The sequence below is a fragment of the Sphingorhabdus sp. EL138 genome (assembly GCF_945862485.1).
Lineage (GTDB): Bacteria > Pseudomonadota > Alphaproteobacteria > Sphingomonadales > Sphingomonadaceae > Sphingorhabdus_B.
The window spans coordinates 1-105,687 of record NZ_CAMAYF010000006.1 but is presented as its reverse complement, the minus strand read 5'-3'; the positions used below and the strand labels follow the sequence as shown (position 1 = coordinate 105,687).

104 protein-coding genes, 3 tRNA genes and 2 pseudogenes are annotated in these 105,687 nt (G+C 55.0%); 41 read left to right on the top strand and 68 right to left on the bottom strand.

Features of this window, described 5'->3' with window-relative positions; translation table 11 throughout:
* The 5 genes from Q0O33_RS04600 to Q0O33_RS04580 all read right to left on the bottom strand — a co-directional run.
* Window positions 1-713, bottom strand: a 713-nt coding sequence (locus Q0O33_RS04600; RefSeq protein ID WP_295496678.1) for a phenylalanine--tRNA ligase subunit alpha, incomplete at its 3' end; no start/stop codon positions are given.
* A 135-nt stretch (window positions 714-848) separates the two neighbouring features.
* The gene (rplT, locus tag Q0O33_RS04595) at window positions 849-1,214 is read right to left on the bottom strand and encodes a 50S ribosomal protein L20 (RefSeq protein ID WP_125231189.1); all 366 of its coding nucleotides are present in this window, start codon (window positions 1,212-1,214) and stop codon (window positions 849-851) included.
* A 35-nt stretch (window positions 1,215-1,249) separates the two neighbouring features.
* Window positions 1,250-1,450 (bottom strand): 50S ribosomal protein L35, encoded by a 201-nt coding sequence (gene rpmI, locus Q0O33_RS04590; protein WP_125231188.1) that lies wholly within the window; start codon window positions 1,448-1,450, stop codon window positions 1,250-1,252.
* Between the two features lie 143 nt (window positions 1,451-1,593).
* Window positions 1,594-2,373 carry a histidinol-phosphatase gene (hisN, locus tag Q0O33_RS04585; protein WP_295496655.1) on the bottom strand — a complete coding sequence of 260 codons (780 nt, stop codon included), beginning with the start codon at window positions 2,371-2,373 and terminating at the stop codon, window positions 1,594-1,596.
* On the bottom strand, window positions 2,373-3,308 hold the full coding sequence (locus Q0O33_RS04580; protein WP_295496653.1) for a ribose-phosphate pyrophosphokinase: 936 nt from the start codon (window positions 3,306-3,308) through the stop codon (window positions 2,373-2,375). Before Q0O33_RS04580 ends, hisN begins: the two co-directional genes overlap by 1 nt.
* A 97-nt stretch (window positions 3,309-3,405) precedes the next feature.
* On the opposite strand from Q0O33_RS04580, the gene Q0O33_RS04575 reads away from it, so the two are divergent.
* Genes Q0O33_RS04575 through Q0O33_RS04560 form a run of 4 tightly spaced genes read left to right on the top strand, consistent with a single transcriptional unit; the run spans window position 3,406 to window position 7,125 of the window.
* Entirely contained in the window at window positions 3,406-5,064 is a 1,659-nt protein-coding gene (locus Q0O33_RS04575) for an NAD+ synthase (protein ID WP_295496651.1), read from the top strand.
* 59 nt (window positions 5,065-5,123) lie between these two features.
* Window positions 5,124-5,531: a hypothetical protein gene (locus tag Q0O33_RS04570; protein ID WP_295496649.1), complete on the top strand. Its 408-nt coding sequence runs from the start codon at window positions 5,124-5,126 to the stop codon at window positions 5,529-5,531.
* 23 nt (window positions 5,532-5,554) lie between these two features.
* Window positions 5,555-6,499: a bifunctional diaminohydroxyphosphoribosylaminopyrimidine deaminase/5-amino-6-(5-phosphoribosylamino)uracil reductase RibD gene (ribD, locus tag Q0O33_RS04565; protein ID WP_295496648.1), complete on the top strand. Its 945-nt coding sequence runs from the start codon at window positions 5,555-5,557 to the stop codon at window positions 6,497-6,499.
* A gap of 17 nt (window positions 6,500-6,516) precedes the next feature.
* Window positions 6,517-7,125: a riboflavin synthase gene (locus Q0O33_RS04560; protein WP_295496647.1), complete on the top strand. Its 609-nt coding sequence runs from the start codon at window positions 6,517-6,519 to the stop codon at window positions 7,123-7,125.
* Here Q0O33_RS04560 and Q0O33_RS04555 read toward each other — a convergent pair.
* Complete coding sequence (locus Q0O33_RS04555) at window positions 7,122-7,853, bottom strand: DUF1134 domain-containing protein (protein WP_295496676.1); 732 nt, start codon at window positions 7,851-7,853, stop codon at window positions 7,122-7,124. The genes Q0O33_RS04560 and Q0O33_RS04555 overlap by 4 nt on opposite strands.
* Before the next feature lie 244 nt (window positions 7,854-8,097).
* On the opposite strand from Q0O33_RS04555, the gene Q0O33_RS04550 reads away from it, so the two are divergent.
* A tRNA-Ser gene (locus tag Q0O33_RS04550) sits at window positions 8,098-8,190 on the top strand.
* A 136-nt stretch (window positions 8,191-8,326) separates the two neighbouring features.
* Here Q0O33_RS04550 and Q0O33_RS04545 read toward each other — a convergent pair.
* The 3 genes from Q0O33_RS04545 to Q0O33_RS04535 form a co-directional block, all read right to left on the bottom strand.
* The gene (locus Q0O33_RS04545) at window positions 8,327-8,707 is read right to left on the bottom strand and encodes a VOC family protein (protein ID WP_295496646.1); all 381 of its coding nucleotides are present in this window, start codon (window positions 8,705-8,707) and stop codon (window positions 8,327-8,329) included.
* A gap of 51 nt (window positions 8,708-8,758) precedes the next feature.
* Window positions 8,759-9,640 (bottom strand): glutathione-dependent disulfide-bond oxidoreductase, encoded by an 882-nt coding sequence (yghU, locus tag Q0O33_RS04540; protein WP_295496645.1) that lies wholly within the window; start codon window positions 9,638-9,640, stop codon window positions 8,759-8,761.
* 110 nt (window positions 9,641-9,750) lie between these two features.
* Window positions 9,751-11,553, bottom strand: a complete 1,803-nt coding sequence (locus Q0O33_RS04535; protein ID WP_295496644.1) for an aminopeptidase P family protein — start codon at window positions 11,551-11,553, stop codon at window positions 9,751-9,753.
* A gap of 126 nt (window positions 11,554-11,679) precedes the next feature.
* Between Q0O33_RS04535 and Q0O33_RS04530 the strand changes: the two genes are divergently transcribed.
* Complete coding sequence (locus Q0O33_RS04530) at window positions 11,680-13,764, top strand: S9 family peptidase (RefSeq protein ID WP_295496642.1); 2,085 nt, start codon at window positions 11,680-11,682, stop codon at window positions 13,762-13,764.
* A complete protein-coding gene (locus Q0O33_RS04525; RefSeq protein ID WP_295496640.1) occupies window positions 13,761-14,153 on the top strand; it encodes an acyl-CoA thioesterase in 393 nt (130 codons plus the stop codon). The genes Q0O33_RS04530 and Q0O33_RS04525 overlap by 4 nt, the downstream gene beginning before the upstream one ends.
* Before the next feature lie 17 nt (window positions 14,154-14,170).
* Here the strand turns inward: Q0O33_RS04525 and Q0O33_RS04520 are convergent, their stop codons facing one another.
* Window positions 14,171-14,335 carry a DUF1674 domain-containing protein gene (locus tag Q0O33_RS04520; protein WP_125231178.1) on the bottom strand — a complete coding sequence of 55 codons (165 nt, stop codon included), beginning with the start codon at window positions 14,333-14,335 and terminating at the stop codon, window positions 14,171-14,173.
* 138 nt (window positions 14,336-14,473) lie between these two features.
* Between Q0O33_RS04520 and Q0O33_RS04515 the strand changes: the two genes are divergently transcribed.
* From Q0O33_RS04515 to purH, 5 genes are all read left to right on the top strand, one after another.
* A complete protein-coding gene (locus Q0O33_RS04515) occupies window positions 14,474-15,742 on the top strand; it encodes a transcription antitermination factor NusB (protein WP_295496638.1) in 1,269 nt (422 codons plus the stop codon).
* A gap of 7 nt (window positions 15,743-15,749) precedes the next feature.
* On the top strand, window positions 15,750-16,259 hold the full coding sequence (locus tag Q0O33_RS04510) for a GNAT family N-acetyltransferase (protein ID WP_295496635.1): 510 nt from the start codon (window positions 15,750-15,752) through the stop codon (window positions 16,257-16,259).
* A gap of 78 nt (window positions 16,260-16,337) precedes the next feature.
* Window positions 16,338-17,000: a ribulose-phosphate 3-epimerase gene (gene rpe / locus Q0O33_RS04505; protein ID WP_295496632.1), complete on the top strand. Its 663-nt coding sequence runs from the start codon at window positions 16,338-16,340 to the stop codon at window positions 16,998-17,000.
* Window positions 16,997-18,715, top strand: coding sequence for a heparinase II/III family protein (locus Q0O33_RS04500; protein ID WP_295496629.1), 1,719 nt, complete (start codon window positions 16,997-16,999; stop codon window positions 18,713-18,715). Before rpe ends, Q0O33_RS04500 begins: the two co-directional genes overlap by 4 nt.
* A gap of 4 nt (window positions 18,716-18,719) precedes the next feature.
* Complete coding sequence (gene purH / locus Q0O33_RS04495) at window positions 18,720-20,309, top strand: bifunctional phosphoribosylaminoimidazolecarboxamide formyltransferase/IMP cyclohydrolase (RefSeq protein ID WP_295496626.1); 1,590 nt, start codon at window positions 18,720-18,722, stop codon at window positions 20,307-20,309.
* A gap of 38 nt (window positions 20,310-20,347) precedes the next feature.
* On the opposite strand, the gene Q0O33_RS04490 is transcribed toward purH, so the two are convergent.
* From Q0O33_RS04490 to pyrE, 17 genes are all read right to left on the bottom strand, one after another.
* Window positions 20,348-21,883, bottom strand: a complete 1,536-nt coding sequence (locus tag Q0O33_RS04490; RefSeq protein ID WP_295496623.1) for a DEAD/DEAH box helicase — start codon at window positions 21,881-21,883, stop codon at window positions 20,348-20,350.
* 305 nt (window positions 21,884-22,188) lie between these two features.
* Complete coding sequence (locus tag Q0O33_RS04485; RefSeq protein ID WP_295496620.1) at window positions 22,189-22,944, bottom strand: SDR family oxidoreductase; 756 nt, start codon at window positions 22,942-22,944, stop codon at window positions 22,189-22,191.
* Window positions 22,941-23,309 carry a dihydroneopterin aldolase gene (locus tag Q0O33_RS04480; protein ID WP_295496617.1) on the bottom strand — a complete coding sequence of 123 codons (369 nt, stop codon included), beginning with the start codon at window positions 23,307-23,309 and terminating at the stop codon, window positions 22,941-22,943. The genes Q0O33_RS04485 and Q0O33_RS04480 overlap by 4 nt, the downstream gene beginning before the upstream one ends.
* 8 nt (window positions 23,310-23,317) lie before the next feature.
* Complete coding sequence (locus tag Q0O33_RS04475) at window positions 23,318-24,196, bottom strand: class I SAM-dependent methyltransferase (RefSeq protein ID WP_295496614.1); 879 nt, start codon at window positions 24,194-24,196, stop codon at window positions 23,318-23,320.
* A 2-nt stretch (window positions 24,197-24,198) separates the two neighbouring features.
* Window positions 24,199-25,605 carry a threonine synthase gene (gene thrC, locus Q0O33_RS04470; protein WP_295496674.1) on the bottom strand — a complete coding sequence of 469 codons (1,407 nt, stop codon included), beginning with the start codon at window positions 25,603-25,605 and terminating at the stop codon, window positions 24,199-24,201.
* Window positions 25,606-25,646: 41 nt separating this feature from the next.
* Window positions 25,647-27,230: a GMC family oxidoreductase N-terminal domain-containing protein gene (locus tag Q0O33_RS04465; protein WP_295496611.1), complete on the bottom strand. Its 1,584-nt coding sequence runs from the start codon at window positions 27,228-27,230 to the stop codon at window positions 25,647-25,649.
* A gap of 67 nt (window positions 27,231-27,297) precedes the next feature.
* Window positions 27,298-28,209 (bottom strand): sterol desaturase family protein, encoded by a 912-nt coding sequence (locus tag Q0O33_RS04460; RefSeq protein WP_295496608.1) that lies wholly within the window; start codon window positions 28,207-28,209, stop codon window positions 27,298-27,300.
* A complete protein-coding gene (locus Q0O33_RS04455; protein ID WP_295496605.1) occupies window positions 28,202-28,618 on the bottom strand; it encodes a hypothetical protein in 417 nt (138 codons plus the stop codon). The genes Q0O33_RS04460 and Q0O33_RS04455 overlap by 8 nt, the downstream gene beginning before the upstream one ends.
* Window positions 28,615-29,046 (bottom strand): TIGR01244 family sulfur transferase, encoded by a 432-nt coding sequence (locus Q0O33_RS04450; protein ID WP_295496602.1) that lies wholly within the window; start codon window positions 29,044-29,046, stop codon window positions 28,615-28,617. Before Q0O33_RS04450 ends, Q0O33_RS04455 begins: the two co-directional genes overlap by 4 nt.
* Window positions 29,047-29,152: 106 nt before the next feature.
* Window positions 29,153-30,919, bottom strand: coding sequence for a DNA helicase RecQ (gene recQ / locus Q0O33_RS04445; RefSeq protein WP_295496600.1), 1,767 nt, complete (start codon window positions 30,917-30,919; stop codon window positions 29,153-29,155).
* A gap of 82 nt (window positions 30,920-31,001) precedes the next feature.
* Window positions 31,002-32,765 (bottom strand): ABC transporter ATP-binding protein/permease, encoded by a 1,764-nt coding sequence (locus Q0O33_RS04440; RefSeq protein WP_295496672.1) that lies wholly within the window; start codon window positions 32,763-32,765, stop codon window positions 31,002-31,004.
* A gap of 89 nt (window positions 32,766-32,854) precedes the next feature.
* Window positions 32,855-33,166, bottom strand: coding sequence for a hypothetical protein (locus Q0O33_RS04435; protein WP_295496597.1), 312 nt, complete (start codon window positions 33,164-33,166; stop codon window positions 32,855-32,857).
* Window positions 33,135-34,196 (bottom strand): AI-2E family transporter, encoded by a 1,062-nt coding sequence (locus Q0O33_RS04430; RefSeq protein ID WP_295496670.1) that lies wholly within the window; start codon window positions 34,194-34,196, stop codon window positions 33,135-33,137. The genes Q0O33_RS04435 and Q0O33_RS04430 overlap by 32 nt, the downstream gene beginning before the upstream one ends.
* A gap of 58 nt (window positions 34,197-34,254) precedes the next feature.
* Window positions 34,255-35,202 (bottom strand): signal peptidase I, encoded by a 948-nt coding sequence (gene lepB, locus Q0O33_RS04425; protein ID WP_295496594.1) that lies wholly within the window; start codon window positions 35,200-35,202, stop codon window positions 34,255-34,257.
* Window positions 35,199-35,609 carry a holo-ACP synthase gene (gene acpS / locus Q0O33_RS04420; protein WP_295496591.1) on the bottom strand — a complete coding sequence of 137 codons (411 nt, stop codon included), beginning with the start codon at window positions 35,607-35,609 and terminating at the stop codon, window positions 35,199-35,201. The genes lepB and acpS overlap by 4 nt, the downstream gene beginning before the upstream one ends.
* Window positions 35,606-36,352 carry a pyridoxine 5'-phosphate synthase gene (locus Q0O33_RS04415; protein ID WP_295496588.1) on the bottom strand — a complete coding sequence of 249 codons (747 nt, stop codon included), beginning with the start codon at window positions 36,350-36,352 and terminating at the stop codon, window positions 35,606-35,608. Before Q0O33_RS04415 ends, acpS begins: the two co-directional genes overlap by 4 nt.
* Window positions 36,349-36,927: an orotate phosphoribosyltransferase gene (pyrE, locus tag Q0O33_RS04410; RefSeq protein ID WP_295496585.1), complete on the bottom strand. Its 579-nt coding sequence runs from the start codon at window positions 36,925-36,927 to the stop codon at window positions 36,349-36,351. Before pyrE ends, Q0O33_RS04415 begins: the two co-directional genes overlap by 4 nt.
* A gap of 228 nt (window positions 36,928-37,155) precedes the next feature.
* On the opposite strand from pyrE, the gene coxB reads away from it, so the two are divergent.
* Genes coxB through Q0O33_RS04365 form a run of 9 tightly spaced genes read left to right on the top strand, consistent with a single transcriptional unit; the run spans window position 37,156 to window position 44,241 of the window.
* On the top strand, window positions 37,156-38,244 hold the full coding sequence (gene coxB, locus Q0O33_RS04405) for a cytochrome c oxidase subunit II (RefSeq protein WP_295496582.1): 1,089 nt from the start codon (window positions 37,156-37,158) through the stop codon (window positions 38,242-38,244).
* A gap of 14 nt (window positions 38,245-38,258) precedes the next feature.
* Window positions 38,259-39,926 carry a cytochrome c oxidase subunit I gene (gene ctaD / locus Q0O33_RS04400; RefSeq protein ID WP_295496579.1) on the top strand — a complete coding sequence of 556 codons (1,668 nt, stop codon included), beginning with the start codon at window positions 38,259-38,261 and terminating at the stop codon, window positions 39,924-39,926.
* A 49-nt stretch (window positions 39,927-39,975) separates the two neighbouring features.
* Window positions 39,976-40,881, top strand: a complete 906-nt coding sequence (locus Q0O33_RS04395) for a heme o synthase (RefSeq protein ID WP_295496575.1) — start codon at window positions 39,976-39,978, stop codon at window positions 40,879-40,881.
* Complete coding sequence (locus Q0O33_RS04390; protein WP_185739837.1) at window positions 40,878-41,033, top strand: hypothetical protein; 156 nt, start codon at window positions 40,878-40,880, stop codon at window positions 41,031-41,033. The genes Q0O33_RS04395 and Q0O33_RS04390 overlap by 4 nt, the downstream gene beginning before the upstream one ends.
* A complete protein-coding gene (locus Q0O33_RS04385; protein ID WP_295496570.1) occupies window positions 41,033-41,599 on the top strand; it encodes a cytochrome c oxidase assembly protein in 567 nt (188 codons plus the stop codon). Before Q0O33_RS04390 ends, Q0O33_RS04385 begins: the two co-directional genes overlap by 1 nt.
* A gap of 37 nt (window positions 41,600-41,636) precedes the next feature.
* A complete protein-coding gene (locus Q0O33_RS04380) occupies window positions 41,637-42,524 on the top strand; it encodes a cytochrome c oxidase subunit 3 (protein WP_295496566.1) in 888 nt (295 codons plus the stop codon).
* A complete protein-coding gene (locus tag Q0O33_RS04375; RefSeq protein ID WP_295496564.1) occupies window positions 42,525-42,911 on the top strand; it encodes a DUF983 domain-containing protein in 387 nt (128 codons plus the stop codon). It abuts the gene before it with no gap.
* A complete protein-coding gene (locus tag Q0O33_RS04370; protein ID WP_295496561.1) occupies window positions 42,908-43,489 on the top strand; it encodes an SURF1 family protein in 582 nt (193 codons plus the stop codon). Before Q0O33_RS04375 ends, Q0O33_RS04370 begins: the two co-directional genes overlap by 4 nt.
* Window positions 43,486-44,241 (top strand): sulfite exporter TauE/SafE family protein, encoded by a 756-nt coding sequence (locus tag Q0O33_RS04365; protein ID WP_366048244.1) that lies wholly within the window; start codon window positions 43,486-43,488, stop codon window positions 44,239-44,241. The genes Q0O33_RS04370 and Q0O33_RS04365 overlap by 4 nt, the downstream gene beginning before the upstream one ends.
* 7 nt (window positions 44,242-44,248) lie before the next feature.
* On the opposite strand, the gene infC is transcribed toward Q0O33_RS04365, so the two are convergent.
* The 9 genes from infC to Q0O33_RS04320 form a co-directional block, all read right to left on the bottom strand.
* On the bottom strand, window positions 44,249-44,767 hold the full coding sequence (gene infC, locus Q0O33_RS04360) for a translation initiation factor IF-3 (RefSeq protein ID WP_295496558.1): 519 nt from the start codon (window positions 44,765-44,767) through the stop codon (window positions 44,249-44,251).
* A gap of 167 nt (window positions 44,768-44,934) precedes the next feature.
* Window positions 44,935-46,995 carry a thioredoxin family protein gene (locus Q0O33_RS04355; RefSeq protein ID WP_295496555.1) on the bottom strand — a complete coding sequence of 687 codons (2,061 nt, stop codon included), beginning with the start codon at window positions 46,993-46,995 and terminating at the stop codon, window positions 44,935-44,937.
* An 84-nt stretch (window positions 46,996-47,079) separates the two neighbouring features.
* Window positions 47,080-48,447, bottom strand: coding sequence for an MATE family efflux transporter (locus Q0O33_RS04350; RefSeq protein WP_295496553.1), 1,368 nt, complete (start codon window positions 48,445-48,447; stop codon window positions 47,080-47,082).
* 79 nt (window positions 48,448-48,526) lie between these two features.
* Window positions 48,527-51,232 (bottom strand): valine--tRNA ligase, encoded by a 2,706-nt coding sequence (locus tag Q0O33_RS04345; RefSeq protein WP_295496551.1) that lies wholly within the window; start codon window positions 51,230-51,232, stop codon window positions 48,527-48,529.
* Between the two features lie 84 nt (window positions 51,233-51,316).
* Window positions 51,317-52,699 (bottom strand): amino acid permease, encoded by a 1,383-nt coding sequence (locus tag Q0O33_RS04340; RefSeq protein WP_295496549.1) that lies wholly within the window; start codon window positions 52,697-52,699, stop codon window positions 51,317-51,319.
* A gap of 143 nt (window positions 52,700-52,842) precedes the next feature.
* Window positions 52,843-54,084: an amidohydrolase family protein gene (locus tag Q0O33_RS04335; protein WP_295496665.1), complete on the bottom strand. Its 1,242-nt coding sequence runs from the start codon at window positions 54,082-54,084 to the stop codon at window positions 52,843-52,845.
* A gap of 71 nt (window positions 54,085-54,155) precedes the next feature.
* On the bottom strand, window positions 54,156-54,572 hold the full coding sequence (locus Q0O33_RS04330; RefSeq protein ID WP_295496546.1) for a DUF2497 domain-containing protein: 417 nt from the start codon (window positions 54,570-54,572) through the stop codon (window positions 54,156-54,158).
* A gap of 20 nt (window positions 54,573-54,592) precedes the next feature.
* Window positions 54,593-56,059: a TolC family outer membrane protein gene (locus Q0O33_RS04325; RefSeq protein WP_366048241.1), complete on the bottom strand. Its 1,467-nt coding sequence runs from the start codon at window positions 56,057-56,059 to the stop codon at window positions 54,593-54,595.
* Window positions 56,056-56,640: a protein-L-isoaspartate O-methyltransferase gene (locus Q0O33_RS04320; RefSeq protein ID WP_295496543.1), complete on the bottom strand. Its 585-nt coding sequence runs from the start codon at window positions 56,638-56,640 to the stop codon at window positions 56,056-56,058. Before Q0O33_RS04320 ends, Q0O33_RS04325 begins: the two co-directional genes overlap by 4 nt.
* 272 nt (window positions 56,641-56,912) lie before the next feature.
* Here Q0O33_RS04320 and Q0O33_RS04315 point away from each other — a divergent pair.
* A tRNA-Cys gene (locus Q0O33_RS04315) sits at window positions 56,913-56,986 on the top strand.
* 206 nt (window positions 56,987-57,192) lie between these two features.
* Here Q0O33_RS04315 and Q0O33_RS04310 read toward each other — a convergent pair.
* Window positions 57,193-58,314: a DUF1501 domain-containing protein gene (locus Q0O33_RS04310; protein ID WP_295496539.1), complete on the bottom strand. Its 1,122-nt coding sequence runs from the start codon at window positions 58,312-58,314 to the stop codon at window positions 57,193-57,195.
* 4 nt (window positions 58,315-58,318) lie between these two features.
* Window positions 58,319-59,758: a DUF1800 domain-containing protein gene (locus Q0O33_RS04305; protein ID WP_366048239.1), complete on the bottom strand. Its 1,440-nt coding sequence runs from the start codon at window positions 59,756-59,758 to the stop codon at window positions 58,319-58,321.
* 281 nt (window positions 59,759-60,039) lie between these two features.
* Between Q0O33_RS04305 and Q0O33_RS04300 the strand changes: the two genes are divergently transcribed.
* The 4 genes from Q0O33_RS04300 (at window position 60,040) to Q0O33_RS04285 (ending at window position 64,342) form a co-directional block, all read left to right on the top strand.
* Window positions 60,040-61,416: a pyridoxal-dependent decarboxylase gene (locus Q0O33_RS04300; RefSeq protein WP_295496537.1), complete on the top strand. Its 1,377-nt coding sequence runs from the start codon at window positions 60,040-60,042 to the stop codon at window positions 61,414-61,416.
* A 102-nt stretch (window positions 61,417-61,518) separates the two neighbouring features.
* Window positions 61,519-62,802: a DUF3422 domain-containing protein gene (locus Q0O33_RS04295; protein ID WP_295496534.1), complete on the top strand. Its 1,284-nt coding sequence runs from the start codon at window positions 61,519-61,521 to the stop codon at window positions 62,800-62,802.
* 108 nt (window positions 62,803-62,910) lie between these two features.
* Window positions 62,911-63,402, top strand: coding sequence for a cytochrome c family protein (locus Q0O33_RS04290; protein ID WP_295496531.1), 492 nt, complete (start codon window positions 62,911-62,913; stop codon window positions 63,400-63,402).
* A 187-nt stretch (window positions 63,403-63,589) separates the two neighbouring features.
* Entirely contained in the window at window positions 63,590-64,342 is a 753-nt protein-coding gene (locus tag Q0O33_RS04285) for a response regulator (protein WP_295496528.1), read from the top strand.
* Window positions 64,343-64,524: 182 nt separating this feature from the next.
* On the opposite strand, the gene Q0O33_RS04280 is transcribed toward Q0O33_RS04285, so the two are convergent.
* From Q0O33_RS04280 to xseA, 3 genes are read right to left on the bottom strand one after another with little or no spacing between them, the layout of a single operon-like run.
* Window positions 64,525-65,391 carry a M23 family metallopeptidase gene (locus Q0O33_RS04280; protein ID WP_295496525.1) on the bottom strand — a complete coding sequence of 289 codons (867 nt, stop codon included), beginning with the start codon at window positions 65,389-65,391 and terminating at the stop codon, window positions 64,525-64,527.
* A gap of 4 nt (window positions 65,392-65,395) precedes the next feature.
* Complete coding sequence (locus Q0O33_RS04275) at window positions 65,396-65,599, bottom strand: DUF2093 domain-containing protein (RefSeq protein WP_295496658.1); 204 nt, start codon at window positions 65,597-65,599, stop codon at window positions 65,396-65,398.
* A 44-nt stretch (window positions 65,600-65,643) separates the two neighbouring features.
* Window positions 65,644-67,053 (bottom strand): exodeoxyribonuclease VII large subunit, encoded by a 1,410-nt coding sequence (gene xseA, locus Q0O33_RS04270; RefSeq protein WP_295496523.1) that lies wholly within the window; start codon window positions 67,051-67,053, stop codon window positions 65,644-65,646.
* Here xseA and purD point away from each other — a divergent pair.
* Complete coding sequence (gene purD / locus Q0O33_RS04265; RefSeq protein ID WP_295496520.1) at window positions 67,052-68,332, top strand: phosphoribosylamine--glycine ligase; 1,281 nt, start codon at window positions 67,052-67,054, stop codon at window positions 68,330-68,332. The genes xseA and purD overlap by 2 nt on opposite strands.
* A gap of 95 nt (window positions 68,333-68,427) precedes the next feature.
* Window positions 68,428-69,123 carry a hypothetical protein gene (locus Q0O33_RS04260; protein ID WP_295496517.1) on the top strand — a complete coding sequence of 232 codons (696 nt, stop codon included), beginning with the start codon at window positions 68,428-68,430 and terminating at the stop codon, window positions 69,121-69,123.
* A 57-nt stretch (window positions 69,124-69,180) separates the two neighbouring features.
* Here Q0O33_RS04260 and Q0O33_RS04255 read toward each other — a convergent pair whose 3' ends face one another.
* The 3 genes from Q0O33_RS04255 to Q0O33_RS04245 are packed head-to-tail and all read right to left on the bottom strand — an operon-like array spanning window position 69,181 to window position 70,928.
* Window positions 69,181-69,915: a SprT family zinc-dependent metalloprotease gene (locus tag Q0O33_RS04255; protein ID WP_295496514.1), complete on the bottom strand. Its 735-nt coding sequence runs from the start codon at window positions 69,913-69,915 to the stop codon at window positions 69,181-69,183.
* Entirely contained in the window at window positions 69,872-70,306 is a 435-nt protein-coding gene (locus Q0O33_RS04250; RefSeq protein WP_295496511.1) for a YcgN family cysteine cluster protein, read from the bottom strand. The genes Q0O33_RS04255 and Q0O33_RS04250 overlap by 44 nt, the downstream gene beginning before the upstream one ends.
* Before the next feature lies 1 nt (window position 70,307).
* Window positions 70,308-70,928: an SCO family protein gene (locus Q0O33_RS04245; protein WP_295496509.1), complete on the bottom strand. Its 621-nt coding sequence runs from the start codon at window positions 70,926-70,928 to the stop codon at window positions 70,308-70,310.
* Window positions 70,929-70,999: 71 nt separating this feature from the next.
* On the opposite strand from Q0O33_RS04245, the gene Q0O33_RS04240 reads away from it, so the two are divergent.
* Window positions 71,000-71,638, top strand: a complete 639-nt coding sequence (locus tag Q0O33_RS04240) for an ankyrin repeat domain-containing protein (protein ID WP_295496507.1) — start codon at window positions 71,000-71,002, stop codon at window positions 71,636-71,638.
* Window positions 71,639-71,665: 27 nt separating this feature from the next.
* Here Q0O33_RS04240 and msrB read toward each other — a convergent pair whose 3' ends face one another.
* Window positions 71,666-72,148: a peptide-methionine (R)-S-oxide reductase MsrB gene (gene msrB / locus Q0O33_RS04235; RefSeq protein ID WP_295496505.1), complete on the bottom strand. Its 483-nt coding sequence runs from the start codon at window positions 72,146-72,148 to the stop codon at window positions 71,666-71,668.
* A gap of 60 nt (window positions 72,149-72,208) precedes the next feature.
* Window positions 72,209-73,489 (bottom strand): cytochrome P450, encoded by a 1,281-nt coding sequence (locus tag Q0O33_RS04230; protein ID WP_295496503.1) that lies wholly within the window; start codon window positions 73,487-73,489, stop codon window positions 72,209-72,211.
* A 318-nt stretch (window positions 73,490-73,807) separates the two neighbouring features.
* On the opposite strand from Q0O33_RS04230, the gene queG reads away from it, so the two are divergent.
* A complete protein-coding gene (queG, locus tag Q0O33_RS04225; protein WP_295496500.1) occupies window positions 73,808-74,902 on the top strand; it encodes a tRNA epoxyqueuosine(34) reductase QueG in 1,095 nt (364 codons plus the stop codon).
* A gap of 38 nt (window positions 74,903-74,940) precedes the next feature.
* Here queG and Q0O33_RS04220 read toward each other — a convergent pair whose 3' ends face one another.
* Together Q0O33_RS04220 and Q0O33_RS04215 are read right to left on the bottom strand one after the other, a co-directional pair.
* On the bottom strand, window positions 74,941-75,339 hold the full coding sequence (locus tag Q0O33_RS04220; protein ID WP_295496497.1) for a hypothetical protein: 399 nt from the start codon (window positions 75,337-75,339) through the stop codon (window positions 74,941-74,943).
* Window positions 75,340-75,342: 3 nt separating this feature from the next.
* Entirely contained in the window at window positions 75,343-75,996 is a 654-nt protein-coding gene (locus Q0O33_RS04215) for an EI24 domain-containing protein (protein ID WP_295496495.1), read from the bottom strand.
* A gap of 73 nt (window positions 75,997-76,069) precedes the next feature.
* On the opposite strand from Q0O33_RS04215, the gene Q0O33_RS04210 reads away from it, so the two are divergent.
* Entirely contained in the window at window positions 76,070-77,065 is a 996-nt protein-coding gene (locus tag Q0O33_RS04210; RefSeq protein ID WP_295496493.1) for an adenosine kinase, read from the top strand.
* Here Q0O33_RS04210 and Q0O33_RS04205 read toward each other — a convergent pair.
* Genes Q0O33_RS04205 through tsaD form a run of 3 tightly spaced genes read right to left on the bottom strand, consistent with a single transcriptional unit; the run spans window position 77,062 to window position 80,626 of the window.
* Window positions 77,062-78,576: an oligosaccharide flippase family protein gene (locus Q0O33_RS04205; RefSeq protein WP_295496490.1), complete on the bottom strand. Its 1,515-nt coding sequence runs from the start codon at window positions 78,574-78,576 to the stop codon at window positions 77,062-77,064. The two genes, Q0O33_RS04210 and Q0O33_RS04205, sit on opposite strands and share 4 nt — an antisense overlap.
* Window positions 78,577-78,599: 23 nt before the next feature.
* Window positions 78,600-79,595: an NAD(P)H-dependent glycerol-3-phosphate dehydrogenase gene (locus Q0O33_RS04200; RefSeq protein WP_295496488.1), complete on the bottom strand. Its 996-nt coding sequence runs from the start codon at window positions 79,593-79,595 to the stop codon at window positions 78,600-78,602.
* A complete protein-coding gene (tsaD, locus tag Q0O33_RS04195; protein WP_295496485.1) occupies window positions 79,592-80,626 on the bottom strand; it encodes a tRNA (adenosine(37)-N6)-threonylcarbamoyltransferase complex transferase subunit TsaD in 1,035 nt (344 codons plus the stop codon). The genes Q0O33_RS04200 and tsaD overlap by 4 nt, the downstream gene beginning before the upstream one ends.
* 42 nt (window positions 80,627-80,668) lie before the next feature.
* Between tsaD and hemC the strand changes: the two genes are divergently transcribed.
* The 3 genes from hemC to Q0O33_RS04180 are packed head-to-tail and all read left to right on the top strand — an operon-like array spanning window position 80,669 to window position 83,141.
* Window positions 80,669-81,604 carry a hydroxymethylbilane synthase gene (hemC, locus tag Q0O33_RS04190; RefSeq protein ID WP_295496482.1) on the top strand — a complete coding sequence of 312 codons (936 nt, stop codon included), beginning with the start codon at window positions 80,669-80,671 and terminating at the stop codon, window positions 81,602-81,604.
* Complete coding sequence (locus Q0O33_RS04185) at window positions 81,601-82,326, top strand: uroporphyrinogen-III synthase (RefSeq protein ID WP_295496480.1); 726 nt, start codon at window positions 81,601-81,603, stop codon at window positions 82,324-82,326. The genes hemC and Q0O33_RS04185 overlap by 4 nt, the downstream gene beginning before the upstream one ends.
* Window positions 82,323-83,141 (top strand): hypothetical protein, encoded by an 819-nt coding sequence (locus Q0O33_RS04180; protein WP_295496477.1) that lies wholly within the window; start codon window positions 82,323-82,325, stop codon window positions 83,139-83,141. Before Q0O33_RS04185 ends, Q0O33_RS04180 begins: the two co-directional genes overlap by 4 nt.
* Before the next feature lie 66 nt (window positions 83,142-83,207).
* Here Q0O33_RS04180 and Q0O33_RS04175 read toward each other — a convergent pair whose 3' ends face one another.
* Complete coding sequence (locus Q0O33_RS04175) at window positions 83,208-84,128, bottom strand: peptidylprolyl isomerase (protein ID WP_295496474.1); 921 nt, start codon at window positions 84,126-84,128, stop codon at window positions 83,208-83,210.
* Between the two features lie 79 nt (window positions 84,129-84,207).
* On the opposite strand from Q0O33_RS04175, the gene Q0O33_RS04170 reads away from it, so the two are divergent.
* Window positions 84,208-84,297 (top strand) — tRNA-Ser (locus Q0O33_RS04170).
* 173 nt (window positions 84,298-84,470) lie between these two features.
* On the opposite strand, the pseudogene Q0O33_RS04165 reads toward Q0O33_RS04170, so the two are convergent.
* The 15 genes and pseudogenes from Q0O33_RS04165 to Q0O33_RS04095 all read right to left on the bottom strand — a co-directional run.
* Window positions 84,471-84,719: pseudogene (locus Q0O33_RS04165) on the bottom strand (transposase); the annotation flags it as partial.
* A gap of 228 nt (window positions 84,720-84,947) precedes the next feature.
* Window positions 84,948-85,592, bottom strand: a complete 645-nt coding sequence (maiA, locus tag Q0O33_RS04160) for a maleylacetoacetate isomerase (protein WP_295496471.1) — start codon at window positions 85,590-85,592, stop codon at window positions 84,948-84,950.
* Between the two features lie 17 nt (window positions 85,593-85,609).
* Window positions 85,610-86,080 (bottom strand): aromatic-ring-hydroxylating dioxygenase subunit beta, encoded by a 471-nt coding sequence (locus Q0O33_RS04155; protein ID WP_295496469.1) that lies wholly within the window; start codon window positions 86,078-86,080, stop codon window positions 85,610-85,612.
* 3 nt (window positions 86,081-86,083) lie between these two features.
* Window positions 86,084-87,346, bottom strand: coding sequence for an aromatic ring-hydroxylating dioxygenase subunit alpha (locus Q0O33_RS04150; protein WP_295496467.1), 1,263 nt, complete (start codon window positions 87,344-87,346; stop codon window positions 86,084-86,086).
* Window positions 87,347-87,361: 15 nt separating this feature from the next.
* A complete protein-coding gene (locus Q0O33_RS04145; RefSeq protein WP_173208199.1) occupies window positions 87,362-88,042 on the bottom strand; it encodes a fumarylacetoacetate hydrolase family protein in 681 nt (226 codons plus the stop codon).
* Between the two features lie 32 nt (window positions 88,043-88,074).
* On the bottom strand, window positions 88,075-89,118 hold the full coding sequence (gtdA, locus tag Q0O33_RS04140) for a gentisate 1,2-dioxygenase (RefSeq protein ID WP_295496464.1): 1,044 nt from the start codon (window positions 89,116-89,118) through the stop codon (window positions 88,075-88,077).
* Window positions 89,119-89,139: 21 nt separating this feature from the next.
* Window positions 89,140-90,120, bottom strand: a complete 981-nt coding sequence (locus tag Q0O33_RS04135) for an FAD-binding oxidoreductase (protein ID WP_295496462.1) — start codon at window positions 90,118-90,120, stop codon at window positions 89,140-89,142.
* A gap of 48 nt (window positions 90,121-90,168) precedes the next feature.
* Window positions 90,169-90,999, bottom strand: coding sequence for a fumarylacetoacetate hydrolase family protein (locus Q0O33_RS04130; RefSeq protein ID WP_295496461.1), 831 nt, complete (start codon window positions 90,997-90,999; stop codon window positions 90,169-90,171).
* A gap of 66 nt (window positions 91,000-91,065) precedes the next feature.
* Window positions 91,066-91,887 carry a 3-(cis-5,6-dihydroxycyclohexa-1,3-dien-1-yl)propanoate dehydrogenase gene (hcaB, locus tag Q0O33_RS04125; protein WP_295496459.1) on the bottom strand — a complete coding sequence of 274 codons (822 nt, stop codon included), beginning with the start codon at window positions 91,885-91,887 and terminating at the stop codon, window positions 91,066-91,068.
* Window positions 91,888-91,917: 30 nt separating this feature from the next.
* The gene (locus tag Q0O33_RS04120) at window positions 91,918-92,493 is read right to left on the bottom strand and encodes an aromatic-ring-hydroxylating dioxygenase subunit beta (protein ID WP_295496457.1); all 576 of its coding nucleotides are present in this window, start codon (window positions 92,491-92,493) and stop codon (window positions 91,918-91,920) included.
* A gap of 44 nt (window positions 92,494-92,537) precedes the next feature.
* Entirely contained in the window at window positions 92,538-93,869 is a 1,332-nt protein-coding gene (locus tag Q0O33_RS04115; protein WP_295496453.1) for an aromatic ring-hydroxylating dioxygenase subunit alpha, read from the bottom strand.
* Window positions 93,866-94,483: a 2-hydroxychromene-2-carboxylate isomerase gene (locus tag Q0O33_RS04110; protein ID WP_295496450.1), complete on the bottom strand. Its 618-nt coding sequence runs from the start codon at window positions 94,481-94,483 to the stop codon at window positions 93,866-93,868. Before Q0O33_RS04110 ends, Q0O33_RS04115 begins: the two co-directional genes overlap by 4 nt.
* 2 nt (window positions 94,484-94,485) lie before the next feature.
* Window positions 94,486-95,472, bottom strand: a complete 987-nt coding sequence (locus tag Q0O33_RS04105) for a dihydrodipicolinate synthase family protein (RefSeq protein ID WP_295496448.1) — start codon at window positions 95,470-95,472, stop codon at window positions 94,486-94,488.
* Window positions 95,473-95,560: 88 nt separating this feature from the next.
* On the bottom strand, window positions 95,561-97,981 hold the full coding sequence (locus Q0O33_RS04100) for a TonB-dependent receptor (RefSeq protein WP_295496444.1): 2,421 nt from the start codon (window positions 97,979-97,981) through the stop codon (window positions 95,561-95,563).
* Window positions 97,982-98,489: 508 nt separating this feature from the next.
* Window positions 98,490-99,389: a LysR family transcriptional regulator gene (locus Q0O33_RS04095; RefSeq protein WP_295496441.1), complete on the bottom strand. Its 900-nt coding sequence runs from the start codon at window positions 99,387-99,389 to the stop codon at window positions 98,490-98,492.
* Window positions 99,390-99,581: 192 nt separating this feature from the next.
* Between Q0O33_RS04095 and Q0O33_RS04090 the strand changes: the two genes are divergently transcribed.
* Genes Q0O33_RS04090 through bphC form a run of 6 tightly spaced genes read left to right on the top strand, consistent with a single transcriptional unit; the run spans window position 99,582 to window position 105,143 of the window.
* Window positions 99,582-99,887 carry a non-heme iron oxygenase ferredoxin subunit gene (locus tag Q0O33_RS04090; RefSeq protein ID WP_295496438.1) on the top strand — a complete coding sequence of 102 codons (306 nt, stop codon included), beginning with the start codon at window positions 99,582-99,584 and terminating at the stop codon, window positions 99,885-99,887.
* A gap of 36 nt (window positions 99,888-99,923) precedes the next feature.
* The gene (locus tag Q0O33_RS04085; RefSeq protein ID WP_295496435.1) at window positions 99,924-101,444 is read left to right on the top strand and encodes an aldehyde dehydrogenase family protein; all 1,521 of its coding nucleotides are present in this window, start codon (window positions 99,924-99,926) and stop codon (window positions 101,442-101,444) included.
* 10 nt (window positions 101,445-101,454) lie between these two features.
* Window positions 101,455-102,483 (top strand): 2Fe-2S iron-sulfur cluster binding domain-containing protein, encoded by a 1,029-nt coding sequence (locus Q0O33_RS04080; RefSeq protein ID WP_295496432.1) that lies wholly within the window; start codon window positions 101,455-101,457, stop codon window positions 102,481-102,483.
* Between the two features lie 15 nt (window positions 102,484-102,498).
* On the top strand, window positions 102,499-103,743 hold the full coding sequence (locus Q0O33_RS04075; RefSeq protein ID WP_295496430.1) for a Rieske 2Fe-2S domain-containing protein: 1,245 nt from the start codon (window positions 102,499-102,501) through the stop codon (window positions 103,741-103,743).
* Entirely contained in the window at window positions 103,740-104,210 is a 471-nt protein-coding gene (locus Q0O33_RS04070; protein WP_295496426.1) for an aromatic-ring-hydroxylating dioxygenase subunit beta, read from the top strand. Before Q0O33_RS04075 ends, Q0O33_RS04070 begins: the two co-directional genes overlap by 4 nt.
* Window positions 104,211-104,237: 27 nt before the next feature.
* Complete coding sequence (gene bphC, locus Q0O33_RS04065; RefSeq protein WP_295496423.1) at window positions 104,238-105,143, top strand: biphenyl-2,3-diol 1,2-dioxygenase; 906 nt, start codon at window positions 104,238-104,240, stop codon at window positions 105,141-105,143.
* A 377-nt stretch (window positions 105,144-105,520) separates the two neighbouring features.
* Here bphC and Q0O33_RS04060 read toward each other — a convergent pair.
* Window positions 105,521-105,687: pseudogene (locus Q0O33_RS04060) on the bottom strand (IS3 family transposase); the annotation flags it as partial.

The following is a 105,687-nucleotide window of genomic DNA, read 5'->3' as shown; positions in this document are numbered from 1 at the left end:
AAAAATGTCTCAAGCGTCCATTTCAGATGCCCCAGATGAATGCCCTTGTCGATGACAAGCCCCTCAATCTGATGGAACATCGGCGTGTGGGTTGCGTCGCTATCGCTGCGATATACACGGCCCGGTGCGATGATGCGGATCGGCGGTTCCTGTGACGTCATTGTACGGATCTGCACGGGCGATGTGTGCGTCCGCAACACCATTTTTTGGCCATCGCGGGCCATTTCGTCGGGGAAGTAAAATGTGTCATGCATCGCGCGGGCGGGATGCGTTTCGGGGATATTGAGTGCGGTGAAATTGTGCCAGTCATCCTCAATTTCTGGCCCCTCGGCCACGGCAAAGCCCATATCGGCAAAAATCTCCGCCAACTCGTCCATGACCTGGCTGACGGGGTGAATGGTCCCGCGTGGGGCGTCTGGCGCAGGCAGCGTCATGTCGATACGCTCGGTGGCGAGACGGCGGTTTAGTTCAGCTGTTTCCAGTTCAGTTTTCTTTGTGGCCAGCGCCGAAGTGATACTTTCACGCAAGCCATTGATGATCGGCCCTTGGGTTTGTCTCTCCTCGGGTGACATGCCACCCATCGTTTTTAGCAAAGCCGAAACGCTTCCCTGTTTGCCAAGCGCAGAAACGCGAACAGCTTCCAGCGTCTCCAGCGTGCCCGCTGAATCAATAGCCGCCATCAACTCGGTTTGGAGGGTTTCAATATCCATAATCTTCGTCATTCCCACGAAGGCGAGAATTTAACTCCCGCACTTTCCTAAAATTCACTGCCTGAACTGAATAAGCAAAAGGGCGCGAACGGCAAGTGCCGCCCACGCCCTTTTGCGCAATATCGAAGTTTTAGAAGCTTATGCTGCTTTCGCGAGCGCCGCCTTCGACTGCGCAATGATCGTGCTAAACATCGCGCTTTCGTTCATAGCGAGGTCCGCAAGAACCTTACGGTCCAATTCGACGTTGGCAAGCTTCAGGCCGTGCATGAACACGCCATAGGTCATGCCTTCGGCGCGGACTGCGGCGTTGATGCGCTGGATCCACAATGCGCGGAAGTTCCGCTTGTTTACCTTACGGTCGCGATATGCATATTGGCCGGCCTTTTCGACGGCCTGGCGTGCAACGCGGATCGTATTTTTGCGACGGCCATAATAGCCCTTCGCCTGCTCTAAAATTCTTTTATGTTTGGCTTTGGTGGTCACACCACGTTTGACGCGTGCCATAATCTATATCCTTTTCTTAAAAACGTACGCGGGTCTTAGAGACCGTAGGGCGCCCATTTCTTGATTGTCTTGGCATCGGGATCTGAGATCACGCTGGTGCCACGGTTTTGGCGGATATACTTCGCATTATGGCTGCTCAAACGGTGCCGTTTTCCAACGACGCCATGTTTGATCTTGCCTGTTGCGGTGATTTTGAAGCGTTTCTTCACACCGCTCTTGGTCTTGAGCTTGGGCATTTTGGTCTCCTTTGTTGAGTCCGTATCAAGCCGACATGGCAGCCCTATTGGCCAGCCTGCTTATTCGGAAGGCGCGCGACTAGCGGGATTCGCAGACGAATGCAAGTCTATTGCCCGTTTGAAGGTTCTGGAAAATGTGTCCGTTAGTGATGGCAGGCGAGCGCCTCAAGCACATCGTCAAGGCGCGCCGGATCACCTACCGCAATTACATGGCCATCCGAAGCCCCGTGAAGTGGTTCGCCTGACCAGTCGCTCATCATGCCGCCTGCGCCGGTTATCACCGGAATCAAAGCCGCAAAATCATGCAGTTTTAAGCCAGCTTCCACAACGATGTCGATATGGCCGCTAGCGAGCAATGCGTAGTTATAACAATCGCCGCCAAACAGCATTTTCTTATGCGCTGTTTGCGCGGCCAGTGCCATGAAATGGTCGCCATCATGCTGGCTGAAATATTGCGGTCCAGATGTTGCCAAGGTTGCGTCTGCAAGCGCTCTGCACGCGCGGGTTTGCACTGGCGTGCCATTCAGCGTTGTCGGATAGCCCGCTGCGCCAACCCAGCGTTCGCCGTTGATGCACTGGTCAATCACGCCAAGCACTGGCCAATTGTCCTCCAACAACGCGATGAGCGTCCCGAATATGGGTCGCCCGGCCATGAAGCTGACTGTGCCGTCAATAGGGTCGATAATCCAGCTGCGACCTGATGTGCCCGTCTTCTCGCCAAATTCTTCACCCACGATGCCGTCACGCGGGCATTCTGCGTCCAATATCCGGCGTATGGCGCTTTCGGCTGCGCGGTCCGCTTCCGTCACGGGCGAGGCATCTGCCTTTGTTTCCTGCGTGTAGGACGCCCGGAAAAATGGCCGGATTGCTTGCCTGGCCGCGTCCGCTAAGCGATTGGCCAAGAGGATGTCTGCAGGCGTCATCAATCGAACAGAGAGCTAACCGAGCTTTCGTCCGCAATCCGCTTGATAGCCTCACCTAATAAAGGCGCGATCGGAAGCTGGCGGATTTTGGCGCTGGCATTTGCCGCATCTGATGCAAAAATCGAATCGGTGATAACTAGCTTGCGCAGCGAAGATGCGTTCACGCGGTTGACGGCTTCGCCAGACAATACGCCATGCGTAATATAGGCAACGACGTCGGACGCGCCGGCCGCTTTCAAGGCGTCGGCGGCATTGCACAATGTGCCGGCGCTATCGGCAATGTCGTCGATTAGGATGCAGAAGCGGTCTTTTACGTCGCCGATGATGTTCATCACTTCGGACACACCTGCTTTTTCGCGTCGCTTGTCGACAATGGCGAGTGGCGCGTCATCAAGGCGTTTGGCGAGCGCGCGGGCGCGGACAACACCGCCAACATCGGGGGATACGACAGTGATATTCTTGTCGCCATGCCGTTCCAATATGTCCGCGCTCATGACGGGCGCGCCGTAGAGATTGTCTGTGGGAATATCAAAAAAGCCCTGAATTTGCCCAGCGTGCAAATCAACGGTCAACACCCGGTCGGCCCCAGCTTCGGTAATGAGATTGGCCACGAGCTTGGCCGAAATGGGCGTGCGTGGGCCGGGTTTCCGGTCCTGACGCGCATAGCCGAAATAGGGCAATACGGCGGTGATGCGTTTGGCCGACGCCCGGCGCAACGCGTCGATCATGATCAGCAGTTCCATCAAATTGTCATTTGCGGGATGGCTGGTGGATTGAATCACAAACATATCTTCACCGCGGACATTTTCGTGGATTTCTACGAAAATTTCATTGTCGGCGAAGCGGCGGACGCTGGCGTTGGTCAGCGGCAATTTCATATAATCGGCAATTCCCTGCGCCAGCGGCAGGTTGCTGTTGCCTGTCATCAATTTCATATGTGCGTCCCCGAGAATATTTGTGCTGCTCTAGCGAGGCGAGGCTGGCCTGACAATCGGCTTGCTCCGCTAGTTTGTGGACAATAAGGGTGGAGATATGACAAACCAGTTAAAAATTGCGATAGGGCAGCTTAATCAGCGCGTCGGTGACCTTGCCAGAAACGCGGCCGCAATGATGGAATGGCGCGCGAGGGCCGGGGACGCCGACCTAATCGTTTTTCCGGAGCAGCAACTGATTGGCTATCCAGCAGAGGATCTGGTGCTGAAGCCTGCATTTGCGGCGCGTGCTGCCGAAGAATTGGCGCAGCTCGCGACTGCGACCGCTGACGGCGGACCAGCGATGCTTGTTGGCTCGATTTTTGTGGATGATGGGGCGTTGTATAATGGCATTGCCTTGCTGGATGGCGGGCAGATTGCCGCCGTTCGCTACAAGCATGAACTGCCTAATTACGGCACTTTTGATGAAAAGCGTATTTTTTCTGCGGGTCCGTTGCCAGAGCCAATCGAATTTCGCGGGGTGCGCCTGGGTGTGCCCATTTGCGAAGATGGCTGGCTGGCCCCCGTCAGTCTGCATTTAAAACAACGCGGTGCGGAGCTGCTGATTTCGACCAATGGCAGTCCTTATGAAATCGACAAGGATGACCGGCGGCTGGAAGAAGTTTTTGCGGCGCGGGTTCGCGAAACCGGATTGCCATTAATGTTCCTGAACCGCGTCGGCGGACAGGATGAGCTGGTCTTTGACGGCTGCTCCTTTGTGCTGAACGCCGATGGCGCAATTGCCCACCGCCTGCCTGACTGGGAGGAACATCTGCGCGTGACGCATTGGCACCGCGGCGAAAGTGGCTGGGAATGTGCAGATGGCCCCAAGGCGCTGTGGGAGGAGCATCCCGCCGATATATATAGCGCGATGGTTGTCGGTCTGCGTGATTATGTCGACACCAATCGCTTTCCGGGCGTGGTTTTAGGCATGTCGGGTGGCATCGACAGCGCATTATGTGCCGCTATCGCAGCAGACGCGCTGGGACCTGATCGCGTCTGGTGCGTCATGTTACCTAGTCGCTACACCAGCCAATCCAGCCTCGATGACGCGGCCGAATGCGCCGCGATGATTGGATGTAAAATTGACACTATCCCCATTTCGCCAGCAGTTGAGGCGTTTGATGGCATGCTATCAGACAGTTTCGCTGATCGTGATGCGGACATCACTGAGGAAAATATTCAGTCGCGTATCCGTGGGCTTACGCTGATGGCGTTGTCCAACAAATTTGGGCACATGTTGATGACGACCGGTAACAAGAGCGAGATGAGCGTTGGTTATGCGACGATCTATGGAGATATGGCGGGCGGCTATAATCCATTGAAGGACGCGTATAAAATGACTGTCTTTGCCATCTCAGAATGGCGAAACCGTCATAAACCAAGATTTGCCCTTGGCCGTGACGGGCCAGTGATTCCGGACAACATCATCACCAAGCCGCCAAGCGCGGAATTGCGCCCAGACCAGAAAGACAGCGATTCTCTGCCCGATTATCCCATTCTCGACAAGATGCTGTATGCACTGGTGGAGGAGGAGCGGTCCGTGGATGAGGTTGTCGCGCTTGGCTTCGACAGGGACGCGGTCACGCGGATCGAACGTTTGCTATATCTCGCCGAGTATAAACGACGGCAGGCACCGCCGGGCGTAAAGCTTGGGACACGTAATTTTGGCCGCGACCGGCGTTACCCGATCACCAATGCCTTCCGCAGTGGCGGATAATCTGCGCGTCTTGTAAGTGGGCACTGGAAATCGTGCGGCGCGCGCCTTATTGGAGAGCCATGGCGTTTTTCAAAGATGTATCGTTCCGCAACGCAGGCAATGACCTGATAGGGTTTTTGCGTACGTCAGGCAGTCACAGCCCTTGGTTGTTTTTGGCGGCCTGCGTGCCGACCGCGATCATTATGTACACATTTTATCTCGATTCCATCACAAAGGCTACCCCACCGCCGCGCGAGATCATTTATATTGAAAGCTGGCCAGCCACGCGCTCACTTGAAGAAAGCAAGGCCGCAATTGCCGAGCGCCAGAAGCTGAAAGACGAAATGCGCGCCCGTGAAAAGGAAGCGTATAAGGCCTTTGGGCGGGCCGTCGGGATGGACGTCGACAAGATAGAACGCGAAGCACAAAGTGCGCAGGAGGCAACGAAAGCCCTTGCGGATCCGGCTTCTGCAGGAGCAGGGCAATAGCTATCGCCAGCGACTTTCGGTTCATGGCAGCGGCTTTGTCGCTTGCGGAACGCGGTGTTGGGCGAACTGGCCAAAATCCATCCGTTGGGTGCATCATTGTGAAAGACGACCGGGTGATAGGCCGCGGTTGGACACAGCCCGGTGGCCGCCCACATGCAGAGGCCATGGCGCTTGCACAAGCTGGAGAGGCTGCGCGGGGCAGTATAATCTACGTGACGCTTGAACCCTGCGCCCATATGTCACAACGCGGCCCTGCCTGTGCCGAATTATTGGTCAAGGCAGGGCCTGCGAGAGTTGTTATTGCATTGCAAGACCCCGATCCGCGTACTGCCGGTGCAGGCATAATGTTACTTAAGGCCGCGGGCATCGCGGTCACGACTGACGTTATGGCATCAGAAGCCCGCCAGAGCTTGGCTGGTTTCATAAGCCGTATGAATCGCGGTCGCCCGTTTGTCTCCTTGAAAATCGCCAGCTCACTAGATAGCCAAGTTGCGATGGCGGATGGCAGCAGCCGTTGGATCACTGGCGATATTGCGCGCGCGCATAGCCATGTCGAACGGGCGCGCAGCGACGCGATTTTGGTGGGAGCAGGGACAGTCCGCATAGATACGCCGCAGCTCAACGTTCGGATCGCAGGGCTGGGTGCATACCAACCCCGCAGGATCATGCTTGGCAGCGCTGACGCGCCGCCGGGTTGGGAGGTTCTTCGTACGCCGCAGGATATTGCAAAATTGGACTGCAACACTTTGTTGGTTGAAGGCGGCGCTGCGACAGCGACAGCTTTCTTGCGTGACGGCCTCGTCGACCGGCTTATGCTGTATCGGGCGCCAATATTGCTTGGCGCTGGCAAAGCATGTTTGAACGACATCGGGCTTACCCAACTGGAGGATGCCCACGGACGCTGGCATCTTTCGGAGGCGCGCAGCCTTGGCAAGGACCGTCTCGAAGTCTACGAAAAAGCGCATTAGGAAAAGGGTCAGCATATATGTTTACAGGTATCATCACGGACGTCGGCAGCATTCGGACATCCGAAAAGCGCGGTGACCTGCGCCTCGTTATATCCTGCGCCTATGATATGGATAATGTTGCCATTGGGGCTTCGATCGCCTGTTCGGGGGTATGCCTGACTGTCGTTGATAAAGGCGATGGATGGTTTGCAATTGACGCATCGGCAGAAACCGTTTCGTGCACCGCCGCCGGCATGTGGGAGCAAGGTGCCCGACTGAACCTCGAACGGGCCTTAAAGGTAGGCGATGAACTGGGCGGGCATATTGTTACTGGCCATGTCGACGGAGTTGGACAAATCGTCGCCAGCGAAACTATTGGCGACAGTTGGAAGGTCACGGTTGCGGCGCCATCCAGTCTTGCGGCATATATCGCGGCAAAGGGCTCAATTACCGTCGATGGCGTATCGCTCACCGTGAATGACATTGCAGATCAAGCCGATGGGACAGCGCATTTCATGCTGAATATCATTCCGCACACGGCGCAGATGACGACATTAGACACGCTCGATGTCGGGCGGCAGGTCAATTTGGAAATCGACGTGCTCGCCCGCTATCTCAAACGGATGGAAGATATCCGCGCGCGTTAGAAGGGCAGCCAGCGCTGCTTTTTGGAAAAGCGCATATAACCGACATTTGCGCCAAGCCGAAGTCCTGCACCGACCCGGATCGGGATTAGAACTACATTGCCGCGACGCAGGTAGCTGGCGTTGAAACCGCCACCCAAATAGGCAACGCCTTCTGCCGCTGGGAAGCGTTCATAGATGTCTTCGGTATCGTACAGGTTATAGACCAAAATAAAGGTGTTCCCTGCACTTGCCCCTGCGTCAGGACCAATGGAGGGGCCAGTCCAATAAACTGGCTTTTCGCCTTCCACACGGTGGTTTAACGTGCCGGACCCATAACGAACACCGACCAAAAAGGCACCGCCGCCTTCACGTCCCACAATATATCCATTGGGGCGGCCCTGTTTTTTGAGGATGTCCTCGATCAGCAAACCAAGAGCTTGCGCGCCTTTTCCAAATACGCCTTCCGCGGCGCCAATAAGGTCGTCTTCTTGATATGTATCGCCCGTCGGCACCGCCACTTGGGCTGGTGCAACGCTGGGTTCGGCAACCGAGCCATCTGCAGCTGTTGCCTCGGTTGGCACACCATCTTGCATGGCTGTTTCGTCTTGTGCCATTGGCGCCGCTTCAAGGCTGGTATCTGGGCCAGCGGGCGGGGTACCAAGGTCAGCATCAATCGCGTCATTTGGATCAACATTACTGATCTGTGCATGTGCGGGCGAAGCGAAAAGCGCGCCTGCGGCCAGCAGCATCAAAAGATAATGCGTTGGTTTCTTTAATCCCATTTTTGCCAAAAACATGCGGACCCACCTCAAAAGTTATTCTTGCTGCGCTATGGACTATCTGGATGAGCGCATGATGAACAGGCGATAATGCCAATCCAATGCGCGTCAAATTGAACCGGCACCCCCAATTTTCTTCTTATCCGTCGTCTGTGTCAATAACCATTGCAGCCAAATGCTTGGGCCGCTATAGGCCGCCGATGCCAAGCGCGCAGGAGACGTGGGTGAGTGGCTGAAACCAACGGTTTGCTAAACCGTCGTACTGGTAAATCCGGTACCGAGGGTTCGAATCCCTCCGTCTCCGCCAATAGATGCCGGTAAACGGCGGTTGCGGAGCCGCCGTCGGGCCAAGGCCAAGATGCAGCGGATTTTCGAGCAGATTAGGCATCAATCATTTGTCATTTCCGGCCAAAATTCACACTAAGGTTCCACCTTACTCGTGCTTAAGCCGCCGCAGGCCCCATGACGAACGCGTTCAGCTTGTTGCCGTCGGGATCGCGGAAATAACCGGCATAGAATCCTTCACCGCGCGGTCCCGGAGGACCCACGCAGACACCGCCATTGGCGAGCGCGATATCGTAAAGCCGCTGCACCTGATCCTTGTCCTTGGCCTCGAACGCAACCATTACGCCATTACCGACGCTCGCCGCATTGCCGTCGAAGGGCTTGATAACCGCGATGCCCGCCGGGCCGTCGGGCTTGCCCCAGGCTACAAACCCGTCAAACTCCATCATCCGCGGCGTGTCCATTTCCGCGGCAATCGCGTCATAGAATTGCGCAGCGCGCGGCAAATCATTGGTGCCGACTGTTACATATCCAATCATCGTATCACTCCTCCAAATGAAATTAGAGCATTACGGAAAAATACTTTAAAATCAATCTCTAGAGAGCGCAATTTTATCCTGCGTTTTGGTGTCAAAGTCGCTTGCGTCATGCCGTTCATGCAACTGGCTGGCGGGGTCGCCCATGACGCGGTTAACCATCCGCCCACGCTTAACGGCAGGCCGCTCGGCAATCTGATCGGTCCAGCGAATGACGTTTTTATATTCATGCACCGATAGAAACGCACCCGCGTCGTAAATTAGTCCTTTCACCAGCGCACCATACCACGGCCAAATTGCCATATCGGCGATGGTATATGCATCGCCTGCCATATATTCCCGCTCTGCCAAATTGCGATCGAGGACGTCCAATTGGCGTTTCACTTCCATAGCAAAACGGTCAATGGCATATTCGAACTTGAACGGTGCATACGCATAGAAATGGCCAAAGCCGCCGCCTAAATAAGGCGCGCTGCCCATTTGCCACATCAGCCAGTTGATCGTCTCAGTCCGCGTATGATGTTCTGTAGGCAAAAACGCGCCGAACTTTTCCGCGAGATACAGCAAGATTGACCCAGACTCGAACACGCGGGTCGGTGTGGGTGTTGAGTGATCGAACAAAGCAGGGATTTTGGAATTGGGATTGGCTTCGACAAAGCTGCTCGAAAACTGATTGCCCTCACGGATGTTGACCAGCCACGCATCATATTCTGCCCCTTGATGGCCAAGCGCCAACAGCTCCTCAAGCATAACGGTGACCTTCACGCCATTTGGCGTAGCCAGCGAATAGAGCTGCATCGGGTGCTTGCCGACCGGGCGCGCCTTGTCATGGGTCGCACCCGCGACAGGCCGATTGATATTGGCGAACTGGCCGCCATTTTCAGTGTTCCATTCCCAAACGTCCGCGGGGATGTATTCGGAAAATGTCTGGGTCATGGCGCGTTCCTATAATTTAAGATGTTACTTTACTATGTCGATAGGCGATAATTTCTGCGTTAATTCGCAAACCAAATTCGCCCGTGCACTTGGATCACGGGGGTGATTGCTTATGCCAAAGGGGCACACGCCTCCGTCGTCCACGTTAGCGCATCACCGTCCAATTGCGGGCCGACCACCTCAAGCACCTTGGCGTGGTAATCATTCCACCAGCGCAGCTCGTCGGTATTGAGCAAACGCACGTCCACCAAATTCTTGTCGATGGGCGCGAAGGTCAAAGTTTCAAACCCGAAATAGCGGCCTTCTGCCCCTGCAATCTCAAGTTCCTCGACCAGCACGAGATTTTCGATGCGGATGCCATAATCGCCTGATTTATAATAGCCTGGCTCGTTCGACAGGATCATGCCCGCCTGCAGCGGCTCGTCGCTGCCTGCTTGTCCGCCAGCGAATTTGGCGATGCGTTGCGGGCCTTCGTGGACCGCAAGGAAGCTGCCGACGCCATGGCCTGTGCCATGGGCGTAATCCAAACCAGCCTGCCACAAGGAAGCGCGGGCCATGCTGTCCAATTGCGCGCCTCTGGTGCCTTCTGGGAAGACGGCGCAGGCGAGCGCGATGTGGCCCTTTAGCACGCGGGTGAAGCGGTCCTTCATTTCTGCCGTGGGTTTGCCCGGGCCGACCCATATGGTGCGGGTGACGTCGGTGGTGCCGTCTAGATACTGCCCGCCGCTATCGACAAGATAGATGCTATTGGGTTCAATCGCACGGTTGGTGCTTTCGTCGACCTTATAATGGCAATGTGCGCCATTGGGACCAGTGGCGGAGATGGTGTCGAACGACAGATCCTTGAGCAGGCCTGTATCTTCGCGGAACGCCTTCAACCGGGCGGCGGCGGATAACTCGTTCAATTCGCCCTTATATGCGGTTTCGCGCATCCAATGCAGGAATCGGCTTAAGGCCGCACCATCACGGGCTTGCGCGGCGCGGTGGCCGGATTGTTCAATGGGGTTTTTGACTGCCTTGGGTAGGATGGTTGGGTCGCGCGCCTCGATGATGTGCGCCCCACCAGCTTGCAGCGCGCCAAAGATGGCGGCGACCGCCAGGTCGGGGTCAACGGCAATGCGCTTGCCGGTCATCGACCGCAGTTCTGGCACAAATTCCGCCGGATCGCGCAAGCGCACCGCATTGCCGAGATGGGCGCGGACGGCGTCATCCACCTTTTCGGGGGCGACAAACAGGTCCGCCGTGCCATCGGCATAAGCAAGCACAAAGCTAAGCGCGACGGGGGTGTTCGACACGTCGGAGCCGCGGATGTTCAGCAACCACGCCACCGAATCGAGCGCGGAAATGACGGTGCCATCGAGCTTGTGCGCCGTCAACCACTCGGCCACAGCAGCGCGTTTTTCGGCGCTGCTCTGTCCTGCATATTGGGTGTCGTGTACGATTAGCTTGGCCACGCTTTTCTGCGGTTGTTCAGCCCACACCCTGTCGATTGGATTGCTTTTGACCGCAACCAGCTCAGCGCCCTTGGCGGCGAGTGCCTTGGTTGCACTTTCGACCCAGCCTTTGGTTTGGACCCATGCATCATAGCCGATGCGTGCGCCACCGGGTGCATGGTCCTGCAACCAGTCAGAGATGCTGGTTTGTGGGACGCTGATATATTGCCAATGCTTGCCGTCCACCTGTTCACGCACTTGCAGCGTGTAACGGCCATCAGTGAAGATCGCAGCTTCTTCGGAAAGCACTACCGCTGAACCCGCCGACCCGCCAAAACCCGTCAGCCAGCCCAGCCGTTGGGCATAATCGCCGACATATTCCGACATATGTTCGTCGCAGATCGGCACGACGAAGCCGTCCAGTTGTTCTATCTTCAATTGTGCGCGCAGGGCAGCGAGGCGGGCTTCATAGGTGGACATTTCGGACTTCCGTTCATATGGTTATGTCATTCATATACGCGAGGAAGTCGTCTCATGAAAGCACTGCTCCCACTCATTTTTGTAACAAGCGCATTATCTTCGCCCGCAATCGCCCAGAAAGAACCCATGACCGAAAAAGCCACAGCGCAAATCAAGCCTCCTGTCGCCGTTAAGCGTCCGCATCAGGCGACCTATCACAATGTGACGATTACTGATGATTATCACTGGCTGCGTGATTCAAGCTATCCGACGATTGATGACACGGAAATATTGAACCATCTGGGCGCCGAAAATGCGTATTTCGAAGCGCAAATGGCACCGCAAGCCAAGCTGACCGAAGCGATTTTTCAAGAAATGAAGGGCCGCGTCAAAGAGGATGACAGCAGCGTCCCGCAAAAGGACGGCGATTATATTTATTGGTCGAAATTCGAAGAGGGCGCGCAATATCGCAAGCATTATCGCAAGCCCGTTGCGGGCGGCGCGAACCAGCTTATCCTCGACGAAAATGAATTGGCCAAGGGCAAGGCCTATTTCCGGCTTGGAGCCGCCGAAATCAGCCCTGACGGCAAGATTTTGGCCTATGCGTATGATGATAATGGGTCGGAACGTTTTGACCTGCATTTCCACAATTTGGAAACCGGCGAAAAATTGGCTGACATCATCCCCGGCACGCTATCCAGCATAGTCTGGTCATCGGATAATAAGGGCGTGGTCTATGGCCTGGCCAACGATAATTGGCGCACCGACAATGCGTGGTTTCATCAACTGGGCGATGAACTGAGCAAGGCGAAGCTGCTTTATAAGGAGGAGGATATCGGCTTTGGCGTTGGTGTTGGCCTGACCGCGCAAGAGGATTGGATTGTCATTGGTACAGGCGACAATGTCACCAGCGAAGTACGCTTGGTGCCCGCCAATAATCCAACCGCGACGCCCATCATGGTGTCCCCGCGCAAAACCGGACGGCAATATAGCGTCGATGTCCGCGACGGGACTTTATTCATTCTGACCAATGATGAGCATGTGAATTTCCGTGTGGCCACCGCCAGCATGAAGGCACCCGGCGACTGGAAGACATTGATTGCCGGTTCCGACCGCCATTATTTGACGGGCCTGTCGTTGTTCAAGAATTTCTATGTGACCGAAGGCCGTATTGATGGCCTCGATCAGGTCGAAATCCGCGATTATGCCGATGCCAAAAAGGTTGAGCGGATCAAATTTCCCGAGGCAAGCTATGATGCCGGCCTTAGCAATAACCCTGAATATGATGTGACGAAGCTGCGGCTTGGCTATGAATCGATGGTCACACCGGGCACTGTGTTTGATTACACCCTCGCCGATGGCCGACTGGAAACATTGAAGGTGCAGGAAATCCCCAGCGGATATGACCCAAGCCAATATGCGACCGAACGTGTGATGATAACCGCGCGGGATGGCACCAAGGTTCCGGTGTCGATCCTCACGAAAAAGGGCTTCAAGAAAGACGGCAGCCAGCCGCTGCATCTTTATGCTTATGGCGCTTATGGCTATGCGATGCCGCCAGGTTTCAGCGCCAACCGCTTGTCGATGGTCGACCGCGGCTTTGCCTATGCGATTGCGCATATTCGGGGCGGGGACGATCTTGGCTATCAATGGTATCTGGATGGCAAGCTGACGAAGCGCACCAATACCTTCAACGACTTTGTCGATGCGGCGAAGGGCCTGATCGATTTGGGCTTCACCAGCAAGGGCAAGGTGACCGCAAGCGGCGGATCGGCTGGCGGCGAATTGATGGGCGCGGTGGTCAATCAGGCACCGGAATTGTTCGGCGCGGTGGTTAGCCATGTTGCGTTCGTCGATGTGCTCAACACGATGCTGGACAAGGACCTGCCCTTGACGCCGGGCGAATGGCCCGAATGGGGCAATCCGATCACCGACAAGGCCGCGTTCGACTATATCCGCAGCTACTCGCCTTATGACAATGTCGAAGCAAAGGCTTATCCGCCGATGCTATGGACCGCCGGATTGAATGACCCGCGTGTGACCTATTGGGAACCTGCCAAGATGGTCGCAAAGCTGCGCGCGATGAAGACAGACGACAATGTGCTCTTGCTCAAAACCAACATGGGCGCTGGCCATGGCGGTAAGTCTGGACGCTTCGAACGGTTGCGCGAAAATGCCGAAGAGGCGGCGTTTATTGTGTGGCAAATGGGGATGGCCAAGTCAGGTAAATGACACCGTTCACCCGCACCTTCACTGCGCAGCCGGACGACATTGACGAGCTTGGCCATGTCAACAATGCCGTCTGGGTGCGGTGGATTCAGGATATGGCGACCTCGCATTGGCAGGCGGTTGCTGCGTCGGAGCATATTGCGGCTTATTATTGGGTCGTGACGCGTCACGAGATTGATTATCGTGGCAATATCGCGGCGGGCGAAAGCGTTACGGCGCGCACATGGATTGAGAGCGAACCCAAGGGCGCACAGTTTGATCGGCGCGTCGATTTTGTAGATGCCAAGGGCAAAGTCATCGTCCGCGCGAACACCAGTTGGGCGATGATTGATAAGGCAACGGGGCGGCTTGTCCGCGTCCGGCCAGAGGTGTCTGCGCCGTTTATGGGGTGAGGGTTGTCGGCTTCACCCTAAAAATCAATCGCAACGCCCTTTAATTCCCAATCCCCATAGCGGACGGGGTCTGGTCGTTCGGCGTCTGGCTCAGGTGCGCGCACGACTTCTTCGGGCTGCGGGACTGGTGGGCTTTTGGAAAGATATTCCGGCGCTTTGACATGTGGCGGACGCGTGCCCATAATTTGAATTTCCTTGAGCGAAATGGCTTGGACGGAATATCGGCGTTCACGGATGCATTTGCAAGATGTGGTATCGCTAGTCGGCCCGCGCAGAACCGCTCTTCACTTGTGTGCCACACACGCCTAGTGCGCTTGTCTATGACTGACGAAATTTCTGGCCTTCCTACCCGCCGTGCCGCCTTGCGGTTGCTTGATACTGTGATGCGTATGGGCACGCCAATGGACCAAGCGACAGCCAATGCGACCAAGGGCCTTTCACCACCGGATCGCGCCTTGGCGATTGCGATTGCGCAGGAAACTTTGCGCTGGTCCGTGGATCTGGATACGCTCATCGACAGCAAGACCAAACAAGTTCTGCCCGATGATTCTAAGGCGCGGATGGTGCTGCGTCTCGCACTGGCGCAGATTTTGCGCTTGGGCACGCCTGCCCATGCGGCCATCGCAACGGCGCTGCCCTTGGTCGATGGTGGTCCAAGGCGGCTGGTGCATGGCGTGCTGGGATCGTTGCTGCGCGCCGAAGTGACCTTGCCGGAATTGCCGTCTTTGCCAGAGGCGGTGATGATGCGCTGGCACCCGGCATGGGGTGATGATATGATTGCGGGCGCGCAAAAGGCGTTGTCCGAACCGCCGCCATTGGACCTGGCCTTGCGCGACCCTTCCGCAACCGATGCATGGGCGGAGCGCCTCAGCGGCATCAGTCTGATGCCCGGCCATGTGCGTTTACCGCGGGGTACGGCGGTCGAAGAACTGGACGGCTATGATGAAGGTGCGTGGTGGGTACAGGATTTGGCCGCTAGCCTGCCTGCACGGCTTTTGGGCGATGGCACGGGTAAGCGTGCACTTGATTTATGCGCTGCGCCCGGTGGTAAGACGATGCAACTGTCGGCGGCTGGTTTTGCGGTCACGGCGCTCGACAACAGCGCGCGGCGCATGGACCGGCTGATGTCCAATTTGGAACGCACGCAGCTGAATGCGGAGCGGGTCAACGCCGATGTCATGGATTGGAAACCATCGCAGCCGTTCGATGCGATTTTGCTCGATGCGCCTTGCAGCGCAACAGGCACAATGCGGCGGCACCCCGATGTGTTGCAGCGCATCGACCTGAAGGCGATCAATAATCTGGCCGCGATTCAAAGTGCGATGCTGGACCGCGCGGCGGAATGGGTGAAACCCGGGGGCACTTTGGTGTTCGCCACTTGCTCGCTGGAGCCGCATGAGGGCGAGGCGCAGGCCGAGGCATTTCTGGCGCGGCATCCCGAATATATAACAAAGCCTGCGACTGCTGAAGAGTTATCCGTTGGGGTGACGGCTAACGCGCAAGGACATGTCCGCACAATGCCGCCTATGCTCGCCGCACAAGGCGGTTTGGACGGGTTTTTTGTGGCGCGGTTCGTGCGCGAGGGATAGGTCGGCAATGATCGCGCCCACACTCACAACCGAACGCTTATCGATTGAGCCCATGTCGGTTGCGCATTGGGAGGATTATGCTGCGGCGTGGGCTGACCCGCGCATGACCGCATTTATTGGCGGCGAGCCGCGCAGCCGCAATGTCAGTTGGGGCAAGATGCTTCAAGGCATCGGCATGTGGCCATTGCTGGGATATGGCTATTGGGCATTTGTGGAGCGGGCCAGCGGGCGCTTCGTTGGCAATGGCGGGCTGGCGCAGTTTGAACGCGGCATAGAAGAGCTGGAAGGCTTTCCTGAGGCGGGGTGGGCCTTTACGCCCGATGCGTGGGGCAAAGGCTATGCCACCGAAGCCATGACCGCGATATTATTATGGGCGGACGGCCAAGGACTGGGCGAAATACGCTGCATCATTGATGTCGGAAATACCGCGTCGCATAATGTTGCGGGCAAGCTTGGTTTCGCCAAATTTGCAGAATCGCATGATGTCATCGGTGACCTGTTGATCTATCGGCGTTAACCGCAGCTATTGCGATAAGCTGTGTATAACGCCTGCCGCCGCCTTGCCCGCCCGCAGTGCAGCGTCTAAGCGCGTAGCATGACCAACGCCGTTCGCATTGCGCCGTCAATCTTGTCAGCCGATTTTGCAAGGCTGGGCGAAGAAGTGCGCGCGATTGACGCGGCGGGATGCGACTGGATCCATGTTGACGTTATGGACGGGCATTTTGTCCCCAACATCACTATTGGCCCCGCTGTCGTAAAGGCGCTTCGCCCGCATAGTGCTAAGCCATTTGACGTGCATTTGATGATCGCGCCCGTCGACCAATATGTGCAAGATTTTGCCGACGCTGGCGCGGACATCATCTCCTTCCATCCCGAGGCTGGGCCGCACCCGCACCGCACCGTGCAGTTGATCAAGTCTCTGGGCAAAATGGCGGGTATTGTACTGAACCCGCATACGCCAGCGAAGATGCTCGATTATCTCATCGATGATGTCGACCTCGTCCTGATCATGAGCGTGAATCCTGGTTTTGGCGGGCAGAGTTTTATCTCAAGCCAGTTACGCAAAATCGAAGCTGTGCGGAAAATGATTGAGAAAACCGGACGTGATATCCGGCTTGAAGTCGATGGCGGTATTACGACCGACACGGCACCGCTCGCGATATCGGCTGGTGCGGACACGTTGGTGGCGGGCACGGCCACATTCAAGGGTGGCGAGAGCCATTATGCCGCCAATATCCGGGCGCTGAGGGGTGAATGACCGGTAATTTTGAGGACGGTACGGATCAACGGCAGACGGCCTTAATCGTCAGGCCCAAGGACGCGGGCCAAAATATTCTCGAGCGCCTCTCTCTCGAATTTTACAAGCTGACATGGCGCACGCCGCTGCACAATGGCCGGTTGAAGGGCAAGGTGCCTTTGCGCCTTCTGGCGGTGCCGAAGGATCCTTTGGAGGGCGATTCCGGGCGTGGCCAGGCGCTGCGCATGGGCAAATTCCATTATCAGGGTTTTGAGCAAGCGTTTGATACGCTGGATTATGACCGGCTTGATCTGTCGCCATCGCTGACGGATTATATCCACCGTTTTGACTGGCTGCGTGATCTGGCGGCGGCGACCAATCGCGGCGAAGGCGCACCCGTCGCGGCGCGTATCGCCGATGCCTGGTTGCTGGCCAATGGCATGAAAACGCGTGAACCGGCTTGGCGTGTCGACAATTGTGCTTGGCGACTGTTGAACATGGCTGCCGGGTCGCCGTTTTTGCTGAGCAGTTCGGAGCCGATTTACCGTTCGCGCGTCATTAATCATTTTGCGCGGGTGGCCCGCCATTTGGACCAGTCCGCACCAAGGGCGCAAAGCCACTTTGCCAAGACCGTTGGTTGGGCAGGCGTTGTTGCTGCGTCGTTATTATTGCCTGAAGGCAAAATTCGCCGCGCTGTGGGCGAAGACGGATTGGCCGAATCCTTGCGCGTCACTATTTTCCCCGATGGCGGCGTTGTGTCGCGCTCGCCCATCCAGTTGATGGAGCTCATCGGGCTGTTGAGCCTGTTGAAGCAATGCTATGTGGCGCAACGCGAGATGGTGCCGGATTTCCTGATAGAGGCATTGGGCCGCGCGGTACCTGCCTTATTGGGCCTGACACATTCCGATGGGGGGCTGGGTGCGTGGCAGGGTTCGGCGCATATCACCACCGACCGGATTGATGCTCTTGTCGCGGCGAGCGAAGTCCGCGCCCGTCCGCATCGCCAAGCGCTGGATTGGGGTTATCAGCGTGTGTCGGCTGGAAAATCTGTGCTTTTGCTGGACGCTGGGCCGCCGCCGCTCGCGCGCCAGTCGGCGTCGGGCTGCGCCTCGACCCTCGCGTTCGAATTGTCGCATAATGGGCAGCGGATCATCGTTAATTGCGGCGGCGCGGCGCTTGTTGGCGCGACCATATCGGCGGCGCTTGCCCGTGGTCTCCGGACCACGGCGGCGCATTCAACCCTTTGCCTGAATGACACCAATTCAACCGCCATTCTGCCGGGCGGTCAATTGGGCAAGGGCGTGGCGGAAGTCGGCCTTGAACGTCGCGATATTGATCAGGCGACACGGATTGAGGCAAGCCATGACGGCTATGCGAAAAACTTTGGCTATAATCACACGCGTCTGCTCATCTTGCGGTCCGATGGCATGGAATTGAGCGGCGAAGATACGCTGTTGCCGCAGGAAAAGCCACGGGACGATGTGATGGCGCATGTCCGCTTTCATCTGGGTCCAGATATTGAGATCACACCATCGGACCAACCGCAGGCCGCACTGCTGCGCATGGCCGATGGCAGCAACTGGGCGTTTGTCACGTCAGGCGGTATATTGTCGGTCGATGATAGCTTATGGGTAGACCAAAATGGCCGACCGCACCCGACCCAACAACTTGTGATTGCCGCCGATACGGGTAAAGGCGAGCTCCATATCAACTGGCAACTGCGCCATTTAGGATAAATTCATGCAAGACGTCGTCATAAAACGGGCCCTGTTGTCAGTCTCCGACAAGGCTGGATTGGTTGAGCTCGGCCATGCGCTGGCGGCGCGTCATGTTGAATTGGTGTCGACGGGCGGGACGGCCAAAACGCTCCGCGCCGCTGGCCTGACCGTAAAGGACATCAGCGAGCTGACGGGCTTTCCCGAGATGATGGACGGACGTGTTAAGACATTGCATCCGATGGTGCATGGCGGTCTGCTTGCGGTGCGTGATAATCCCGAACATGTTGCTGCGATGGCCGAGCACCATATTGGCGCCATCGACCTTGTGGTCGTAAATCTTTATCCCTTTGCCGAGACGGCGGCCAAAGGCGCGTCGCGTGATGAAATCATCGAGAATATAGACATTGGCGGACCATCGATGGTGCGTAGCGCCGCCAAAAACCATGCCTTTGTGACGATCCTGACCGATCCCGCCGATTATGACGATCTGATCGCAGAGCTTGAGGAAAGCGACGGTAAAACCAGCTATGACTTCCGCCGCAAATGCGCGGCTAAGGCCTATTCGGCAACCGCGGCTTATGACAGTATGATCAGCCAATGGTTTGCCTTTGCCGACCAGCAACAATTGTTTCCGGATATGCTTGCGGTGAACGGAAATCGCGTGGCCGAATTGCGTTATGGCGAAAACCCGCACCAGCGCGCGGCGCTATATGTCCCCGTCGGGCCGCATATTGCGGGCATTGCACAAGCCGAACAAGTGCAGGGCAAGGAATTGTCCTATAATAATTACAATGACGCTGACGCCGCGCTTGAGCTGGTCGCCGAATTTCGCGACGGCCCACCGACAGTCGTAATCGTTAAGCACGCCAACCCATGCGGCGTGGCAACGGGCGCGACATTGATCGACGCCTATCGCGCGGCGCTGGAATGCGACAGCGTTTCGGCCTTTGGCGGTATCGTTGCCGTCAACCGCCCGCTCGATGCGGCGACAGCCGAAGCGATTACCGAGATATTTACCGAAGTCGTCGCGGCTCCGTCCGCCGATGATGCGGCCAAGGCCGTATTCGCCAAGAAAAAGAATTTGCGGTTGTTGCTCACCGGAGAATTGCCCAATCCGAAACGCGGTGGCCTTTCTATCAAGCCGATTACCGGCGGGCTCCTCGTGCAATCGCGCGACAATGGCCATGTGGCCGATGAAGCATTCACCGTGGTCACTAAGCGCGCGCCAAGCGCACAGGAGCTGGCGGACTGCCGTTTTGCATGGACGATTGCAAAGCATGTGAAGTCCAATGCGATTGTCTATGCCAAGGACGGCGCAACTGCCGGCATTGGTGCGGGCCAAATGAACCGGCGTGACAGTGCGCGGATCGCCGCGATTAAGGCCATAGAGGCCGCCGAAACTTATGGCTGGGCTGCGCCGCGCACAGTGGGTTCCGCCGTCGCTTCTGACGCCTTTTTCCCCTTTGCCGACGGCTTACTTGCTGCTGCAGAAGCGGGCGCCACGGCGGTCATTCAACCGGGCGGATCGATGCGTGATGATGAAGTGATTGCCGCCGCTGATGAAGCTGGCTTGGCCATGGTCTTCACCGGCATGCGGCATTTTAGGCATTGATGTAGATCCCCTCCCGCTGGCGGGAGGGGGCACTAGGTTCAACTAGCGCGCTTCACAGCGTTTTTGTATCCACCCTTTTTGGGGCCGTAATTGCGTGCCGGTGCACCGGGATCGCGGCGGTTTTCGCTGCGTGCGGCAAAGGCACGGTCGGCAGTTGGCCGGCGATCACCCGAACCAGCATTGTCGCTGCGTGGGCGTGCGTCGTTTTTGCCACCTTCTCGGCTGCCGTCGCGTGGACCGATAGCGGGCTGCCATCCGCCTTGCGGAGCGTGCGTGCGGTTGCGGGTTTCCCCGTTCAGGCCAGTGCCGCCATTATTGCCGCCCAATTTCTTGCCAGCATAGTTCGTCCGTCCGCCGCCGGGCTGACCACCGCCGCGACCGCCGCGGGCCTGTTGCGGTTTCTTATCGGCAACAGGGGGTGGTAAGGCTGCAACAGCTGCACGGAAACCTTCAGGCAGGCCAAGCGTCATGGCGCGGACGCCTGTCAGACGCTCGATATCCTTCATATAGCCGCGTTCATCACCCGCAACGAAGCTCATCGCGATGCCTTCACGGCCGGCGCGCGCGGTGCGGCCAATGCGGTGGACATATTGTTCAGGCACGTTGGGCAGTTCAAAGTTGAACACATGGCTGACGCCAGGGACGTCAATGCCGCGCGCCGCAATGTCGGTTGCCACGAGGATTTTGATCTTGCCATCACGGAAGGCTTGCAGCGCAGCGGTACGCTGGCCCTGCGACTTGTTGCCATGAATAGCGGCAGATTGAATGCCGGCACCCGCCAACCCACGCACAACGCGGTCGGCGCCATGCTTGGTACGCGTGAAAACCAACGCACGGTCGATATCTTCGCTTTGCAGCTTGAGTGTCAGCAAAGTCTGCTTTTCGCGCTGCTCGACAAAGGTCACAAATTGCTCAACGCGCTCTGCTGTGGTCGCTGCGGGCGCAACCGAAACACGGACTGGATTGTTGAGGAAACGGTTTCCAAGCTCGGCAATCGCCTTTGGCATGGTTGCCGAAAAGAACAATGTCTGACGCTGCTTTGGTAACAACTGGTCAATACGCTTCAGCGCGTGAATAAAGCCAAGGTCCATCATCTGGTCCGCTTCATCCAACACGAAGATTTCAACGTCCTTCAACGTTACCGCGCGTTGCTCAATCAGGTCGATCAAGCGGCCTGGTGTCGCGACGAGAATATCGACGCCGCCGGCAAGACGCTTTTTCTGGCTGAAAATCGGCATGCCGCCAAAAACGCAATCGACCTTCAGGCCCAAAAATTTGCCATAAGTGCGGAAGCTGTCGGCGATTTGTGCTGCGAGTTCGCGTGTCGGTGACAAGACAAGCATCCGGCAGCTATATTGCTGACGCGCCTTTGGTTTGGTGGCGAAATGGTGCAGGGACGGCAATGCAAATGCCGCGGTCTTGCCGGTTCCGGTCTGCGCAATGCCGCATAGATCGCGGCCTTGAAGCAAGGATGGAATGGCCTGTTGCTGAATGGGGGTTGGCGTATCATAGCCAGCCGCCTCAAGCGCCTTCAGGATAGGTTGGGCAAGGCCCAGGTCTTGGAAAAAAGACATTTTTATACTTTCAAATAGTCGTCGCGGCCCGTCATGCGCGTCCTTTCATCAGGACCGCACAGACGCAACAGCAGGTGTTCGGGAGCAGCTTATGCTGACCCGTTGGAAACAACCCTGCGTGATATGGGAAGCCTCTAAGCTTACGCATCTTGTTCGTTTGGCGGAGCCTGTATCAAGGCCCTCACGCTGCCAAAACTGCGGCGGTATTGTCCGCTCGCCTCATGCGCTTGAGCGGCCTATGGCGAAACCACGGAGAAAACGCAAGTTATTTGTGCGTTCGCGCAATAATCGGTCGCAAGCGCGCGCTAAAGATGCATGAAGTCGCGGTCGAAACTTTTCAAATGCGCGCCACCGTCGACAAAAATGACTTGGCCGGTAACGTCCTGCGCTTGGGCGAGATAGACGACCGCATCTGCGACAGCCGATGGCGAAGGCATCGCGCCCAAGGGCATCATATCGGCCAGCCGTGTTTCTTGCTCTGCGGTATAATCATCGGTTGCAATGACAAGACCGGGGGCGACGCCATTGTAGCGCGCGCGTCCAGCGAAGGATGCGGCCATGGACCGGACGGACGCTGCCAGTGCTTGCTTAGACAAGGTGTAGCTGATCTGGTCACGGTGCGGATTGACCACGCGTTGATCAAGGATGTTAACGATCGCGGGGCGACACTCTGGGCCAGCGGCCTGCACCAAAGCCTGGCTTAGCAATAAGGGCGCAAACAGGTTCAACCGGAAATGCGCCTCCAGCGTTTCTAGCGTCATCGTCTGCCAGCCGTCTTGCCCAAACATGGCGGCACTGTTCACCAGCAGATCCGGTATGCGCCCAAAATGGCTGGCAATCATGTCCAGTAGCTTGGCCGGATCGCCCGCGCTGAGGTCAAAGGTGAAGGCATGCCATTCGCTGCCGTTTGCCTCTAGCGCCGCTGCCAAAACCGGCTCGGGCGGCGTGTCCATATGGCTGACCAACGCCAGCGCATAGCCAGCGCCCGCGAGTTTCGCCGCAATCGCGGCGCCCAGCCTGCGCTTGCCACCGGTGACAATTGCAAGCGGTCTAACGGTCACTTGCGGGCCCGCGACATGGTGATGCCAATCGCCTCATTATCTTCGGCAATCGCCAGCTTGACGATTTTGACGACGATGTTGCTGACACGCGGATCGTCGGCGAACAGAGTGTCCATGATATGATCGGCCACCGCCTCAATCAAAGTGAAGTGCACGCCCTCTGGCAATTTTGTCGCTGCTTCTTTCAGCGTCATATAATTTTTGGAAGCCGATAAGGGCGTATCTGGCGCGTAATGCGGGGCCATATCCAGCGTGGTACTGATGGATATGCGCAGCGGTTGTGGCAGATGCGTTTCCTGGCTGTAAATGCCCGTCAGGACATTGACGACAAGGTCGTGCACTTCAAGAATTAAACTGTCGCTCATGATACTCCTTAACGCGACCAGCGGGCGAAGATGGCGGTGGGCAAAAGCATGCCCCGGCCTTGTTCGCGCACCGCCAGTTCGCCAAATTCCACCTTGCCGCCAAGGTCCGCAAAATGCGATTCCAATAGCCCGCCCAATGCCAATGCGGACATTCGCACGGCGTAGACGGTCAAAAACAGAAATTTCGATTCCGCATCCAACAGCTTGCGGCAATTGGCGATCAGCTCAGGCAAATCCTCTTCCAGCCGCCAAACTTCGCCCTCGGGACCACGGCCATATTTGGGCGGATCCAACAATATGCCATCATAGCGTTTTTCGCGACGCACTTCGCGCGCAACAAATTTGGCGGCGTCATCGACAATCCAACGGATCGGGCGGTCTGCCATGCCCGACATTTCGGCATTGGCCCGCGCTTGCCCAACCGACTTCTTGGACGCATCGACATGCACCATCTGCGCGCCCGCAGCAGACAAAGCGAGCGTGCCAACGCCGGTATAGCCGAACAGGTTCATGGCAACTGGGTCAGTAACGCCCTCCAATTGCCCCCGCATCCAGCGCCACACCGGATCCATATCTGGGAAGAAACCTAAATGGCGAAACGGTGTGCAGGACGCATTAAAATGCACTTCGTCATTCCACGACAGTGGCCATCCATCCATCGGAACTGGCTTGTTGTTATACCAACGGCCGCCGCCATCATCGTCTGATCCCGGCACAAATTCGGCGTCAGCGGGCCATTCGGTTAAGGCCGGTGCCCACATGGCTTGCGGTTCGGGGCGGATGAAATGGCGGTCACCATAAGATTCATATTTGCGGCCATGGCCTGAATCGATCAGCGTATAATCGCTGCGCGGTTCGCTGATTAGGGTGACGAAATCCGGCTTCATATTCAACGCGTGGCGCGCGCCAGCACATAATCACGCACGGCGTCATATGCGCCGGGCAGGACGTCAAAGCGTTCCTCGCGGTCAAATAATTGTGCCACCCGCGCTGGCAAAGCGGGGCGAATGCCCGTTGCGTTTTCAACGGCGTCGGGGAATTTGGCTGGGTGCGCGGTTGCCAATGTCACCACGGGCACGTCGGGGCGGATGCCCGCGTTGCGCGCGGCGTGCAAAGCGATGGCGGTGTGCGGATCGATAATTTGGTCGGTTGCGCCATAGGCCCAACGCATGGCCGCCGACATCTGTTCGGCATCGGTGCGCGCGCTGGTGAGCAATATCGCTTTTTTGCGCATCTCGGGTGACAACACCATCTTGCCCATTTGTTCGAACCATTTCATCCGCGCGCCTGTGGTGATCCCGTCACGGCCCTCCAGATCGAACAATAAGCGTTCAAAATTGCTCGACACCTGAATGTCCATCGATGGCGATGCTGTCGGGGTCACGCCCAGCACCGAATAATCCCCTTTTGACAAAGCGCGGTGCAAAATATCGTTGATATTGGTGGCCACAATCAGCCGCTCAATCGGCAGGCCCATTTGCGCGGCGACATAGCCAGCAAACACATCGCCGAAATTTCCGGTCGGTACCGAAAAGGCGACTTTGCGTTCAGGACCGCCAAGCCGAAGTGCGGCGTAGAAATAATAGACCACTTGCGCCATCAGGCGGGCCCAATTGATTGAATTGACCGCAGAGAGTGTCAGCGGGCCATTCACATCCTTGTCGTTGAACATCCGCTTTACCATAGCTTGGGCGTCATCAAAGCTGCCGCCAATGGCAATGTTATGGACGTTGGGCGCAAGGATGGTTGTCATCTGCCGCCGCTGCACATCGGATACGCGATTATGTGGATGCAGCATGAAAATCTCAATCTGCGCGCGTCCGGCAACGGCATCAATCGCGGCTGAACCCGTGTCGCCAGAGGTGGCGCCGACAATCGTCAGCTTTGTGTCGGTGCCCGACAGAAAACGTTCAAAAAACTGCCCCAGCAATTGCAGCGCCACGTCCTTGAACGCCAAGGTTGGGCCGTGAAACAGCTCAAGCAACCAATGCTGTCCATCCAACTGCACCAAAGGCGTCACCGCTGTATGGGCGAAGGATCCATAAGCTGTGGCGCACAAGCTCTTCAGCTCTGCTTCGTCCAAAACGCCGACCGTAAATGGCGCCATGATGCGCGCGGCCAGGTCCACATAAGACAGTCCGCGCATCGCAGCGATCTCGTCGGTCGAAAATTGCGGCCAATGGCGCGGCACATATAGCCCGCCGTCGCTGGCCAGCCCTGTGAGCGTGACGCCTGCAAAATCAAGCACGTCTGCGTGGCCGCGTGTGCTGATATATTCTGTTCCGTTAATCACCATAGCGGCCACGCGGTTAACCGCAGCGCCACATTTAGGCAAGATTATTGCAAATCAGCGCGGACAAATTCGGCACATCTTTCGCCAATCATGATGCTTGGCGCATTGGTGTTACCCGAAACAAGACGCGGCATGATGCTAGCATCGGCCACATATAGCCCTTCTATGCCCCGATATTTCAAGCGCGCGTCGACAACATCATCGTCATTCGGCCCCATGCGGCAGGTGCCAACAGGGTGGTAGACGGTGTCGGCGCGGCTGCGGATCAGATCGTCAAATGCTGCGTCGTCATTGAGATCCACCGGATGCCGGTTCTGGCCATTATAGGCGGCCAGTGCAGGCGCTTCGAATATGCGGTGCATCGCGCGCACGCCGGCGCGCAGTGTCGCCATGTCGCGGTCATCGCTTAAGAAGGCGGGGTCAATGACTGGAGCGACGCGTGCGTCTGACGACGCCAAACGCACGGTCCCACGGCTTTCCGGGCGCAGAACGCAGGCATGGCAGCTAAAGCCGTGGCCTTTCACTGAGGAACGGCCATGATCTTCCAGCATGGCAGGCACGAAGTGATATTGGATGTCGGGCGCTGGTAAGCTTGGGTCCGAACGCCAGAATCCACCCGCCTCGGCAAAGCAGGTGGTCATGATGCCGGTGCGTTTGCGGCGATGTTCGATGATAGCCATGACCATCTTGGCCGTGCCAGCGAGCGAATCGCCGAAGAAATCATCCTTGGATTGGGTTTTGAAGCTGGAGACATAATCAATATGGTCTTGCAGGTCGGCGCCAACCGCCGCCTTGTCATGGACAATATCGACGCCAACACTGCGTAAATGTTCGGCTGGCCCCATGCCCGATAGCATCAAGATTTGTGGCGAGCCAAAGGCACCTGCGGATAGGATAACCGCCCCGCGCGCTTTGATTGTCCGACGTTTGCGGCCCTGACGAATGACTACGCCCGTGGCGCGGCCATTTTCGACGATGATTTTTTCGGTCAGCGCGCCAGTCAGCACCTCCATACGGTCACGCGCAGGTTCGACATAGGCGCGCGCGGCGGTCCAACGTTCGCCGCCCTTTTGCGTAACCTGATACAGGCCAAAGCCGTCCTGCGTCGCGCCGTTGAAGTCCGAATTGACGGGCAATTGCAATTCGGCAGCGGCTGCAATGAAGGCAAGGCTGCCTGCTTGTGGCCAGCGTTGATCGGAAACTGAAAGCGGCCCGCCCGATCCGTGGAATGGATCTGCGCCGCGCTCATTATCTTCGCAGCGTTTAAAATAGGGCAACACGTCATCATAGGACCAACCATCGCAGCCCAAGGCGGCCCAATTGTCATAGTCATATTTATGGCCGCGAATGTAGACCATCGCGTTGATCGCGCTTGACCCGCCAAGGCCCTTGCCGCGCGGTTGGTAACCCGTGCGACCATTCAGACCCTTTTGCGGGACGGTTTCATATTTATAATTGGACCCATTGCGGATGAACGGCATGAAACCTGGCGTCTTGATCAACATATTATTGTTGTTGCCGCCGGCCTCAATCAAGCAGACCTTATATTTGCCACCTTCGGACAAACGTCCGGCGGCTGCGCTGCCTGCGGAACCACCGCCAATAACAATGATGTCGAATTCGTCCATATCGCCTGCTCCCTCTTCGCGAAGAGGTTTAAGCGGACGACTAATTACTGGCAAGGGTGTAAATAGGCTATGCGTTCACAGTCGGGTCAGCCTTGGCTTTCTGGCTCTCCAGCCATTGCGCCCGAATGCTGTCCGACGTGTCCCGCCTGCCATCATGGCTCCAGCCCGGCGGGCGCCACAGATAGGAAAATTTATGCCGCCATGGTGCCGACCATAGGTCCTGCGCGATACCGATCCATTCATGAAACACACTCCACAACAGGTTGAACGTGCCCAATTGCTTGACGATCCCATAGCGGATTTTTTCGCTCTCGACTTCCTCCGTAAAGGTCCCGAAGATGCGGTCCCAGATGATGAATGTCCCGGCATAATTGCGGTCCAGATAGCGCGGATTGGTCGCGTGATGGACGCGGTGATGGCTGGGCGTGTTCATGACATATTCGATCCAGCGCGGGAATTTGCCAATGGTCTCGGTGTGGATCCAAAATTGATAAATGAGATTGAACGCGCCGACGAACAACAGCATCGCGGGATGGAAGCCCAAAAATGCCAAAGGTATCCGGAAGATAAAACCAAGCGCGATAAAGCCCGTCCATGTTTGGCGCAGCGCGGTTGATAGATTATAATGTTGGCTACTGTGATGGTTCACATGGCTTGCCCAGAACCAGCGCACGCGGTGCCCCGAACGATGCGCCCAATAATATGCAAGATCATCGAGCACAAAGCATAGAGGCCACGCCCACCAGACCCAGCCGATATCGAAAAAGCGATGTTCGTATATCCACATGGCAAGGCTGAACACAAACGCGCCCGTCAATGCGCCCGCAACGGTGCTGCCTGTGCCCAAGGCAAGTGATGTCATCGTATCGCGGGGTTCATATTTTTCTGGGGCGCGCCGCCGCGCCCACAACATCTCTGCGACGATCAGGATGATGAATGCCGGGACCGCATAATCAATGGGGCTGAACAATTCAGGCATGTGGGCGTCCTATATTCAAATGGCGCAGGCCAGCCGCCCAACGCGATGCTTGCGCACCCAGATTCAGTGTCACCGAGCCAAAGGTTTTTTCGCCCGTGCCAACGGTGAGGAAATTTTGGTCAAGCCGTGCTTCATTATGATGATCTAGCAACCGCCCGGCCCATTGCACGCCATGCCGCCGTATCAAAAGGTGCCGACCATCGGCATCGCGCATCAAGGCGGCCATGCCCGCTTTATCAAGGGCGATCTCCACCGGATTGAACCCGCATAGTGTCTCTTGCGCAATTTCGCGTGCTTGCTCTTCGCTGCGGATGCGGACGTCGCCGCCGAGTTTCCAGTATCGCGCAAGCCACGCGATGAACATAATCGCGGCGATCGACCCCGCCAGCTTGAGCAATTCTGCTGTCACGCAGCGCGCCCGCGCAGCATGTCCATCATCGCGGTCACGGGCGTTAAATCATAACCAGCATCCGCGGCTTTTTCCGCCAACACAGCAGGATGTTCGCCCTTGGACGCCTGCGCCAAAGCCCAAAGCAATGTCGAGCGCGTGCCAGAACGGCAATAAGCGAGGATTTTGCCGTCGGCCTTTGCCAGCGCATCCGCCATGGCGGTCACTTGCCATTCGGCAAAGCCAGCATGGGTAACTGGAATGGCGACATAATCCAACCCAGCGGCCCGCGCGGCGGTTTCAATCTCTGTACCGGACGTTTGATCGGCGGATTCATCTTCGGGGCGGTTGTTGATGATAAGTGTTACGCCTGCTTGCGCAGCGTCCATCACGTCGCCAACTGTAATTTGCGGGGCGACAAAGATGCGGTCTGTGAGTTGGCGAAACATCTGAAAAATCCTGTTATAAAATCGCTATAGCAGACGACATTTTACCCGCCATATTTTAATCCGCAATCGATAACAAGGAAGGACAATGCAGCGATAAACTTCGGTCCTAAAATTCCGCAATTACTGACAAAAATTCTTCGCCATAGGCCTCCAGCTTGCGCGCACCGACACCGCTGATCCGGCCCAAGGCACGGATATCGGCTGGCCGGGTCAGCGCCATTTCGCGCAAGGTCGCGTCGTGGAAAATGACATAAGGTGGCACACCAACATTTTCGGCCAATGTCCGGCGTTTGGCCCGCAAGGCTTCAAACAACGGATTGCCAATGGGGTTGTCGGGACGACCAGCGCGGCGTGTGTTGCCGGGTTTCACCACAGCGATTTCAATTTTTTGATCGCCGCGCATAATAATGCGGGCATCGCCGCCAAGTTTCAGGCCGCCATGTTCGTTGGCGACCAACGCGCCGCGCGCTTGCAGTGCACGGGACAAGGGTTTTAGCATCGCGGCCTCGTCGCGGGACACTATGCCAAATACCGAAAGCTCGTCATGCCCGAACTGGGTAATCCGCTCGTCTTTATTGCCTGTCAGGACCTTTTCCAAATGCCCCATGCCAAATCTTTGACCCGTCCGATACGCGGCGGAGAGCAATTTACGGGACAGCTCGGTCGCGTCATGCACATCGGGCGCATGCAGGCAATTGTCACAATTGCCGCAGGATTCAGGCGGGCTTTCGCCAAAATGGCGCAGCAACACCGCGCGGCGGCAGCCGGGGGTTTCGACCAAATGCGCCAAGGCAGCCACGCGCGCCAATTCGGCCTCACGCCGCTCCGGCGCCAACTCGCTCAAGCGACCACGCGCGCGGGTGAAGTCACCTGCCGACCACAGCATGTGCGCGACCGCCGGATCCCCATCGCGCCCCGCCCGGCCGCTTTCCTGATAATAAGATTCAATAGATTTCGGTAGGCCCGCATGCACGACAAAGCGCACATCGGGCTTGTCGATGCCCATGCCGAACGCGACCGTTGCAACCATGACCATATCTTCGGAGGACACAAATTCGGCCTGCGCACGGGCGCGGGTCTGTGGCTCCATACCGGCATGATAATAGAGCACCCTGCGGCCCGTCTCCGCAATCTGCGCGGCGATTTTTTCGGTGCGGTCGCGGGTTTGAGTGTAGACAATGCCTGCACCCTGCAAGCCCTTTACCAATGCCGCGATACCGCTGTTCGCGCTGGCTTCCGCGATGTAGCGGATGTTGGGCCGGTCAAAACCCGCCACCATTACGCCGTCCTTGGGAATACCCAATTGTTCGGCAATATCATCGCGTGTGTGCGTGTCGGCGGTGGCGGTTAGCGCGAGGCGCGGTACATGGGCAAAGTCATCCAGCAAGGGCCGCAGCAAACGATAATCGGGGCGGAAATCATGGCCCCATTCGGACACACAATGCGCCTCATCAATCGCGAACAGGGAAATTTTGGTCTCACGGAGCAGGCTGCGAAATTCTTGCCCCGATGCCCGTTCTGGCGCGACGTATAAGAGATCGAGATTGCCGGAACGGAACCGTGATATGGTTTCGGCGCGGTTGTCGTCGGCGGAGGTCAATGTTGCGGCGCGGATACCCACGGCATCGGCGGCGCGCATCTGGTCATGCATGAGCGCAATCAGTGGGGATATGACGATGCAGGTGCCATCCATGATCACGGCGGGCAATTGATAGCAGAGCGATTTGCCCGCGCCCGTTGGCATGATCGCGAGCGTCCGCCGACCCGCGAGAACGCGCGTCACCACCTGTTCCTGCTGCCCGCGAAAGCCAGCGAAGCCGAACAAGCTGTGCAAAACGTCGGCTGGCGTTTGGGGAGGAGCGACGGAGGCCATTAGAATGCCCTAGCGTGCCCCAAGGGCCAATGACAGAGCGCACATGCCTTTGATTCAAGACGCTTGTGGATAGCGCGTGATTTTACGCGGCGGGAATGGCCTCTGCCTCGGCTTCATTTTGCTGGCGTGCCCACATGTCGGCATAAAGGCCATTTTTGCGCAGAAGTTGCAGATGGGTTCCCTTCTCCGCCACGCGACCTGCCTCCAGCACAATGATCTGATCCGCGTTCACCACGGTCGATAACCGGTGCGCGATGATGATGGTGGTGCGGCGTTCCGAAATGCGCTCCAGCGTGGCCTGAATTTCCGACTCGGTTCGGCTGTCTAAGGCGCTGGTCGCTTCATCCAAGATCAACAAAGGCGGGTTTTTCAGCAAGGTACGGGCAATGGCCACGCGCTGCTTTTCGCCGCCGGATAGCTTTAACCCGCGCTCACCCACTTTAGCGGCATATTGTTCAGGCAACGATTCAATGAAGCCGTGGATCGACGCCCCGCGCGCGGCCTCTTCGATTTCTGCCTGATTGGCGCCTTCGCGGCCATAGCCGATATTGTAGCCGATGGTGTCGTTGAACAAAACGGTATCCTGCGGAACGATGCCGATGGAACTGCGTAGGCTGGACTGCGTCACGGCGCGTACATCCTGCCCATCGATGGTGATACGACCGCCGGTGATATCGTAAAAACGATAGAGCAAACGCGCGATGGTCGACTTGCCCGCACCCGATGGGCCGACCACGGCCAGCGTTTGGCCGGGCTTTATGTCGAAGCTGACGCCGTTTAATATTTGCCGTTCGGCGTCATAGGCAAAATACACATCATCAAACACCACCGCGCCGCCATGGACCGCAAGCGCAGGCGCATTGGGCTTGTCGGTGATTTCGGCGGGCGTATCGATCAGTTCAAACATCGCGGCCATGTCAGTGAGGCCCTGGCGTATTGTGCGATAGACCATGCCCAACATGTCCAATGGCCGAAAAAGCTGTGCCAATAACGTGTTCACCGTCACCACATCGCCTGTGGTAAATTGCCCGCGGGACCAGCCCCAAACGACATAGCCCATGGCGCCAGCCATCATTAGGTTGGTGATCAACGACTGCCCGATATTCAGCGCGGCAAGAGAGTTTTCCGATTTGACGGCGGCATTCGCATAATGGCGCACGACCTCAGCATAGCGGCGGGCCTCGCGCTCTTCCGCGTTGAAATATTTGACCGTTTCATAGTTCAACAGGCTGTCGACAGACTTGGCCACGGTCTGCGTGTCGAGTTCGTTCATTTCCTCGCGCAATTTGTTGCGCCAGTTGGTGATCAGGGTCGTGTAAACAATGTAGCTGACGACCATGATCAGCGTCGCAATGACCATGCCCCAGCCAAATGAAATCTTGAAATATACGGAGACTAAAAACAGCTCCAGCAAGGTAGGTGCGATGTTGAACAACAGGAAATAGAGCATGATGTCGATGCTCTTGGTACCGCGTTCAATCACCTTTGTGACCGCACCGGTGCGGCGGTTCATGTGGAACCGCATCGACAGATTATGCAAATGGCTGAAGACATTTTCGGCCAGACGGCGCGTGGCTTCTTGGCCGACACGTTCAAAGACGACGTTGCGCAAATTGTCGAACAACACCCCGCCAAAACGCGCGCCGGCATAAGCGGCGACCAAGGCGATAGCGATGGCGACACCGTCTTCCATGCCCGGCACCATGCGGTCGATCGCTTGGCCGTAGAGCCATGCCATGCTGAGCTGGATGAGTTTTGAGATAACCACCAGCAGCAGGGCAAAGACAATGCGGACGCGCAAACCCGCTTCGTTCTTCGGCCATAAATAGGGCAAAAATCGCCGCATGACGGCGAAATCTGGCTTGGCATCGTTGGTGGGAGCTAATGGCGGCACTGGGGTCGTATAGTTATTTTATCGCAAAGCACAAAGGCCCATCACGCCTTGTTTGACAGCAACACCCAAGTCGCAACGCCGTTTATGGCCGTGTAGGCGGCGTAGAGGAGCGATACTGCCAAGGATTCAGCATTGGCCAACCACATGGCGCCGATGAGCAAGGCCAGTTCAATGGCGTAGCTTCCATAAGGACCAATATGCCCGCGGAAATAGCGCTTGGTCTCTTCGACATAAGGATGCCCAGATTCCGCCACCGCTTTGTGCATATAAAAATTGGCGATGCCCAATAGAAAGCAGATGGTCAGCAACATGGGCTTTTGATCACGGCCCTTCGCGGATACCACGCGCTTCATTACGTTCCGATTGCCGCTCCAGAGCGACCTTGATCATTGCGATGATGGGGTCGGCCAGTGCAAGCCCCAAAATGCCGAACAACGCACCGAAAAGGATCTGCGCGCCGAGCACTAAAGCAGGGGCCAAATCGACCGCACGTTTTGCGACCATGGGGACGATTAAATAACCGTCCACCGTCTGCACGACGAAATACACGAAAATGGCGTAGAGTCCGACATCAACCCCGGCAGAAAATCCAACGAGGATAATAAGGGCCCCGGATACGATTGCGCCGATATTGGGCAAGAATGCGAGCAGGCCGGTGAGCACACCCAGCAACGCCGCCATCGGCACGCCACCAAGGCTGAGTAACGCCCATGTACCTACGCCTTCAACCGCCATGCCCAGCAGACGACCCGCCATCAGGCGACGCAGGACGCTGCCCATTTTTTCGGCGGTGCCATAAAAATGCGCACGCTCGGCCAATGGGAGCATCCACGCGACACCGCGTTCATATAAGCGGGGCTCGGCTGCGATAAAGATGCCGAGAACCAGCATCATCGCAAGGTTTGTAACCGTGCCTACCACAGACGACACCGCTTCCGTGACGCGGCCCACAGAGTTCAAAATCTGCGAACCCAGGCCCTTCACATCTTCGGCTGAAATGTTGAATCCGGCGGCCTCAAGTTGAATGCCGATTCTTTCTATTTGCGTTTCGACAATGGCCTGCAGGCTTGCGGCTTGCGCGGCCAATTCCGACCCTGTGAAAACAAACGTCCAATACATAAACCCAAAGACAGCCAGAACGACAATCGTCAGGCGAAAGCCACGCGGGATAGGCAATATGCGGCCGAGAAGCCGTGCGCCACCGTCGAACATAGCGGCGAGAACGATGCCGCCAATGATGAGAAGAATGGGCTGCGCAAGCCAGATGACAGCAGCAACCAGGCTGGCCATGCCAATCCATACGGCAGCGCGCTTTATCTCGGAACGAATGAGGGGGTCGTACAGCTCGGTTGGGCCAACCTCTTCGCGAAAGCTGTCGTTCACCTTTGCCGCAGGCTTTTTCCGCGCACGGCGCGGCTTGCTTTGCGCAAGAGGTGCGGCATCACTCACCTTGGCCGACCTTTTCAGGACGCAAGCTGTCGCCCGCGCGATCACCGCGCAGTGCGCTGAACCAGCTTGCCGGATTTAGGCCCGTACTCCCATCAACCGAGAAGGTAATGATCTCGGCACGGCCACCGATGCGATCCCAAGATACGGGGCCGCCAAGGCCGCCAAGCTCTGCTGCCACGCGGCTGTCGGAGCTGTTATCGCGGTTATCCCCCATCAGGAAAACATGGCCGGCAGGGATTTTCACTGGCGCCATGTCATCGGTATCGCGCCTGCGCGCGTCAATGGTGTCATATTGTACCCCGTTGGGTAGGGTTTCGCGCATGATGGGCAAATGGCAGGTCAACACGCCGTCATCACCGCGCCTCAGTGCGCCCGGAAAATCATAGTCATTGCAAGGGCCGTTGGCGTCGACTGGCAAGATCAGGTCGGGCTGGGCTTCCTGTTTCACAGGCTTTCCATTCAGGAAAATCTGGCCCGCGCGCAAGGCGATGGTATCACCCGGCAAGCCAATAACGCGCTTGATCCAGTCTTGATATTTGCCCTTTGGCGTCAATATGACAATGTCCCCGCGCTTCGGCATTTTGCCCCAGATGCGCGTGTTGCTCTCCGGCAACGGCACGGCCAAGGTGTCTACCTCTTCGCGCAACACCAGCCAGCGGAAGATGGCAACAGGATTCGGTATCGTCGGCGACACATGGCTCCATCCATAAGGATATTTGCTCACGAACAGCCGGTCTCCCACCAGCAAGGTTGGCATCATCGAGATCGACGGGATGTAAAATGGCTTTGCAATGAAACTGTGGAAGGCAAGCACGGCAAGTAAAAGCCAGAACATGCCTTTGATCTCCGCCCAAGTTGCGGCGGCCCAGCCTTGCTTTTCAGGTGCAGGTTTTGGCGGTGTTGCCGAAGTGCTGGTTTCGTCGGTGGTCAAACTGGTCATGCCTTTTGCGATCTCAACGCTTCTATAATGACAAATGCCTGTGCCCATGGATGGTCATCGGTCAGTGTCACATGAATATGGGCTTCATAGCCTGAAGGAATCATTGCGTCGAGCCGCGCTTTTGCACCGCCTGTCAGGGATAGGGTCGGCGCACCAGAAGGCCCATTGACGACGCCAATGTCCTTCATAAACACGCCATGTCTGAAACCGGTTCCCACGGCTTTTGAAAAGGCCTCCTTGGCGGCAAAGCGCTTCGCATAGGTTCCCGCTTTGGTAAATGGGCGCTTTGCCGCCTTGGCGCGTTCTACGTCGGTGAAAACACGATTTTCAAATCGCGCACCAAAGCGCTCGATCGACTTTGCGATGCGGTCGATATTACATAGGTCGGAACCCAGCCCAATGATCATCGGGCAAGGTCCATAAGCGCGCGCATTTTACGCACGCTTTCTTCCAAACCAATGAAAATGGCCTCACCGATGAGATAATGCCCGATGTTCAGTTCGGCAAATTGCGGAATGGCGGCAATGGGCTGCACATTATCAAAAGTAAGCCCATGGCCCGCATGGGGCTCGATCCCGTTCTTTGCCGCAAGAGCCGCAGCATCGGCAATCCGGCGTAACTCCAATTCGCGCTCCTCACCTTCCAGATGGGCGTATTTTCCCGTGTGGAATTCAACGATATCTGCTTTCAGGCGCATAGCGGCTTCAATCTGGCGCGCTTCAGGTTCAATGAACAAGCTTACCCTGATGCCCGCGTCGGTGAGCCGCGTGACGATGGGCGCGAGCTGATTATGCTGCCCAGCTGCGTCCAAACCGCCCTCGGTCGTCCGCTCCTCGCGCCGTTCAGGAACGATGCACGCGGCATTGGGTTTATGCCGAAGGGCAATATCAAGCATCTCATCCGTTGCCGCCATTTCCAAATTAATGGGCAAACGGATTTCCCGCATAATTGTGTCTAGATCCGCGTCGCGAATATGCCGGCGGTCTTCACGCAAATGTACGGTGATGCCATCACCGCCAGCCGCCTCAACCATGTGCGCCGCCCGCATCGGATCGGGATGCACGCCGCCGCGCGCATTGCGAATGGTCGCGACATGGTCGATGTTCACGCCCAAGCGTAAGCGGTGTGGCGTGGGCGCTTGCGTAGTCACTTCCGGCTACCGGGCTTTACCGCTTCGGTTGCGGCGAGCTCAGGCGGTAGTTCATCGGACGCGTAGGTCGGAAAGTTCAACTGGATCAGCGGGTAGAACGGCACGCCCAGATCAACAGTGCCCGCCGAACGATCCACTACAGATGCGGCGGCGATAACAATGCCACCAGCCGCTTCGATCGCGGCAATGGCTTCTCGTGAAGACAGGCCAGTAGTGACAACATCTTCAACCATGAGGACTTTGGTGCCGGGCGCGAGCGTAAAGCCACGACGCAAACCAAAAACGCCGTCGGGGCGCTCCACAAACATGGCATCAACACCCAGCGTACGGCCCATTTCATGGCCGATGATGATACCGCCCATAGCGGGCGAAATGACCGCCTGAACCTCCGAACGCACTTCGCGTGGCATTTTTTGGCTGATCGCAAGCGCAATGCGCCCCGCACGTTCGGCGTTCATCAACAGGCGCGCACATTGTAGATAATAAGCGCTATGCCGGCCGGACGATAGTAAGAAATGCCCTTCAAGCAGCGCGTCGACGCTACGGAATTCCGACAGTATTTCATCTTCAGTCATGATGGGGAGAATTTTCCTTGTTGGCCAATGTCGTCTTTTGCATGTCCGGTTTAACGGATTGCAACGCAAATAGGTAGAAGAGTGGTGCATTTAAATGCTAAAAATATTAAATCGACCGCTTGAGGGTTGAGGTTAGCGCGACTATAGGTCGCGCAAGTCCGGCCACCCACGGGTGAACTAGACATGCGCAAAGTTCCTGCGCCGCACCAAGGATACGGGGCCAAGTAGATGAATATGTTGAAGAAATTACTGGTTGTCTTCGCTGCAATGACCATGCCGTCATTGGCGATGGCGCAGCCAGAGAATCCTGCGCCAGCGCCATTGACGAAGGAAGTGGCTGCACCAGTTGTTGCAACGCCTGCTGCGGCAACCACGGCTGCACCCGCCACCGACACGGCCGCGCCAACCGAAGCTGCGCCGAAATCCATGGACGGGTCATTGCCGGGCTATACGCCGATGCGCCCCAATTATGAAGATAGCGTTGGCATGCCAAAGCCGAAGGAAGTGGATTTTCAGGAACAATTCACCGAAAACGGCCAATACGCCAAATGGATCAACAACGCGATCCTGTTGCCGATCATCACCATCATCTCGTTGTTTGTTCTTGGCCTTCTGCTTTGGGTGATCGTGCGTTTCAACCGCCGCGCCAACCCAGTGCCATCAAAGACGACGCACAATACTTTTATCGAAGTCGTATGGACATTAGTCCCTGTGCTCATTCTCTTGGGCATCGCTTACCCGTCGCTCGATCTGTTGGCCAAGCAATTTAAGCCAGCACCGGCAGAGGCCGTCACGATTAAGGCAACTGGCTATCAATGGTATTGGGGCTATACATATCCCGACCATGGCGGGTTCGAAGTTATATCGAACATGTTGAAAGAAGAGAGCGATGTCGCCAAGGGCGAGCGTTTCCGCACTGAAAATGACGGGCCAAAGCTGTTGGCAGTAGACAATCGTATGGTTGTTCCTGCTGGTGTACCCTTGCGTATTCAAACAACTGCAGCCGACGTTATTCACGCATTTGCCGTGCCGTCATTGTGGTTCAAACTTGACGCCGTTCCCGGCCGGTTGAACGAAAAATCGATCACAATTACGAAGCCTGGCGTCTATTTCGGCCAATGTTCCGAACTATGCGGCGCACGTCACGCATTCATGCCGCTTGTGGTGGAAGCACTTCCGCCCGCGCAATTTGCAGCTTGGGTGAAGGCACAAGGCGGATCAATGCCCGGCGAAGAAAAACCTGCACCTGCGGCGCCTGCTGCAGCCGCGACCCCCACTGAAATCGTTGCTGCACCCGCAGCAGCTCCGACCAATTAAGAAGGCCTAGACGGATGACAACCATTGCTGCCACAGGTACCGACCTCCACGCGCATGACCATCATGACGCGGACCACAAGCCGGGCTTTTTCGCCCGTTGGTTCATGTCGACCAATCATAAAGATATCGGAACACTGTATCTGATCTTTGCAATTTTCGCTGGGATCATCGGTGGTGCGATTTCGGGCTTGATGCGTATGGAGCTTGCTGCTCCTGGCATCCAATATCTGCAAGGCTGGGCATCGATCATGGCTGGCAAGGAAGCGTCGCTCGATGAAGCCTATCATATGTGGAACGTGCTGATCACCGCCCATGGCTTGATCATGGTATTCTTCATGGTGATGCCCGCCATTATTGGCGGCTTTGGTAACTGGTTTGTGCCTTTGATGATCGGTGCGCCAGACATGGCGTTCCCACGCATGAACAACATCAGCTTCTGGCTGACCGTTGTGGCCTTCATCATGTTGCTTGGCTCAAGCTTTGTACCCGGCGGTACCGGACTTGGCGCAGGCACTGGCTGGACGGTCTATGCCCCGCTGTCCACTTCAGGCTCGGTTGGGCCCGCTGTCGACATGGCCATTTTCTCGCTTCACTTGGCGGGTGCAGCGTCGATCTTGGGCGCCATCAACTTCATCACCACCATTTTCAACATGCGCGCGCCAGGCATGACCCTGCACAAAATGCCATTGTTCGTGTGGTCGGTGTTGGTCACTGCATTTTTGTTGTTGCTCGCCTTGCCCGTATTGGCGGCGGCGATCACCATGCTTTTGGTTGACCGTAACTTTGGCGGCGCATTCTTCGATGCGGCGGCCGGCGGCGACCCTGTATTGTATCAGCATCTGTTCTGGTTCTTCGGCCATCCCGAAGTGTATATTATGATTTTGCCCGGTTTTGGCATCATCAGCCAAATCGTCGCCACCTTCAGCCGCAAGCCGGTCTTTGGCTATCTCGGCATGGCTTATGCCATGGTCGCGATTGGCGTCGTTGGCTTTGTTGTCTGGGCGCACCACATGTTCACCACGGGCATGAGCGTCGACATGAAAATGTACTTCACCGCGGCAACGATGGTGATTGCGGTGCCCACCGGTATTAAGATCTTCAGCTGGATTGCAACCATGTGGGGCGGTTCGGTTAGCTTCAAGACGCCGATGGTATGGGCCATGGGCTTCATCTTCATGTTCACCGTCGGTGGCGTGACGGGCGTTGTGCTGGCCAATGGCGGTCTCGATGATAACTTGCATGACACTTATTATGTTGTCGCCCACTTCCATTATGTGTTGTCGCTGGGTGCGGTCTTCTCGCTCTTCGCTGGCTTCTATTATTGGTTCGGCAAAATGTCGGGTCGCCACTTGAACGAATTCCTGGGTCATTTGCACTTCTGGATATTCTTCATCGGCGTGAACGTCCTGTTCTTCCCGATGCACTTCCTTGGAAACTCGGGCATGCCGCGTCGTTACCCTGATTATCCTGAGGCCTTTGCGTATTGGAACGGCGTGGCTTCGTTCGGATATGCGATCATGGGCGTTGGGGTGCTGATTTTCTTCGTCAATGTCATCTGGTCGTTGGTCGCTGGCCGCCGTGCAGAAGACAATTATTGGGGTGAAGGTGCGACCACACTTGAGTGGACGCTGACAAGCCCGCCACCATATCACCAGTTCGAAACGCTGCCGGTTATAAAGTAACCGGCGGCGGTTCGCCCGCTTTGAACGTCTCGAACGTTTGGGAACAGGCATGACAACCGCGACGCGTGACATTATATTGCCAGCCGAGTGGCGCGATTTCTGGGCTTTGACTAAGCCCCGGGTCATGTCGCTTGTCGTGTTCACGGCGCTCTGCGGATTATTGGCGGCACCCGGTAGCATTCATCCGGTGATTGGCTTTACCGCGATACTGTGCCTTGCCTTGGGTGCAGGTGCCTGTGGTGCACTGAACCAATATTTCGAAGCGGACATTGACGCCAAAATGGCGCGCACGGCCGCCCGTCCGTTGCCTGCAGGCCGCATGGAACGCGCGTCTGCGCTGAACTTTGGCATTGGCCTTGCCGCTTTCTCGGTGGGCATCATGGGCGTTGCGGTCAATTGGTTATGCGCTGGCCTGCTGGCTTTCTCGATCTTCTTCTACGCGATTGTCTACACGCTGTGGTTGAAGCCCCATACGCCGCAAAATATCGTGATTGGAGGCGCTGCGGGCGCATTTCCTCCCGTCATTGGATGGGCGGCGGTGACGGGCGACGTTACGCTTTTGCCAATCCTCCTTTTCGCGATCATTTTCTTATGGACCCCGCCACATTTCTGGGCGCTCGCCTTGTTTATGAAAACGGATTATGGCGCTGCTGGAATTCCCATGCTCCCTAATGTGAAGGGGCAGCGGGTTACGCGTAACCAGATTTTTGGCTATAGCTTTCCCATGGCAGCGACGGCGATACTGCCGTTCGCTTTGGCCGAAACAGGCTGGGTCTATGGCGCGGCCGCCATTGTCCTGAACCTTCTGTTTTTGGTATTGGCTTTCCGGGTCTGGAAAAACGAGGCCACTGACGCGGCTGCGATGAAGCCGGAGAAGCAGCTTTTTGCTTTCTCGATCCTGTACCTGTTTCTCCTTTTTGCAATTTTCGCCTTTGACCGGATGGTACTATCATGACCCAGAATGAGCCGTCTGCTTATACCGCCGAAGAAACGGCCATTATCCGCAAACGCCAAGCGGGACGCTCGCGTGTGATGGGCATTGCTTTGGTCGGATTGTGTATCTTGTTCTTCTTAATCACTGTGGTGAAAGTGGGAGTCTGGGGCTGATGGCTGTATCTAATGTAAAGACGGGTTTCCTTGCTGCTGGGCTTGCTGTTTCTATGGTGGGCGTCGGTTTCGCGGCGGTGCCTTTATATCGTTTATTCTGTCAGGTGACTGGCTTTGGCGGCACCACGATGCGCGTGGACGCCGCACAGGCCGCTACTGTTCCGGTTTCCAACAAAACGATTGTGGTGCGCTTTGACGCTAATCAGCGCGGCGGCCTGCCTTGGGAGTTCAAACCTGAGCGTCCGACCGAGACTGTCAGCATCGGCGCAAAGGATATGTCGATCTATATTGCGAAGAATCTCTCCAATGAGCCAGTCACTGGCACGGCCACGTTCAACGTGACGCCAGCGCTTGCCGGCCAGTATTTTAACAAGATTCAGTGCTTCTGTTTTACCGAACAGACACTGAAACCCGGTGAACAGGTCCGCATGCCGGTCCTATTCTATGTCGATCCGAAGATTATGACCGACCCGGAAACCAAGGACATTGAAGAAATCACACTTAGTTACACTTTCTATCCTGTCGAGAAGCCAAACATAGTGGACCAGACGGCGAACGGTAGCTAAGACATTTGTTAATCGATAAGACTACAGGGAATTGACCATGGCGGGTGCCAAAAATCACGATTATCATATTTTGCCACCGAGCATTACGCCGCTATTCGGTTCGTTTTCGGCCCTGACGATGTTTTTTGGGTTGGTGATGTGGATGCATCCCGAACAGTTTGCATATGGCAGCCTGGTTTTTGGCGCTGGCTTGATCGCCGTCATCTATACATTCTATGCCTGGTGGGCGGATGTCGTAAATGAGGCGCAATCGGGCGACCATACGCCTGTGGTGCAATTGCACCTGCGCTACGGCATGATCATGTTCATTGCATCTGAAGTCATGTTCTTCGTTGGCTGGTTCTGGGCATGGTTTGATTATTCGTTGTTTCCGGTACCGTTGGAAATCGTCATAGACCCCGAAACCCATGCGTTTACGGTCACCAATTTGATCGGCCAAGAGGGTGCTGCGGCGTTGATGCAATGGCCGCCAAAGGGCCTCGAAGTCCTTGATTCGATGAAGCTTCCTTTACTCAACACATTGATCCTATTGTGTTCGGGCACCACCGTGACTTGGGCGCACCATGCGCTGATCCATGGCGACCGTGAAGGTCTGAAAAAGGGTCTGTGGCTGACTATCTTGCTCGGCCTGCTGTTCAGCGCGATTCAGGCTTATGAATATGCCGTCGCACCTTTTCCCTTTGGCGGATTGAATTATGGGACTGCCTTTTACATGGCGACTGGCTTCCATGGCTTCCACGTCATTGTGGGAACGATCTTTTTGATTGTGTGCCTTGCACGCACCTACAAAGGCCATTTTACACCGAAGCAGCATTTCGGTTTTGAGGCTGCTGCTTGGTATTGGCATTTCGTCGATGTCGTCTGGCTCTTCCTCTTCATCGCGATTTACATCTGGGGTGGCTGGGGCGCACCAGTGCACGCGTAAATGAAACCAGCACAATCCATAGAAGGGCAGCCCAGCATTGCTAAGGCTGCCCTTTTTGGTCTCTGCCCCCAATGTGGGCATAAAACGCTGTTTGCCGGGCTTGGTCAATTTGCCGACACATGCGCGAACTGCGACCTTGATTTCAGCAGCTATAATGTCGGCGATGGTCCGGCTGCTTTGCTCACCTTAGTCATTGGCGCACTGATAATCATACTCGCGTTGTTCGTCGATTCCGCCTTTCGACCGCCCTTTTGGGTGCATGTCATCATTTGGGTGCCGTTTACCGCGGCGCTTACCATTATAACCTTGCGTATGGCAAAAGCCGCGCTTTTGGCTGCGGAGCATCACAACCGCGCGCGAGAAGCTGGAAAGAGTGATCTTCTATGAACCGCCTTCCCGTTATTCCGACCTTATTGGTTGCCCTTGCCGTGGCCACGATGATCGGCCTTGGTATCTGGCAGTTACAACGCAAGGAACAGAAAGACGCCTTGCTGTCGCGTTATGAATCGGCGGTGGGCTTGCCAGCCGTGGTTTGGCCAAAAGTTCCCGATCCTGCGGCACTGCCGCTGTTTCGCCGTTCTAGCCTGTTATGCGGGCGCGTGGTGAAGATTGAAACAGTCTCGGGTTCCAATGCTGCCGGCAAAGCAGGCTTTGCCCATGTTGCGTTTTGCCAGATCGGCGAAGCCGATGGCCCCGATGCCAAAGTGGCTTTTGGCTGGTCCGAACGGCCACAATCACCAAAATGGGGCGGTGGTGCAGTTCAGGGTATCATCGCACCAGACAGCGCGCAGCTCATAAAGCTTGTTTCAACAGATGCGGCCGACGGCGTGGAGATATTGGCGGAGCCGTCGCCAAGTCAGATCCCCAACAACCATCTGCTTTACGCCATCCAGTGGTTCATTTTTGCCGCCGCTGCGACCATCATCTACATTCTCGCGCTTCGAAAGCGCACCAAAGCGTCTTGAACCTGCCGACGGATCTCCTGTTTTACATTGTCGCTGGCGCTGCCGTCATCCTGGTGGGTCTTGCCAAGGGCGGCTTTGCAGGGCTGGGGGCGGCCGCCATCCCTTTGCTGGCGTTGGTTATGGATCCCGTGGCCGCTGCGGGGATGTTGTTGCCGATCCTGATGGTTCAAGATGCCGTCAGTGTCTGGGCATTCCGGGACAGTTATGACGCGCGCACCTTGCTGCTCACCTTACCCGGCGCAGTGGTCGGCATTTTCATGGGCTGGTATCTGGCCTCGGTCATTCCTGCAGACGCCGTGCGCGGGTTTGTAGGCGTCATTGCGCTGGCTTTCGGTACCTACCGCCTTCTGCCTCTATTAGGCCGACCAGTGAAGCTGGCAGGCCCTGCGCCTGAATGGATAGGCACCATCATGGGGGGCGTGGCTGGTTTCACGAGCCAGATTGCCCATGCCGGCGGGCCACCCTTTCAGATTTGGGCCCTGTCGCGCAATTTCCCGCATCTGGTGTTCATCGGCACATCGTCGATATTCTTTGCCATCATCAATTGGCTCAAAGTGCCCGCTTATGCCGCTTTGGGGCAGTTCAACGTGCAGAATATGACGTTGACGGCGATATTCCTACCGCTTGCTATATTGAGCACATTAGCGGGCGTGCGACTGGTCAAACGCGTTTCGCCCGCGCGATTCAACGTCATTATCAATCTCTTGATGGTCATCATCGGTGCCGAACTGATTCGGCAAGCCATCTGGTGACTGCGCCTTATTTGGGCGACAGCACCATCAGCATCTGGCGACCTTCCATGCGGGGATGCGCTTCGATTTTTGCGGTCTCGGTCGTATCCGCCTGAACACGTTGAAGCAGTATCATACCTAATTGTTGGTGCGCCAATTCGCGGCCACGGAAACGCAGTGTGATCTTGACCTTGTCACCTTCTTCGATGAATTCGGCTACCTTCTTCATCTTGACCATATAGTCATGGTCATCGATGTTCGGACGCATCTTGATTTCTTTGATTTCCTGGGTTTTCTGGCTCTTGCGTGCTAAATTGGCCTTTTTCTGGGCCTCATATTTGAACTTGCCGATATCCAGAAATTTGCACACGGGGGGATCAGCGTTCGGGGAAACTTCCACCAGATCGAGCCCAACTTCCGCAGCCTGTGCTATCGCCTCGCGGGTGTACATGACACCCAGATTCTCGCCGTCATCATCAATGACCCGCACTTTTTCAACGGTTATTAGATTATTGTAGCGCGGTCCACTTTTTACAGGTGGGGTCATAGCGCGCCGGGTAGGCGGGGTGGCGATAGTCGATACTCCTTGTGATGTTCGGCAACGCCAATACAGACAATTTGTCGGCAGATAAAGGCTTTAGCAGCACAACCCCTGCTTTTGTTGCACTGTGTGACGCGAAAGCCCATCGGCGCGGGGCAAATTTGGCCGGGTTTTTATTCCGACAACGCTGTCAGGTCGGCCACAGTCAAGATTTGCGGCAACACCCGCGCATCGGCATTGGGCGGATAATAGAGATATAAGGGCACGCCTGAACGGCCATGCTTGGCCAAAAAGCGCGTGATATCGGGGTCTCTGCGCGTGTAATCGCCCACCATCGTCCGTATACCTGCTTTGGCAAAGGCTGTGCTGGTTTCCGTGCGGTCGATCGCAGCCTTCTCATTCACTTTGCACGTCACACACCAGTCGGCGGTGAAGTAGAGAAATACGGGCTTACCCTCCGCGCGCAAACTGGCCAAACGCTCTTCATCAAACGCTACGCTACCTTCTTTCATCGGCTGCGGCGCGGGCGCCTCCATGGCGGCACTGTCCATGATGAGTAAAGCAGCGACGGTGATACCCAATATGGCCCCAACCACAATCTTGCGCGGCGCGCCGCTTTTCTGTTTCCGGCCAAGCTCAAACAGCCGCGACAATATGATTAACGCCGCCGTACCACCAATGAGCACGCCGCTAAAACCCGCCAGCTGATATAGCAGCCACAACAACGCTAAGGATGTGAGCGCCATGGGGACCGCCATCCACTGACGGAAGCGGACCATCCATGGACCGGGGCGGGGCATGCGTTTGCGCAAAAGTGGGATGAACGCAATGGCAAGAAAGGGTAGAGCAAGGCCAAGGCCAAGGCCTGCAAAAATCAGCAGTGCCAGGCTTGCGGGCAACAACAAAGCCGCGCCCATGGCGGCCGCCATGAATGGCCCTGTACAGGGTGTTGCGACCACCGCCGCCAGCACGCCTGTCCAAAATGACCCGGACATGCCGCCCTGGCGCGTCAGTTTTTCGCCTGCACCGATACCGCCGACGTCAAACACGCCAGCCAGATTGGCCGTAACCGCAACCATGAGCAACAACAGCAGCAACACAATTGCGGGATCTTGTAACTGGAAGGCCCAGCCCACCTCTTCGCCCGCGGCGCGCAAGGCCAGCATGATACCACCCAGCACAAGGCAGCTCAGGATGATGCCGACGGTGTAGGCAACGGCATCACGCCGCGCTTCGCCTTCATCACCGCCCATTTTGGCAAGGCTCAACGCTTTCAATCCCAATATCGGGAATACGCAAGGCATCAGGTTCAGGAGCAAGCCGCCAAGCACCGAGAAAGCGAGTACCCAGCCAAAGCCAAGTGCGGGTTCTTGCCCCTCAGCTGCTGCACCTTTATCCAGAATGGATATGGCTGCCCCGCCTGTTGGGATAGTACCGGGCGTAGCGCGCACCTCAAGCCCCTGCGCATCGTTGAAACGCAATAGGCCCTCAATCTCGCCAGCAAAGGGCTCTTTCACTTCGCCACTGACGATCAACCAATCGCCGCTTCGTCGCGCCGTTTGCGGGGCGGCGTAGCGGAACAGATTTTCGCTCTGCGCAAAAAACCAAACGCGACTTGCGTCGGCGCTGCGTGGATAGGGGATAGCGATATCAATGCGGTTGCCTTCAATGGCGTAGAGCGCCTTGCGGTCCAGCGGCACGGGCAATGCGCTGCGCCACACATCAAAACGCGCGCGGTCGGGCTTGGCCATGGTTCCGGAACCAATGGTCATGGGTGCTGACAATGTTGCGCTTTCGGGCACGCAGACCAGATCGGAGCAGGCCGACCAGCGCGCGTTGACCTTGATGTCCAAATTTTGCCCAACAATGGCGCTTTGCGGAATTTTAAGATCCACCAGAAAGGCATGCTTTGCCTTGTAAATATGGTTCATGAAACCGCTGACGATAAGGGTTTCGGGCACGGGCGCACGGATGGGCCCAGCGCTGACACCCGCGGGCAATATCCATGACAACTTAAGCGGGGTTCCGGCATCACCCGGGTTCACCCAATAATCATGCCAACCGGGTTTCGGGTCCATGACAATCGCGACGGTCACAATATCCCCGGGCGCGGGGCTTTGTGTCTCGGTTTCCATCGACGCACGCACATATTGGGGTGGCACTTGCGCATGCGCCATGCCCGCCGCGACAAACAGCGCCAGCAGGAACAGGCACAGACGCAACGCGATATGCATAGGCCTCGTAAATTCTGGCGACAGGGTGGCGTTGCGTTTCATGTAAAGCTTAATGGCACAATGCACTCTATATAGGACAGCGGATTATTCAGACCCCAGTTGCATGGGGCCCGCCCCCATAGATGGCATCGCCTTGGCCTTTTTCCAGCCGCCATGCAGATAATAGGCAATCGACAGGATGCAGGATGCAATCGCGGTCGCGACAAATGACCCCCAAATGGCATCCGCGCCAAAACGGTCGTATAGGCCGAAGCCGAAGCTGAAACGCACCAAAACGGCGCTGAATATCAGAATAAGGAGCGGCGCAAGCACGGCGCCATTTGCACGCACGGCAAAGGTCACAACAACCGACACGCCCATCAGGACGAAGGTCCACCCAATGATATGGTTGATGTGAATAGCGATATCGATGGCGGGGCTGCCGCTTGGCAGGAACAGGCCAAGCAATGGCGTAGCAAACAAGGTCATGAGTAAGATCAACACCCCTGCCAATAGCAGGTTAATCCCAATCCCCGACCACACGACGCGGCCAACGCGGTCCCATTTATTGGCGCCGATATTCTGCGCGACCATCGCGCTGACGGCGCTGCCCACGGCGACCGCTGGCATCTGCACATAGCTCCAAAGCTGGTTCATCACGCCAAATGCCGCAGTTGTATTTACGCCCTCCCGATTGACGAGGCCAATCATCACCACAGCAGAGCCCGACATGATGATCATCGACAGGCCCATCGGCAGGCCCATGCGCGCAATCGGTTTCAAGAACCGCGCATCTGGCTGAAGCCATTTCAACTCATGCCCGCGCAGGCGGATGGTCAGGTCAAGCGCATAGACCTTGCGCAGCAGCAGGCCCAAGCTAATCAGGCCGGCAAGGATGGTCGCCAGTGCCGATCCAGCGATACCCATTGCGGGTATGGGGCCAAAGCCCAAGATGAAAATCGGGTTTAAGATGATGTCGAGCACCACGTTCAGCACCGTGTTCCAAAATGGCGTCACCGAATCCCCCACACCGCGCAGGGATGACGCAACAAGCACCATGACGAATGAGGCTGGCATCGACAGAAAGATGACGCGTAAATATGCAAGTGCGAGCGGATAGACTGTTTCCGGTGTTGCCATCAGGCGCAGCATGTGGGGCGCAAAGATCCAGCCAGCCGCCGCAGTGACAAGGCCAGCTGCAAGGAAAATGCCGAATGCGGTACCCATGATACGGCGGACAGATTCGACGTCGCGGCGGCCCATATTCTGGCCAATCAAAATGGTCGTCGCCATGGTGAAGCCGAACAAAGTGGATAACATCAAAAACATGATGAGCCCTGCATTGGCCGACGCAGCCAGCGCCTCCTCACCCAAAAATTGACCGATCCACACCGAATTAACCGAATGGTTCAGCGACTGGAGAATGTTCACGCCAAGCGACGGCAGCGCGAACAGGAACAAGGTCTTGGCCACTGGACCAATGGTCAGGTCGCGTTGATGGGCGGGCGTAGCTATGCTGAAATACCTTTTTGGTTAGTGGTTTGGATGGCAGTCATCCCAACCGCTTTAACGCCGCAGTCAGCCGCTCGGCCTCGGCAGCTTTCTCGGCATGGTCCGCACGCGCCTTTTCCACGGCTTCGGGCTTGGCCTTTTCCACAAACGCCGCATTGGCCAAACGCCCCGCTAGCGCATCACGCTCTTTGGTGGCTGCCTCAATGGCTTTGCTGATCCGGCTGCGCTCGGCGTCGAGGTCGATGATACCATCAAGCGCGAAAACGATGGTGTCGTCGCCCACAATGATTTGTGCGACATTGTTTGTTGCAACGGGCGCAAAGACAAAATCGTCGATGCGACCGAGCCGTGACAAGGCTGCCCCCTGACGCTCGATTATGGCAATCGTGGCGGTCTGTGGGCCGGCAATATTCGCGGTCAGGCGTGTGCCTGGCGCGATATTCAACTCCGCCTTGAAGGAACGGGTTTTGCTGATCGTGTCGATGACCCAATAGATTTCGGCAACCGCCCCTGCATCAACAGTGGCATTTGGTTCCGGCCATTGGGCGTGAATGATGTCATAGCCGCGCGGTGTCGCGGGGTCGGACAAAGCGTGCCATAATTCTTCGGTAATGAACGGCATGAAGGGGTGGAGCATCACCAAAATCTGGTCGAGCGCCCAGCCAGCGACGATTTTGGATTCCGCATCCATCTCGCCTTTTTCGCCGTCTACGAAAGCTGGCTTGATCAGTTCGAGATACCAGTCACAAAACTGGTCGAACACCATGTGGTACAGCACATCGGCCATGCCGTCGAAACGGAATTCGGCAAACGCTTTGTTCAGCTTTTGGACGGTGCTGACAACTTCGCCAATGATCCAGCGGTTGACTGCCAATTCGGCCTTTGGCGCATGCACGCTGTGCGATCCGCCGATGCCGTTGGATTGCGCAAAACGGGCTGCGTTCCACAGCTTCGTCGCGAAATTGCGGTAACCGGCGACACGACTTTCATCCATTTTAATGTCGCGGCCTTGGCTTTCCATAGCCGCCATGAAGAAGCGCAGGGCATCCGCGCCATATTGGTCAATCAGGCCCAACGGGTCGACCGTATTGCCCTTTGACTTCGACATTTTGCTGCCATCCGCCGCGCGGACAAGGCCGTGCAGATAGAGCGTTTTCCAAGGCACTTCTTTCATGAAGTGAATGCCCTGCATCGCCATCCGCGCATCCCAGAAAAACAATATGTCAAAACCTGAAATCAGCACATCATTGGGATAATGGCGGTTGAGCATGGTTTGAGAATCCGCGCCCGCATCGTCCGGCCAACCCAAAGTGCCAAACGGCCAAAGCGCAGACGAGAACCATGTGTCGAGGACGTCGGGGTCGCGCGTCAGTTCGACGCCCGCGCCTGCAAGCGCCTGCGCGGCCTCTTCGGTTTCGGCGACATAGCATGTGCCGTCGGCGGCAAACCACGCTGGTATCTGGTGCCCCCACCACAGCTGGCGGGAGACGCACCATGGCTGGATATTCTCCATCCAGTTGAAATAGGTTTTTTCCCAAGACTTCGGCACGATGTCGAAACCGCCATTGGCCTTGCCTTTGCGCGCGGCTTCGATGGCTGGCTTGGCAAGTGTTTCGGCGTCGACATACCATTGGTCGGTCAACCAAGGCTCAATCACTTGACCTGACCGGTCGCCAAAGGGGGTTTGGATGACGCGGTCTTCGACCTTTTCGAGCAGCCCCAAAGCGTCCATCGCCTCGACCACCATCTTGCGGGCGTTGGTTGGTTCGCCTTCAATCCCAAAGCGATATTGTCCGATATATTCGGCTGGAATACGTCCATCGGCGGTCTGCACAACGCGGCCTTCGCCGTCGAGCATGTTGAACATATCGCTTGCCTTGAAACCGGCGCGCTTGCCAACTTCAAAGTCGTTGAAATCATGTCCCGGTGTGATTTTCACGGCGCCGGAACCCAATTCGGGGTCGGCATGTTCGTCCGTGACAATGGGAATCAAACGGCCCGTGATGGGCAAGCGGACATTTTTGCCCACCAGATGCGCATAACGTTCATCCGACAGGTTCACCGCGACGGCCATATCGGCCAGCATCGTTTCCGGGCGCGTGGTGGCAACGCTTATGAAGCCGCTGCCATCCTCCAACGGATATTTGAAATGCCAAAATTTGCCATTGATCTCGCGGGTTTCGACCTCAAGATCCGAAATCGCGGTTTTCAGGCCGGGGTCCCAATTGACGAGGCGCTTGTCGCGGTAGAGCAGTCCCTGGTTGTAAAGATCGACAAACACCTTGATGACAGCCTTTGAAAAGCCTTCATCCATGGTGAAGCGTTCATTTTCCCAATCCATGGAACAGCCAAGACGGCGCAACTGGCCAGTAATCTCGCCGCCACTTTCCGCCTTCCATTCCCACACCTTGGCGACAAATTCGTCGCGGGTGAAATCGGTGCGCTTTTGCCCTTGGGCATTGAGCTGACGTTCGACGACCATCTGTGTCGCAATGCCCGCATGGTCTGTGCCGACGACCCATAACGCATCCTTGCCCTGCAAACGCGCGTGGCGAATGAGGATATCCTGCAAGGTGTTGTCGAGCGCATGGCCGATGTGCAGGCTGCCCGTCACATTGGGCGGCGGGTTGACGATTGTATACGGCTCGGCATGGGGGCGATCAGGACGAAATGCGCCCGTGGATTCCCAATGCGCATACCATTTCGCCTCAATCGCGGCGGGGTCGAAAGTCTTATCGATAGTCATGGCTGTGTGCCATAACGAGCCTAGCCAGAAAGGGAAACCCTCACGGCGCGTCCTACCAAAACAAGTTCAAGATGACGGGTGCGGTTACGCCACCCGACGCCTGAAAATAAAGAAGGCCGCAGCAAAGCCGCCTGCGACGAGCAGGCTCAACCACAATTCCTGCGACGCGGCTGGATCTAGGCCCTTTGCGACCAAGATGACCAACATCGCCGCCATCGCGATATAAGTGCCAAAGGGGTGAAACCACATTTTGATTTGTAGCCGTTCTGTGGCCTCCGCCTCATATTTACGGCGCAGCTTCAGCTGTGCGCCAGATGTCATAAGATACAGAAGAAGCATGGTCACGCCGCAGCTATTGATCAGGAAGCTGAACACCACATCGCGTGATACCGCGTCGGCGGCGAGCGCGACATAGCTAAATAGGCTGGCGATCAAGATGGCACGCGCCGGCACTTTGCGATTGTTGACCTGCACCAGCCACTGCGGCGCGTCCTTATGCTTTGCGAGGCCGAACAAAGCGCGTGAGGTGACATATAGGCCGGAGTTCAGACATGATAGCACGGCGACCAAAACCACAGCCTCCATAATCAATTGACCCGCCGGTAAGCCCATATAGGCAAGCGTGGTGGCAAAGGGCGACACCTTGGGTACGATCTCGGTCCAGGGCACTATGGATACGATGAGGAAGATGGACAGCACATAGAAGATAAGGATACGCATCGTGACCGACACGGTCATGCGGCCGATGACCTTGGAAGGCTCTTCGGATTCGGCAGCTGCGATGGTCGCGATTTCGGCGCCAACAAGGCTGAATATGGTCGAGGTGGCTGCCGCCAGCACAACGCCCCAGCCATTGGGAACAAAGCCGTCATGCGCCGTCAAATTGCCAAAGGTCGCGCCGCTACCGGAGGTTAGGCCAAAGGCCCATGCGGCGCAGATTAGAATGAACACAATGATCGCGGCGACTTTGATCGACGAAAACCAGAATTCAAACTCACCATAAGCGCGCGCCGACATTAGGTTTACCGCGGTCAAAATCGCCATCAGAGCAATGCCGATGCCAAGTTCGGGCACGGCAGGAAACCAGCCATGTAATATTTGCGCGCCAGCAATCGCCTCAATCGCGACAACCACGACCCAGAAATACCAATAAAGCCAGCCGGACATAAAGCCCGCCAAATGGCCCAGCCCAGCGCGTGCAAAGTCCGGGAAGGTTTGCACACCGTCAACGGCTATTGCCATTTCGGAGATCATGCGCATGACCAGTAAAATGATGAATCCTGCAATGGCAAAGGAGAAGACGGCGGCGGGTCCGGCCTGGCTGATTGTGGTGGAGGAGCCGACGAACAGCCCCGCACCAATGATGCCGCCAATGGCGATCATCGAAACATGGCGGGACTTCAAGCTGCGCGACAGCTCCACGCCGCCATTGGTTTCGGTTGCCACATTATGTGCAATGTCCGTCATATTTCCCCCCCAACCTATTCGTCGCACCAGCGCAGGCCATTGCCTATCTCGCCGGTCACTCATTTTCGAAAGACGTCATGGGCATCACGCTAGTCAGCGCACAGCAGGCAAGCAAGAAGTTTAGCCCCGCGTGCGCCGGACATTTAGCGCACGGTGTTTCCACCCTTCATCACATGGGCAACATTTTCCAATATATGGATATCGGCAAGCGGGTCGCCATCCACCGCCACAAGATCGGCAAAGCGCCCGGGTGCGATGCTGCCTAGCTCCTTGTCCTTACCCAATAATTCTGCTGCGCGGATTGTGGCGCTTTGAATGGCCTGCATCGGGGTCATGCCGTAACGGACCATATAGGCAAATTGCCGACCATTTTGGCCGTGCGGATAGACGCCGCTGTCGGTGCCATACGCAATATTGACGCCCATTTTGACGGCCTGGGTAAAGCGGGCCCGCTGTACATCGGTGGTCTCGCGGTTTTTACGGAGATATTCCTCAGGCCATTTCTCGCGCGTCCCGATGTCGTCAATATAATCGCCATTATAAATATCCATCACCAGCCAGGTGCCGCTGGCTTTCACCATAGCCAGTGCTTCATCGTCAATCAGGCTGGCATGTTCGATGGAACGGACGCCTGCGCGGATCGCGTTTTTAATGCCAATCGCGCCATGGGCATGTGCGGTGACGAATTTGCCCTTTGCCTTTGCGGTTTGCACGACCGCGCGCAGTTGCACTTCGCTCAGCTCCGGCTCGCCAGGCTCGGTGCCGATGGCAAGCACCGCGCCGGTAGCGATGGTTTTAATAAAGTCAGCGCCTTGCTCGATAAGAAATGCTGTCTTCGCTGCGGCTTCTTCGGGCGTGCTGGCAATGCCAAGCCGCATGTCAGCCGGCAATTCTTCATTGGGCACAACGCCGTTCAATTCGCCGCCACCCTTGGGCAGGGTGATATAGGCACCGGCAACGAACATGCGTGGCCCGGGCATATGTCCAGCGTTGATGGCATCACGCAAGGCGATATCAGTTAGTCCCCGATAGGTGCCGACATCGCGGACTGTCGTGAAACCAGACTCTAACGTCAGCCGGGCATTGTGCGCGCCGATCAATGCCGTCGCCGCAGGTGATGTTTTGATGGGCAGCGCGAGGTCCGCGCTCTGTCCGGCGTCCGCCAAATGGGTGTGCAGGTCAATCATGCCGGGCAGAACGGTGAACGCCGTCCAATCCAGCCGTTTCGCGCCCGTTGGCGTCGCGCCGCAGGGTGTGACAGCGGTTATCCTGTCATTGGTGATGCTGATGCATTGATTGGTGCGTACAATGCCAGCTTGGACGTCAATGAGCTTCCCCGTGGCAACATATAGGTCGGACGCCTGCAGTGGCGTTGCCATGCTCATTACAAGCGCCGCCAATGATGTCAGTACGGGCGCGAAACCCACATCACGGCTCCAAAAGCGCATGGCGTTCGTTACCTTTTTTTGGTGATGCGGGTGATTTCGCGTTCGACCATCGCTTCGACGATGGCTGGCAAATGGGTGTCGAGCCAATCTTTCAGCATCGGCCGCAACAGATCGCGCGTCATCGCCTCAAGCGACGTTTCGCCTGACCGGACAATTTGCGGTGCTGCACCAGGTTCAGCAAGGGTTTGCAACGCAGAAAAGCTGTGGCGCAGGCTCTGCGCTTTATTGGTATCCAGCAAAACTTCGCTGCTGCTCGGATTATTATCGGTGTCGGTTAGTTCAAGGACTTCATCTTGCCCGGCATCCGCCGCAGCGGACTTTGGCGCGGACTTGGCGACCGGACGATTGCGGTCATCATCGGCGATGATGCGTTTGATCGAGGCCAAAATTTCATCCATCGAAGGTTCGTTCCGGCCGTCAGCCATATTCTCAGCCCTTGCTTAGATTACCGGATTCTACCGTCGGTAACAATTGGCTCTATCTCTGCCTTTTGCGCAGCCGTGTCAACGGTCCGGGTCGATTGGGTAACTGGATCCGGCTGTGATGACCAGTCGCTCCAAGCGCCATCAACCTTTTGATAGTCAGCGACGGGATCGTATAATGTACCGCCTTCAAGGCCCAAATCGCGCGCTTCGGCTTTGCCCATCGCGGCCAACAAAGTGAAACCGGCGACATAGGCGTTGCGGCGCGCGGCGACCAGTTGAACCTTGCTGTTCAGCAATTCTTGCTCAGCGTTCAGTATGTCCAATATGGTGCGGTTACCAACGCCATTTTCGGCGCGGGTGCCTTCAAGCGATAACTCGTTTGCGGACACTGCGCGTTCGGAGGCGGCGATGACATCCAACGCTGCCCGCCAGCTCGCGTAAGATGCGCGGGTCTGGGCAATCACTTCACGCTCCGCGGCGATTTCCAGTTCCTGCGCCTGGCCAAGCCGGGCCTGCGCTTGACGAATTTGCGCGGCGGGCTGCCCACCTTGATACAAGGGCAAAGTCGCACGCACGCCCGCTTGGGCGTTTAGCGCGCTGTTGTCCGCCACGAAGCCAGGAATATTCGATGAGATCGAATTTAAGGCATTGGAGTAAGATGGGGATGTAAAGACGCTTATTGTGGGCAGACGCGATGCATTTGCAGCGCGGCGGTCAAAACGGGCGGCCTCACGGCTTTCGCGCGCCGCGATCAAATCCGGATTACTGTCCAGCGCCACGGTTACCGCGCTGTCAGGCGTTAATGGCAAATTGGGCAGCGGTGGCGGCGCCTGCAATTGCCCGGGTTCACGCCCGACCAATTGGATATAAATCTCTTTCGAACGGATCAGATTGGCGCGCGCTGTTTCCAGATTGCTGGTTGCCAGCGCCAGCCGCGCTTCGGATTGCGCAACATCGGTGCGGGTCAGGTCACCTATCTCAAACCGGTCACGCGTGGCATCCAGATTTACCGACAGCACGCCAACCTGAGCGCGGTTCAAATCGACAATCGATTCATCACGAATAACATCCATATACGCGCCGACCACCGCCGAGAAGATGGCGCTTTCGGTGCCACGCAAATTGGCAAAGCCGGCCTCAACCCGGTTTTCCGCCGCGCGCACCGCATTTTTAATGCCCCCGCCCGCATATAAGGGCGCGGAAATTGTACCGTTAATGTTGATGCCACGGGCCTGAACCACGGATCCGCCGCTGTCCTGCAGGACATTTTCAACATAGTTTGGCTGCACCGTGATGTCCGGGCGGCCATTGGCCTTGGCCAAAGGAACACCTTCGTTGGTTGCGCGCTGTCCCTGACGTGCTGCGGTTAGATTGGGGTTGGTTTCATATGCTGACACCAAGGCGTCACGCAAAGTGTCGGCGTTGGCCGGCGCAGCCAATCCGGTGGACGCCAGTAAGGCAGCCATGATCAGACGACGCGCGCTCAAAACACGAACTCCGGTTTGCGAGCAAAAGCCGGCAGCGGGGCAATCTCGCTATCCTCAAATGATTTCAACGCAATTTTCCCCTTGTGAACATAGCCCTTGGCCAAGCGCGTTACCAAACCTTCGACGATACCGGTCACCAATCGCGCACCTTCGGCTGCGAGACTAACCAATGCGGCGGGTAGCTCTTCGGCCGCGCCGTCAATGATGATCAGAGAATATGGAGCCGCAGATTGCGCTGCTGCAACATTGTCCGCCGTTACAGAAACGAGAGCGTTGACCCGTGTACGCAGTATCGCGGCTACATAACCATCCTGCTTGCCAACCAACAAAACATGATCGTCTGGACGCACATCCGCCGCCTGTAGCAGCAAAGCGGTAGACACGCCGGGGTTGAGGACAGATCCATCGTCCAGCGCAATTGACCGGTCCATATAGGCTGTGGATCGGTGGGTGAGCGGTGCAAAATCCTCACGCGGGATGCTGCCCATCGCCGCCAGCACCCATAAGTCGGTTACGCCGCTTGTGCGCAGCTGGCTGTCCACCATGGACCGCCGCATTTCTTCAAAATTCACTGATTCCATCGGAATATTTCCATTAACTTGCTGGCCATGTGGCACGGCTGTGTTGCAAACACAATACAGCCTTTGAGTCTGGTTCTAGCCAGCCTTGCCCGTTACGCCAAGCGGGATTCAGACAAACAGCCTATTTCAGGTTGCAAATAGCAACTTTTCCGCAGCTTGTGGCGGCTGGGGCACAAGGCGTCAGATTGCCGGTTGCATTGAATTGGTCAAGCCGCTAAACGCCCGCCTTCACCACATAATGGCATTGCTGTTCAGGCAAGTTATTGTTCAGGGGCCCGATGGCGGAGTGGTGACGCAGAGGACTGCAAATCCTTGCACGCCGGTTCGATTCCGGCTCGGGCCTCCAAGCATATTCTATTTAAAGCCCAACGGACATCTTTAACCCCTGAAGCTGCGCGTTTCAGAGAGCCTGGAGCCGTGCCGACGGGCTCGGCTGCGGTACCAATGGCTGCGGACTCAGCGTCATCAATGACCTCGTGCCTATGAGCGGACATGTCCTATGACGTATTGAACCAGTTTTCCTACGTACTTGAAATTTTTACTATCGCGACCCTAGGCAAAGTCGGGAAATAATACCCCCTTAGTCCTTACAGGGTCTAAGCTGAAGTGTCGCGCCAGCGCATCGCTTGCAAATTGTTCAAACCGCGTCGTAGGCTTAAGATCGCGACCCTCATACAATTGTGACGCCTTCAGTCCTGGCCAATCAGCTACGATCTTTCCGCCATTTGTCAAAGAACCACCAAACAGCATAGCCGCCGAGGCCGTCCCATGGTCAGTGCCGCCTGTACCGTTGAAAGCAACGGTCCTGCCAAATTCAGTAGCGACCATAACCAGAGTATTGCTCCACTCACTAGCAAGGGTATCACGGAGTGAACCCACAAGCGCATCGAGTTGACCAAGCGCAGCATTTAACCGCCCTTTTTGCTGAAAATGCGTGTCCCAGCCATTTGCTTCCAGCATCACGACGCGGGCGCCATTGGGGCCATTCATAAGCCCCGCCGTCATCTGACCTAGTGCTTTTCCGCCCCTCAGCGCCTGATCAGCAGGCGGGCCGGCCATGGCTTCGGCAGCCTGTGCGCCGCTCCATAAAGCTGAAAGTTGTGCATCTTCTGCATATAGATTGGTCAAACGTGCCATGAGGTCTGAATTGGCGTCTTGCATACGTGAGGGTGCGTAACTGTTTGCCGCGATCGGTCCACGCAACGCAAGCGGCACTGCGGGTGCGACCGCCAGACCTTTGGCACCTTCACGGGGCAACAGCGTCAAAAGCCGCCCAAGCCAACCGTCGTCCCGACCATATGGGCGCTCCCCGCCGGACTCCAAAATGTTCTGCGCGTCAAAATGCGATCTTTCACGATAACCCGACGCAAGTGCGTGGCTGAAACTGGCCTGTTTCAGCGCAAATAGCTTCGCACTTTCGCCCATCGCAGGATGCAGCGTGAACATAGTGTCGAGTTGCAAACCCGCTGCTGCATCCGCTGCCAAATCTCCCCGCGCACGCAGAAAGTCTGGATCTCCTGTCGGCGCCAACGTCGCCAATCCATCGGCCGCGCCGCGCTGGATGATGAAGACGAATTTCTTGTCCGTGCCGGGCGCAGCCCAACCGACCCCTGGGAAAGCGGCAACACCCAAACCCAAAACACCGGAAGTCACAAAATAGCGTCGGTTCAGCATGGCCCTATCTCCGCAAAAATTCAGGTGACAACAACAACAGCGCGAGCCCTTGGGACGGACTTTCGGCGCGTGCGATGCTTTCGGCTGTCATGGCGCTTAGTTGCGTGGAGAGGATGCGCGGCGCTAATGTGCGGGCATCCACGCGGTTAGCGCTGCGTTCGGCGATCCGGCTTGCAATCTCGACACGTCGCATAAGCGCTGCACCCCCAGCCCAGTTTTCAGTCATGTCGCTAAATCCTGCAGGCGAACCCGGCTTCCAGATGGGTTGCCCCATTTGCGCCAGCATGTTTGCGCTTTGCCTATTGTTAGGAAGTTCTCGGACATTCAACGCGCGGAGCGAGGAGATTACCCAGTCCCACGGCGATTTGAATTTGACTTGCTTGGGTAGCCACATTTCTGGCGAATCAATCAACGTGCGATAAAGCTTAGGCAAATCGCCACCGCTTTCCAGGAAGCTTTTTTCGAGCCGTGCAACCAATGATGATTGCGGAACGTCAGCAGCAAAATGTTGCGCGAGTTTTGTCGCAATATGCTTTGCCGTTGCGGGGTGTGTGGCAATGTCGGCCAAAATGGCCCGCGCTTGCGCTTCACCTTGCTGGCGGTAACGCCGGCCGATGACATTGCGATCGCCCGGTTCATGAATGGCTGCGAAAAACTGGCTATCGCCATCCTTGCCATTCTGGGCCAAAAAACGCTGGACTGGCCCCTTCGCCATCCCGCCAACTGTAAAACCCGTCAGGGCGCGCGCAAATTCGGTGACATCATTTTGATCGTACACGGTGCGTGCACCGAGCGTGTGCAGCTCCAAAATCTCCCGCGCCAGATTTTCGTTCAGGCCTAATTTTCTGTTGCGTCGCGCCGCGACCTGAGCCGCCAATGGGCTATTGGGGCCAATTGATTGCGCCTGATCCAGATAGAGCAGCATCGCGGGATGGGTGACGGCAGCGAACAGCAAATCTGAAAACGTCCGCATGATGTTTGGCCGGATAGCAGTAAATTCATAATCACCCGCCAGAGCAAGCACTGGAAGCTTGTCTATCGATACTGCAAAATGGTTCGACCAAAAATGCACCAACCGCTCTGCAAAGTCTGTGTCGCTGGTAATCGCGGCGTCAATTCGGGAATCTACTGCGGCAACATATTGAAGGCGTAACGTGTTGACCACTTTCTCAATTTTGGCAGGATCAATTTGTGTCATACTGTCGACGGGCATTGTCGCGGCGGCATCTTTTCCGGCGACTTGAGGATCTTTGGGGTCGAGCTGATAATCGCGAAAGCTTGCCGCAATGCTGGCCCGGCTTGGCTGGCTGGCAGAGGCCGAAAGTGCGGGGTCATATTTTTCGATCTGGGATTTTAACCAGTTCGTTGGGCTGGCTGGCGCGCTGGCAGACGGTCTTGCACCGAGGCCAAAGCGATTCAGAGCTATAGCAGCATTTGTCATCATGCTCTCTCCGGAACATAGAGTGTTCGGCGCACCTTATCTGCAGATGGTGTGATACGCAACTGATATGCCCACCGAATGGATGGACGAAACGACCTGCTAGGGTTCAACCATTTATCGGCCTGCTCGTTTCCATTCGGACGGGCAACTATGGCGGTTGTTGCTTGAAGACACACCGCATTGGCTGTCGCTCGTAGCCTGAAAACCCGCGCAATGACTGGGCGGTTCACATTGCGAATGACATCAACATAGACACGTTTTGACAAAGCTTTTACCGACGCGTGATGGACATTCTTGATATCGCTTTTGCAGAGACCCGCCGTTTTCTCAATTCACTCGGCACACGGCCCGTTGCCTCGCGCGGCACAGCGGACGAGATACGCGCGCCTTTGCCTGCGCAATTTCCCGAATGCGGAATGCCGGCCAATGATGTGGTGCGCGCGATTGCGGCAGCAGCCGAACCGGGGCTTACGGGCAACGCGGGTGGACGCTTTTTTGCATGGGTGAAAGGCGGGGCACTCCCCTCGGCGCTGGCCGCGGACATTATGTGCTCTGCATGGGACCAGAATGCGGTACTCGCCTCCACCAGCCCTGCTGGTGCGGTTCTCGAAGAGGCTGCCGGCCGTTTCCTGCTCGACGCTTTGCGTTTACCGGCGGATGCCAGCTATGCCTTTGTCACAGGGTGCCAGATGGCGCACGCGACGGCGCTTGCTGCCGCGCGTCATGCTGTTCTGGAGCAAAAGGGTTGGGACGTGGAGGCAAAGGGGCTTCATGGCGCGCCTGAGATCCGCGTGCTCGCCAATGCTCATCATCATGCTTCGGTGACCAGAGCATTGCGCCTTTTGGGTTTAGGTAGCGATTGTATCATGCCTTTGGGTGGAGGCGGGCCTGGTCTCGTGGCACCGGACGTGCTGCGCGCCGCGCTTGCCGAAGCGCCCGATGCACCGACGATCGTCATTCTCAACGCAGGTGATCTCAACATTGGCGCGTGCGACGATTTTGCGACATTGTGTCCGATTGCCCATGCCGCCGGAGCATGGGTGCATGTAGACGGTGCTTTTGGACTTTGGGCGAATGCCAGTCCACGCCTGTCCGCTTTGGTTGCCGGAGTGGAGCGCGCCGACAGTTGGGCCACCGACGGGCATAAATGGCTGAACACGCCTTATGACTGTGGAATGGCCATCACGCGTCACGCCCGTGCGCATAGTGCCGCGATGCGTATGACCGCTGCCTATCTGACCAATGGCGGGCCTGTGCGCGACCCTATGGACTTTACGCCAGAATGGTCGCGCCGCGCCCGGGCCATTCCCGCATTGGCGGCTTTGATGGAGCTTGGCCGTGACGGCCTTGCGGGGATGATTGAACGGTGCTGCGATCATGCGGCGGCAATTTATGATGGTATCTCGGCGCTTGAGGGTGCCACAGGCATCGCGCGTCCGACAATGAACCAGGGCTTGGTGCGCTTCGATTCGAAAGATGGCGCAAATATTAGCGACGCCGTTATCGCGTCTATCAATGCCAGCGGCGAAGCCTTTTTTAGCGGCGGCATTTGGAACGACGAGCGCGTGATGCGGATCAGTGTTTGCGGCTGGAATACAAGCGCTGACGATGTCGCGCGGACAGTGGCGGCCGCACGCCTTGCTTTATCGGGCATGCGATAAAATCGCCAGCGCCAAGCAGAGCCTGGCGGCCACGCCAGTTTCTTATTTTACATAATGGTTCAAGCCTATGGACTTTCGCTAAATTTGTGAGAGTATCCGCCTATGAGCTTTACTGAGCATCCGCTGCGCCGCTGGGCTGTTGATGAAATGCGGTTGCGTCGTTTTGCCCCCGTTGCTGCGCATAGCGAAATTTATCAGGTTGTTCGCCTCATCGAACCTGATGAACGCAATGCGGAGGATCGTTGGCTCATAAACGCGCGGCCTGATTTTGATGACTGGGCCCTCGCGCCGCGGCATGGTTCGGGGCATACGCTTGGCGGTATTCATTTTCTATGGGAACGGCACACCGAAGCCAGCACGTTAACGCTGATTTTTCCGCCAGAAACCCCTGAACCTGTTCGGCATAATTATATTCAATGGTTGGAGAATTGGCCGGGGGGCGTTGTGCGCGCGACGCAAATACGTGTTGTGCCCAGCATAGAAAATATTGATGCTGAATTGTCCGCAATCGGCATTTCGACCGATGAAATGGTCTGTTGCGATATCAATGCTGGCATGCGGCTTTGGTCCGATTTCAGCATTCATGGCGACGGATATGGCCGACTGCTTATCACTGCAGGTGATGTAGGCGAGGGCGAGCGTGGTCGCATCATTCAGCGGGTTCAGGAACTGGGTAATTACCGAAATCTTGCCTTGCTGGGTTTCCCGGTGGTGCAGCAATATGGCCCCCAGCTTGACCAGTTGGAGCATCGCTTGTCGGACCATGCCCGCCGTGTTGCTTCGGCGGATGAAGATGATGAAGTCTTGCTCAATGATCTCGCTGCCATTTCGTCCGAGCTTGAACTCATTCGTTCGGCAACCGGTTTCCGGCTCAGTGCGACGGCAGCTTATGCCGAAGTCGCGGCGGACAGGCTTTCCGCGCTGGATGTCCAGCCGATATTGAACTTCCAAAGCCTTACCGACTTTACGGAGCGACGGCTGGTGCCGGCATCGCGGACCTGTTCTGTATTCCGGAAACGCCTTAGCGATATTGCCGAGCGCATCTCTGGCGTCATGCACACGCTGGATGTGCGTATTGACAGCCGGATAAAGGCGCAGAACCTTGTTCTAATGCGGTCGATGGAGCGCTCAACGCAGCTTCAGTTGCGTCTACAAACCTTGGTGGAGGGGTTGTCGGTTATTGCGGCTGCTTATTATCTCGTTGGTCTCATTGCTTATATGACCAAGGGCGTGGCCGCGACCAAAGGCGGGTCAAGCAGCGAGATACTTGTTGGCGCTGTGACCTTGCCAGTGGTGTTGCTGATTTACCTCTTTGTAAACCGCCTCAGGCACAAGGTTTTAAAGGAAAGTGACGAGGAAAATGCGCATACGGAAAAGACCGGATAGTTCTGCATAATGGCCTTTCCATGGGAGTTGTTGTGGGCTAAACTTTCAAACTTGTTGAGTATGTAAGACATCGGCTAACTGGCCAATAAAGAGGCGACAGGAGAATCTATGGTCAACACAAAAGCAATAGCTGGTCTGCTGGCTTTATCTGCAATGCTTGCCGCATGCTCAGGTGGTTCGGATGGCGACGCTGATACATCAGCGCAGGCAGAAGCATCGGCCCCAGTTGCTCCTGCGGGTCCCCCAGCTGCAACTGACATGAGCACGCTTGATGGTTCCACATTGGCCAATTTCGCGGGCAATGCCGTCAATGGCAAGCTGGTATTCGCGCAATGCCGTATGTGCCATGTGACCGACGCTGGCGTGAACAAAATTGGTCCATCCTTGAATAACATTATTGGACGCACGGCTGGAACAGTACCGGGATATACATATTCTGCGGCAAATGCGGGCGCCGGCTTTGTTTGGACCAAGGAAAAATTGTTCCAGTTTCTGGAAAAGCCACAGCGCGTCATTCCGCAGACGAAGATGATCTACGCGGGTCTGCCAGATGCGCAAAAGCGTGCAGACCTGATCGCATATCTCGAAACACCTAATTAATTTTTCACTCTACGAGACAACACAAAGGCCGGGTCATCCCCGGCCTTTTTTGTAGGCGCACAGCAGGTGGTCAATAGCCTCTTCTGAACGGGCGCTAATGCGGCCTGTAACTTTTCGGCTCCACGCTGGTTGAACCAAGCCGCGCTTCAGGCGTTAGCTTTGTCCAGTGCACATAAGGAGACGCTACATGAGAATAGACAAGCAAGACGCACGGGCATTGACTGGGTCACAGTCATTGGGTGACGCGGCCGTGCGCGAAACATTGGAGGCGTTATTGGCAGCGCCCGAAGAATGGGATGAAACCGCTCCAGCAAAAACTGAACTGTTCAGAACATTTCACCGGATCTGGAACAGCGAAATGATGGCGCCATTGGAATCGCGCGGTCGCAGTGGTGTGATCGCCCAATTCCCCGTGCAGCGCCGGCAGAGTTTGCTGCTGGCCACGGTTGAAGGCTTTACGGTCGAAGATGCGGCCATCATTTTGGGCGTGGGCCAAGAGGATGTACGCCAACATGTTCAGGCGGCACGCAGCGCGATCCAAGATGCGCTGTCAGCGCGCGTGCTCATCATTGAAGATGAATCGATTATCGCGCTGCATATCAAGCAGATTGTGGAAAGCCTTGGCCATGAAACAATTGCGATTGTTCGCACCCGGGCAGAAGCTGTCGCAAAGGCGCGGGATGAACGGCCGGAATTGGTGTTGGCGGACATTAGTCTTGCCGACGGATCGAGCGGGATCGATGCGGTGAAAGACATATTGGCTGAACAAACGGTGCCTGTGATTTTCATTACCGCCTTTCCGGAACGCCTGCTTACCGGCGAACGCCCTGAACCGACCTATCTGATCACCAAGCCTTTTGAACCGGAGACCGTCATCGCCACCATTGGCCAGGCGTTGTTGATGCACCGGGATGTCGACATAAATTCAAAAGCTGCATGATTTTTGGGAACAATGTCTGGCAACCGCAGTTTGCTTTTGGAAACGATATTTCCAGGACAACATATGGGAAAAAGCAAATATTGGCCAGCTGGTCGCCCTCCCCTTATAGACCAGCACCCTAGCACCCCGGCCTAACCGCCGGGGTGTTTTCTTCGGTTTCCGGATCCATCGTTCATGCCGCTTCAATCAGCTGGCAACAAAAGCTTTGGATCAATCCGGGCACTGTTCCATTTCATACCCCAGTGTAAATGCGGCCCACTGGCTCTGCCTGTGGCACCGACCCGGCCAATAACTTGGCCTTGCCGCACAATATCGCCTTCTTTGACCAGCAATTCGGACGCATGCAAAAAAGCACTGTTCAACCCCATGCCATGGTCAATCATCAACAAATGCCCTTCTAAAGTGAAGGCATCATTGGCGGCCAGGGTGACGACACCGTCGGCTGGGGCGACGTAATCCCGGCCCGAAGGCGCAGCGATGTCCATGCCATTATGGTAGCTGCCCGGCGTGCCGTTATAGATTCGCTGCGCGCCAAATAGCCCCGATATGCGACCCGGCACGGGGCGGATGAATGTTTGCCGCCAGCCTGCACTATCACTGCGGACGGCGCGTGCGGCCTCAATTTGCGCAAGCTCTGTGCTACGCCGTGCCTGAAATTCGGCGGAGCTTTTCGCGCCGCCAGTGATGTTCGCGGCAACATTTTCGATGCGCCAATTGCCCGGGGCGACGGCGATGTTGTGTTGCATCTTGCTGCCATCGACGCGCATCGCGACCAAATTGGCCTGCATCGGGGCGTCACGATCAAAACCGATCAGGAAGAAGCCGTCGGGACTAAGTTCTATCGGCGTGTCTTCCAAAAAAAGGCTGTGCGTTCCCTCGGGCGCGCGGCCGATGATTAAGCCGCCTTGAACAGCAGCGCCGGACATCCAGAACTCGGCTTGGCTAATATGGGGTGGGACCTGCGGTTGGCCAGAAACCGGATAGGCAACACAGACGAGACTGAGGAAAGTCGTGATGAACGCGCGCAAAAACCAGTTGGTACGCTGCAAGTATTCAGCCTTTGGCCAATGCCGCGCGGGTGGATGCCTCTGCGCTTACATAAGGCTCCTGCTTGACAACGCTCCAGTAACGCAGCTCATCCAACGCAATGGCCTGTCCAGTGACCGCGCATACGACATGGTCGCCTGCGGTGAGTATACGGAAGCTATTGGCCAAATAATGCAGGCGGGCGACTTTGTTTTTCGAAGACATCAGCATGAACACATTATGGCGCATTGACGCGCAATGGGCAATGCGTCGCGTCAGCCGTCGAACAGATTGCCTTGATTAACCGTTGGTGTGTTGGGTTTGGGCGTCACTGAGCGCGGTGGCGCAGCGCCAACGACAACACTGCCGACTTCGCCATCAACGAACCGCAGGGTCACATCGCCCGCCTTTATCGCTGCGGCCCGCGACATAATCGTTTTGCCATCCGCATCCGTCACGCGGGCAAAACCGCGCTTCAGCGGGGCTTCGGGATGCAGGCTACCCGCAAGACGGGTAAGTGCATCCAACCGTTGCTGCCCTTGCTCGATACGGCGGGTTAAAAGGCGCGGGTGCAACATCATCGCGGGCCCCGAATAGGCAATTTCCGCCTTGCCGACGCGTGTGCGTAGCGATTGGCGCAGGCGTTCGGCCAGATCATCGGTGCGTAACTGGTGCGGCGCGGCAAGGTCGGACAGGCGCGGCATCAGACGGCGTTGCGCCTCAAGCCGTTCCGCCGCTAGGTCCACATGCTTACGCACACTATTCGCCATGCGCAGGCCCAATTGTCCGACGCGCTGCAACAGGTCGTTGCGTACCGGAACCGCGATTTCGGCGGCAGCGGTCGGTGTTGGCGCCCGCAAATCCGCCGCAAAGTCGCACAAGGTGGTATCGGTTTCATGCCCGACTGCTGAGATAATCGGTATCGTACAATCGGCGACCGCGCGGACGACGGCTTCATCGTTAAAGGCCCATAGATCCTCAATGGACCCGCCACCGCGCGCGACAATTACAAGGTCGGGGCGCGTGGCCGGACCATTTTGGGGCATGGCAGAAAACCCGTTTACGGCCCGCGCAATCTGTGCCGCCGATCCTTCGCCTTGCACCAATACGGGCCAGACGATGACATGGGTGGGGAAACGGTCGGCCAGCCGGTGCAAAATGTCGCGGATGACTGCACCCGTAGGCGACGTAACAACCCCAATGGTGCGGGGCAGCGCCGGCAGTTTCTTCTTACGTTCCGGCGCAAACAGCCCCTCTGCCGCGAGACGTGCCTTCAGTTTTTCAAACAACAGCATCATCGCGCCTTCGCCCGCTACTTCAAGGCTATCGACGACGATTTGATAATTGGAACGCCCCGCATAAGTGGTGAGCTTACCCGTGGCGACGACCTCAAGCCCGTCCTCCGGCGCGAAGGGCAGGCGAGCCGCGCCGCCTTTCCACATCACGGCTTCGAGCCGAGCATTATCATCTTTCAAGGAGAAATAGATATGCCCCGATGCCGCGCGCTTGAACCCAGAAATCTCCCCGCGCACGCGGACATGGCCGAAACGATCCTCAACGGTGCGTTTCAGGGCAATCGACAGTTCCGACACGCTCATCGCCTGGGCATTGTCGCCGGGCCGCTCCTCGGCTAACAGGCGAGCGACTTGCGGGTCGCCAGTTTCAAAGGGGTCATTTGCGGACATGAATATCTTGCTCATCGGTTCGGGCGGTCGCGAACATGCGCTGGCGTGGAAGCTCGCGCAATCGCCAAATTGCGATACACTCTTTGCGGCGCCGGGCAATCCCGGGATTGCGCAAGACGCGGAGTTGGTGGATCTCAATTTTGCTGATCATGTGGCGGTCATCACCTTTTGCGCGGGCCATGATATCGGACTGGTCGTGGTCGGACCCGAAGCACCATTGGTCAGCGGCTTAGGCGACAGCTTGCGCGATGCCGGTATTCCGGTCTTTGGCCCCAACCAAAAAGCCGCGCAGTTGGAAGGATCGAAAGGCTTTACCAAAGATATGTGCGCCGCCGCCGGCATTCCGACCGCTGGCTATGCGCGGCATGACAGCAAGGCATCGGCGATCGCTGGGCTCGACGCGTTCGACGCCCCTTATGTTATCAAGGCCGATGGCCTAGCCGCGGGCAAAGGCGTCATCATTGCCGAAACGCGCGTTGAGGCGGAGGCCGCTATCGATGATATGTTTGGCGGCGGTTTTGGGGACGCGGGCGCATCTGTCGTAATCGAAGAATTTATGACCGGCGAAGAAGCGAGCTTTTTCGCGTTGACCGATGGCCGTGATGTTGTCGCCTTTGGCTCCGCGCAGGATCATAAGCGCGTGGGCGATGGCGATACGGGGCCCAATACCGGCGGAATGGGCGCATATTCGCCCGCCTTTGTGCTGACCGATGCACTGCAGGCCCAAGTCATGGAACGCATCATTCGCCCGACCGTGGCTTATATGGCGGCCAACAACATGCCTTATTCCGGCGTCCTGTTTGCAGGACTGATGCTCACCGAGGAGGGGCCAAAGCTTATTGAATATAATGCTCGCTTTGGTGACCCCGAATGTCAGGTATTGATGACGCGTTTTGAAGGCGATCTGGCGGCGTTGATGCTGGCGGTTGCAACAGGCACGCTGGCGCAAGCCGAGGCTCCTGCGTTTTCGCGCCAAGCGGCGTTAACAATTGTGATGGCCGCAAACGGCTATCCTGCTTTGCCGGAAAAAGGCGGTCTGATTAACCTTTCGGATGTGAAGGACGCCAAGATATTCCATGCGGGCACGGCTGAAGTCGGCGGCCAATTGGTCGCTAGCGGTGGGCGCGTGCTCAATGTTACCGCCACCGGCGATACGGTTACGAATGCGCAAGCCACTGCCTATGCCGCTGTGGACAGCATCGATTTCCCGGGCGGTTTTTGTCGCAGAGACATCGGTTGGCGCGAAGTGGCGCGCGAAGCGGCATCCGGCACGGATTAACGTCCAATTTTCATACGGCGAATTCATAGTTTCGCGCGGCCATATTTTGGCGTAATTGAACGTCTTGTTTTTTGGGCTTTCGGGGGAGAAATACAATGTCCAATTATTTGCCAGTCATCATCGGTGCGGTTGTTGTCGTTGCTATCTTATTGTGGTTGCTGCTGCCGCTGGGCGGCGCGAAGAAGAAAACGGACAGCGCGCCTAAAGACATAATGTCGCCGCCTGCGGCTGTTTCTGCACCGCCAGCCGCGCCTGTTGCTAAAGCCACGGCACAAGTGTCGAAGAAACCCAAAGCTCCGGCGAAGACCGCTGCAACGAAAAAGGCAGCCACACCCAAAACCGCTACGCCAAAAGCTGCGGCCAAGCCTGTCCCTGAAAAGGTAAAGGCGGCAAAAGCGCCAAAAGCGCCAAAAGCTAAAGCTGAAAAGGTAGAAACAGCAAAGGCAGAGAAGGCACCCAAGGCCAAAGCCGAAAAAGCAAAACCGCAAGCTGCACCCAAGGCAAAGGCAGCAAAGCCAGCTCCAGCGCCATCAATCCCCGAAAATCTTGAGCTGATCAAGGGCTTGGGCCCCAAGGTCAACAATCTGCTCAAGGGCCTAGGTATAACCAGCTTTGCGCAGGTCGCCAGCTGGACCGCCGCCGACGTGGCGGACATAGATACGAAGCTGGGCGCCTTTGCCGGTCGGATCACACGGGACAATTGGATCGACCAAGCCAAGTTGCTTGCGGCAGGGGACATTGCCGGTTTTGAAAAGAAATATGGCGCGTTGGGAAGCGGTATTAAGGGTTGAATTTATAAACCGATGGAAAGGCGGCGCTGGGTAGCTGGCGCTGCTTTCGCGTTCTTCCTATCTGCCGACGCGCTGCAACCCAGTCCCATGCATTTTGAGCCATTGATTCGCCGCCTGTCGGTTGCCTTCGTATAGCGTGTCAAGCCACGCATAAAAATCGACGCTATGGTTCATATGGCGGATGTGCGCGACCTCATGCGCGATGACGGAGCGGCGGACATAGACGGGGGCCATGATTAGCCGCCAGCTCAGGGAAATAGTGCCATGGCTTGAGCAACTGCCCCAACGGCTCCGCGGGTCGCCAAGCGACAGGCGCGGGACGGGGGCATTTGCTTTGGCGCAATAATGCTCGATTTCCTTGGTAAATGTGGCGCGGGCTTCGGCTTTCAACCAACGCAGGATGCGTGCTTCTACCGACGCTGCCGGACCACCAAGGCGCAATCTACCCTCACCACAATGAACGCTGCGCGGCCATTCCTCCCGCCATTCGATGACATAGCCCTCGCCCTCGACCGCAATTTCGCTGCCTGGGGCGATGGGGGCGGCCTCCGCCACGCTATTCAGCCGGGTGGCAATCCATTCCCGTTTCTTGTCGACAAAATCGAGCGCGATATTGGTGGGGGTGTAATGCGGCATCGTAATCCGGATTTCGCGTTTGATGGCATCGGCACGCATGGAAATGCGCTTTGCGCGGATGTTCCGGTGGATGCGCACAGGTAAGCGCTCGCCTTCGATTACCACAATGGGGTCAGAGAGGCTTTTCGACAATATGGTTTTCAAGCGGTCCAGCATGCAGTTCGGATATAGCCCTATTTTGCACAGACATGCCAGCATCATGTATCGTCTGGCGGTCTCCGCTGACCAAATAATGCCATTCTGGTAGAGGCTTATCTGCCGCACGGAGCACATAAGCGCATGTTGACGGCAACCAAACATAATCATCGATTTTGTTGGGCGTGAGCCGGAGACATTCCGGCACAATGGCCCTTCGCCTGCGATAATCGGAACATTGGCAGGTTTGCAGGTCAAGCAATTTGCAGGCGACATTTGTGGGGTAGATGCGGCCGGTATCTTCGTCCTCGACCTTGTTGAGGCAACATTTGCCGCACCCGTCGCACAAGGCTTCCCATTGGGCGCGATCGAGGCTGTCGATCGGCGCCTCCCAAAAAGGGACATTGGTCACATCAACGGACCCATTTGGCCAGTTCCGCCTCTACCAGATCAGGCGCGCCTTCATTGGCGTCGGTATTGGGGATATCGGCTGGCATTATTGCCAATGGTTTACCCTTTGGCCCCATCAAATAGGGCGTCTGACTGTGGCTCATCAGGTAGTTTTCCGGTGCGCTGCCGTCGACCCGGCTGGAGTATATCGCGAATTTTTTGGCGGCTTCGGCAATTTCGGTATCCGTGCCGGTCAGACCAATAGCGCGCGGATGAAAGGCGCTGACAAATTGCTTTAGCACCGCAGGCGTATCACGCGCGGGATCGACGGTGATGAAAATCGGCTGGACCTTGGTTGCCAGATCAGGGTATTTTTTCTCAAAAGATTTCAGGCCGGCCATGAGGTTCTGCATATCGGGCGTGCAGATGTCGGGGCAATAAGTATAACCGAAATAGACGATGCGATATTTACCGTCGAATTCCTTAAAACTGCGCTTTTGGTCATCCTGATCCGTCAGCAGAAAATCGCCACCTATCGTGGCTCCTGCCAGCGGCGCTTCGCTGAGCGGCAGTTGCGCGGGGCCAGAATCGCATGCAGATAGGAGCAGAAGGGCGGATAAGGCAAAAAGTGATGTTTTGTTCATAGCGAGGGCAGACATGGTCTGCTAAAGCGCAGTTATCAAGGATAATGGACATAAAAATGGGACAGATTCTGTTGAAAAAGACATTTTTTCTGGCCGCAGCGGCTGGACTCATCTTGCCAGTAACCAGCGGTGTTGTTGCGCCTGCTGCGATCGCGCAGTTTTCGGACAGCTATAATTTCCTGAAAGCGGTGAAAGATCGCAAAGGTGAGGATGCCGAAAAGTTTCTGGCAGAACCAGGCTCGGTCATCATCAACACCCGCGATATTACGTCTGGTGAAACCGCTTTGCATATCGTGATTCAGCGCCGTGACGCGACATGGCTCGGATATTTGCTGCAAAAGGGTGCTAATCCGAACTTGGCCGACAAAAAAGGCACAACCCCTTTAATGCTCGCCACGCAATTGGGCTATGTGGAGGGTATAGATCTGCTTACCCGCAGAAAAGCGCAGGTCGACCAAAGCAATCGCGCAGGTGAAACGGCGCTTATTCTGGCCGTCCAACTCCGCAATACAGATGCCGTGCGGGCCTTGTTAAAGGCAGGTGCTAACCCGGATAAAACCGACAGCCGCGCCGGATATTCTGCCCGCGAATATGCCAAGCAGGACGGCCGTGCGTCGGAAATTGCCGCCATCATCGAAAATCATGGCAAAGCGGACACCGCAAAAAAGCCTGCTGAACTGGACTTTTCGGGCATTGAAGGTCCCAAATAACGGGCATCGCGATCCCGCCCGACAGGATCAGCCGGGCACGAACTTCATGGCGGCGCCGTTCATGCAATAGCGCTTGCCAGTGGGCTTCGGCCCATCATCAAAGACATGCCCAAGATGACCGCCACATTGCGCGCAGTGCACTTCTGTCCGAGGTAAACCGATTTTATAGTCGGTTTTTGTGCCAATCCCACCTGCCAATGGCGTGAAAAAGCTCGGCCAACCAGTGCCGCTTTCGAACTTTGTGACCGACGAAAACAACCGCTTATTGCAGCCAGCACAGACATAAACGCCCTTACGCTTTTCACTGTTAAGGCGGCTGCTATAGGGGCGCTCAGTGTCTTCTTGGCGCAATATGCGGTAAGCCGCTGGCGATAGGCGTTTCTTCCACTCGGCATCGCTGTAGGTGACGGCAAAGCGCGTCTTGGCGGTGGCGTCCCGGCCACAGCCCAAGACGAATGCAGCCGCGCCTGCACTGCAGAAGGACAGAAATTGGCGTTTGTTCAGTTGCATGACATGTTCCTTTGAAAGCCCTGACAGCACATACGCTGCCATGGCCCAAAAAGTTTCATATCAATAACGCGACAGTTCCACATCCATCTTACGATAGCCATGGACAAAACAACCGGCGACGCGCTCTGGTTCAGAAACGACGTTGGGCCGCAGGCGGCGCGCTGCCATTTCTTCAAGCAGAATGCGGATTTGCAGCTCGGCAAGCCGCGCACCGACGCAGCGATGGATGCCATAGCCGAATGCCAAATGCCGCCGGGCATTTTCGCGGTCAACGATTAGCTTGTCCGGATTTTCAAACACGCTCTCGTCGCGATTGGCGGACAGATACCACATGCCGATCTTGTCGCCCGCCTTGATAGGGGCACCAAATAGCTCATGGTCCTGCGTCGCGGTCCGCCGCATATGCGCCAGCGGCGTCTGCCAGCGGATAATCTCGCTGACGGCGTTAGTGATGAAGGCTGGGTTTTTTTCCAGCTTCTCCCGTTCATCTTGGAAGCTGTGTAGGCCATAAACATAGCCCGACATGGAATTGCGGGTCGTGTCATTACCGCCAACGATGAGCAAGATGAGGTTACCCATATATTCCAACGGGGCCATGTCCTTCATCGGCGAATGGATCATCCGGCTGATAAGGTCAGGCGCCTCGCCTTTATTTTTGCGCTCGTTCCAAAGATTCTGAAAATAGGCGCCCATTTCGAACATTTTGGCGAGCCGCGCTTTGCGGGTTTCTTCGGAGCGGAACAGTTCGACGTCGCCCGCCCAATCGGACCATTCAGTCAGCTTGCGTCGGTCTTCCCAAGGAAAATCGAACAACAAGGCAAGCATTTGGGTCGTGAGTTCAATCGAGACCAGATCAACCCAGTCAAATGTTTGGCCAACGGGTAGCGAATCTAGTAACTCGGATGTACGCTGCCGGATGTCGCCGGACATGCGGTCCATTTCGCCTGGCGTAAACGCCGGCGCTATGACGCGGCGTTCCTCGGTATGCTTTGGCCGGTCCATCGCGATGAACATGGGCATGACGACTCTTTCGTCTTCCGGAATGGGTTCGGCGAGAGCGTTGTCGTCGATCAGCGTGATGCCGCCATGTTCGAATGAGGACGAATAAAGATCTGGCAATGCTTCAACATGCTGGATTGCTTTCAGCGTGGTGACATTCCAATAGCTGCCGAAATCTGAGCCTTCGATTTTGTTAATCGGGGCCTTTTCCCGCATTTCCTTGAAAATGGGATGCCAACGATCCTCAAGATAAATATCGGCTTTGGTTACATCCCAGCGGTGCGGCGCCTGGTTCACTTCATAGGGCAGCGAATTGCTCTCAAATATCGGGGCAGTGGCCATTTTTCTCGACTCCTCTCGCCGTGGAAAGTGCCACTACTTACAAAAATGTCAATCCAGTTTCGAACCACAACTTAATCCGTGGTTGGCCGACATTAACCACGAACTTCGAAGTACAGCTTGCGTACCCACTTGGTCTCAAGACATGAGAAATACTGCCTATGGGAAGTGGCGGCCCAAGCGCCCCGCCGCATGAAAGCCATCGAATTGCTTTAATAGTCGCTTTGCCTCTATTGCATAGATTATGATGTCCCTACGAGTGTAGGAGGGTTTGAATAAGGTCGGCAGGTGAAGAGAGACGAGTCAAATTTAAGTGATGCTTTGCAAGACCGGGCCAAAAGCGAAGGCTTTGTCGCCTTTGGCATCGCGCCTGGTCGTCTCGCGCCATCGGCAGGCGTGCGGCTTCGACAATGGCTGCGCGAAGGCCTGCATGGCGATATGCTCTGGATGGAAAGCCGCACCGATGAACGCGCCAATCCGAATGTTTTATGGCCTGAGGTCAAATCCGTCATCATGTTGGGGATGAGCTACGCCCCGCCGCAGGACCCCATGGTCCTTGCCGATCAAGACACGCGCGCACGCATTTCAGTCTATGCCCAAGGACGCGATTATCATGATGTCGTGAAGGGGGCGCTCAAGCGGCTAGCGGGGTGGCTGGCGCATGAAGCGGGCGCAGGCGTCAAGGTTTTCGTAGATACTGCGCCCGTGATGGAAAAAGCCTTGGCGCAATCCGCCGGGCTCGGTTGGCAGGGCAAGCATAGCAATATCGTCAGCCGAGAACATGGCAGTTGGTTGTTTTTGGGTGCGATCTACACCACCGCCGAGCTTGGTCCGGCATTGCCCGAAGACGACCATTGCGGCTCATGCCGTTTGTGCCAAGACATTTGCCCGACCAACGCCTTTCCCGCGCCCTATCGGCTCGATGCTCGTCGCTGTATCTCTTATTTGACCATCGAACATAAGGGACCGATTGATCCCGCGCTTCGGCCATTGATGGGCAATCATATCTATGGCTGTGATGACTGCCTGGCGGTCTGTCCGTGGAACAAATTTGCTGAAACGGCGGCGGCGCATAAGGCGTTTTTACCACGCGCAGAATTGGTTGCGCCGCAAATTGCCGATTTATTGACATTGGATGATGCCGCGTTCCGTAAGCTCTTTTCTGGCTCGCCGATTAAGCGGATTGGACGGGATCGGTTTATACGCAATGTCTTAATCGCGGCTGGCAATGGCACTGATGTGGGACTTATTGCGCAGATTGAAGGGTTGCTGGCTGATCCTGAACCTTTGGTTCGTGGTGCTGCGATTTGGGCGTTGGGGCGGCTGTCGCCTGAGGCATTGGCACGGCGGCGTATGGAATATTTGCCTGCAGAGAGAGACCCATCGGTCCGGGCCGAGTGGGATGCCGCTACTTAGGGTCCGCCCGGGCGCGGGGCGAAAGAATTGTTGATGACTTAGCGGCGTTGCAGGGCCTCAATGCAAGCGGCGCGGTCTACGGCTGCTCCGTCACTTCTGCGTGCATCGACATAAGTGACGACTTCGCGTCCGCCTTTGCGTTCGGGATAGAGAAACGCATCGAGGATGCAAGGCTTGCCGACGAACTGCAGCTTGCGACCATAAACTTCGACTACGTCCAGTCGTGGTTCGCCGAACAAGCGTTTTATGGCATTGGCGTCCTTGCCAATCACGCCGTCAAGTCCGCGTATTGGTGCGGGAGCAGGGCGCGACGGAAAAGATGCCGCAGTGCGCTCCACGGGTGCGGGCTGACGCGCTGGCGCACGCGCCTCAGGCGCCGAGACGCAGCCTGCCAGCAACAGTGCGGTGACGGTGAGCGGGAGTATATTTTTGGTCACGCGCTATTTTTCCGAATGCACCAAATGAACGGCCATCGCCGTCGCCAAAACAGGCACGAATAGGTTGACGAGCGGCACCATCATGCCCGCAGTGCCAAATAGCCCCAGCATGACGCGTGACAGCTTGTTCATCGCCCCCTTAGCGCCATGACGCGCGATAAGCATGTCCTCCATATCTCTGCCCAAAAGCAGGGCGTTGATCAGTAGGAACGCAATCGCGGTGCCGACACCAGTAAACAGCAATAGAATGTAAACAGACAACGCGAGCAGATTATAGCCGACCACACGCGCTATAGACTTTACCGCCATATGGACACCTGCGCCGAGGCTTGGCCGTTTGCCGAACGCGGCGTGGCGAGGATAAAACCGATCCTCAACAGCATCGATGATGTCGTCGGCAAAAACCCAAGTGATTGCGACTGCAACCGCGCGAAATAGCAAAATGCCCGACAAGCCAAGAATCGCGGCGGATAGCAAGCCTGACCAAAAACCTGTGTCATTTACGCTCAGCCAGCCGAATAAGGCTTGCAGGGCAAACCAAAGGCCGATGCCCGAAACAATAAGGGTGACTATGGTCAAAACGATCACTTTGACCATCACAACAGCGACGCGCCTGTCGGACAGGCTTTGGAAGGAAAGCATCAGCGCCTGAATCATGCCGCCGTTCTAAAGCGCTTGCCGGAAATGTCCAACCCAACTAGGGCGCGCGTGGCTTAGACTAGGAAACTATATGACTGATACCTGCTTCGACGTCCTCGCAATTGGCAATGCCATTGTGGATATTATCGCTGATACCAACGATGCTTTTATCGCCAGCGAAGGCCTGACAAAGGGCAGCATGCAGCTTATCGATGAGGAGCGTGCGCAAGGCTTGTATGCGCATATGGGGCCTGCGCGCGAAATCAGCGGCGGCTCGGCGGCGAACACCTTGGCGGGCCTTGCGCGACTTGGGCACAAGACGGCGTTTATCGGGCAAGTTGCAACCGATCAGCTTGGTGACGTTTTCGCACATGACATTCGCGCAGGCGGCATTCATTTTGACGTTCCTGCGCGTGACGGTGCGCCATCGACCGCGCGTTGCTACATATTGGTCACGCCGGATGCGCAGCGCACAATGAACACTTTTTTGGGTGCATCCCAATATTTGCCTGCATCAGTCATCGACAAATCGCTGATCGAAAGCGCCGCGATCCTGTATCTTGAAGGCTATTTGTGGGACCCGGAAGAACCCCGTGCCGCCATGCGGACCGCCATTGATGTCGCGCGCGCGGCTGGCCGCAAAGTGGCATTGACCTTATCAGACGCTTTTGTGATTTCGCGGCACGGACCCGACTTCCTTGCCGAAATGGACGCTGGTCGGATTGATATTTTATTCTCCAACGAAGTTGAAATCTGCGCACTGAATAACAGCGACGATTTCGAAGCCTCGGTTGCGGCTATTGCGGCCAAGGTTCCATTGCTCGTCTGCACACGCGGCGAAAATGGCGCGATTGCCGTCGAAAATGGCGTGCGTACGGAAGTGAAGGCTGAACCCGTGGCGCAGCTGGTCGATACCACAGGCGCGGGCGACCTGTTTGCGTCCGGTGTGTTTGCCGGCCTTGCGCAAGGGCGCCCGATGGCGGAATGCCTGACAATGGGCGCGGTGTGCGCCGCGGAGATTATCTCGCATTATGGCGCGCGGCCAGAAGCAGACATCGCTGATTTGGTTGCCAAGCGTTTAGGTTAATCGCGTTTCTTGCGGAATAGGACTCGGTCTTCGGGACCAAAGCCCCAGCTCCAGATGATCCAGCCATAAAGACCTAGAATTGCGGGAATGCCGATTGTAAGTTCGACCCATTCAAATCGGGCGGGTAGGCTGACGATCAGGAACCCAAGCAGCGCTGCGGCCGCGACGGCCAAAACTAATGTCCAGCGCCAGACAATAACTCTCCGCCCAAGCAAATGCGACAGAAACCGGGATTTGATAAGCGACCCGATACCCAGTGAGATCATCAGGCCGCACGCCACCGCTGCCGCTTGATACAGGCCGAGTTGTTCTGGCTGAATGGGCAAATCGTCGACCAGTATGATGAGGCCAACACTCACCAATGCCTGCACGATAAGCATGCCCAGCGAGATCAAAAGATTTCGGTGGCGTGCCACGTAAACTAAGGCGGATTCGCTCACGACAGCGGTGGCGGCGGCAACTTCTGCTGCGAGCAAAAAGGCAAGCGCTATAGCGCCGCCGGCAAATTCAGGGCCCACCAGACCCATTACGGCTTCGCCGGGAATACCAAGCGCCAATGCAATTCCCGCCTGCGCCGCAATGATCCAGAAGCCGACTTGACCCACTTGCTTGGCGATTTCCGCATAGTTTTTCGTTTGCAAATTGCGGGTAATGACGGGCCCTAAAATTGGATCGAAACTGGTTTTCAACTTCTGCGGCAAGCTCGCGACTTGTTGCGCGATATAATAAATTCCGACAATCGCAGGCGAAGCGAACAAGCCCAATATGGCAAGGTCAAGCCGCCGGCTGCCCCATTCGGCTGCGTCTGCAGCAGCAAGCGGCAGGCTGCGCCGGGCAATGCCAAACGAACGCATCGGGCTTGGCCGCCAGCCGCGCGGAAGGCCATAGCTACGCCATAAAGGCCAAAGGGCGACAACAAGTGCGGCGGCCAAAGAGGCTACATAAGCCAGGATCAGACCATCGCGAGCGGAATAGAAATAAAATGCACCCGCAGCGATGCTGATCGTCCAAGGTTCAACAACGGCGCGTGCCCGAACGGTAGACACTATGTCAAATTTATAGGCGAGTGCAGACAACGCAATGTCGGTCGCTACAATCGCAAAAATCGCCAGTGGCAAAAATCGATCCAGCCCGTTGATACCGCTATTGGGAAACATGAATTGCGGCAACGCGATCAGAAATGCAGCGCCTAGCGCCGAAGCGACCAGCGCGGCAAGCAAGCAATCCGCGATGATATGGGCGTGTGGCTGATCTTCCTTAGACAAGAGCTCCGCAAGACCCCGGCGCAAGCCAAGCGATCCAAGCTGGGCTGCAAATTCAACGATCAAAATCGCATAAGCAAAACGGCCAAGCGCCTCGGGACCATATAGCCGCCCTGCGATGAAAAGGAACGGGATACGCGCCGCCAGCCGCAGCACGAATCCAAAGACATTGGTGCGGCCGCCTTTGGCGAGCGCTTGGATGTCTTCTTCATCGGTTCTGGCTGTGGTCAAATGCGGTCCTTTGTGCATCAAGTAGCGGATTCAGGCCGCATTTACCAGCTTTCGGACTTGAGTGGACGGGCCAATAAGTCGGTCACGACGGCCTCCACTGTGGCCGTGCCAGCGAGTAGCGCGCAAACAGCTGAAACGATTGGCATTTCGATGGACAGAGATCTGGCCGACTTCAAAAGCACTGGTGCAGTATAGGCACCTTCGGCAATGGTCTTGCGGTCGGCGAGCAGATTTTCTGCCGTGTTTCCCTGCCCAAGACCTCGGCCCAAGGAGAAGTTTCGCGAGTTTTCCGAACTGCACGTCAGCACCAGGTCGCCGAGCCCCGATAGCCCAGCCAGCGTTTCGATTTTCGCGCCGCGCGCGAGGCCATAACGCTGCATTTCGGCAAAGCCGCGGGCGATTAACGCGGCACGCGCATTCAGGCCAAGGCCCGCGCCATCGACAACGCCACAGGCAATTGCGAGCACATTTTTAACCGCGCCGCCAATTTCCGCGCCAACGACATCATCGGACCAATAGGGACGAAAAGACGGGGTAGCGATACTGCGCATCAGTTCCGTACCAAGCGTTCGGTTTGCGGTCGCAAGCGTCACGGCGGTTGGCTTTCCAGCCGCGACCTCATGTGCAAATGTCGGGCCGGAAAGTACCGCGAGCGGATTATGCGGCCGCACCTGCGCCGCGATGTCGGACACCAGCATTTGCGTGTTGGCCTCAATCCCCTTGGCACATAGGATCAGCGGTGCCTGTGTGTCCGGAAGTGCGGATAAAATCGCGCGCACATGTTGCGCCGGGGTAACAATCATGAGTGCTTCGCATGCAGCCATGCGCGCAAGGTCTGTGGTCGCTTCAATTTTAAGCGATAAAGCTGTTCCGGGCAAAAAGAGGGTGTTTTCATGTTGGGCGTTCACGCTGCGCACAACATCTTCTTCGCGGGCCCATAGCAAGACATCATCATGGATTTGCGCCATGACTGTCGCAAGCGCTGTGCCCCACGCGCCGCCACCAATGATGCCGACTGGATATCTGGCTGCGCTCATGCTTTAACGCCTGCGCCGCGCGCGGGCGCGGCATGGGGGTCAAGCGGCCAACGGGGCCGGGCGACAAAGTCCAGCCCGTCCGTTAGGCCCATGCCAAAGCGCTCTGCGCCGGCCCAAGCAATCATGGCGCCATTGTCGGTGCACAGCCACAAGGGCGGGGCGACAAAGCGCATTCCACATTGCGCAGCGAGCTTTTCCAGCATCTCACGGATCGGCACATTGGCCGCAACGCCGCCAGCTACGACCAAGGCGGCGGGCGCATCTATGCGATCCAGCGTGTAGCTTATGCGGTCATAGAGGCAGTCGATCACCGCCAATTGGAACGACGCGGCGATGTCCTCGACCTTATACTGGCCCGTTTCATGTGCGCGCAGGACGGCGCTCTTGAGACCAGCAAAGGAGAAATGCGGTTCATCTGCGCCCTTTAACGGCCTTGGCAAGGGCACGTTGTGGGCGTTGCCTATGGCGGCGGCGCGTTCGACCGCTGGCCCTCCGGGAAAGCCGAGGCCCAAGATTTTCGAGGTCTTGTCAAACGCTTCGCCCACTGCATCATCGATGGTGGTCGCCAGACGGTTGTAATCGCCAACGCCGTTGACGCGCAGTAACTGGCAATGCCCGCCCGACACAAGCAACAGCAAATAGGGAAATTCTAGATCCGAATCGATGAGGCGCGGCGACAAAGCGTGGCCTTCAAGATGGTTGACGGCAATCAGTGGCTTGCCCGATGCCATGGCAAGCGCCTTTGCCGTGACTAGCCCGACCATCACGCCGCCAATCAGCCCTGGCCCTGCCGTCGCGGCAATCGCATCAACGTCGTTTAAGGTAAGTCCTGCATCGGCCAACGCGGTTTCCACCAAAGGTGTCATCAATTCTGCATGTGCGCGCGCCGCAATTTCGGGAACGACGCCGCCAAAGGCGCGGTGATGGTCCTCTTGTCCAGCCAAGGCATGGCTTAAGATTGTCCGGTCGGACCGCACGATTGCCGCTGCCGTTTCGTCGCAGCTTGATTCAAGACCCAGGATGATTGCCATTGTGCTTTCCCATAGGTGGACGCGCCGCTATGAACAAGCCGCATGACATGTCCAATATTCACAGCCGAGCGTCCTTTACGCATCGGAACCCGCCGTTCTCCGCTGGCTTTAGCCCAAGCCGAGATGGCCATGGCGGCTGTGAAACTGTTGCATAACCTGCCGGATGACGCGGTGAAGCTTGTTCCGATGCTGGCGACGGGTGACAAAATTCAGGACCGGCCATTGGCGGATATTGGCGGGAAAGCGCTTTGGACCAAGGAATTGGAACGCGCGCTGATCGATGACCAGATTGATATTGCCGTCCATTCGATGAAAGACGTCGAAACATGGCGTCCCGACATTTTTGTCATTTCTGCGATGTTGCCACGCGCGGACGTCCATGATCGGTTGATTGGGGCCGCGTCGCTGGGTGATTTGAAGCAAGGCGCACGTGTCGGCACGTCGAGCCCCCGGCGCGCGGCGCAGCTGCAACGGGCGCGGCCGGATTTGCAGATTGTGCCCCTACGCGGCAATGTCGCGACCCGGCTTGCGCATATTGATACAGGCGACGCAGATGCCACTTTGCTTGCCGCTGCAGGGCTTGACCGTTTGGGTATGGCCGATGTGGGGGCTGAATTGTCGCTCGACGCGTTTTTGCCAGCCGCGTCCCAAGGCGCCGTGGGCATCGACCGATTGGCCAGCCGTGACGACCTGTTCCCTTTTTTAGAGGCTATCAACGACGCTGATACATTTGCTGCCGTTCATGCCGAACGTGCGTTTCTCGCCGCTGTCGGGGGTAATTGCCATTCGCCAGTTGCGGCACTGGCGCGGGTTGAAGGGACGCAGATCAGGCTGCGTGCCGAAATCTTCACAGCCGACGGCAGCGAATTGCAGTCGGGCGAATGTCTATATGCAATGGGTGGCGAGGGCCCCGCGCAGCTTGCGCAAGAATTGCTGGGTAAAGCGAGCGCTGATCTGCGCGGCATTTTCGCCTCGTGAAACTTTTGATTATCCGTCCGCAACCTGGTGCTGATGCAACTGCGCATCGCTTGCGCGCGGCCGGGCATGAGCCCATTCTCATGCCGTTATTTGCCATTGAGCATCTGCCTGTGCAGCGCGCCTCGGCTGATGGTTATGACGCGATATTGCTGACCAGCGGTAATGCTGCGCGCGCTGCAGTCGGATACCTGACACAAGACCATGGCAAGCCAATTTATGCCGTGGGCAGTGCCACTGCCAGCGCACTGCACATATTGTCCATACCCGTCGCTAAAGTCGGATCTGAGGGCGTTGAGGCGCTGATGCGGATTGCAGTCGCCGACGGCCACCAACGCCTGTTATGGCTGGCAGGCGAGGATCATAGCTCCATTCCGCGTATCGATGGCGTCCATATCGATATTGAAATCGTCTACCGAAGCGCTACGGTCAGCGCTCCAGCCGACTTTGTGCGTCAGGTAACCGAAAGCGATGTCGTAATCCTGCATTCGACGCGCGCTGCCCGGCATTTTGGAGAGCTGTGTGCTACCATCGGCGTACCGCGCGCCAACGTGACGCTCGCAACATTTTCAAGCGGAATTGCCGAGGCGGCCGGGGAGAGTTGGGGGGCGTTGATCATAGCAGACGCGCCTAATGATGCTGCATTGTTGAAAGCCATCCAAGGACAGTTTACACCCACGCATTGCCAAGACGAACGCGGCGCGCCTATTGAAGGACTGATATGAGCGATTATCCAACGGCACAGTCCGCTTCGGCTGGCAGGATGAAATTCAAGCATTTCATGCTTCTTCTTCTGGTCGCCTTTAGCGGCGGTGTGGCGGCGACATGGTGGTTGGCGGATAGCGTTGGTATTCTCGCACCATCGGCTCAAGACGTGGCAAAAGCAGAAAATATCGCTGCGCCTTTGCCTTCGGCTGGCACAACGACGCAGGTCGAGGGGCAAGTGGTTCCGGTTTATGTAACGGACCCCGCGATATCGGGCGACGCGGTGCGTGGTGAAGGGCTGTTGCTGACATTTGCCGTGCGCCGGACGCTCGATAACGGCGCACCCTTGGGATATCTGGCCGAACAGCTCCGGCTTCGTTTTGGCGCAGCGCAGCCGCAGGCGGTTGCGAATATTATTTCTGCAGCGCAAGCGCCCGTCACCATCGACAAACTGCAGACAGAGTTGAGCCTACTAGCACCCATATTGGTCTCCGGTCATCGCGATAATGGCGCCTGGGAAACCTTAAAAGGGGAGCTATTTCAGCTTTTCGTACTGCGCCTGGATGATGGGTCGACACGCACCCCGGAACAACGCCTGGTCCGCGCACAAGCCCTTGTTGAGGCGGGCAATCTGTCCGCAGCTATGTCGGAGGTTGCCGCGATGCCGGGTGCCCCTGCCGCGCAGTCATGGTTGGTCCGCGCGAAACGCTATGCTGATGCCCGCAGGGCGCTTGATCGTTTGGAACAAATAGCCTTGATCCGCCCTGTGATTTTGCCAGTAACTATGCCGGCACCTGCCCAAGCGCCTGCCGCCGGGGCTTCCGCACTGCGTTGACGCGCGTCCGTCTGGCCTATGCGCCGGCGGTCCATGTCGGGGTTGATGGCGGAATAAGCCACGCCCTCATTTCGCCTGGCGACGAATGGGCACGGGAATATTGCAAATGTCCGCGCCGCCCGCCGGCACATTGAAAAACGGGTCGCGCCGGTTGGCACGGGCATCGGCATAAGCCGCAAAACTTGCGCTATCGGTATTCAGATATTCAAAGGTCGGCGCGTCCGGAACCTCATTGCCGAGCCGCACCGATAGGATGGGTACGCGGTCCTCTTCTTTTTCGTAAAAGCCAAGCGCACCCGTCCCGCGCGGCAGGCTCGAAATATGTTCAATGCCTTCAATCACGCGGCCAACCAGCGCGATATTGCGATCAAGGTGTCGCGGTGCGTGACCTATGACGGTATAGAGTTCCGCGCCGCTGCCGGTATCGGGCGAGAGATTCCGGCCAACGCCGACCATGGCGTAGCAGTGGACCGGTGCGGCAGTTTTGTCCTGATTGAGGCCAATCGGCCAACCTTTGTAGATGATTGTCGCTGCGTCAACATAGCTGTCGCGGCGACCCCAATTCGCTTCCTTGACTGATGCTGGTTGCAACACGGTGACATAGTCGCTCTCCGGCACCATCGCCAACCCTTCGGGTAAAGCCTTCTTCTCAGTCGCATCGCCCCATTGCGCGACATAATTGTCCTGCACACGGTTAATGCTCGTGCCGTCCCACCACCGCGCCGCCGCCAGCTTGCGGATATTGCCGACCCAGCCTTGGCTGAAGGGTGCAGGCATCAACTGGATGACCACGCGGCGCGGCTTGCCGGTCGAATCAGGCGCGAGGTCCATAATCATTAAATCAGACGATTTAATGGCTACCCATTCGTCCGCCTTGGCCGCAGCGACGATCTCCGACGGCGCGGGATAGATTTCGGCTTCCTGCGCCAAAAGCGGGAAGGCTGCGCATAAAGCGGCGTAGGCGACGAAAGGCAGATATCTTTTCATCTGAAGCGTTATGGCAAATCACTGTGCCTTGCGAAAGCGCAAAGGAGCGGCTAGGGGCGTGCGTCCCTACGGGGAATGCGGAGACGTGGCCGAGTGGTCGAAGGCGCACGCCTGGAAAGTGTGTATAGGGGTGACTCTATCGTGGGTTCGAATCCCACCGTCTCCGCCAGTTTTTCTAGTTATTCTGGGAATTTTATCTGATCGATGCATAAGTTACCATAACCGTTACCCGATAGGTGCAGCGCTTGGTTCAACACCCCCCCACCCCTTCAAAAACTTAGCTAACCGAGACCCCACCGGGGTGGCACCCCCCTAATCTGGTTGATGGGACCCACAGTTCCCTGCACGGGCAGTATCACCCGCCAGACGCCGCTTACCAGCTTCCATGAACTCCTTGGACCATAAGTAATACAGGCTCTGCGCGATGCCTTCCTTGCGGCACAGCTCCGATATGCTGTCATCACCGCGCAAGCCCTCAAGCACGATCCTGATCTTGTCTTCGGCAGAAAAGTGCCGCAGGGTTGCGCGCCGAATGTCCTTCATGACACGTTCGGCAGAGGTCTTTGAATGGCCAGAGTGTTTTGGTCTCATCTTCGTTCCTTCGTCACTATGATGAGACCAAAACACTTCTAAAATCACAACATCAAATCTGTGCCATTGGTGCTGACGGGGAACAGTTCCAACTACCAAATCACGAACAACATTCTCATCCCAAACTTTCTGCAATAGCGAATTAACGATAGAAATACCCTCAAACAATTTGAAAAAACGGGTGCAAGTCCAGTTATGATTTGGAGTTAAAGCTTGCCCTCAATCATCCTACGTCTGGCTCACCATGTCTGGGTGCGCCCTTTTGAATTCGTCAAGTTCTAGGCAGGCGCTATTTATTCGATTAATCTGCGGAAAAGCGGAGAGATTAACGTTGAACCGACGCGCATTGAAAACCTGTGGAATCAAGCAACAATCTGCTAAGGTAGGTGTATCACCAAAACAAAATTGAAAAGCATGTTGCTGTTCGTTTATTAGCGTTTCGAGCGCCGTGAAACCTTCTGAAATCCAATGACTAATCCATGCAGTTTTGGCATCCTCATCTACATCTAGATCACCAGTCAAGTATTTCAATATCCGAAGGTTGTTGAGTGGATGAATATCACAAGCGATAATCAAGGCACATTGACGAACATAGCCCCGGGCTCGAGGGTCGTCTCGCGGCAGCAAAGGAAAATTCAAGTGTGTTTCGTCCAGATACTCAATGATTGCGAGCGATTGACTAAGCCGCCATCCATCGTCTTCTTCTAGCACTGGGACTAGTTTTGATGGGTTGATATTTGTGAAATCGTCCGAAAGTTGCTCCTTAGTGGCGAAATCAATTGAAACCTGTTCATAGCTAATATTTTTCAAATTGAGTGCAATGCGCAATCGATAGGATGCCGAACTCCTAAAAAATTCATAAAGCTTCTTCACTGTCACTGTCTCCTCAATCAGATCGGATAGATGATCGCATTTGGAATCATCTCACTATCGTAGACACAGGTTCGGCTTTTAAATTTTAAGGCACCTCCCTCTTTAACGATATGATCAAAATATCGTCCCACATTGAATACAGTTGATGGTTCGCTCAATTTAGTTCGAAAAACTGCATAATTTGCTTCACAAAAAACGCTGCTGTCGTCTTCTTGCCTTATAACGGGAAGACTTGTCACATGCCGTTGATAATAAGGATCGTGATAAATTGTCTCCCTAACCCCGTGAATTCGGTCAAGCATCATGCCTTTGCTGGAAAGGTCTAGCGTAGCTAGTGGAAGTTCCTTTTCATAATTTTCGCGCGGGATGACTTTATAGTTGGCATCATCGGTGAACAGATGGACCCAATTATCAAACTCTTCCGAATCGATGCAATCCTCATATTTCGAATAGAGCCTGCAAATTTCATTGATATCAAATAGGCTCATAACTCACACCTCCATAACTTCGCGCCAGTATTTATACATACCCCGGATTAGAGTTTCAGTTGCAATGCAATCGCCATCCTGTGTATCGTTACCGCCCATTTTCGCCATAGACGTACTCGATGGATTTGTATGAAAACCCATTTGTGAAAACTCGAGCACTTCCCCATCATCAGCCGAAACATACCCCGACGGTCCGAAAAGATTTGCTTGCTTGAGTCGACGGGCAGTCATTTCTTTATCGTCATCCTCAAAGCCGAAATGCGTCCATACGAAATCAAATGAGTTCGGACCGCGTGGTTGAATATGACGGGTTGACAGGCTATTTACCTGCTGCTGAATGATGAGTGCAGGGAATAGGGTCATCATTGTTGCTGTTGGTCCGTTCCACCAGTCCTCGGGGACGATGTCGATTTGGCTTGGATCTTTCAAGACCATGTCTTCTTTGAAACTTTGTACACCTGACACCAGACTGGCTTCGACATTGGCTGTACTACGGGTCCCGGCCATGACAGCATGGCGTTTGTAGGGATCCATTTTGAGGGACATCGGGCTGTCTGCGCGCCAAAGGCCAAAGGTAACAAACCAAGTGTGAAGCAGTCCAGCGTGGTAGGGATCTTTGATGTTCTCCATCATAAGCTTCCAGTTCCCCGGAATTCGCTGACGATTATAACCAAGGATAGTAAGCTTTCGGCCATTAAATATCCTATCGAAATACCCCAACATCATCTCACCGAGATAATCTTCGAATGATTCTATATCGTGGTCAAATGACCCGAAAATTACTCCGTTTCGAGATTCTACCTTTAACTTTGTCAGGCCATTTTCGGACATATTGAAATCCGCAGGCATCCCGCCACGCAATTCACCGTCTACTCGAAGGCCGCGCCGATAAGGCAACCCTCGCAAATTACCTTCCAGATCATACATCCACTGATGATACGGGCAGACAAACTCCTGACGATTTCCATCCCGCTCCCGGCAGAATTGGACCCGCCGGTGTGCACAAAGATTCTCAAACGCCGAAACGCCTCCCTCTTTGTTGCGCACCACAATGACGGAGCGCTCACCGATGACAGTCCGCTTGAAATCGCCAACGTTCGGAATTTCGGCGTCCAGCCCCAGATAGCCCCAATGCTTTTTGTAGAAAATTCGTTCTAGTTCTAACTTGTAAATATCTTCGTCAACATATGCCGACAGCGGAATTCGGCCCATTTCATCAGGCTTCCAATCAATAATGCTAGAGATATCTGAATTCTTCAAATTCATCTCACCATATCCTTCTTATTTAACTTCAACTTCAATAGCAGCCAGTCCTTCGATTGACGCGTGCATGACTTCGCCTGGGTTGACCGCGCCCACGCCCTCCGGCGTGCCCGTCATCAAGATATCGCCAGGAAGTAACACTTCATATTTCGATAAAAACGAAAGTGCTTCAGCCACATTCCACAGCATCAGGCCAGTGGTTGATTTCTGTCTTACTTCGCCATTGACTTCGAGCCTAATTTGCGAGTCAGGATGCGAATGGGACGGCTTTATCGAGCCGATCGGTGCCGATTTCGAAAATGATTTACCCAATTCCCAAGGGCGACCTTTCTCTCTTGCCTCCAACTGCAGATCTCGCCGAGTCATGTCGAGTCCAACAGCATATCCGAAAACCCCGTCAAGTGCTGCTTCAACAGATGCATTGTCCAGCGTCGCGCCTATCGCCGCCACCAACTCTACCTCATAATGGAAATTGTTGGTCATGGGCGGGTAGGGAATGCTCACCGCAACATTAGCGTCAACCGCTGCGTCGGCGGGTTTCATAAAAAAGAAAGGGGGCTCCTTGTCATCCCGCCCCATTTCTCTGGCGTGAGCAGCGTAGTTTCGTCCGACGCAATAAATCCGTCGCACCGGAAATCGCTCAGTTTTTCCATCGATTGATAAAGTCGGTGTAGCAGGTAAATCGAATAGTAGAGACATATCGTCAACGTCCTTTTTTATATTCTAGAGCATTAGAGACGTTGTTCACGCCACAATCCGAGTGCTTTTTGGACGGGTCGGTCAGAGTAGCTAAAGAGAACCGTCTCGGTCTCCGCGTGAAGCTTGAAAGTATTCCATGAAGGAATCACAAAAACGTCATTTTCGCCAAATTCATAATCCTTTCCTTCTATTGTCGCGCGGCCACTCCCTTCCAGGCATAGGAATATGGTGGAATCCGTCGACCGGTAGGGACGTGTTACAAATCCACTGGGCAGCATTTGCAGAAATGCACCGATGGTTGGCATAGGTGATCTACCAGTCGCCGGATTGATGTAGCGAAACTTAAATCCGTGATGCACATCAGATTCGCCACAAGCTATTTTTTCAAGCGAGCGACGCGCTTCTTCATATGGGTAGACAAACACACGCGTTGGATCGCTTGGCTCAACCTCGAAATCTACCGGCAGCATATTCGTCCCGAAACGCGCCAGCGAATCTCCAATTAGGCGCGTTGGAATCTGTGCCTTTTCTGGGGCTCCTTCTCGAAATCCTGCAGCGAGCATTTCAACAATCGGGATATCCAAACCATCAAGCCATATAACTGGCTCATCACCATCATTGCCATGATCATGATAGGTCCAAGCAGGCGTGATTATAAAATCGCCACGCCGCATGATCGTTCTTTCTCCGTCGACGGCCGTATAGGCACCTTCTCCAGAAACCACGAGCCTCAAGGCCGATTGCGTATGACGGTGTGCAGGCGCGATTTCGCCAGGCAATATTAGCTGTAGGCCAGCATAAAGACTTTGTGTGATCTGTGACTGGCCACGCAGTCCCGGATTTTCAAGAATGAGGACGCGGCGCTCTGCCTCCTCGGCAGTAATAAGCTCGCCGGCTTCCATGAGATAATCGCGAATAGTTGAAAATTCCCATAGGTGTGCCTTGGCTGAAGTCGTCGGGGATTCTGGAACCAGTGAGGCCAGTACTTCCCAAAGAGGTGTAAGATTTTCTGGATCAATTCTTTGATAGAATTCTTTGCGTATGTTGTCGCCAGTCGGCGTTATACTAATAGACATAATGATGCTCTCAATGTTATGTCAGGATGGAGTGTAAGGTTCGAGATAGATAAGTTGCGGGTCTACGCCCTGATCAATCAATCTATTGCGGATTGGCATCATTGCGACAAATCTACCAAATACATTGGCTGACCATCCACAGAAATTCTGAGGCATCTCGCGAATTGCCTCCGAAACATTTTGGGGTTTTGAAGTTCTACCAATAGATTTATACAGCGATATAAATTTCACATCTGCATTCATGAGCTTATTTCGGGCCGGCAGTAGTAATGTTTGGATCATTTCTTCTAATCCTTCCGGTACATCTACGATCGCGATAACCCTCCGGGTCGGATTTGTAGTTTTAAGACTTTCCATCGCAGAAACTAATGCCCCAAAACCTACTCCCACACTGGCTAGCAGGACCGGCGTAGAATCGTCGGGAATTAAATAACTGTTTCCATATGGCCCTTCGATTACAAGCGTATCTCCAGCCGCCAATTCATCCTCCAAGAGACCGGTGGCGACACCCTCTTCATGGCGTTCTATGTAGAATACAAGACTCGCTTCTCCCGACAAGTTGGCGGCAGAATATTTACGCTTGACGTTCTTTGAAAAACTAACCGAGAAATGTTGCCCTGGCAGGAAATTCACCGGACGATCAAGGGTACACACTAGCCTCATAATCGAAGGGTGGATGGCTCCAACGCACTCCACCTTAGCTCGCAACTTAAGGTGAGCCGGTGTCTGTACCGGTCGCTCTTGTGGCAAATGAACCGCGATATTTTCCTGGACTTGTATCTGACATGCAAGGCGCTTTGCCGAAACTGGCATAGAGATTGCAGAGCCAGTCAAGCAAGAACGGCCATCATCGAACGCCACTTGTTCTAAGGCGCACATATTGCAATTGCCATTACGACAGCTATAAGAAATCGGGACATCATGTTTAATCAAGGTGTCAAGAAGGTTGCTATCTAGCGCACAATCAATAAGCGTTCCAAAGGGCTCCAAGCGCACGATCATCGCAGGCTACTACTGACACCATTTAATATGTATATGGCGATATCAACCTTACACATAACTGGACGCTACCTGCACTTGCATCGAACCAATTCGATCAAACGAACAATCCATAATATCGCCTGGTTGGAGCGAGCCAACACCTTCAGGTGTGCCGGTAAAGATAATATCGCCCGCATATAGAGTATACATGGAAGAGGCGTATTCAATAAGCTTCGGCACATCGTAGATAAGCTGTGCGGTGTTAGCTGACTGACGCAACTCACCGTTCACCTGGAGTTCAAAATCAAGATCGGAGGGGTCGTCCAATTCGTCCGCGGTTACAATCCATGGCCCGCAAACAGCAAAGGTATCGGCAGATTTGCGAAAACTCTGAAGCTCCGGACCGCGGATCGTAATATCAAGTCCGATCGCATAACCGGCGACCACATCCAGCGCATTTTCGCGGGCAATCTGATGGCATTTTTTCCCGATGATTACGGCCAGTTCTATCTCGTGATCAATGCGCCGCTCAGGGTAGCGCAGAACAACCTCATCTCCGGCACCAACAAGAGAGCTATTAGCTTTGAGAAACAGGCCCCAGTCCGAAATAGTCTTTGTCATATCCCGTCCATGGGAAATGTCTTGGTCCGCTTTAGTTTCGGCAATATGCTTCTGATAGTTAATCGGAGCGTTGATGATTTTGCTCGGATTGGCAACTGGCGAGTTTAGGACAACTTCGGAAAGCGGTAGAGCAGTAGCTGACTTGGCCAACCTTTGTAAGGTTGGCAGCAGGCCGGGCAAATGTTCAATCAAGAGGTCGCCGAGAGGAACTGGCCAGACTAAATTTGGCAAAAAAGTCAGTGCCTCCGAAACATCCCGGACGATATCGCCTTGGATCACGCCAATCCTGTTACCGTTAAACCTGCATATTTTCACGTGCGCTTCCTTATTGGACCTTCTAATAATTTATGCAGACAAGTCTTCTCCACCGCATACATTCATGATCCCTCGCACACCAAGGCCGCCATCAGTGTTAATGACTACACCCGTCATCGGAGCTGCGTTCTCGCGTGAAGCGAGAAGAACATAAGGACCGCAATATTGATCCGGTGTTGGCGACATGCGAAGCGGGGTAATTCCGATAATCAACTCCTCAAAACCTTCCATAGTTTCCAGGCTTTCGTCTGCAGTGTTCGTAGCCTTGAGGCCGGAAAGGCTTGTACGCATACCACCAGGCGCAACGCCGTTAACCCTGATCTTCGGCCCGAGTTCGTGTGCCAACTGTCGGACGACACCAACAAGTCCATGTTTTGAGGCGGTGTAGAGCGGCCCGCCACCGCCGGTATAAAAACCGGCATTGGACACGGTGAAGATCATGCTACCTTTAGATTTGATGAGTGCATCCAACGCCGCACGAGCACCAAGGAGTCCGCCTTTTACATTGATCGAGAGAAGCTCGTCAAAGGCTGCGGAAATTTCAGGCCCTTCAAATTCAGAAAGTGGCTTGAAAAAATCGAAGACGCCTGCATTTGCGACGAAAGTATCAAGTCGGCCAAAGCGCTCAACAGCCGTTTCCACCGCTTTCACATTATCTTCATAAGATGTAACATCGCCAACGACAGTTTCAATTTTGTCGCCAAATTCGCGCTTTAGGCTGTCGGCACGATTTGCGTCCCTCTCCAAAACAACGACGCTAGCGCCTTCATTGATAAAACGATGAACCAAAGCAAGGCCCAATCCTGACCCGCCACCAGTGATCAATGCGACATCATCTTTGAGCCAACCCATTATCTTCTCCGATCCAATTTATTGATTATATTACAAGAACATCGTCATATTACGGCCTCTAACACATCGTTCGTCATAATCGATATGGCGTGCAACAACCTTGAACTTGCCTTCGCTATCTCTCGCTAACTCGTCGTGCCGACAATAAACAAAACGGTCGATCTCGTATTGACGTCGGGCACGTTGGACAAACCAGTTGGATCGTACGAAAAGATTTACGCTTCCCGGTTTTTGAGCGATCTCTGTGTTTGCAACCATGTGCTGATAATTTTCTTCCGGGTTGACCCTCCAATTCAGCTCAGAATGAAATTGCTCCACTCTAGCATTGAGACATTCATAGTCGTCATCATAAATGAAAACTTCATCGGGCAGGTCATACCGCTTATCATTCTTGTAACGAAGTTGCCGACTAACGATTACATAGCGTATATTTTTGTCGATCATTTGGGCAAGCCATTCACGCAACCGCCGCATGTCCAGCAAGCGCGCTTCTCTAAGAAAGAACGCATTTACCTCACCAGTAATATCCGTATCCCAGATAATCTCGGGATCCCCATCCCAGATGTCAGCTCCCATCACATTTGCAGACCTTGATACGCTATTCATTTCAATTCACCTTAATAATGCCACAGTTATCGATGTCATTTTGCTTAGACATCAGCACTAACAAGCTGTTCTTTCCAGCTATCATCGCTCGGATCCATATCCCCCCAAGAGGCGGACCTCATAACTTCGTCATAAAACCGATAATAACCGCGATACGCGGTTTCACCGATTGCGGCCTGACCTAAGACACCTGGCAGTTCAGAATCGACAATATCTTTTCCTATTCCCATTTGTGCATTCAATTGCAGTTTGCGTGTTTGAAATCCTGTGGTCAAAAGCGATGCTGATTCCATATTGTCATTATCATCAGCTTCCCAGTATCCAGCCACACCGAATGTTCGGTGCATTCCATTTACGATCTTACGTTTCAATTCGTCCGGCATATCTTTTTCGACAATCGCCCAAGTCCAGCATTCTGTTTCATTCGGTGCAACCGGCTGCCAGGTTTTAAAAAGATTCGTGCCCCAAAGATATGAAACATTAGGGAAAATTGCGCCGTTTATATGTGAACCATAATAACGTGTGCGAATAGCGCCGTATTTCTCTTCCATCGCAACGCGTTTTGTAGCCTGCCAAGCCAACATTTCCTCGCCGAGTTTAGCATCATGGCCACCGGGATGAACGTCATACAAAATCCCGTGTCCGTGCCCATAGCGAGAGGCGACTTGAATCCCTGCACCTGCTGGCGGAAGGGCCGCATTTCCGGACATCGGTGCCAGCATTGATCCACTGACTGCCAAAGACGATGCGTGCGTCCAGCCAACATGATAGGCATCACCGACGAAATTCTCGCATGGCGCTTTCCAGTTACAATGGACAACAGACCGACTAGGTGGACCGACTAGTTCAACGCCTCCACTCGCCTCCATCCAGATATCAAGATACCATCGAGCGTCACCTAGATAATCCTCCAAGCTAATTGCACCTGCATCGAAATTACCGAAGACGAAACCATGATAAATTGAAACTTGAGCAACTTCTTTCAGGCCGTGCGTCTCTCGATCTAGTTTGCCTTGATAAAGCTCTTTTTCGAACGGCACTGCGGATAAAGAACCGTCAACCGCATAAGACCAACCGTGGTAATTGCAAACAAACGAGCGCTTGTTACCGGCTTCAACCGGACAAATGCGTGCGCCGCGGTGTCTGCAGACATTGAGAAATGCTTTTATGGAGCCATCCTTTTGGCGCACAACGATCACTTCGTCTTGCCCCATACGAGTAGTTACAAAATCTCCAAAATTCGGGATAGCTGACTCATGCGTTAAAAACAGCCAACAACGACCAAAAATAGCTTCCATTTCTCGTTCGTAAATCTCAGGGTCGTGAAACATACGTGCACTTTGTTTGCCACGCTGGACGTCGATCAAATCTCTCATTTTTCAAATCCTCGGTTTTGTTTGTTTTTGAGAAAATCCCGCAAAAAGTCTAAACGGTCATTTCCCCACCACATCTGACCATCAAGAATCATTGTCGGAGCGCCAAACACGCCCACCTGTTGCGCATTGGCGTTAGATTGGTCATATTGTTCCAGCACGTTATCGGAACACACAAAATCCAAAAACTCATCAGGTCTCCAGCCCATGTCGCCAGCGATCTGCGACAATACTGCCAGATCGGACATATCCTCGCCATTGCCCCAGATCCGCCTCCACGTCTTCTGCACATAGTCCTCAGTTTGAGACCTTTTATCTGCAAAGAATGTTCCGCAGTTTACCATTCTGGAGTCCAGCGACGGAGGGAACTTAATCGGAGCGCCATACCGAGCTGCCCAACGGTCAAGGTCTGACGTTAGATATTGCAACTTAATTGGTATCTTCACGTTGGGTGGCCCAGTGTTGCCCGCCGCCAGCTTTGCAGCGGGAAGATCTATAGGGTGGTAATCGAGCTTGCATTCAAACTGACGAGCCAAATTGGGAAGTCGTAGATGCGCCAAGTAGGAAAATGGACTCATGAAATCAAAATAGAAGTCAATGATATGGTTGTTGGACACTTTCATACATCCTCAAGACGCCGGTGTAGTTCACTCCAGCGACGGCCTGACTCTCGCGCCCCTTCGAGATATGCCTCGGGGATGATCGTGTATGGCGGACGACAAGGCCCCGCCTTCATCCAGCCAGCAGCATCCATACGCGCCTTTTCGAGTCCTATATTATAAGAAGAAAAGTCCTTGAACGAACCGTTGGGGAAAAGGGTCTGGTAGGTATAGCCAATGTCACCAGTGATCTTTTGCGCTTCGCCCCAAACACCGGTTTCTTTAGCCTTGGCAACCTCATCACGTAATTTGATGACAGGCGTCGGTCCGCAAACTGCACCACTGGTCCAGAATGCAGTGCAAAACTCCGGATCAATGCGAGCAGCAGCATAATAATCAATGTCGATAGGCAAAAAACGAATTTTCTTCTGTGATAGCTTCAGATCAGGCACCAGTGCACCAATTCCGAGATATTTCGCGGTAACAACCTGAGGGATTTCAGAAACATGGGCCCAGAAGGGGCGAGGAAAATCGAATTTGAAGGCTTCGGGATTGGCGTAAACGCAGATGGCCATCGCAGGGCAAGCCTCAGCGACGTCACGGTAAAACTGGACTGCTGTTGGAACATCTGGAGCACACCACATTGGGGGGCCGATCATAACGCCATCCACACCGATTTTTTCCGCTTCACGTGTTTGCCAAATCGTTTCTCGTGTCGAAAGGGAACTAGTCCCTCCGAACACGGGAACGCGGCCGCGCGCAGCTTTTACGAGAGCCTCCATGAAATCCCGCTTTTCATCCCAGGTCAGCGTTGCCGCTTCGCCAAGCGAACCGAGCGACAGAATTCCATTGACGCCAGCCTCAATCAATTGTTCGACAACCCGCTTTGTCTCGTCGAGATCAACCGTATCTGAAGCCTTCCAATCGCTTGCGTTAGGTTTTGAGGGCGTAGGCACGATCGCCCATGCACCATGGATATCAGCGACTGTTAGTTTGGGGCGGGTCATTTGTTTGGGGCTTTCTATGAAACATGTGACAGTTAGATACACCTTCGACGTCTAGATTTGCCGCTAACGACAAGTCTCCTCTTTGAGATCAGTACCGGAAACCAACTCGCAAGAACCATTCGCGAGGCCGAGAGAATGTTCCGGTAGTTGCTGAGGATTGAGTTAAATCAGAATATCCACCAAGCAAATAGCGCTTATCGCCCAGATTAGTAACACCTGCCGTCAACCGCCAATGCTCGTCAATACCTTCAAACGTGGCACTGGCCCCGAAGACGCTATATCCTTTTTGCAACAACAATGGCGTGTTGATCGCATCTTTGAAGTGGGAACCCTTGTAGGTCCAGTCCCCGCGCAGAGTAAGCTTGCCTAAATCTGTTTCAATAACATCAGCATTCAGAGCAGCTGAGGCAGTCCATTTAGGAACGTTAGGAAAACGGCTATCGACCGTGACCGGAGTTGCTGTGGGCGAAACATTACGATAATAGGCATCAAGATACCCGACACCGCCTTCGAAACGAATACCATCTGCGAGCAACGCCTGCGCCTCAAGCTCAAACCCACGAATTCTGGCTACACCAGCATTGCGGACTTTAGGTGCGATCCCTTCATTCACGACAATCTGAATGTCAGTATAATCAGACTGAAACACTGCTCCATTCAAGCGCAGCCGGCGATCCAGTAACTCCGCCTTGAGGCCTAGCTCATAACTTTCAACAAATTCGGGTGCAAATGTACTGGCGGCTGGTTCCGGAGGGAAAATTCGCTGGGTGAAGCCGCCGCTCTTGAACCCCTTTGAGTAGGAAGCGTAACCCAATATCTCGTCGGTTATCTGGTAGTCAATCGTTACAGCAGGCGTCCATTCCTTCGCCGTGGTCGATACCTCAAACGCTGGCAGGATATGATTTCCTCCAGGGTTAAATGTTGGATCAACCACACACCCGGGCTGTGGAGGAATGGTTGGTGTGCTCGATACGAAGCATTGGCTAAGCAACAACAAATCACCTCCTGTTCGATCATCAGAAATGATCTGGCGACTCGGATCAAAACGCTTTGTTTCGTTGGTGTAGCGCAGGCCGGGAGTGATCGAGAGGCGATCGGTGACATCGACGGTGAATTGCAGATAGGCCGCATAACTGTCGTTGTCGATGTCGCCGCCACTGACGAAATCGGCAAAGGCAAAGTTCAGGATGTTATCGTCAAATCCTGTTTCCTTCAGATAATAGAGACCCGCTGTATACTTTACTACATCATCAAACAATGAACCGGTAAACTGGAACTCCTGCGAGAACTGCTCTTGGCTGATATTGTTGAAGCTTTCTCCGAGTGGAATTGGCGAGCCGTCGAAATCGAAAGAAAAACTAGATTCCATTTCGCGGTAGCCCGTAATAGATTTAACTGTGACTGGCCCCAACTCCCAATCAACCGTCAAATTTGTGCCCCAGAGATCAAAGTCGGAAACGTTGCGATTGGCTGCCCATGTTTCGTCAATATCGTTCGTAAGCCACTGGTCGGTGTAGCAATTTGGCAGATCGGGTGCCGGTGCGCCCACCGCGCCGCACTGCCCGCCCTGAAGAACCTTGTTCCAGAAGAAGCTCTGAAAGCCGCCAACCCCTGGCGCTATACCTTCATTCACTTCAAGCAAGGTATTAGCCGAAGATTGCTCGCGCCGCCGATTAGCATCAAACGACAGCTGAGCCGTAAGCGTGTCTGTCAATTCTGCTTTTATCGCAATACGGCCACCGAGTGAGTCAGAATTCCCGTGACGTCCGCCATCAGAAAGTCTGCGCTGATACCCATCGCGCGTATTAAGTCCGACCGTTGCTCGCACAGCTACCCTATCGGAGAGCGGAACGTTAATCATTCCACGAGCGTCAAATCGGTTAAAGCGCCCCGTAGCCAGTTCGCCTTCAAGTTCAAAAATATCAGACGGAGGGTTGGAATTTACGATGACCGCTCCGCCAATCGTATTTTTGCCGAAAAGCGTACCTTGAGGTCCACGCAAAATCTGTACGCTTTGAACATCACCCAAATCGAGCAGCGCGCCAGCCGTCCGAGCAATATACACCCCATCATAGTATAAACCAACACCCGGATCGACCGTGATATTGAAGTCCGTTTGCCCAACGCCGCGAATAAACGTGGTGATTGAGGCACTGCTCCCGGATATATTAGCGACCGGCTCCAAGCTCACATTGGGTGCAAATCGGCCAAGATCACCCACATTATTAACTTGTCGATCAGCAAGATCTTCGCCGCTGAATGCGGTGATGGAAATCGGTGTATCCTGAAGATCCTCATTGCGCTTACGCGCGGTGACGACAATTACACCAAGACCATCGGATTGCTCGGTCGTAGAAACTTCCTCGGCATCCTGAGCATCATTGATAGCAGTGTCCTGTGCGTAAGCATTGGTTGCAACTGAAAGCGCCAGAACAGACGTCAGTGTGCAGCGGACACCGGCGGCCAACATTTTGGAATAAGATCGGCAGGCCTTTAAATTATTCGACATAAAACTTCCTCCCACTTCATTATAATTGCGATACTAAAGACCACGTTTGAACCATATCGTACGCGCTTCGTCAGAGGTCGAACCGGCACCTTCGGACACACCTTCGGCCCCGCATACTATGAAGCAGATAGTGACCTGCAGATAACTATTTACAATACGCCAAATTGCATATTGAATATCACCACTGGTAATAATGCACTTTGCGCTGTACGTCGCGCTGGTCCTTCTTGGTCATCGATACATCTCCTTCCTGCTTCAGGAATCTGCAGAAGATGTCTCACGAGTCCCTACATATTTACAGGCACGAGTTACCATGTCATTTTATCTTGGTAATGTGACGAACTGAGTAAATTTGGTCGATGAATATTCCACAAAATTGGCTTTTGTCGAAAATTATCCTGATTTTATTGATTGCCAAAGCACAGTGTTTTCAATGTATCTGCAGAGATGCCTTTTCCGATCAACTGCTAGGTCGGTACTGGAGAACCATCTGTTTCAACTGCTCTGCTCAGTTAGAGAAGAGAAGGTTCACCGTTTTGCGTAGCCATTTTATTGCAGGGTCGCTGTGGACGCGGGCGTGCCAGTTCGCGTTTATAGCATGTGGTTCAAGCGAAAACGGAAGTGGACACGAACTGAGTTCGTACGAAGCGTTGATAATTTGCGCAAGTCGTTCGGGAAGACACGCTATTAGTCCGCTGGCCTCCAACAAAGGGCCGACAGTGGCGTAGTTGGGAATCCAGGCATCGATTTTTCTGACCAACCCCTTTCCAACGAGGCTTTCGTTCAGAGAACTAAGACCGCTCCTATGCGCTCTCACACCTAACCATGAATAGCCATTAAGCGCTTCCAAATTTACGTCTCGAACGTGAAATATTGGATGATTTTTCGCAGCGGTCAGGACCCAATTTTGTAAGAATAACCGAGTGGTGTAGAAATTGGCTGTAAGTTGAGGAAGATATCCAAGGGCCAAATCCACATGCCCGTTTTCCATCATTTCAAGCAGGTCCGGCGAGTTATTACGTACCGTTTCGTAGGAGATGCCAGGCGCATGCTTACTAGCATGTGAGATCAAGTTAGGCATGAAATACATATCTCCGATATCAGCAACCGCGATCACAAAATGCCGCTTGCTGATTGTCGGATCAAAATTAGCCGGACTGTGTATCGCTTGACCAATTGTATCTAGTCCATAGCTGATTGGTTCAGAGAGCCTCATTGCCATTGCCGTCGGTTTCATCCCACTTTTTGTTCTGACAAATAACTCGTCATCAAAGTGTTTGCGGAGTCTATTCAACGCATTGCTGACAGCGGGCTGTGTCATTCCGAGATTCTCCGCCGCATCAACCACCTTTCCCGTGCGGATCAGTTCATTGAAGATACGTAAGAGATTCAGGTCTATATTTTCCATAACCTGCCTTCATCGCCTATTATCATTCTCAGTGATGATATCTATCACAAGGTGCGATTGATTGTAAGATTCTTTTGCCTAAGCTCATCTAGTTAGATTGTCTGCTGAGACGGATGACCACCGAATTAAACTGTGCAAATGTTGTAAGCAAAAATTTACAACCCGATGATATGAAAAAAGTGGAAAAATGGAATGATCAGATTGTGTGCGATTACAGATATACAATGTGGTGACATGCTACCAATCGACCAAGAGGGAATGCCTCCACTTGCTGTATTTAATCTCGACGATAAAATTTATGTAACGAGCAATATATGCACACACAATGTCGCACGGCTCACAGACGGTTTTTTTGAAGACGGCCTTATCGAGTGCCCGCTTCATTCGGGGGCTTTCGATGTCAAAACTGGTGAGCCAGAGGCATTCCCCTGTGAGATACCGCTAAAAACCTACGAAGCCACGATAAAAGATGGCTTTGTGTACATTGATCAAATCTGATTATTGCCGTGAAATTACACTAGAGGAGAGTGCAAAATGTCAAACGTAGAAGATGTCCGCCAAAAGCACCTTAAACTTGCTGAAAAGCTATTTCAGAAAGAATATGGACTTTTCATCGATGGTGCTTGGGAGCAAAGTAGCAGCGGTGAAACCATTGACATGATCAACCCCTCAACTGGGGATTGCCTTGCTAAGATTCAGTCCGCCAATGCCGCTGACGCAAAGCGCGCTGTCGAAGCTGCTGCGAAAGCCTTTCCTGCATGGTCACGAACGTCTCGATCTCAGCGTCAGGAGATAATCTATGAAATGGGTCGCCGCCTGAAAGCTCGTGCTGAAGATTACGCAATGATGGACACGTTGGACAATGGTAAGCCATTCATGGAGGCTATGAATTTCGATATTCCAATGGCGGTCGAACAATTCGAGATGTTCTCAGGTGCTCCATGGTTTCTGCATGGGCAAACGATTGAGGCTCCTAACGGTCTTGGAATAGTCCTACGTGAGCCACTCGGCGTGTGTGTACAGATTATACCCTGGAATGTCCCGCTAATAATGATGGCGTCTAAGATTGCACCAGCACTCGCTGCAGGCAACACGGTAGTTCTGAAACCGGCCGAAGCGGTATGCCTCTCCGTCATAGAGTTCTTCAAGGAGATGGCAGACTTACTACCAGCAGGTGTGCTAAATCTCGTGACCGGATATGGTCCGAATGTGGGAGAAGCGCTAGTGGCGCACCCATTAACGCGCAAGGTAGCTTTTACCGGGTCCAGACCAACCGCACAGAAGCTGATCCAATATGCCTCGACCAACGTCATTCCTCAAACGATGGAGCTAGGAGGGAAATCAGCTAACATTGTGTGCAATGACGCTGATCTAGACGCGGCCGCAGAAGGAGCTGCGATGTCCACTGTGCTTAATAAAGGTGAGGTATGCCTCGCGGGTAGTCGGGTTTTTGTTCATGAAGACGTGATGGATGAGTTTCTTGGGAAGTTCCAAGATTTGCTTGGGCGCGCCAGTTCGGGTGATCCAACGGAACATACCACTGTTTTGGGGCCACAGGCCTCACGCATGCAATATGAAAAAATTCTAAATTATATAGATATAGGCAAAACAGAGGGAGCCACCGTGGCCTATGGCGGGGGCAAGAGAGAGGTCGACGGCCTTCCAGATGGGCTTTTTATTAAACCAACCATCTTTACAGATGTCCGCAACGAGATGCGGATTGCTCAGGAAGAGATTTTCGGCCCCGTCACAACGGTTATAGGCTGGAGGGATGAAGCGGATGTTATCCGCATGGCCAATGAAAGTATCTATGGATTGGGAGGCGGGCTTTGGACGCGCGATCTTCCTCGCGCTCACCGGATGGCACGTGCGCTTGAAACCGGCACTGTTTGGGTAAACCGATATTATAACTTCATCGGTGGCATGCCGATTGGCGGCTACAAAGGCAGTGGCTTTGGGCGCGAGTTCGCCAGTGAAGCATTGAACAACTATAGCCAAACCAAGAGTGTCATCATCAATCTGGAAGAAGGCCCGATCGGTGTGTTCGGGCAATAAAGAGGAGGAAATGACAAACCCAAAAAAAATTGTTGTAGAAGGTACAGATGTAGAATTTCCTGTCGAAAAGGGAGATACCATTCTGCGTGCCGCACTGCGAAATGGGATTGGATTGCCATATGACTGCAATTCGGGCGGTTGTGGTTCCTGTCAATTTGAACTGATAAACGGCGAGATTAAGGACCTCTGGCCAGAGGCCAAAGGAATCAGCGAAAGAGCGCGTCGTCGCGGTCGCCACCTCGCCTGTCAAAGCAGGCCGGATGGAGATTGTACGATAAAAGTACAAATTGAAAGGCAATATGAACCAATAGTCTCGCCGCGCCGCCAAACGCTTCGGTATGTATCATGCACGCAAATCACCCACAATATGGCCGAACTCACATTCAAAGGCGATTTGCCAGCGGATTTTCTAGTCGGGCAATATATATTATTGGATATACCTACCGTAAAAGGTTCTCGCGCCTATTCTATGTCCAATCTTCCCAATGAGCAAGGTGAATGGAGGTTCATCGCCAAACGCATACCTGGTGGCGCTGCGACGTCTTTCCTTTTTGAACATCTGGTCTCGGGACAGAAAATAGAAATCGATGGTCCTTATGGTATGTCCTACCTTCGAGAAAATTCGCCGCGCGACATTATTCTAATTGGTGGGGGATCCGGAATATCTCCACTTATTTCAATCATGCGGCAAGCCAGCATATCCGCCACTGCATCACAAAAGAAGATGCTGTTGTTTTACGGCGGCCGCGAGCCTCAGGACCTATGTGCAAACAAACTCGTGTCTGCTTATCCTAGCTTAGCGCAACGAGTCTCTGTTGTAGAGGCTATCTCAGACACCGACGGTTTAAATAGACCAGAAGGAACAGAGTCGGGTTTTATCCATGATGTTGTTCGCCAAAACAAAAAAGTACAGATTAACCCCCTAAATTACGATTATTATTTCTGCGGTCCGCCAGCGATGATTTCAGCGGTGAATAAAATGCTGCAACTCGATTTGAACGTGCCCGCTGACCAACTCTATTTTGATAGTTTTCTATAGTGGAAAAAGATTATTATGCCTGACTTGAAAACAACATCAACGGCTAAAAATGTTGATTATTCCGTTTATTCGGATCCAGAAATATTCAAAAAGGAGCAGGAACGCATTTTTCGCGGGCCTGTTTGGTCTTATGTAGGGCTAGCAGCAGAGGTCCCTGAAGCTAATTCATACAAATCGACACACATTGGCGAAACGCCGGTAGTCCTGTGCCGCGGGGAAGATGGAGCCATGCACGTCTGGGTAAACCGCTGCGTTCACAAGGGCGCGCTCGTCTGTCGAAATTCCCGGGGGAAAGCCGAGTCTGGCGCATTTGTATGCGTTTATCATCAGTGGGCCTATGATGCCACTGGTGCGCTGCGCAGCGTCCCCTATCGCAGGGGAGTAGGCGGCAAAGGTGGAATGCCCGATTCATTTGATATCAAGAATCAGAGGATGACACCGCTGCGGGTCGACACCATAGGGGATATGGTATTTGCTACATTCCGCGAAGACGCGACAGAGCTGCGAGACTTTCTTGGAAACGCCATGTGTTCTGCAATCGAGAGAATCATGATCCATCCCATCAAGGTCATTGGTTCTGTGGGCCAACGCATCAAAGGCAATTGGAAGCTATATGCTGAAAACAGCCGAGACAGCTATCATGGCGGGTTACTGCACCTTTTTTATACTACTTTTGGTATATGGCGACCAAGCCAGAAATCTGTCGGCGAAATCGATGAGAAGTTCGGCTTTCACAATTCATTCCAGGTGCACAAGCCGTCGGACGATGACAGTGGGGCAAAACACCAAACAGAGGCTTCCCGAGACCCGGGAGCTGTCAATCTCAAAGACTCCCGGTTACTTGAAATTTGGCCCGACATGGGAGACGATATAACTCTAAGTATCCAGTCCATCTTTCCATCTGTAATTTTACAACAGATCGGTAATGCGCTGGCAACGCGTCAGATGGTTGTCAGAAACAATGACGAGTTCGATCTGATTTGGACGTATTTTGGGTTTGAGCAGGATAGTGACGAGATGTTGCGACAAAGAATGCGTAGCATCAATATGGTCGGACCGGCCGGTTACGTCTCACTCGAAGATGGCGAGGCCATAGAAATTTGCCAAGAAGGTATAAAGGGACCAGACGGACACTCACAGATTTTGATGGACTTGGACAATTCTACCAACCCGACCATTCCTATGGGGCTTGATGAAAATGCCGTGCGTGGATTTTGGCGTGGCTATCTTCATCTAATGGAAGATGGGGCGAAATCATGAATGATCAGATGGCACAGAGGGTTGACCGGTTCAATGCCTTATATGGGTTTTACATTGATGAGAAACTGGAGAAATGGTCCTCACTTTTTTCCGAACAATGTGAGTATCGGATTACTTCAAAACAAAACGAACTGACTGGATTACCCGCCGGATTTCTCTTTTTCGAGAGCCGTGATGCCATGGACGATCGCGTGGCCTCTTTACTACATTCAAATATCTATCCCGAAATGGCATTGAGGCACATCAACGCACCATGCATCATTACGGAAATAACAGATGGCGTTATCCACGCTTCATCTAACTTTGTTGTCTTCGAGACTCGGAGCCAGAGTGATGTTTTTCCTTACGCGGCCGGCCGTTATATCGACGAACTGATCGAAAATAGGGACAGTGGTTTTGAAATCCGGAAACGGGTTTGTGTAATCGACAACGATATCGTGAGAACCCTTATGGCGATGCCATTGTAATTTATGTTTTAGATCGAGGAGAATGTGATGACTGGAAAAATAATAGAACTTGGCTACATGGGTCTATCTGTATCTGATGGTGATGCATGGAGGAAGTTTGCCGGAGACATCATCGGCATGCAGGTTATCGAAGAAGAAGAAGACCGCTACTATCTGCGGATGGATGAGTGGCATCACCGAATTGTTGTTCACACCGATGGCGATGATGACTTAGCCTATCTAGGTTGGAGAGTAGCTGGTCAACCCGAACTAGAAGAAGTCGCAGTTCTGCTTGAACAGAATGGTGTCGAATATCGTGTAGGCAGCGAAGAGGAAGCACAAGAACGCAAAGTTCTCGGTTTGCTTAAACTGGAAGATCCTGGAGGCAACCCGACCGAGATTTTTTATGGTCCTAGGGTAGATAGCCATAATCCCTTCCACCCTGGCCGGCCCATGCATGGCAGATTTCTGACCGGCAATCAGGGGATCGGGCATTGTATCTTACGGCAGACGGATGACGACGCCGCTTATAAGTTTTACTCGATGCTGGGTTTTCGCGGTAGTGTCGAATATCATTTGCCATTGCCGAATGGAATGACCGCCAAACCTATCTTTATGCATTGTAATGACCGAGATCATTCGGTTGCATTCGGGATGGGCCCGATGCCAAAGCGAATAAATCATTTTATGGTTGAGTATACTGACCTGCGCGATTTTGGTATCACACATGACAAAATCCGACAGGAGGCACGCGACGTTGCTCTAACGCTGGGAATGCACTCGAACGATAGAGCTCTGACATTCTATTGTGCAAATCCATCAGGCTGGCTTTGGGAGCCCGGTTGGGCGGCACGCAAGGCAATCGATGCTCAAGAGTATTATGTCTCTGATATATTCGGACATGACAATGAAGCAGAAGGCTACGGTATGGATCTAAAGATGAAATGTGACTAGATGAGCATGCATTCCATTTGATCTTTGATGAATTTCAGTTGATGGCGGCTACCGCTCGAGGGGCCTCAAGCAGCACTTCTCTCATGTAGGTTGAAGAACGTTTAGCCTGCTCTCCCCGTCGGCGATTGATCGCTGACGGTGGACAATGTTTTGAAATGTTAGTACATCGACGCTGCATCTCATTCGGGCCCTTTGTGAAGCTGAATCCACAAATGAGGCAGGACAAACGATAAATAAATATATATATATATATCAGCATTGATGATGAAATGGAGCCATTACAGCGCAAACGGCGCACTAATTGTCCGTCGTCAGAACATTTGGCACTGAAGTCTGCGTAAATTAACGGAGCATTGGTTTCATTTGGTTTGTTGATATTAAGCGGCAAGCTTGCGGTGTTGCAAGCGCCGATGTTCGATGGTTTGTTTTTTGATCCTTTCTCGTTGTTTGATGATGGCGGCTGCTCTGCCGAAGTAAGCATCAGCAGGCGTCACGTTGCTGAGGCATTCGTGATAACGCTGGTGGTTATATTGCTCCACGAACG

What these genes read in the sequence shown, in the direction of transcription:
- rplT (WP_125231189.1), bottom strand. Translation starts at nt 1,214, where the DNA reads ATGGCACGCGTCAAACGTGGTGTGACCACCAAAGCCAAACATAAAAGA.
- rpmI (WP_125231188.1), bottom strand. Translation starts at nt 1,450, where the DNA reads ATGCCCAAGCTCAAGACCAAGAGCGGTGTGAAGAAACGCTTCAAAATC.
- hisN (WP_295496655.1), bottom strand. Translation starts at nt 2,373, where the DNA reads ATGACGCCTGCAGACATCCTCTTGGCCAATCGCTTAGCGGACGCGGCC.
- Q0O33_RS04580 (WP_295496653.1), bottom strand. Translation starts at nt 3,308, where the DNA reads ATGAAATTGATGACAGGCAACAGCAACCTGCCGCTGGCGCAGGGAATT.
- Q0O33_RS04575 (WP_295496651.1), top strand. Translation starts at nt 3,406, where the DNA reads ATGACAAACCAGTTAAAAATTGCGATAGGGCAGCTTAATCAGCGCGTC.
- Q0O33_RS04570 (WP_295496649.1), top strand. Translation starts at nt 5,124, where the DNA reads ATGGCGTTTTTCAAAGATGTATCGTTCCGCAACGCAGGCAATGACCTG.
- ribD (WP_295496648.1), top strand. Translation starts at nt 5,555, where the DNA reads ATGGCAGCGGCTTTGTCGCTTGCGGAACGCGGTGTTGGGCGAACTGGC.
- Q0O33_RS04560 (WP_295496647.1), top strand. Translation starts at nt 6,517, where the DNA reads ATGTTTACAGGTATCATCACGGACGTCGGCAGCATTCGGACATCCGAA.
- Q0O33_RS04555 (WP_295496676.1), bottom strand. Translation starts at nt 7,853, where the DNA reads ATGCTGCTGGCCGCAGGCGCGCTTTTCGCTTCGCCCGCACATGCACAG.
- Q0O33_RS04545 (WP_295496646.1), bottom strand. Translation starts at nt 8,707, where the DNA reads ATGATTGGATATGTAACAGTCGGCACCAATGATTTGCCGCGCGCTGCG.
- yghU (WP_295496645.1), bottom strand. Translation starts at nt 9,640, where the DNA reads ATGACCCAGACATTTTCCGAATACATCCCCGCGGACGTTTGGGAATGG.
- Q0O33_RS04535 (WP_295496644.1), bottom strand. Translation starts at nt 11,553, where the DNA reads ATGTCCACCTATGAAGCCCGCCTCGCTGCCCTGCGCGCACAATTGAAG.
- Q0O33_RS04530 (WP_295496642.1), top strand. Translation starts at nt 11,680, where the DNA reads ATGACCGAAAAAGCCACAGCGCAAATCAAGCCTCCTGTCGCCGTTAAG.
- Q0O33_RS04525 (WP_295496640.1), top strand. Translation starts at nt 13,761, where the DNA reads ATGACACCGTTCACCCGCACCTTCACTGCGCAGCCGGACGACATTGAC.
- Q0O33_RS04520 (WP_125231178.1), bottom strand. Translation starts at nt 14,335, where the DNA reads ATGGGCACGCGTCCGCCACATGTCAAAGCGCCGGAATATCTTTCCAAA.
- Q0O33_RS04515 (WP_295496638.1), top strand. Translation starts at nt 14,474, where the DNA reads ATGACTGACGAAATTTCTGGCCTTCCTACCCGCCGTGCCGCCTTGCGG.
- Q0O33_RS04510 (WP_295496635.1), top strand. Translation starts at nt 15,750, where the DNA reads ATGATCGCGCCCACACTCACAACCGAACGCTTATCGATTGAGCCCATG.
- rpe (WP_295496632.1), top strand. Translation starts at nt 16,338, where the DNA reads ATGACCAACGCCGTTCGCATTGCGCCGTCAATCTTGTCAGCCGATTTT.
- Q0O33_RS04500 (WP_295496629.1), top strand. Translation starts at nt 16,997, where the DNA reads ATGACCGGTAATTTTGAGGACGGTACGGATCAACGGCAGACGGCCTTA.
- purH (WP_295496626.1), top strand. Translation starts at nt 18,720, where the DNA reads ATGCAAGACGTCGTCATAAAACGGGCCCTGTTGTCAGTCTCCGACAAG.
- Q0O33_RS04490 (WP_295496623.1), bottom strand. Translation starts at nt 21,883, where the DNA reads ATGTCTTTTTTCCAAGACCTGGGCCTTGCCCAACCTATCCTGAAGGCG.
- Q0O33_RS04480 (WP_295496617.1), bottom strand. Translation starts at nt 23,309, where the DNA reads ATGAGCGACAGTTTAATTCTTGAAGTGCACGACCTTGTCGTCAATGTC.
- Q0O33_RS04475 (WP_295496614.1), bottom strand. Translation starts at nt 24,196, where the DNA reads ATGAAGCCGGATTTCGTCACCCTAATCAGCGAACCGCGCAGCGATTAT.
- thrC (WP_295496674.1), bottom strand. Translation starts at nt 25,605, where the DNA reads ATGGTGATTAACGGAACAGAATATATCAGCACACGCGGCCACGCAGAC.
- Q0O33_RS04465 (WP_295496611.1), bottom strand. Translation starts at nt 27,230, where the DNA reads ATGGACGAATTCGACATCATTGTTATTGGCGGTGGTTCCGCAGGCAGC.
- Q0O33_RS04460 (WP_295496608.1), bottom strand. Translation starts at nt 28,209, where the DNA reads ATGCCTGAATTGTTCAGCCCCATTGATTATGCGGTCCCGGCATTCATC.
- Q0O33_RS04450 (WP_295496602.1), bottom strand. Translation starts at nt 29,046, where the DNA reads ATGTTTCGCCAACTCACAGACCGCATCTTTGTCGCCCCGCAAATTACA.
- recQ (WP_295496600.1), bottom strand. Translation starts at nt 30,919, where the DNA reads ATGGCCTCCGTCGCTCCTCCCCAAACGCCAGCCGACGTTTTGCACAGC.
- Q0O33_RS04440 (WP_295496672.1), bottom strand. Translation starts at nt 32,765, where the DNA reads ATGCGGCGATTTTTGCCCTATTTATGGCCGAAGAACGAAGCGGGTTTG.
- Q0O33_RS04435 (WP_295496597.1), bottom strand. Translation starts at nt 33,166, where the DNA reads ATGAAGCGCGTGGTATCCGCGAAGGGCCGTGATCAAAAGCCCATGTTG.
- lepB (WP_295496594.1), bottom strand. Translation starts at nt 35,202, where the DNA reads ATGACCAGTTTGACCACCGACGAAACCAGCACTTCGGCAACACCGCCA.
- acpS (WP_295496591.1), bottom strand. Translation starts at nt 35,609, where the DNA reads ATGATCATTGGGCTGGGTTCCGACCTATGTAATATCGACCGCATCGCA.
- pyrE (WP_295496585.1), bottom strand. Translation starts at nt 36,927, where the DNA reads ATGACTGAAGATGAAATACTGTCGGAATTCCGTAGCGTCGACGCGCTG.
- coxB (WP_295496582.1), top strand. Translation starts at nt 37,156, where the DNA reads ATGAATATGTTGAAGAAATTACTGGTTGTCTTCGCTGCAATGACCATG.
- ctaD (WP_295496579.1), top strand. Translation starts at nt 38,259, where the DNA reads ATGACAACCATTGCTGCCACAGGTACCGACCTCCACGCGCATGACCAT.
- Q0O33_RS04395 (WP_295496575.1), top strand. Translation starts at nt 39,976, where the DNA reads ATGACAACCGCGACGCGTGACATTATATTGCCAGCCGAGTGGCGCGAT.
- Q0O33_RS04390 (WP_185739837.1), top strand. Translation starts at nt 40,878, where the DNA reads ATGACCCAGAATGAGCCGTCTGCTTATACCGCCGAAGAAACGGCCATT.
- Q0O33_RS04385 (WP_295496570.1), top strand. Translation starts at nt 41,033, where the DNA reads ATGGCTGTATCTAATGTAAAGACGGGTTTCCTTGCTGCTGGGCTTGCT.
- Q0O33_RS04380 (WP_295496566.1), top strand. Translation starts at nt 41,637, where the DNA reads ATGGCGGGTGCCAAAAATCACGATTATCATATTTTGCCACCGAGCATT.
- Q0O33_RS04375 (WP_295496564.1), top strand. Translation starts at nt 42,525, where the DNA reads ATGAAACCAGCACAATCCATAGAAGGGCAGCCCAGCATTGCTAAGGCT.
- Q0O33_RS04370 (WP_295496561.1), top strand. Translation starts at nt 42,908, where the DNA reads ATGAACCGCCTTCCCGTTATTCCGACCTTATTGGTTGCCCTTGCCGTG.
- infC (WP_295496558.1), bottom strand. Translation starts at nt 44,767, where the DNA reads ATGACCCCACCTGTAAAAAGTGGACCGCGCTACAATAATCTAATAACC.
- Q0O33_RS04355 (WP_295496555.1), bottom strand. Translation starts at nt 46,995, where the DNA reads ATGCATATCGCGTTGCGTCTGTGCCTGTTCCTGCTGGCGCTGTTTGTC.
- Q0O33_RS04345 (WP_295496551.1), bottom strand. Translation starts at nt 51,232, where the DNA reads ATGACTATCGATAAGACTTTCGACCCCGCCGCGATTGAGGCGAAATGG.
- Q0O33_RS04340 (WP_295496549.1), bottom strand. Translation starts at nt 52,699, where the DNA reads ATGACGGACATTGCACATAATGTGGCAACCGAAACCAATGGCGGCGTG.
- Q0O33_RS04335 (WP_295496665.1), bottom strand. Translation starts at nt 54,084, where the DNA reads ATGAGCATGGCAACGCCACTGCAGGCGTCCGACCTATATGTTGCCACG.
- Q0O33_RS04330 (WP_295496546.1), bottom strand. Translation starts at nt 54,572, where the DNA reads ATGGCTGACGGCCGGAACGAACCTTCGATGGATGAAATTTTGGCCTCG.
- Q0O33_RS04320 (WP_295496543.1), bottom strand. Translation starts at nt 56,640, where the DNA reads ATGGAATCAGTGAATTTTGAAGAAATGCGGCGGTCCATGGTGGACAGC.
- Q0O33_RS04310 (WP_295496539.1), bottom strand. Translation starts at nt 58,314, where the DNA reads ATGCTGAACCGACGCTATTTTGTGACTTCCGGTGTTTTGGGTTTGGGT.
- Q0O33_RS04305 (WP_366048239.1), bottom strand. Translation starts at nt 59,758, where the DNA reads ATGATGACAAATGCTGCTATAGCTCTGAATCGCTTTGGCCTCGGTGCA.
- Q0O33_RS04300 (WP_295496537.1), top strand. Translation starts at nt 60,040, where the DNA reads ATGGACATTCTTGATATCGCTTTTGCAGAGACCCGCCGTTTTCTCAAT.
- Q0O33_RS04295 (WP_295496534.1), top strand. Translation starts at nt 61,519, where the DNA reads ATGAGCTTTACTGAGCATCCGCTGCGCCGCTGGGCTGTTGATGAAATG.
- Q0O33_RS04290 (WP_295496531.1), top strand. Translation starts at nt 62,911, where the DNA reads ATGGTCAACACAAAAGCAATAGCTGGTCTGCTGGCTTTATCTGCAATG.
- Q0O33_RS04285 (WP_295496528.1), top strand. Translation starts at nt 63,590, where the DNA reads ATGAGAATAGACAAGCAAGACGCACGGGCATTGACTGGGTCACAGTCA.
- Q0O33_RS04275 (WP_295496658.1), bottom strand. Translation starts at nt 65,599, where the DNA reads ATGCTGATGTCTTCGAAAAACAAAGTCGCCCGCCTGCATTATTTGGCC.
- purD (WP_295496520.1), top strand. Translation starts at nt 67,052, where the DNA reads ATGAATATCTTGCTCATCGGTTCGGGCGGTCGCGAACATGCGCTGGCG.
- xseA (WP_295496523.1), bottom strand. Translation starts at nt 67,053, where the DNA reads ATGTCCGCAAATGACCCCTTTGAAACTGGCGACCCGCAAGTCGCTCGC.
- Q0O33_RS04260 (WP_295496517.1), top strand. Translation starts at nt 68,428, where the DNA reads ATGTCCAATTATTTGCCAGTCATCATCGGTGCGGTTGTTGTCGTTGCT.
- Q0O33_RS04255 (WP_295496514.1), bottom strand. Translation starts at nt 69,915, where the DNA reads ATGCTGGACCGCTTGAAAACCATATTGTCGAAAAGCCTCTCTGACCCC.
- Q0O33_RS04245 (WP_295496509.1), bottom strand. Translation starts at nt 70,928, where the DNA reads ATGAACAAAACATCACTTTTTGCCTTATCCGCCCTTCTGCTCCTATCT.
- msrB (WP_295496505.1), bottom strand. Translation starts at nt 72,148, where the DNA reads ATGCAACTGAACAAACGCCAATTTCTGTCCTTCTGCAGTGCAGGCGCG.
- Q0O33_RS04230 (WP_295496503.1), bottom strand. Translation starts at nt 73,489, where the DNA reads ATGGCCACTGCCCCGATATTTGAGAGCAATTCGCTGCCCTATGAAGTG.
- Q0O33_RS04215 (WP_295496495.1), bottom strand. Translation starts at nt 75,996, where the DNA reads ATGATTCAGGCGCTGATGCTTTCCTTCCAAAGCCTGTCCGACAGGCGC.
- Q0O33_RS04210 (WP_295496493.1), top strand. Translation starts at nt 76,070, where the DNA reads ATGACTGATACCTGCTTCGACGTCCTCGCAATTGGCAATGCCATTGTG.
- Q0O33_RS04205 (WP_295496490.1), bottom strand. Translation starts at nt 78,576, where the DNA reads ATGCACAAAGGACCGCATTTGACCACAGCCAGAACCGATGAAGAAGAC.
- Q0O33_RS04200 (WP_295496488.1), bottom strand. Translation starts at nt 79,595, where the DNA reads ATGAGCGCAGCCAGATATCCAGTCGGCATCATTGGTGGCGGCGCGTGG.
- tsaD (WP_295496485.1), bottom strand. Translation starts at nt 80,626, where the DNA reads ATGGCAATCATCCTGGGTCTTGAATCAAGCTGCGACGAAACGGCAGCG.
- hemC (WP_295496482.1), top strand. Translation starts at nt 80,669, where the DNA reads ATGACATGTCCAATATTCACAGCCGAGCGTCCTTTACGCATCGGAACC.
- Q0O33_RS04180 (WP_295496477.1), top strand. Translation starts at nt 82,323, where the DNA reads ATGAGCGATTATCCAACGGCACAGTCCGCTTCGGCTGGCAGGATGAAA.
- Q0O33_RS04175 (WP_295496474.1), bottom strand. Translation starts at nt 84,128, where the DNA reads ATGAAAAGATATCTGCCTTTCGTCGCCTACGCCGCTTTATGCGCAGCC.
- Q0O33_RS04155 (WP_295496469.1), bottom strand. Translation starts at nt 86,080, where the DNA reads ATGAGCCTATTTGATATCAATGAAATTTGCAGGCTCTATTCGAAATAT.
- Q0O33_RS04150 (WP_295496467.1), bottom strand. Translation starts at nt 87,346, where the DNA reads ATGAATTTGAAGAATTCAGATATCTCTAGCATTATTGATTGGAAGCCT.
- Q0O33_RS04145 (WP_173208199.1), bottom strand. Translation starts at nt 88,042, where the DNA reads ATGTCTCTACTATTCGATTTACCTGCTACACCGACTTTATCAATCGAT.
- gtdA (WP_295496464.1), bottom strand. Translation starts at nt 89,118, where the DNA reads ATGTCTATTAGTATAACGCCGACTGGCGACAACATACGCAAAGAATTC.
- Q0O33_RS04135 (WP_295496462.1), bottom strand. Translation starts at nt 90,120, where the DNA reads ATGATCGTGCGCTTGGAGCCCTTTGGAACGCTTATTGATTGTGCGCTA.
- hcaB (WP_295496459.1), bottom strand. Translation starts at nt 91,887, where the DNA reads ATGGGTTGGCTCAAAGATGATGTCGCATTGATCACTGGTGGCGGGTCA.
- Q0O33_RS04120 (WP_295496457.1), bottom strand. Translation starts at nt 92,493, where the DNA reads ATGAATAGCGTATCAAGGTCTGCAAATGTGATGGGAGCTGACATCTGG.
- Q0O33_RS04115 (WP_295496453.1), bottom strand. Translation starts at nt 93,869, where the DNA reads ATGAGAGATTTGATCGACGTCCAGCGTGGCAAACAAAGTGCACGTATG.
- Q0O33_RS04105 (WP_295496448.1), bottom strand. Translation starts at nt 95,472, where the DNA reads ATGACCCGCCCCAAACTAACAGTCGCTGATATCCATGGTGCATGGGCG.
- Q0O33_RS04100 (WP_295496444.1), bottom strand. Translation starts at nt 97,981, where the DNA reads ATGTCGAATAATTTAAAGGCCTGCCGATCTTATTCCAAAATGTTGGCC.
- Q0O33_RS04095 (WP_295496441.1), bottom strand. Translation starts at nt 99,389, where the DNA reads ATGGAAAATATAGACCTGAATCTCTTACGTATCTTCAATGAACTGATC.
- Q0O33_RS04090 (WP_295496438.1), top strand. Translation starts at nt 99,582, where the DNA reads ATGATCAGATTGTGTGCGATTACAGATATACAATGTGGTGACATGCTA.
- Q0O33_RS04085 (WP_295496435.1), top strand. Translation starts at nt 99,924, where the DNA reads ATGTCAAACGTAGAAGATGTCCGCCAAAAGCACCTTAAACTTGCTGAA.
- Q0O33_RS04080 (WP_295496432.1), top strand. Translation starts at nt 101,455, where the DNA reads ATGACAAACCCAAAAAAAATTGTTGTAGAAGGTACAGATGTAGAATTT.
- Q0O33_RS04075 (WP_295496430.1), top strand. Translation starts at nt 102,499, where the DNA reads ATGCCTGACTTGAAAACAACATCAACGGCTAAAAATGTTGATTATTCC.
- Q0O33_RS04070 (WP_295496426.1), top strand. Translation starts at nt 103,740, where the DNA reads ATGAATGATCAGATGGCACAGAGGGTTGACCGGTTCAATGCCTTATAT.
- bphC (WP_295496423.1), top strand. Translation starts at nt 104,238, where the DNA reads ATGACTGGAAAAATAATAGAACTTGGCTACATGGGTCTATCTGTATCT.